The sequence below is a fragment of the Janibacter sp. GXQ6167 genome (assembly GCF_041365945.1).
GTDB lineage: Bacteria > Actinomycetota > Actinomycetes > Actinomycetales > Dermatophilaceae > JBGFSK01.
The window spans coordinates 198,656-311,213 of record NZ_JBGFSK010000005.1; the positions used below are offsets into that span (position 1 = coordinate 198,656).

113 protein-coding genes, 1 tRNA gene, 1 pseudogene and 1 riboswitch (1 of these 116 only partly in view) are annotated in these 112,558 nt (G+C 67.5%); of the genes and pseudogenes, 27 read left to right on the top strand and 88 right to left on the bottom strand.

All coding sequences use genetic code 11. From position 1 onward, the window contains the following. Positions 1–30 precede the first annotated feature (30 nt). Genes AB8K43_RS09485 through AB8K43_RS09500 form a run of 4 tightly spaced genes read left to right on the top strand, consistent with a single transcriptional unit; the run spans position 31 to position 4,185 of the window. Positions 31–1,038 (top strand): ABC transporter permease, encoded by a 1,008-nt coding sequence (locus AB8K43_RS09485; RefSeq protein ID WP_370893727.1) that lies wholly within the window; start codon positions 31–33, stop codon positions 1,036–1,038. Next, positions 1,035–2,000, top strand: a complete 966-nt coding sequence (locus tag AB8K43_RS09490; RefSeq protein ID WP_370893729.1) for an ABC transporter permease — start codon at positions 1,035–1,037, stop codon at positions 1,998–2,000. The genes AB8K43_RS09485 and AB8K43_RS09490 overlap by 4 nt, the downstream gene beginning before the upstream one ends. A gap of 8 nt (positions 2,001–2,008) precedes the next feature. Beyond that, positions 2,009–3,034 carry an ABC transporter ATP-binding protein gene (locus tag AB8K43_RS09495; RefSeq protein ID WP_370893971.1) on the top strand — a complete coding sequence of 342 codons (1,026 nt, stop codon included), beginning with the start codon at positions 2,009–2,011 and terminating at the stop codon, positions 3,032–3,034. Then, on the top strand, positions 3,031–4,185 hold the full coding sequence (locus AB8K43_RS09500; RefSeq protein WP_370893731.1) for an ABC transporter ATP-binding protein: 1,155 nt from the start codon (positions 3,031–3,033) through the stop codon (positions 4,183–4,185). Before AB8K43_RS09495 ends, AB8K43_RS09500 begins: the two co-directional genes overlap by 4 nt. 73 nt (positions 4,186–4,258) lie before the next feature. On the opposite strand, the gene AB8K43_RS09505 is transcribed toward AB8K43_RS09500, so the two are convergent. The 6 genes from AB8K43_RS09505 to malQ all read right to left on the bottom strand — a co-directional run bounded on the left by AB8K43_RS09505 (position 4,259) and on the right by malQ (position 12,482). Continuing rightward, positions 4,259–5,380 (bottom strand): ABC transporter ATP-binding protein, encoded by a 1,122-nt coding sequence (locus AB8K43_RS09505; RefSeq protein ID WP_370893733.1) that lies wholly within the window; start codon positions 5,378–5,380, stop codon positions 4,259–4,261. Beyond that, the gene (locus tag AB8K43_RS09510) at positions 5,373–6,404 is read right to left on the bottom strand and encodes an ABC transporter ATP-binding protein (protein WP_370893735.1); all 1,032 of its coding nucleotides are present in this window, start codon (positions 6,402–6,404) and stop codon (positions 5,373–5,375) included. Before AB8K43_RS09510 ends, AB8K43_RS09505 begins: the two co-directional genes overlap by 8 nt. 17 nt (positions 6,405–6,421) lie before the next feature. Next, entirely contained in the window at positions 6,422–7,351 is a 930-nt protein-coding gene (locus tag AB8K43_RS09515; protein ID WP_370893737.1) for an ABC transporter permease, read from the bottom strand. Next, positions 7,344–8,270, bottom strand: a complete 927-nt coding sequence (locus AB8K43_RS09520) for an ABC transporter permease (protein WP_370893739.1) — start codon at positions 8,268–8,270, stop codon at positions 7,344–7,346. The genes AB8K43_RS09515 and AB8K43_RS09520 overlap by 8 nt, the downstream gene beginning before the upstream one ends. A 205-nt stretch (positions 8,271–8,475) precedes the next feature. Beyond that, positions 8,476–10,095 carry an ABC transporter substrate-binding protein gene (locus AB8K43_RS09525; protein WP_370893740.1) on the bottom strand — a complete coding sequence of 540 codons (1,620 nt, stop codon included), beginning with the start codon at positions 10,093–10,095 and terminating at the stop codon, positions 8,476–8,478. Between the two features lie 290 nt (positions 10,096–10,385). Further along, positions 10,386–12,482 carry a 4-alpha-glucanotransferase gene (gene malQ, locus AB8K43_RS09530; protein WP_370893742.1) on the bottom strand — a complete coding sequence of 699 codons (2,097 nt, stop codon included), beginning with the start codon at positions 12,480–12,482 and terminating at the stop codon, positions 10,386–10,388. A 62-nt stretch (positions 12,483–12,544) separates the two neighbouring features. Here malQ and AB8K43_RS09535 point away from each other — a divergent pair, with 62 nt between their 5' ends. After that, positions 12,545–13,258, top strand: coding sequence for an alpha/beta hydrolase family protein (locus tag AB8K43_RS09535; protein WP_370893744.1), 714 nt, complete (start codon positions 12,545–12,547; stop codon positions 13,256–13,258). A 10-nt stretch (positions 13,259–13,268) separates the two neighbouring features. Here the strand turns inward: AB8K43_RS09535 and AB8K43_RS09540 are convergent, their stop codons facing one another. Further along, positions 13,269–14,513: a kynureninase gene (locus AB8K43_RS09540; protein WP_370893973.1), complete on the bottom strand. Its 1,245-nt coding sequence runs from the start codon at positions 14,511–14,513 to the stop codon at positions 13,269–13,271. A 138-nt stretch (positions 14,514–14,651) separates the two neighbouring features. Further along, the gene (gene kynA, locus AB8K43_RS09545; RefSeq protein ID WP_370893975.1) at positions 14,652–15,437 is read right to left on the bottom strand and encodes a tryptophan 2,3-dioxygenase; all 786 of its coding nucleotides are present in this window, start codon (positions 15,435–15,437) and stop codon (positions 14,652–14,654) included. Positions 15,438–15,640: 203 nt separating this feature from the next. Between kynA and AB8K43_RS09550 the strand changes: the two genes are divergently transcribed. Continuing rightward, positions 15,641–16,345, top strand: coding sequence for an alpha/beta fold hydrolase (locus AB8K43_RS09550; RefSeq protein ID WP_370893746.1), 705 nt, complete (start codon positions 15,641–15,643; stop codon positions 16,343–16,345). Here AB8K43_RS09550 and AB8K43_RS09555 read toward each other — a convergent pair. The 4 genes from AB8K43_RS09555 to thiC form a co-directional block, all read right to left on the bottom strand. Next, positions 16,342–16,983, bottom strand: a complete 642-nt coding sequence (locus AB8K43_RS09555) for a thiamine phosphate synthase (protein WP_370893748.1) — start codon at positions 16,981–16,983, stop codon at positions 16,342–16,344. The two genes, AB8K43_RS09550 and AB8K43_RS09555, sit on opposite strands and share 4 nt — an antisense overlap. Further along, positions 16,983–17,762: a hydroxyethylthiazole kinase gene (gene thiM, locus AB8K43_RS09560; RefSeq protein ID WP_370893750.1), complete on the bottom strand. Its 780-nt coding sequence runs from the start codon at positions 17,760–17,762 to the stop codon at positions 16,983–16,985. Before thiM ends, AB8K43_RS09555 begins: the two co-directional genes overlap by 1 nt. Continuing rightward, the gene (locus AB8K43_RS09565) at positions 17,759–19,087 is read right to left on the bottom strand and encodes an MFS transporter (RefSeq protein WP_370893752.1); all 1,329 of its coding nucleotides are present in this window, start codon (positions 19,085–19,087) and stop codon (positions 17,759–17,761) included. The genes thiM and AB8K43_RS09565 overlap by 4 nt, the downstream gene beginning before the upstream one ends. Then, positions 19,084–20,802 carry a phosphomethylpyrimidine synthase ThiC gene (thiC, locus tag AB8K43_RS09570; protein ID WP_370893754.1) on the bottom strand — a complete coding sequence of 573 codons (1,719 nt, stop codon included), beginning with the start codon at positions 20,800–20,802 and terminating at the stop codon, positions 19,084–19,086. The genes AB8K43_RS09565 and thiC overlap by 4 nt, the downstream gene beginning before the upstream one ends. Further along, a riboswitch (TPP riboswitch) is annotated at positions 20,799–20,906 on the bottom strand. It overlaps the preceding gene by 4 nt. 31 nt (positions 20,907–20,937) lie before the next feature. Between thiC and thiD the strand changes: the two genes are divergently transcribed. Continuing rightward, positions 20,938–21,804 carry a bifunctional hydroxymethylpyrimidine kinase/phosphomethylpyrimidine kinase gene (gene thiD / locus AB8K43_RS09575; protein WP_370893756.1) on the top strand — a complete coding sequence of 289 codons (867 nt, stop codon included), beginning with the start codon at positions 20,938–20,940 and terminating at the stop codon, positions 21,802–21,804. Here thiD and AB8K43_RS09580 read toward each other — a convergent pair. Next, positions 21,801–22,718 (bottom strand): universal stress protein, encoded by a 918-nt coding sequence (locus AB8K43_RS09580; RefSeq protein ID WP_370893758.1) that lies wholly within the window; start codon positions 22,716–22,718, stop codon positions 21,801–21,803. The genes thiD and AB8K43_RS09580 overlap by 4 nt on opposite strands. A gap of 73 nt (positions 22,719–22,791) precedes the next feature. Here AB8K43_RS09580 and trpB point away from each other — a divergent pair, with 73 nt between their 5' ends. Beyond that, positions 22,792–23,988: a tryptophan synthase subunit beta gene (trpB, locus tag AB8K43_RS09585; RefSeq protein ID WP_370893760.1), complete on the top strand. Its 1,197-nt coding sequence runs from the start codon at positions 22,792–22,794 to the stop codon at positions 23,986–23,988. A 9-nt stretch (positions 23,989–23,997) separates the two neighbouring features. On the opposite strand, the gene AB8K43_RS09590 is transcribed toward trpB, so the two are convergent. Next, on the bottom strand, positions 23,998–24,441 hold the full coding sequence (locus AB8K43_RS09590) for a cytidine/deoxycytidylate deaminase family protein (RefSeq protein ID WP_370893762.1): 444 nt from the start codon (positions 24,439–24,441) through the stop codon (positions 23,998–24,000). A 94-nt stretch (positions 24,442–24,535) separates the two neighbouring features. Between AB8K43_RS09590 and AB8K43_RS09595 the strand changes: the two genes are divergently transcribed. Further along, positions 24,536–25,330, top strand: a complete 795-nt coding sequence (locus tag AB8K43_RS09595) for an acyl-CoA thioesterase (RefSeq protein ID WP_370893764.1) — start codon at positions 24,536–24,538, stop codon at positions 25,328–25,330. A gap of 13 nt (positions 25,331–25,343) precedes the next feature. Here the strand turns inward: AB8K43_RS09595 and AB8K43_RS09600 are convergent, their stop codons facing one another. Further along, entirely contained in the window at positions 25,344–26,192 is an 849-nt protein-coding gene (locus tag AB8K43_RS09600; RefSeq protein WP_370893766.1) for an alpha/beta fold hydrolase, read from the bottom strand. A gap of 76 nt (positions 26,193–26,268) precedes the next feature. On the opposite strand from AB8K43_RS09600, the gene AB8K43_RS09605 reads away from it, so the two are divergent. After that, positions 26,269–27,147, top strand: a complete 879-nt coding sequence (locus tag AB8K43_RS09605; protein WP_370893767.1) for a DUF1295 domain-containing protein — start codon at positions 26,269–26,271, stop codon at positions 27,145–27,147. Between the two features lie 12 nt (positions 27,148–27,159). Here AB8K43_RS09605 and AB8K43_RS09610 read toward each other — a convergent pair whose 3' ends face one another. Beyond that, positions 27,160–28,641 (bottom strand): HNH endonuclease, encoded by a 1,482-nt coding sequence (locus AB8K43_RS09610; RefSeq protein ID WP_370893769.1) that lies wholly within the window; start codon positions 28,639–28,641, stop codon positions 27,160–27,162. A 269-nt stretch (positions 28,642–28,910) separates the two neighbouring features. Continuing rightward, positions 28,911–29,996: a redox-regulated ATPase YchF gene (ychF, locus tag AB8K43_RS09615; RefSeq protein ID WP_370893771.1), complete on the bottom strand. Its 1,086-nt coding sequence runs from the start codon at positions 29,994–29,996 to the stop codon at positions 28,911–28,913. 111 nt (positions 29,997–30,107) lie between these two features. Between ychF and AB8K43_RS09620 the strand changes: the two genes are divergently transcribed. Continuing rightward, complete coding sequence (locus AB8K43_RS09620) at positions 30,108–31,778, top strand: VWA domain-containing protein (RefSeq protein WP_370893772.1); 1,671 nt, start codon at positions 30,108–30,110, stop codon at positions 31,776–31,778. Positions 31,779–31,869: 91 nt separating this feature from the next. Beyond that, positions 31,870–33,204: an acyltransferase gene (locus AB8K43_RS09625; RefSeq protein WP_370893774.1), complete on the top strand. Its 1,335-nt coding sequence runs from the start codon at positions 31,870–31,872 to the stop codon at positions 33,202–33,204. Here the strand turns inward: AB8K43_RS09625 and AB8K43_RS09630 are convergent. After that, complete coding sequence (locus AB8K43_RS09630; protein ID WP_370893776.1) at positions 33,184–33,714, bottom strand: NUDIX domain-containing protein; 531 nt, start codon at positions 33,712–33,714, stop codon at positions 33,184–33,186. The genes AB8K43_RS09625 and AB8K43_RS09630 overlap by 21 nt on opposite strands. 62 nt (positions 33,715–33,776) lie before the next feature. On the opposite strand from AB8K43_RS09630, the gene AB8K43_RS09635 reads away from it, so the two are divergent. After that, positions 33,777–34,973: a DNA recombination protein RmuC gene (locus AB8K43_RS09635; protein ID WP_370893778.1), complete on the top strand. Its 1,197-nt coding sequence runs from the start codon at positions 33,777–33,779 to the stop codon at positions 34,971–34,973. Here AB8K43_RS09635 and AB8K43_RS09640 read toward each other — a convergent pair. The 7 genes from AB8K43_RS09640 to hutH form a co-directional block, all read right to left on the bottom strand. Continuing rightward, positions 34,970–36,904, bottom strand: a complete 1,935-nt coding sequence (locus AB8K43_RS09640; RefSeq protein ID WP_370893780.1) for an acyltransferase family protein — start codon at positions 36,902–36,904, stop codon at positions 34,970–34,972. The two genes, AB8K43_RS09635 and AB8K43_RS09640, sit on opposite strands and share 4 nt — an antisense overlap. Before the next feature lie 132 nt (positions 36,905–37,036). Then, entirely contained in the window at positions 37,037–38,365 is a 1,329-nt protein-coding gene (gene dacB / locus AB8K43_RS09645) for a D-alanyl-D-alanine carboxypeptidase/D-alanyl-D-alanine-endopeptidase (protein WP_370893782.1), read from the bottom strand. Between the two features lie 59 nt (positions 38,366–38,424). Further along, positions 38,425–39,603, bottom strand: coding sequence for an imidazolonepropionase (gene hutI, locus AB8K43_RS09650; RefSeq protein WP_370893784.1), 1,179 nt, complete (start codon positions 39,601–39,603; stop codon positions 38,425–38,427). Then, positions 39,604–40,941 carry a formimidoylglutamate deiminase gene (locus AB8K43_RS09655; RefSeq protein ID WP_370893786.1) on the bottom strand — a complete coding sequence of 446 codons (1,338 nt, stop codon included), beginning with the start codon at positions 40,939–40,941 and terminating at the stop codon, positions 39,604–39,606. It abuts the gene before it with no gap. A gap of 6 nt (positions 40,942–40,947) precedes the next feature. After that, complete coding sequence (locus AB8K43_RS09660) at positions 40,948–42,174, bottom strand: allantoate amidohydrolase (protein ID WP_370893788.1); 1,227 nt, start codon at positions 42,172–42,174, stop codon at positions 40,948–40,950. Between the two features lie 2 nt (positions 42,175–42,176). Then, a complete protein-coding gene (gene hutU / locus AB8K43_RS09665) occupies positions 42,177–43,859 on the bottom strand; it encodes a urocanate hydratase (protein WP_370893790.1) in 1,683 nt (560 codons plus the stop codon). A 31-nt stretch (positions 43,860–43,890) separates the two neighbouring features. Continuing rightward, positions 43,891–45,477 (bottom strand): histidine ammonia-lyase, encoded by a 1,587-nt coding sequence (hutH, locus tag AB8K43_RS09670; protein ID WP_370893792.1) that lies wholly within the window; start codon positions 45,475–45,477, stop codon positions 43,891–43,893. 88 nt (positions 45,478–45,565) lie between these two features. Here hutH and AB8K43_RS09675 point away from each other — a divergent pair, with 88 nt between their 5' ends. Next, the gene (locus AB8K43_RS09675) at positions 45,566–46,318 is read left to right on the top strand and encodes an IclR family transcriptional regulator (RefSeq protein ID WP_370893794.1); all 753 of its coding nucleotides are present in this window, start codon (positions 45,566–45,568) and stop codon (positions 46,316–46,318) included. Here AB8K43_RS09675 and AB8K43_RS09680 read toward each other — a convergent pair. Beyond that, positions 46,299–46,868: a TetR/AcrR family transcriptional regulator gene (locus AB8K43_RS09680; protein ID WP_370893795.1), complete on the bottom strand. Its 570-nt coding sequence runs from the start codon at positions 46,866–46,868 to the stop codon at positions 46,299–46,301. The two genes, AB8K43_RS09675 and AB8K43_RS09680, sit on opposite strands and share 20 nt — an antisense overlap. A gap of 60 nt (positions 46,869–46,928) precedes the next feature. Between AB8K43_RS09680 and AB8K43_RS09685 the strand changes: the two genes are divergently transcribed. Next, complete coding sequence (locus AB8K43_RS09685; protein ID WP_370893797.1) at positions 46,929–47,498, top strand: hypothetical protein; 570 nt, start codon at positions 46,929–46,931, stop codon at positions 47,496–47,498. Here AB8K43_RS09685 and AB8K43_RS09690 read toward each other — a convergent pair. Continuing rightward, positions 47,495–48,535, bottom strand: a complete 1,041-nt coding sequence (locus tag AB8K43_RS09690) for a 4-hydroxy-3-methylbut-2-enyl diphosphate reductase (RefSeq protein WP_370893977.1) — start codon at positions 48,533–48,535, stop codon at positions 47,495–47,497. The genes AB8K43_RS09685 and AB8K43_RS09690 overlap by 4 nt on opposite strands. Positions 48,536–48,602: 67 nt before the next feature. Here AB8K43_RS09690 and xseA point away from each other — a divergent pair, with 67 nt between their 5' ends. After that, positions 48,603–49,847: an exodeoxyribonuclease VII large subunit gene (gene xseA / locus AB8K43_RS09695; protein ID WP_370893798.1), complete on the top strand. Its 1,245-nt coding sequence runs from the start codon at positions 48,603–48,605 to the stop codon at positions 49,845–49,847. A 10-nt stretch (positions 49,848–49,857) separates the two neighbouring features. After that, positions 49,858–50,094 carry an exodeoxyribonuclease VII small subunit gene (locus tag AB8K43_RS09700; protein ID WP_370893800.1) on the top strand — a complete coding sequence of 79 codons (237 nt, stop codon included), beginning with the start codon at positions 49,858–49,860 and terminating at the stop codon, positions 50,092–50,094. On the opposite strand, the gene AB8K43_RS09705 is transcribed toward AB8K43_RS09700, so the two are convergent. Further along, complete coding sequence (locus AB8K43_RS09705; protein WP_370893802.1) at positions 50,091–50,681, bottom strand: DUF4245 domain-containing protein; 591 nt, start codon at positions 50,679–50,681, stop codon at positions 50,091–50,093. The two genes, AB8K43_RS09700 and AB8K43_RS09705, sit on opposite strands and share 4 nt — an antisense overlap. Positions 50,682–50,752: 71 nt before the next feature. On the opposite strand from AB8K43_RS09705, the gene AB8K43_RS09710 reads away from it, so the two are divergent. After that, positions 50,753–51,694, top strand: a complete 942-nt coding sequence (locus AB8K43_RS09710; RefSeq protein WP_370893803.1) for a PfkB family carbohydrate kinase — start codon at positions 50,753–50,755, stop codon at positions 51,692–51,694. A gap of 33 nt (positions 51,695–51,727) precedes the next feature. Here AB8K43_RS09710 and AB8K43_RS09715 read toward each other — a convergent pair whose 3' ends face one another. The 4 genes from AB8K43_RS09715 to AB8K43_RS09730 are packed head-to-tail and all read right to left on the bottom strand — an operon-like array spanning position 51,728 to position 56,163. Then, positions 51,728–52,999 (bottom strand): ABC transporter ATP-binding protein, encoded by a 1,272-nt coding sequence (locus tag AB8K43_RS09715; protein WP_370893805.1) that lies wholly within the window; start codon positions 52,997–52,999, stop codon positions 51,728–51,730. Between the two features lie 53 nt (positions 53,000–53,052). Further along, positions 53,053–53,910 (bottom strand): carbohydrate ABC transporter permease, encoded by an 858-nt coding sequence (locus AB8K43_RS09720; protein ID WP_370893807.1) that lies wholly within the window; start codon positions 53,908–53,910, stop codon positions 53,053–53,055. 1 nt (position 53,911) lies between these two features. Then, positions 53,912–54,856 carry a carbohydrate ABC transporter permease gene (locus AB8K43_RS09725; protein WP_370893809.1) on the bottom strand — a complete coding sequence of 315 codons (945 nt, stop codon included), beginning with the start codon at positions 54,854–54,856 and terminating at the stop codon, positions 53,912–53,914. Beyond that, positions 54,853–56,163: an extracellular solute-binding protein gene (locus AB8K43_RS09730; RefSeq protein ID WP_370893810.1), complete on the bottom strand. Its 1,311-nt coding sequence runs from the start codon at positions 56,161–56,163 to the stop codon at positions 54,853–54,855. The genes AB8K43_RS09725 and AB8K43_RS09730 overlap by 4 nt, the downstream gene beginning before the upstream one ends. Positions 56,164–56,410: 247 nt before the next feature. Here AB8K43_RS09730 and AB8K43_RS09735 point away from each other — a divergent pair, with 247 nt between their 5' ends. The 3 genes from AB8K43_RS09735 to AB8K43_RS09745 are packed head-to-tail and all read left to right on the top strand — an operon-like array spanning position 56,411 to position 59,324. Next, a complete protein-coding gene (locus AB8K43_RS09735; protein WP_370893812.1) occupies positions 56,411–58,120 on the top strand; it encodes a fumarate hydratase in 1,710 nt (569 codons plus the stop codon). Then, the gene (locus tag AB8K43_RS09740) at positions 58,120–58,650 is read left to right on the top strand and encodes a beta-class carbonic anhydrase (RefSeq protein WP_370893814.1); all 531 of its coding nucleotides are present in this window, start codon (positions 58,120–58,122) and stop codon (positions 58,648–58,650) included. Before AB8K43_RS09735 ends, AB8K43_RS09740 begins: the two co-directional genes overlap by 1 nt. Positions 58,651–58,667: 17 nt before the next feature. After that, positions 58,668–59,324, top strand: a complete 657-nt coding sequence (locus AB8K43_RS09745) for a carbonic anhydrase (RefSeq protein ID WP_370893816.1) — start codon at positions 58,668–58,670, stop codon at positions 59,322–59,324. On the opposite strand, the gene glmM is transcribed toward AB8K43_RS09745, so the two are convergent. Continuing rightward, positions 59,325–60,689, bottom strand: a complete 1,365-nt coding sequence (glmM, locus tag AB8K43_RS09750) for a phosphoglucosamine mutase (RefSeq protein ID WP_370893818.1) — start codon at positions 60,687–60,689, stop codon at positions 59,325–59,327. 152 nt (positions 60,690–60,841) lie between these two features. On the opposite strand from glmM, the gene AB8K43_RS09755 reads away from it, so the two are divergent. Next, positions 60,842–61,966: a glutamate--cysteine ligase gene (locus AB8K43_RS09755; protein WP_370893820.1), complete on the top strand. Its 1,125-nt coding sequence runs from the start codon at positions 60,842–60,844 to the stop codon at positions 61,964–61,966. A gap of 71 nt (positions 61,967–62,037) precedes the next feature. Here the strand turns inward: AB8K43_RS09755 and rpsI are convergent, their stop codons facing one another. Both rpsI and rplM read right to left on the bottom strand, forming a co-directional pair. After that, positions 62,038–62,493: a 30S ribosomal protein S9 gene (gene rpsI / locus AB8K43_RS09760; protein WP_370893979.1), complete on the bottom strand. Its 456-nt coding sequence runs from the start codon at positions 62,491–62,493 to the stop codon at positions 62,038–62,040. A gap of 78 nt (positions 62,494–62,571) precedes the next feature. Then, positions 62,572–63,015: a 50S ribosomal protein L13 gene (gene rplM / locus AB8K43_RS09765; RefSeq protein WP_370893822.1), complete on the bottom strand. Its 444-nt coding sequence runs from the start codon at positions 63,013–63,015 to the stop codon at positions 62,572–62,574. Between the two features lie 216 nt (positions 63,016–63,231). Here rplM and AB8K43_RS09770 point away from each other — a divergent pair, with 216 nt between their 5' ends. After that, positions 63,232–63,822 carry a winged helix-turn-helix domain-containing protein gene (locus tag AB8K43_RS09770; protein ID WP_370893824.1) on the top strand — a complete coding sequence of 197 codons (591 nt, stop codon included), beginning with the start codon at positions 63,232–63,234 and terminating at the stop codon, positions 63,820–63,822. A 41-nt stretch (positions 63,823–63,863) separates the two neighbouring features. After that, complete coding sequence (gene lepB, locus AB8K43_RS09775) at positions 63,864–64,586, top strand: signal peptidase I (protein WP_370893825.1); 723 nt, start codon at positions 63,864–63,866, stop codon at positions 64,584–64,586. Here lepB and truA read toward each other — a convergent pair whose 3' ends face one another. Next, entirely contained in the window at positions 64,587–65,450 is an 864-nt protein-coding gene (truA, locus tag AB8K43_RS09780) for a tRNA pseudouridine(38-40) synthase TruA (RefSeq protein ID WP_370893827.1), read from the bottom strand. Positions 65,451–65,527: 77 nt separating this feature from the next. On the opposite strand from truA, the gene AB8K43_RS09785 reads away from it, so the two are divergent. After that, complete coding sequence (locus AB8K43_RS09785; RefSeq protein ID WP_370893829.1) at positions 65,528–66,685, top strand: MFS transporter; 1,158 nt, start codon at positions 65,528–65,530, stop codon at positions 66,683–66,685. Positions 66,686–66,775: 90 nt separating this feature from the next. Here AB8K43_RS09785 and rplQ read toward each other — a convergent pair whose 3' ends face one another. The 43 genes and pseudogenes from rplQ to rpoB form a co-directional block, all read right to left on the bottom strand. After that, positions 66,776–67,456 (bottom strand): 50S ribosomal protein L17, encoded by a 681-nt coding sequence (gene rplQ / locus AB8K43_RS09790; RefSeq protein ID WP_370893831.1) that lies wholly within the window; start codon positions 67,454–67,456, stop codon positions 66,776–66,778. 57 nt (positions 67,457–67,513) lie between these two features. Then, positions 67,514–68,542, bottom strand: a complete 1,029-nt coding sequence (locus AB8K43_RS09795) for a DNA-directed RNA polymerase subunit alpha (protein ID WP_370893833.1) — start codon at positions 68,540–68,542, stop codon at positions 67,514–67,516. Between the two features lie 252 nt (positions 68,543–68,794). Then, complete coding sequence (rpsD, locus tag AB8K43_RS09800) at positions 68,795–69,403, bottom strand: 30S ribosomal protein S4 (protein WP_370893835.1); 609 nt, start codon at positions 69,401–69,403, stop codon at positions 68,795–68,797. A 27-nt stretch (positions 69,404–69,430) separates the two neighbouring features. Continuing rightward, the gene (rpsK, locus tag AB8K43_RS09805) at positions 69,431–69,829 is read right to left on the bottom strand and encodes a 30S ribosomal protein S11 (protein WP_007928041.1); all 399 of its coding nucleotides are present in this window, start codon (positions 69,827–69,829) and stop codon (positions 69,431–69,433) included. Positions 69,830–69,918: 89 nt separating this feature from the next. Further along, positions 69,919–70,296, bottom strand: coding sequence for a 30S ribosomal protein S13 (gene rpsM / locus AB8K43_RS09810; RefSeq protein ID WP_370893838.1), 378 nt, complete (start codon positions 70,294–70,296; stop codon positions 69,919–69,921). Positions 70,297–70,558: 262 nt separating this feature from the next. After that, complete coding sequence (gene rpmJ, locus AB8K43_RS09815; RefSeq protein WP_006592630.1) at positions 70,559–70,672, bottom strand: 50S ribosomal protein L36; 114 nt, start codon at positions 70,670–70,672, stop codon at positions 70,559–70,561. Positions 70,673–70,772: 100 nt separating this feature from the next. Further along, positions 70,773–70,994 (bottom strand): translation initiation factor IF-1, encoded by a 222-nt coding sequence (infA, locus tag AB8K43_RS09820; RefSeq protein WP_007928045.1) that lies wholly within the window; start codon positions 70,992–70,994, stop codon positions 70,773–70,775. 329 nt (positions 70,995–71,323) lie between these two features. Then, positions 71,324–72,277 carry a hypothetical protein gene (locus tag AB8K43_RS09825; RefSeq protein ID WP_370893841.1) on the bottom strand — a complete coding sequence of 318 codons (954 nt, stop codon included), beginning with the start codon at positions 72,275–72,277 and terminating at the stop codon, positions 71,324–71,326. Positions 72,278–72,525: 248 nt separating this feature from the next. Then, a complete protein-coding gene (gene meaB, locus AB8K43_RS09830) occupies positions 72,526–73,524 on the bottom strand; it encodes a methylmalonyl Co-A mutase-associated GTPase MeaB (protein WP_370893843.1) in 999 nt (332 codons plus the stop codon). Next, complete coding sequence (gene scpA, locus AB8K43_RS09835) at positions 73,521–75,707, bottom strand: methylmalonyl-CoA mutase (protein ID WP_370893844.1); 2,187 nt, start codon at positions 75,705–75,707, stop codon at positions 73,521–73,523. The genes meaB and scpA overlap by 4 nt, the downstream gene beginning before the upstream one ends. Position 75,708: 1 nt before the next feature. Beyond that, positions 75,709–77,547, bottom strand: coding sequence for a methylmalonyl-CoA mutase subunit beta (locus tag AB8K43_RS09840; protein WP_370893846.1), 1,839 nt, complete (start codon positions 77,545–77,547; stop codon positions 75,709–75,711). Positions 77,548–77,714: 167 nt separating this feature from the next. Continuing rightward, on the bottom strand, positions 77,715–78,563 hold the full coding sequence (gene map / locus AB8K43_RS09845) for a type I methionyl aminopeptidase (protein WP_370893848.1): 849 nt from the start codon (positions 78,561–78,563) through the stop codon (positions 77,715–77,717). 25 nt (positions 78,564–78,588) lie between these two features. Beyond that, the gene (locus AB8K43_RS09850; RefSeq protein WP_370893850.1) at positions 78,589–79,158 is read right to left on the bottom strand and encodes an adenylate kinase; all 570 of its coding nucleotides are present in this window, start codon (positions 79,156–79,158) and stop codon (positions 78,589–78,591) included. Beyond that, the gene (secY, locus tag AB8K43_RS09855; RefSeq protein ID WP_370893852.1) at positions 79,158–80,483 is read right to left on the bottom strand and encodes a preprotein translocase subunit SecY; all 1,326 of its coding nucleotides are present in this window, start codon (positions 80,481–80,483) and stop codon (positions 79,158–79,160) included. Before secY ends, AB8K43_RS09850 begins: the two co-directional genes overlap by 1 nt. A 161-nt stretch (positions 80,484–80,644) precedes the next feature. Then, complete coding sequence (rplO, locus tag AB8K43_RS09860; protein ID WP_370893854.1) at positions 80,645–81,127, bottom strand: 50S ribosomal protein L15; 483 nt, start codon at positions 81,125–81,127, stop codon at positions 80,645–80,647. Positions 81,128–81,129: 2 nt separating this feature from the next. Beyond that, positions 81,130–81,312 (bottom strand): 50S ribosomal protein L30, encoded by a 183-nt coding sequence (gene rpmD, locus AB8K43_RS09865; protein WP_370893855.1) that lies wholly within the window; start codon positions 81,310–81,312, stop codon positions 81,130–81,132. After that, positions 81,312–81,962 (bottom strand): 30S ribosomal protein S5, encoded by a 651-nt coding sequence (gene rpsE, locus AB8K43_RS09870; RefSeq protein WP_370893857.1) that lies wholly within the window; start codon positions 81,960–81,962, stop codon positions 81,312–81,314. Before rpsE ends, rpmD begins: the two co-directional genes overlap by 1 nt. Positions 81,963–81,993: 31 nt before the next feature. Continuing rightward, complete coding sequence (gene rplR / locus AB8K43_RS09875) at positions 81,994–82,368, bottom strand: 50S ribosomal protein L18 (RefSeq protein ID WP_370893859.1); 375 nt, start codon at positions 82,366–82,368, stop codon at positions 81,994–81,996. Positions 82,369–82,371: 3 nt separating this feature from the next. After that, positions 82,372–82,908 carry a 50S ribosomal protein L6 gene (rplF, locus tag AB8K43_RS09880; protein ID WP_370893860.1) on the bottom strand — a complete coding sequence of 179 codons (537 nt, stop codon included), beginning with the start codon at positions 82,906–82,908 and terminating at the stop codon, positions 82,372–82,374. 12 nt (positions 82,909–82,920) lie between these two features. After that, positions 82,921–83,319 (bottom strand): 30S ribosomal protein S8, encoded by a 399-nt coding sequence (gene rpsH / locus AB8K43_RS09885; RefSeq protein ID WP_370893862.1) that lies wholly within the window; start codon positions 83,317–83,319, stop codon positions 82,921–82,923. Between the two features lie 91 nt (positions 83,320–83,410). Beyond that, the gene (locus AB8K43_RS09890; RefSeq protein WP_370893864.1) at positions 83,411–83,596 is read right to left on the bottom strand and encodes a type Z 30S ribosomal protein S14; all 186 of its coding nucleotides are present in this window, start codon (positions 83,594–83,596) and stop codon (positions 83,411–83,413) included. 1 nt (position 83,597) lies between these two features. Next, a complete protein-coding gene (gene rplE, locus AB8K43_RS09895) occupies positions 83,598–84,161 on the bottom strand; it encodes a 50S ribosomal protein L5 (RefSeq protein WP_370893866.1) in 564 nt (187 codons plus the stop codon). Then, positions 84,161–84,499 (bottom strand): 50S ribosomal protein L24, encoded by a 339-nt coding sequence (gene rplX / locus AB8K43_RS09900; RefSeq protein WP_370893868.1) that lies wholly within the window; start codon positions 84,497–84,499, stop codon positions 84,161–84,163. Before rplX ends, rplE begins: the two co-directional genes overlap by 1 nt. A 4-nt stretch (positions 84,500–84,503) precedes the next feature. Next, positions 84,504–84,872, bottom strand: a complete 369-nt coding sequence (rplN, locus tag AB8K43_RS09905; RefSeq protein WP_370893870.1) for a 50S ribosomal protein L14 — start codon at positions 84,870–84,872, stop codon at positions 84,504–84,506. A 145-nt stretch (positions 84,873–85,017) separates the two neighbouring features. Beyond that, a complete protein-coding gene (gene rpsQ / locus AB8K43_RS09910; RefSeq protein WP_370893981.1) occupies positions 85,018–85,284 on the bottom strand; it encodes a 30S ribosomal protein S17 in 267 nt (88 codons plus the stop codon). A 44-nt stretch (positions 85,285–85,328) separates the two neighbouring features. Next, positions 85,329–85,547: pseudogene (gene rpmC / locus AB8K43_RS09915) on the bottom strand (50S ribosomal protein L29); the annotation flags it as partial. Further along, a complete protein-coding gene (gene rplP, locus AB8K43_RS09920) occupies positions 85,547–85,966 on the bottom strand; it encodes a 50S ribosomal protein L16 (RefSeq protein WP_370893872.1) in 420 nt (139 codons plus the stop codon). The gene rplP and the pseudogene rpmC, both read right to left, overlap by 1 nt. Further along, positions 85,966–86,781 (bottom strand): 30S ribosomal protein S3, encoded by an 816-nt coding sequence (gene rpsC / locus AB8K43_RS09925; RefSeq protein ID WP_370893874.1) that lies wholly within the window; start codon positions 86,779–86,781, stop codon positions 85,966–85,968. The genes rplP and rpsC overlap by 1 nt, the downstream gene beginning before the upstream one ends. After that, on the bottom strand, positions 86,781–87,185 hold the full coding sequence (rplV, locus tag AB8K43_RS09930; RefSeq protein ID WP_370893875.1) for a 50S ribosomal protein L22: 405 nt from the start codon (positions 87,183–87,185) through the stop codon (positions 86,781–86,783). Before rplV ends, rpsC begins: the two co-directional genes overlap by 1 nt. Position 87,186: 1 nt before the next feature. Further along, on the bottom strand, positions 87,187–87,468 hold the full coding sequence (rpsS, locus tag AB8K43_RS09935; RefSeq protein WP_144855660.1) for a 30S ribosomal protein S19: 282 nt from the start codon (positions 87,466–87,468) through the stop codon (positions 87,187–87,189). Positions 87,469–87,483: 15 nt separating this feature from the next. Beyond that, positions 87,484–88,320: a 50S ribosomal protein L2 gene (gene rplB / locus AB8K43_RS09940; RefSeq protein ID WP_370893877.1), complete on the bottom strand. Its 837-nt coding sequence runs from the start codon at positions 88,318–88,320 to the stop codon at positions 87,484–87,486. A gap of 22 nt (positions 88,321–88,342) precedes the next feature. Next, entirely contained in the window at positions 88,343–88,639 is a 297-nt protein-coding gene (rplW, locus tag AB8K43_RS09945; protein ID WP_370893879.1) for a 50S ribosomal protein L23, read from the bottom strand. Then, the gene (gene rplD, locus AB8K43_RS09950) at positions 88,636–89,289 is read right to left on the bottom strand and encodes a 50S ribosomal protein L4 (protein ID WP_370893881.1); all 654 of its coding nucleotides are present in this window, start codon (positions 89,287–89,289) and stop codon (positions 88,636–88,638) included. The genes rplW and rplD overlap by 4 nt, the downstream gene beginning before the upstream one ends. A 1-nt stretch (position 89,290) precedes the next feature. Then, a complete protein-coding gene (gene rplC, locus AB8K43_RS09955) occupies positions 89,291–89,947 on the bottom strand; it encodes a 50S ribosomal protein L3 (RefSeq protein WP_370893883.1) in 657 nt (218 codons plus the stop codon). 17 nt (positions 89,948–89,964) lie between these two features. Further along, a complete protein-coding gene (gene rpsJ, locus AB8K43_RS09960) occupies positions 89,965–90,273 on the bottom strand; it encodes a 30S ribosomal protein S10 (protein ID WP_019146773.1) in 309 nt (102 codons plus the stop codon). A 379-nt stretch (positions 90,274–90,652) separates the two neighbouring features. Beyond that, entirely contained in the window at positions 90,653–91,747 is a 1,095-nt protein-coding gene (locus AB8K43_RS09965) for a YihY/virulence factor BrkB family protein (protein ID WP_370893885.1), read from the bottom strand. Positions 91,748–92,333: 586 nt separating this feature from the next. Then, positions 92,334–93,527: an elongation factor Tu gene (gene tuf / locus AB8K43_RS09970; RefSeq protein WP_370893887.1), complete on the bottom strand. Its 1,194-nt coding sequence runs from the start codon at positions 93,525–93,527 to the stop codon at positions 92,334–92,336. A gap of 103 nt (positions 93,528–93,630) precedes the next feature. After that, the gene (gene fusA, locus AB8K43_RS09975; protein WP_370893889.1) at positions 93,631–95,745 is read right to left on the bottom strand and encodes an elongation factor G; all 2,115 of its coding nucleotides are present in this window, start codon (positions 95,743–95,745) and stop codon (positions 93,631–93,633) included. Positions 95,746–95,843: 98 nt separating this feature from the next. Next, positions 95,844–96,314: a 30S ribosomal protein S7 gene (rpsG, locus tag AB8K43_RS09980; protein ID WP_370893891.1), complete on the bottom strand. Its 471-nt coding sequence runs from the start codon at positions 96,312–96,314 to the stop codon at positions 95,844–95,846. Beyond that, the gene (rpsL, locus tag AB8K43_RS09985) at positions 96,314–96,688 is read right to left on the bottom strand and encodes a 30S ribosomal protein S12 (protein ID WP_370893893.1); all 375 of its coding nucleotides are present in this window, start codon (positions 96,686–96,688) and stop codon (positions 96,314–96,316) included. The genes rpsG and rpsL overlap by 1 nt, the downstream gene beginning before the upstream one ends. 424 nt (positions 96,689–97,112) lie before the next feature. Beyond that, entirely contained in the window at positions 97,113–97,388 is a 276-nt protein-coding gene (locus AB8K43_RS09990) for an HU family DNA-binding protein (RefSeq protein ID WP_370893895.1), read from the bottom strand. Positions 97,389–97,624: 236 nt separating this feature from the next. After that, positions 97,625–101,509 (bottom strand): DNA-directed RNA polymerase subunit beta', encoded by a 3,885-nt coding sequence (locus AB8K43_RS09995; protein ID WP_370893897.1) that lies wholly within the window; start codon positions 101,507–101,509, stop codon positions 97,625–97,627. A 97-nt stretch (positions 101,510–101,606) separates the two neighbouring features. Next, on the bottom strand, positions 101,607–105,089 hold the full coding sequence (rpoB, locus tag AB8K43_RS10000) for a DNA-directed RNA polymerase subunit beta (protein WP_370893899.1): 3,483 nt from the start codon (positions 105,087–105,089) through the stop codon (positions 101,607–101,609). A gap of 341 nt (positions 105,090–105,430) precedes the next feature. Here rpoB and AB8K43_RS10005 point away from each other — a divergent pair, with 341 nt between their 5' ends. Further along, a complete protein-coding gene (locus tag AB8K43_RS10005) occupies positions 105,431–106,666 on the top strand; it encodes a phosphatidylserine/phosphatidylglycerophosphate/cardiolipin synthase family protein (RefSeq protein ID WP_370893901.1) in 1,236 nt (411 codons plus the stop codon). 55 nt (positions 106,667–106,721) lie between these two features. Here the strand turns inward: AB8K43_RS10005 and AB8K43_RS10010 are convergent, their stop codons facing one another. The 9 genes from AB8K43_RS10010 to AB8K43_RS10050 all read right to left on the bottom strand — a co-directional run bounded on the left by AB8K43_RS10010 (position 106,722) and on the right by AB8K43_RS10050 (position 112,138). Beyond that, positions 106,722–107,015, bottom strand: coding sequence for a 2TM domain-containing protein (locus tag AB8K43_RS10010; protein ID WP_370893903.1), 294 nt, complete (start codon positions 107,013–107,015; stop codon positions 106,722–106,724). A gap of 171 nt (positions 107,016–107,186) precedes the next feature. Further along, positions 107,187–107,579 (bottom strand): 50S ribosomal protein L7/L12, encoded by a 393-nt coding sequence (gene rplL / locus AB8K43_RS10015; RefSeq protein WP_370893905.1) that lies wholly within the window; start codon positions 107,577–107,579, stop codon positions 107,187–107,189. Positions 107,580–107,654: 75 nt separating this feature from the next. Continuing rightward, positions 107,655–108,191: a 50S ribosomal protein L10 gene (gene rplJ / locus AB8K43_RS10020; protein ID WP_370893907.1), complete on the bottom strand. Its 537-nt coding sequence runs from the start codon at positions 108,189–108,191 to the stop codon at positions 107,655–107,657. Between the two features lie 347 nt (positions 108,192–108,538). Beyond that, positions 108,539–109,318 (bottom strand): hypothetical protein, encoded by a 780-nt coding sequence (locus AB8K43_RS10025; RefSeq protein ID WP_370893909.1) that lies wholly within the window; start codon positions 109,316–109,318, stop codon positions 108,539–108,541. Between the two features lie 194 nt (positions 109,319–109,512). After that, positions 109,513–110,226 (bottom strand): 50S ribosomal protein L1, encoded by a 714-nt coding sequence (gene rplA / locus AB8K43_RS10030; RefSeq protein ID WP_370893911.1) that lies wholly within the window; start codon positions 110,224–110,226, stop codon positions 109,513–109,515. 79 nt (positions 110,227–110,305) lie between these two features. After that, positions 110,306–110,740, bottom strand: a complete 435-nt coding sequence (rplK, locus tag AB8K43_RS10035) for a 50S ribosomal protein L11 (RefSeq protein ID WP_370893913.1) — start codon at positions 110,738–110,740, stop codon at positions 110,306–110,308. 97 nt (positions 110,741–110,837) lie between these two features. Continuing rightward, positions 110,838–111,632 carry a transcription termination/antitermination protein NusG gene (nusG, locus tag AB8K43_RS10040; protein ID WP_370893915.1) on the bottom strand — a complete coding sequence of 265 codons (795 nt, stop codon included), beginning with the start codon at positions 111,630–111,632 and terminating at the stop codon, positions 110,838–110,840. Positions 111,633–111,735: 103 nt separating this feature from the next. After that, positions 111,736–111,996 carry a preprotein translocase subunit SecE gene (gene secE, locus AB8K43_RS10045; RefSeq protein WP_370893917.1) on the bottom strand — a complete coding sequence of 87 codons (261 nt, stop codon included), beginning with the start codon at positions 111,994–111,996 and terminating at the stop codon, positions 111,736–111,738. Between the two features lie 69 nt (positions 111,997–112,065). After that, a tRNA-Trp gene (locus AB8K43_RS10050) sits at positions 112,066–112,138 on the bottom strand. A 206-nt stretch (positions 112,139–112,344) separates the two neighbouring features. Between AB8K43_RS10050 and AB8K43_RS10055 the strand changes: the two genes are divergently transcribed. Further along, positions 112,345–112,558 carry the 5' end (the start) of an aminotransferase gene (locus AB8K43_RS10055; protein WP_370893919.1) on the top strand. It continues 1,070 nt past the right edge of the window, so the window shows 214 of its 1,284 coding nt (coding positions 1–214); its start codon is at positions 112,345–112,347; its stop codon lies off the right edge, out of view.

Here is a 112,558-nt window from a genome sequence, read left to right on the forward strand (position 1 = left end):
CACCCGGCATGACGCGAAGGAGACCTCGACGTGGTCCGGTTCATCGCGCGGCGCCTGCTGCAAATGGTCGCCGTGGTGTTCGTTCTTTCCATCCTGCTCTTCGCCTGGCTCAAGGCCCTGCCCGGAGGGACGGTCTCGGCGATCCTCGGCGAGCGCGCCACCCCCGAGCGGCGCGCGGCCCTCACCGAAGCACTCGGCCTCAACGAGCCGGTCTACATCCAGTACTGGCGCTATCTCCAACGCGCCCTGCGCGGCGAGTTCGGCGCCTCGACGGCGGTCCTTCCGGGGCGCGACGCGATGGATGTCTTCTTAACCCGCCTACCCGCCACGATCGAGCTCAGCTTCTTCGCGATGATCATCGCCGTCGGCTTCGCTATCCCCCTCGGCTACTTCGCCGCCCGACGCCGCGGTTCCTTCCTCGATAACACCTCGATCATCTTCTCCCTCGTCGGGGTCGCGATCCCCGTCTTCTTCCTCGCCTTCGTCTTAAAGCACATCTTCGCCGTCGAACTCGGCTGGCTGCCGGTCTCGGGGCGACAAAGCGTCCCTGACGCAACCCGGGTGACCGGGTTCTTCGTCCTCGACGGGATCCTCACCAGAGAGTGGGATGCCGCGTGGGACGCCTTCCAACACTTGATCCTGCCCGCCATCGCCCTAGCCTCGATCCCCTTCGCGATGATCTTCCGGATCACCCGCGCATCGGTCCTGGACGTCCTCGATGAGGATTATGTGCGGACCGCCGAGTCCAAGGGCCTCACCAAGCGGGTCATCCGCGGGCGGCACGTGCTGCGCAACGCCATGTTGCCCGTCGTCACTGCGATCGGTCTGCAAACCGGGGCTCTGCTCTCGGGCGCGGTCCTGACCGAGACGGTCTTTAACTTCCCCGGCATCGGTGACGCCCTGGCCGTCGCCTTCCGCATGCGCGACTACTCGGTGCTGCAGATCTTGATCCTGGCCTCGGCGGCGGGATATGTCCTAATCAACCTGATCGTGGACATCCTCTACGCCGTCATCGACCCACGAGTGAGGACCCGATGATGTCGCGCAAGAAGGACCGCATCGACGACCTCGCCGCGAGCGCCGGAGGCGACACCCTCGTCGCCGAGGCGGGAACGATCGAGGAGACCGAAGGGGTATCGCTGATCGGTTCCGCCTGGCGGCGGCTTCGGCGCAACCCCATCTTCTTGATCGGCCTCACGATCATTTCGATCTTCGTCCTGGTCGCGATCTTCGCGCCCTGGCTGGCTCCGCATGACCCCGTCGACAACCCGATGATCGACCAGGTTCGGCGCCAGACAAACCCGGTCCCCGGGCCCCAGCCGGGCTACCCCTTGGGCGGCGACCCCCAGGGACGCGACCTGCTCTCTCGGCTCATCGTCGGCAGCCGCCAAACCCTCATCGTCGGTGTGCTCGCGACCCTCGGCGGCCTCGCGGGCGGCATGATCCTCGGCACCCTCGCGGGGGCCTTCGCCGGCGCGACCGACTCGGTCATCATGCGCCTCGTCGACGTGATGCTCTCCTTCCCGTCCCTGCTTCTCGCCTTCTCGATCGCTGCCCTCGCGCCGCGGCCGAGCCAGTGGACGGTGATCATCGCGATCGCGATCGTGCAGATCCCGATCTTCGCCCGATTGCTCCGGGGCGCGATGGTCGCCCAACGAGCCAAGGACCATGTGCTCGCCGCGCGGGCGCTCGGCGTCAAACGCTCCGCGATCGTGCTGCGGCATATGCTGCCCAACTCCCTCGGCCCGGTCATCGTCCAGGCCACCCTCGTGCTCGCGACGGCGATCATCGACGCCGCGGCCCTGTCCTTCCTTGGTCTCGGCAATCCCGATGACCGCCAACCCGAATGGGGCCAGATGCTTGGTGCTGCCCAGCAATACCTGGGGGGCTACCCCCACCTCGCCTTCTACCCGGCGATCTGCATCATCGTGGTGGCGCTCGGCTTCACCTTGATGGGTGAATCGATGCGCGAAGCCTTGGACCCCAAGAGCCGGAGGTGACCACCACCGTGAACGACCACCAACCGACCGCTCGATCCCACCGGGCCCGTGACGGTCAGCCGCTGCTCTCCGTTAGGGACTTAAGCGTCACCTTCGCGAGCCAGGGCGAAAAGCCCTTCACCGCGGTCGATGGCGTGAGTTTCGATGTCCACCCCGGCCAGACCGTGGGCCTTGTCGGCGAGTCGGGTTCCGGGAAGTCCGTCACCTCACTGGCGATCATGGGGCTGCTCCCGAAGCGCGGCAATACGGTGACCGGTGAGGTTCGCTACGCGGATGTCGATCTGCTCCCACTCAGCTTCGACGAGATGGGCAAGCGACGCGGCCGCGACATCGGGATGATCTTCCAAGACCCCCTTTCTTCCTTGAATCCCGTCGTCCCGATTGGCCGGCAGGTCACCGAGGTCCTCGAGCGACACAAGGGCATGAAGAAGAAGGAGGCGATGCCGTACGCGCGGGACATGCTCGACAAGGTCGGCATCCCGGACCCAGACCGCCGCCTCACCGATTACCCGCACCAGTTGTCCGGCGGGATGCGCCAGCGCGCGCTGATCGCCATGGCGCTTGCGTGCGAGCCCGCGCTGCTCATCGCCGATGAACCAACGACCGCCCTGGACGTCACCATCCAGGCCCAGATCCTTGCCTTGCTGCGCGACCTGGTCCGCGATACGAATACGGCGCTCATCATGATCACCCACGACCTCGGCGTCGTCGCGGGTCTGTGCGATGAGATCAACGTGCTCTACGGCGGCCGAATCGTCGAACGCGCCGAGCGCCATGCCCTCTTCGCCGAGCCACGCCACCCGTACACGCGCGGGTTGCTCGCTTCGGTCCCGTCGCTTGATTCCCCCCGCGGTGAGCGGCTCCACCCGGTGCCCGGCTCGGTCAATGACAACCTGCCCTGGGCGAGCGCCTGCGCCTTCGCCCCCCGGTGCTCCAATGCCATCGAGCAATGCCGCAGCCAATCGCCGGAGGTGGAGATCACCGAAGGCCGCGCCTTGCGCTGCTTCAATCCGGCCGAAGGAGCCCACCGATGACGACCGAAGCCGACATGCCTCCTGCACCGGCGCGGACCGAGGACGATGTCCTCGTCGACGTTCGGGGCGTGAAGGTGCACTTCCCGATCACCAAGGGCATCATCTTCGACCGGACGGTGGGCTACGTCTACGCCGTTGATGGCGTCGACCTTCAGATCCGCCGCGGTGAAACCTACGGGCTCGTCGGCGAGTCCGGGTGTGGCAAGTCGACCCTCGGGCGGGCGATCTTGCACCTCGACGAGCCCACCGAGGGGACGGTGACCTTCGACGGGGAGCCCATCTCCACCCTGAGCGCCAGGGAGCTGCGCCGCAAGCGGCGTGAGCTCCAGATGGTCTTCCAGGACCCGATGGGCAGTCTCGACCCCCGCCAGTCGGTGGAGTCGCTGCTCGTCGAAGGGATGATGGCGCACGGCATCGCGAAGAACGCCAAGGAGGCGGGGCCGCGCCTTCGGCAGTTACTCGCGGACGTCGGCCTGCCCGCGGCGGCCCTGCGTAAGTACCCACACGAGTTCTCCGGCGGCCAGCGCCAGCGCATCGGGATCGCCCGCGCGCTGTCAGTCAATCCCTCCCTGATCGTCGCCGACGAGCCGGTCTCCGCCCTGGACGTTTCGGTTCAGGCCCAGGTGATCAACCTGCTCGCCGATCTCCAGGACGAGTATGGGCTTACCTACCTCGTGATCGCCCACGACCTCGCGGTCGTGCGTCATATTTCCGACCGGGTGGGCGTCATGTACCTCGGCGGGATCGTCGAAGAGGCGGACGCCGACGGGCTCTACACGCACCCCCTTCACCCCTACACCCGGGCGCTCATGTCCGCGGTGCCGGTCCCCGATCCGGTGATCGAGGACGAGCGCCAGCAGATTCTCCTCGCTGGAGACCTGCCCTCGCCGGCGAACCCCCCGAGCGGCTGCCGCTTCCACACGCGGTGCCCCTGGCGTCAGGAGAGCCGCTGCGACACCGAGCGTCCGCAGCTGCGGGTCGTCGAGATCGATGGCGTGAGCGCCGACCACCGGGTCGCCTGTCACTGGGCCGAGGAGATCGCCTCGGGCGAGATTCAGCCGCACTCAGTCACCGCGAAGCTGTCGGACGATGACGCGGCCCACGCCCGGGAGGCGGTCGATGAGATCACCGAGGACCTCCCCTTCACCTAACCATCGGCCGCGCACACCAAAAGGGTGATCACCGATATCGGTGATCACCCTTTTGGCGTTCTCGGTGCAGCAACTAGACCGGCGGCACCTGAGGGGTATCCCCCGTGGGCTGGACCTGTGCGTGGTCGGCCACCTGATCGGGCGCAGGCGCGCGGTCAGACTGGATAATCTCCGGCTCATCGGTCGTCACCAAGACTTCGCGAACCTCGGCGAAGTGACACCGTGACTCATGGGCGTCGACCCCGTCGGGACGATCGATGAGTTCCGGCGTCTCGACCCGGCACTGGTCCTGGGCCTTCCAGCATCGCGTGTGGAAGTGGCAACCGCTCGGGGGTTTCGCCGGTGACGGCACGTCGCCGGTCAGCACGATCTGGTCGCGCTTGCCGCGCAGCGTCGGGTCCGGCACCGGAACCGCCGACAGCAGAGCCTGGGTGTACGGGTGCGTCGGCCGGCCGTACACCTGATCCTCGTCACCGATCTCAACGATTCGCCCGAGGTACATCACGGCAACTCGGTCGGAGATGTGACGCACGACCGACAGGTCGTGCGCGATGAAGACATAGGAAAGGCCGAGTTCGTCCTGGAGCTTTTCCATCAGGTTGATGACCTGGGCCTGTACCGACACGTCGAGCGCGGACACCGGTTCGTCACAGATCAGCACCTTGGGGTTGAGCGCGATGCCACGCGCGATCCCGATACGCTGGCGCTGTCCGCCGGAGAACTGGTGCGGATAGCGATTGATGTGCTCGGGGTTAAGGCCTACCAGGTCGAGCAACTCTTGAACCCGCTTGCGGCGTCCCTTCTTCGGCACGACATCGGGGTGGATCTCGAAGGGCTCCCCGACAATCTCCCCGACCGTGCGGCGCGGGTTGAGTGAGGTGTACGGGTCCTGGAAGACGATCTGGATGTCACGCCGCAGGCGCCGCATGTCCGCGCCCGATTGCGAGTGCATGTCGACGCCTTCGAAGTCGACCCGACCTTCGGTCGGCTCCTCGAGTCGCATCAACAGACGTCCGAGCGTGGACTTGCCACAACCGGACTCGCCCACGACGCCGAGGGTCTCGCCACGATAGAGGTCGAAGTCCACCCCGTCGACGGCCTTGACGTGTCCCACGGTCGTCCGCAGGACGCCACCCTTGATCGGGTAGTGCTTCTTCAGACCACGTGCGCTCAGAATGACTTCTTGATCAGCCACGGAGCACCTCCTCGGAGAAGTGGCACGCTGCTTCGCGGCCCGGGGCCACCTCGCGCAACGCGGGGACCTCCGTGCGGCAGATCTCCTCCGCGCGCGGGCACCGGGGATTGAAGGCGCAGCCTGGTGGGATACGGGTGAGGTTCGGCGGGAGCCCGCCAATTGCTGCGAGGGTCTGGCCCTTTTGATCAAGCCGCGGAATCGAGTCGATGAGCCCCCGCGTGTAGGGGTGCGCCGGCGCCTCATAGGCTTCGTACACCCCGGCCCGCTCGACGATCCGTCCGGCGTACATCATCGCGATGCGATCGGCGACGTCGGCCACGACCCCGAGGTCGTGGGTGATCAGGATCAGGCCCATGTGGTACTCCTCCTGCAGCTCTTGCAGGAGGTTCATGATCTGGGCCTGCACCGTCACATCGAGAGCCGTGGTCGGCTCATCAGCGATCAGCACCTTCGGGTCCAGCGCGATCGACATCGCGATCATGATCCGCTGGCGCATCCCCCCGGAGAACTGGTGCGGGTACGACTTCACCCGCTCTCGGGCCGCCGGGATGTTGACCCGTTCCATGAGCCGGACCGCTTGCTCGTACGCGTCGCTGCGGTTCATGCCGCGGTGCACGCGGAACATCTCGCCGATCTGCCAGCCCACGGGGAAGACTGGATTCAGGGACGACAGCGCATCCTGGAAGATCATCGAGATCTCCGGACCGCGAATTCCCCGTCGCTTGGCCTCTGGCATTGCGAGCAGGTCCTCGCCACGGTAGAGAATCCGCCCGGCGGGAATCTTCGCCGGTGGCATGTCCAAGATCCCCATGATGGCCTGGGCAGTCACCGACTTCCCCGAGCCGGATTCGCCAAGGATCGCCAGGGTTTCGCCAGCGTCCAGGGAGAAGTCGACGCCGTTAATCGCCTTGGCGACGCCGTCGCGGGTGTGGAACTCGACGTGAAGGTCCTCGACGTCGAGCAGTCGCTCGCCGACCTCGAAGGAGCCGGTCGAGCTCAGTGCGGTCTGATGTTGCGAGGTCACAGAGTTCACCTTGTCTCTCACCGGCTCTTCGGGTCGAACGCGTCCCGCACGGCGTCGCCGAGCAGGATGAACGCGAAGACACAAATGCTGAGGAACAGCGCCGGGAAGAACAGCACGTGCGGATAGGTCTGCAGGAGGTTCAGCGAGTCGCTGATCATGACACCCCAAGAGATCGCCGGCGGGACGAGCCCAATCCCGAGGAAGGACAGCGTCGCCTCGGCCACGATGTACACACCGAGGTTGATCGTCGAGACCACGAGGACCGGAGCCATGGCATTCGGGATGAGGTGGGAGCGGATGATCCGCCAGGGGCTCGCCCCGAGGGCACGGGCCGCCTGAACGTAGTCATTCGGCAACACTTGCATCACCGACGAGCGCATGAGGCGGGCGATCGACGGCCAGCCGAGGACGGACAACGCGACAACGACCTTCATCACGACGACGAGATAGGGCGTGTTGGTGTCATTGGGGAAGGCGCTCATGAAGAGGATGCCACCCAGCAGCAGCGGGATCGCGAAGAAGACGTCGGTCACCCGGGAGATCAACGAGTCAAACCAGCCACCGAAGTAGGCAGCCAGCACACCGACGATGCTGCCGAAGACTGTCGTAAAGGTCGTCGCCAGGATGCCAACCAGGATCGAAGCTCGGGCACCGTGGATACAACGTGAGTAGATGTCATATCCCTGGCCATCCCGGCCGAAGATCGTGCTTACGCCCGGGAGTTCGCGCACCGGCCCCCCGACCTCGATTGGGTCGACGCTTGTGAACAAGCCGGGGAACGCGGCCATCGCGATGAAGATGGTGATGAGGACCAGCGAGATCCAAAACATCCAGTTGTGACGCAACTCGCGGAACGCGTCCGCGGTCAGCGAGCGTGCCGCCTCTTTGTTTTCGGGTTCCTCCGCCGGCGCGGGCGCCATGGTCACGGCAGTCTGCGGCTCAGTCATGGCTAATCCTCGGGTCCAGGACACCGTAGAGCAGGTCCACGATGAGGTTGACGAGGAGGTAGACGATCACCAGGGCGGTCACCGCCCCGACCACGGCGAAGCCATCACGCGAGGCGATGCCGCGGTAGATGTATCCACCGACTCCTTGGATGTTGAAGATGCGTTCGGTCACGATCGCGCCACCGAGCAGCGCGCCAAAGTCGTAACCGATGAAGGTGATCACCGGGATCATCGAATTGCGCATCGCGTGCAAGCCGATGGCGCGCCGCTGCGTCAGGCCCTTGGCTTTGGCGGTGCGCAGATAGTCCGCCCGCAGGTTCTCGGCCAGGTTTGTCCGGGTGAGGCGAGCGACGTAGGCCATCGACATCGACGCCAGCACGATCGCCGGCATCAGCAAGTCATATGTGCTGGGGTTGTACGGGGCAGTGATCGGGAAGATTCCCCATTGCACACCGAAGAAGTAGCGGGCGAGGTTACCGGTCACGAAGATCGGGATGGAAATCACGGCCAAGGTGCTGACGAGCACCAGGTTGTCGATGAAGCCGCCCTTGCGAATCGCCGCTAAGGCACCCGCGGCGATTCCGATGACCGCCTCGATCACGATCGCCATCAACGCGAGTTTGGCCGTGACGCCGTAGCGCTGTACGAGGTCATCCTTGACCGGGATGCCGTAGCTGTTCTCACCCAAGTCCCCCTGGACGAGATTGCCCATGTACTTGCCATAGGCCACAAAGACGTTGTCGTTGAGGTTGTACTTCTCTTCGATCTGCTTGACCACCGCCGGGGGACACTGTTTGTCACCGCACTTGCCTGCGGTCGGGTCACCGGGCAGGGCGAAGACCATCGCGTAGATCAAGAAGGTGGTCCCGAGAATTACGGGGATCATCTGGAGCAAACGCCGGACGATGTACTTGCCCATGTCACCTCCTAGGAATCGATCCCGCCGAGCGGGAGCAGCCTGGCCCCGCCGGGGTGGGGCAGGGACACCATAGACCCTCGGTACATGTTGTGGCTCACATGCCGACGGGTTTCGCGCCGACCCGATGGGTTCGGCTCGAAGGACCGGCCCAGCCCCACTGATGGTGGGGACTGGGCCGGTCCGAGATTCGACCTGATCCGGGTCTTTACTTGACCGAGATGCTCAGCAGGTCAACTCGGCCAGAGGCGACCGAGATCTTGGCGTTAGCCACCTTCTCGCTCCAGCCGACGGTCGCCGTGTAGTACCACAGCGGGATCGAGGGCATGTCCTTAGCGAGCATCTCCTCGGCTTCCTTGTACTTCGCGAGCGACTCCTCGCCGGTCAACTTGGCCGCATCGGTGAGGGCCTTGTCGAAGTCCGGGTTCGAGTATTTGCCGTCGTTGCTCGACCCACCGGTCGAGTACAGCGGGGTGAGGAAGTTCTCGATGTGCGGGTAGTCAGCGATCCACCCGGAGCGGAACATCCCCTTCTGCTTCTGCTCGCCGATGTTCTTGCGGAACGTGGCGAAGTCGGTCACCGGGGTGGCCGTGCAGTCGACCCCAAGCGCGGTGCGGATCGAGTCGCAAGTCGCGGTGACCCACGCCTTGTGGTCGCCATCGGCGTTGTAGCCGATCGTCATCTTGCCCTTAAAGCCACCGGCCTCGTCGAGCAGCTTCTTGGCCTCCGCGGCGTTGTACTCGCAGTACTTGCCACAGGCGCCCTCGTTGAAGCCCTCAATACCGGGGGCGCCCCAGGACGTCGCCAGTTCGCGCGCCCCGTCGAAGTGGTCATCGACGATCTTCTGGCGGTCGATCGCCATCGAAATCGCCTGGCGGATCTTCGGGTCCTTGTACTCCGGGGAGGTCTTCTCCGGCGCGAAGGTGATCGTCTGAATGGCCGGGTACGGCTCCTGCGCCCAGCGATCCGGCAGGTCGCTCTCGAACTTCTTGTCGATCATCGCGCTCGCCGGGACCTGGTCGATCACGTCGATGTTGCCACCCTGGAGGTCGGCGTAGGCCGCATCCTGGTCCTGGTAGAAGCGGAAGGTGATCTTGTCCACGTTACCCGCGGCAGCCTGGCCACCGTAGTCGTTGTACTTGGTGAGGACGGCCTGCTTGCCCTCTTGGTAGTCCTCGACCTTGTACGGGCCGGCGCCGATCGGCTTCTTGGCGAAGGCCTCCGGGTCCTTGAAGAAGGCCTCCGGCTGCGGAGCGAAGGCGGTGTACCCGAGGCGGATCTCAAGGTTCGAGGTCGGTTCGGCGGTCTTGATGGTGAAGGTGGTGTCGTCGACGACCTTCAGGCCCGACATCTCCTTCTCCTTGGGCTTTTCGCCCTGGACGTCCTTGAAGCCCTCGATCGGCTCCATGAAGTAGGAGAGGTACTGCGCGTTCGGCCCGTAGGCGGTGTAGTTCCACGCGTCGACGAAGCTCTTGGCAGTGACAGGGGTACCGTCCTGGAACTTCACGCCCGGCTTGATCTTGACGGTGAAGTTCTGGTTGGCCTCGTCCGCCTCGAAGGACTCAGCGAGGTCCTTGACCGGCTTGCCCGTCTCCGCGTCGTAGCGGTACAGGGTCGAGGTGAAGAGTTCGACGATGTCGTGACCACAGGACTCACCGGTGTTACCACCGATCAGGGGGTTCTGCGGCTGGCACCCACGGGCGATGATCTCGCCGCCGGTCTTGCCAGCAGAGTCGCTGCTGCTACCGCTGTCGCCGCCACATGCCGTAGCAAGCAGGGCGACCGCGGAAATGCCCGCAATCGCCATCGCGCGAGACTTGACTCGCATAGAGATCCTCCTACGTATGACCGCCGCCACCTCAGCGAGGGCGGGTCGCCGCCGCGTAAGGGCGGACTGATCCAATGCACAGCAGGGTCCTGCTGCTGGGATCATGTAACGCCCTTCGCCGCCGGAGCGCCATCCTCCACTGTGGGGTGAGACACAACTGTGACCCAAGGAAGGGAACAACAGCCCTGGCCGCAGGACTCCCGGACATTCGTGTGATAGGGCTAAAGACCTCTAGCCACCGGTGTCGTAGGCGGTAAATCGTTCACCCTGTCCACGAGGTGGACGAAGGATTAGTGGTCCCCCACGATGTCCTCGACGAGCAGAGGGCGCCGATCGGGGCCCGCGATGGGGACCCGCCAGTTCGGATACTCCTCGTCGGTCCCGGGCTGGTTGATCACCCGCACGTCCCCCACCAGGTCGGTGAGCGCAATCCCGTGGAGCAGCGATGGAGTCCGACGCAGCCACGCGTGGAGGGCTTCGACGACCGCGGCATCATCACCCCCTTCGGCCAGCAGTCCCGCTGCCATCAGGGCTTCGCGCACGGAGTGGACGACGGCGAGCTCGGCCGCGCGCTCCTCCTCGACCGACCGGGTGAGCAGGCCGAGGCGTTCGCGGAGGGCGACGTGCTCCAGGGCGAGGTACCCGGCGGTCGGGGGCAGGTCGTGGGTCGTGACGGTCGCGAGACACAGCTCGCGATAAGTCTCCGGTGGGCGCGGCCGGCCGTCCTCGGCCCATTCGAACCAGACGATGCTCGTCCCGAGGATCCCGCGCTCGCGGAGGTAGTCACGCACCCACGGCTCGACGACCCCGAGGTCCTCGCCGATCACGACCGCCTGAGCACGGTGGGCTTCGAGGGCGAGAATTCCGACCATCGCCTCGTGGTCGTAGTGGACATAGGCACCGTCGGCAGCGATATGGCCTTCGGGAACCCACCACAGGCGAAAGAGCCCGATGATGTGATCGACGCGCACGCCGCCGGAGTCGCGCAGCACGGACCGGACCATGTCGCGGAAGGGGGCGTAGCCCGCTTCCGCGAGGCGGTCGGGACGCCACGGGGGCTGGCTCCAGTTCTGCCCCAATTGGTTGAACTGGTCGGCCGGGGCTCCGACGGTGACCCCCTTGGCGAGCACATCGGTCAGGGCCCAAGCATCGGCGCCCTCCGGGTGGATCCCCACCGCTAGGTCATGGATGACACCAAGGCTCATGCCGGCACCGACCAGGCCTCGCTGGACCGAGCCAAGTTGCCCATCAAGGACCCACTGGAGCCAGATATAAAAGCCGATCCGTTCGGGATGGTCGGCGCGGTGGGCGACCACAGCCTCGGAGGTCACGTCTCGCAGCGGCTCTGGCCAGTCCGTATCCCATAGCGGCCCGTAATCCTGCGCGAGCGAGCACCACGTCGCGAAGTCGGTGAGGGCCTGCCCTTCCCGGGCCGCGTAGGCCGCGACCTCGTCCTCCTGGGAGGCGGCGAGGGCGGCATAGATCACCTCGAGCGCCTCGCGCTTGAGGGTCCAGCCGGCGTCGCGATCGATGGTGTCGGCGGTGTTGAGCGGTCGGGCCTGCCCGGCGAGGCCGGCGACACGGATGCGGCTCTGGGCATCGAGTCGCTCGATCCCGGGAATCGTCTCGAGGTCGATATAGAGCGGGTTGCCGAAGCGGCGCGAGGTGGGCAGGTACGGAGAGGGCTCGACATGAGGGACCGGCTCGGCAGCGTGAAGGGGGTTCACGAGCAGGAAGTCGAAGCCGCGATCCCGTGCCGCCCACTCGCCGATCCGGCGCAGGTCGCCAAGGTCGCCGAAGCCCCAACTATCGCGGGAGCGCACCTGGTAGATCTGGGTCATCAGGCCCTCGATCGGACCATGGGTGAGGGCGTCGGGCAGCGTCAGGGCATTCGGCACGACGATGAGGTGTGCCTGCGCGGTCTCCGGGAGCAGTGGCGGGGCCTCGGTTCGGGCGACGAGCCGGTGGTAACCCAGCGGGAGGTCGGCGGGAACCTCGAAAGCCGCCTCGCCGAGCAGGGTTCCGTCCACCTCCTGGGGCGCGACGAGGTGGTCGACCTGGGGTAGGGCTCGCTCGGTGCCGTCGTCGAGGACCGCCACGATCTCGACCGCGCTGCCATGGGCGACGTGAGTAAGGACCCGATGCCCGTACCCCTGGCGCGAGACCACCGTCGCGGGCAACGTCCGGCGCCACGGCTGCGTCTGCGCGCGGTGAAGCGCCGCGGGGATCGATTCGTCGCTCGAGACGTCCTCGCCAAGCGCTGTCAGCACCTCACGCAGGGCGCCCTCGGGGATGAAGGTGTGCTGCCCCTGCCAATCCCAGTAGTCGGTGCCAACGCCCTTCGCGCGGGCAAGTTCGACGAGGTGAGGGGGCAGCGCTGAGGTCACCTGACAACTCTCGCCGATCACGCACGGCCTGACAAACGAAACGGAGCGGGCACAGTTATCCCATGGAAGACGACGCCTTGGGCCGCCTGCTCGCGACGAGCGGTCCCCCGGCGGCGTCGCGCGATTATGGGCCGGACCGCGACCACGTGTTCGAGCACTACGGCGAAGGGGGATCACGTCGCCTGGTCCTGATCCATGGGGGCTACTTCCGCCCCAGCATCGACCGCGCCCACGCGCGCCCGATGGCCCGGGCGCTCGCCGATCAGGGCTGGGAGGTGATCCTGCCGGAGTACCGCAGGGTGCCTGGCAACCCCTTCGCCACGGTGAGCGATCTGCGCGACCTCGATCGTGATCTCGGGACAGTTCGCCCGACCGTATGGGTCGGTCATTCGGCGGGTGGTCTGCTCGCCCTCTGGCGAGCGGTCGTCTCCGGCCTCGCCCCGCTCCCAACGCTCGCGCTCGCGCCGGTCGCTCACCTCGCGATCGCCGCCCGCGAGAGGCTCGGGGCCGGCGCGATCAGCGACTGGATGGGCGGCGGCCCCGACGAGGTCCCCGGCCGCTACGCCGCCCTCAACCCGGGCCTGCGGCTGCCGCCTGCACCGGCCCCGCTGCTCCTGCTCCACGGCGCGGACGACCAGACCGTGCCGCCGGAGCAATCGACCGACTCCCCCTGGCCCGCGAGCGTCCTCGCTGGCGCGCACCACTACGACCTCATCGACCCTGACTCTCGGGTTTGGCCGCAGGTCCTTCAGGCCTTGGAATTGCTGCTGCCGTAATGGGCAGCTCTCAGGTGGCCATCAGGTCCGCCATGACCGCCAACGCCTCGGCCACTTCGCCGAAGGATGTCGACAGGGGTGAAAGGCCAAGCCGGATGCCATCGGGCTCGCGGAAGTCGGGGATCACCTCGCGCTCCCACAGCCGCGCACTGAGTTCGCGAGCCCTTGGATGGGCGATGGTGACGTGATGGCCCCGGCGGGACGGGTCGCGGGGGCTCACGACAGTGGCACCGAGGGGGCGTAGGAGCCAGTCGACCCACCGGATCGTGGCGGCGGTCAGCAACTCCCCCTTCGCCTGCACCTGGTCCAGGCCCACCTGCTCGATGAGGGCGACCGTGTCCTCGATCCCGACCATGGCAAGGATCGGCGGCGTGCCGGAGATGAACCGCCGCATGCCCGGCGACGGCTCGAACCCCGGCCCCATGACGAAGGGGTCGGCGTGGCCCATCCAGCCGCGGATCGGCTGCGTCAAGTGATCTTGGTGCCGCGTGGCGACGTAGCCGAAGGCGGGGGCGCCGGGCCCGGCGTTTAAGTACTTATAGGTACACCCGACGGCGAGGTCGACCTCGTGCTCATCAAGGTCGACGCGCACGGCCCCGGCCGAGTGGCAGAGGTCCCAAAGGACCACCGCGCCGGCATCGTGCACGGCGCGGGTGATCGCTGGGAGGTCGGCTAGCCAGGCCGACTTGTACGCGACATGTGAAAGCACGACGACCGCGGTGCGCTCGCTGAGGACCGCTTCGACCTCGGCGAGCTCGACCCCCTTCGCCGGATCCGGGGTGATCCACCGCAGCGTGCACCCGGTCTCGTCCGCGATCCCCGCCGCGATATAGCGGTCGGTCGGGAAGTTCTCGCTGTCAATGACGATCTCCGTGCGTCGGGCCGGCGCTCCGGCGACCGCGGCGCGAAGCAGCTTGTAGAGCAGGACCGTGGTCGAATCGGCGATCACCGTCTGCCCGGCTCCGGCGCCGAGGCAAACTCGCCCTAGGCGGTCGCCAAGTCGCAGCGGCATCTCCATCCAGCGTTCGTCCCAGGACCGGATGAGCCGGGTCCCCCAGTCATGAGCGATGAGGTCGGCGAGCCGCTCCGCCGTGGCCTTCAGCGGTCGGCCGAGCGAGTTGCCATCGAGATACGCCCGGACGGCGTTTTCCCCCTTCCCCGCAGGGACGAAGAGCTCGCGCATCGGGGCCAGAGGGTCGGTTGCATCGAGCTCGTCCGCTTCGCGGCGCAGGGCGGTCAGGGGGTCAGCGTGGATCACAGCCCCCACTCTGGCGGACACGACCGTTCACCGACCAGTCCTTGACACCTTCTCTCGGTTTCCCCTTCTCTGATGGGCGAGTCGCGCCCGGCGGAACGCGGCCACCTGTCGGGGCGCACCCCTGCCGCGCCCGCCTCAGATGCGGGTGCGGACCTCGTACAGTTCTGGGAAGAAGGTGAGGTCCAGGGCGCGCTGCAAGAAGCCCACGCCCGAGGACCCGCCGGTGCCAGTCTTGAAGCCGATCGTGCGCTGCACCGTTTTGAGGTGCCGGAAGCGCCACTGCTGGAAGTTGTCCTCGAGGTCGACGAGTTCTTCGCATGCCTCGTAGACATCCCACTGCCGCTCGGCGTCGCGATAGATCTCTGTGAGGACATCGGCGAGCGCGTCGCTCATCACATGCGCCCGCGTCACATCCCGCTCGAGTACCTCGGCCGGGATCGGGTAGCCCCGCCGAGCGAGGAGCCGGAGGAACTCGTCGTAGACGCTCGGGGCGTGCAGGAGCTCGGTGAGGAGAGCATGCGCGTGCGGGTCGGCTTCGTGCACCGCGAGCATCCCGGGGTGCTTGTTGCCGAGCATGAACTCCACCGCGCGGTACTGCCAGGATTGGAAGCCGGACGAGTGCCCGAGGAAACCGCGGAACTGGACGTACTCGGTCGGAGTCAGGGTCGCAAGGACCGACCACTGATCGGTGATCGTGCGCTGGACGTGCTTGACCCGGGCGATGGGCTTAAGCGCCATCTGGAGTTCGTCGGCGGCGAGATAGGCACACGCGGCGCGCAGTTCGTGGATCATCAACTTCAGCCATAGCTCGGTCGCCTGGTGCGCCACGATGAAGAGGAGTTCGTCGTGGTGCTCCGGTTCGCTCACCGGATGTTGCGAGGAGAGCAGCCGATCGAGGCCCAGATAGGAGCCGTAACTCATCTCCTGACGGAAGTCCGTATGGATGCTCGACTCGATGTCTCGGGTGTTACCTGGCACGTCTTTTCTCCCGGTGAGTTCGCTGGGCGCGACCGGTCATCTCGAGAGCACCACGGTCGCCGTCGACCGCCCGCCACCTTAGTCGCTTGCGGCCCCCGTCGAGCCCGATCTTTTGGTCCTGGCGCGAATGTGCGCATGATGGAGGGGTGCGTACTGTTTTTATGTATGGCGCCGGCCGGTGTGGAGATGACGGCTGGCCCGTCCAAGCCGCCGAACACCGTCCGGACTGGGTCTTCCTTGAGCGTCGGAAGGAGAGCAACCAGCCGACTCGCGACGCCGAGCGGATCCTGGAGGCGCTCAAGGGCAAGGGCCACGTCGTGGGGCACTCCTACGGGGGACTCGCGGCGCTGCTCGCGGCCCAGCGCCGACCCGACCGGGTTCGCAGCCTGATCTTGTGCGAACCGAGCGCCTTCGATGTAGCGCGCGGGGAAGCCGTGATCGAAAAGCACATCGCGGCGATGGCTCCCGTCTTCGCGGTCGCCGACGACCCTTCGGTGAGCGCGGAGGACTTCGAGCAACGATTCGCCGCTGGCATGGGCCTGCCCGCGCCGACCTGGTCCCCCGAGATCCGTGAGCAGACCGTGGCCCGGATGCGCGCGACGACCCCGCCCTGGGAGGTCGACCTGCAGCGCGGCATCCCGAAGCGGGTCCCGACCCTGGTACTGACGGGCGATGCGACGCCGATCTACGCGGCGGTCGCCGACGTCTTGGTCGAGCAGGGGGCCCGGCACGTTGCCGTGCCCGGGGCCGGTCACCGACCGCAGGACACCAAGGAAGGCATGCAGGCCATGCTGGACTTCTGGAGCACGATCGCTGTGCCCCAAGAAGCCCGCCGGCTCGCCTGCGACTAGCCCGAAGGGGGCCACGCCGCGAGCAGCGCCTCCGCGGCCGTTCTCGGATCGGCCGCAGCCATGATCTCGCGGACCACCGCGACTCCAGCGACGCCGGTGCTGGCAAGCGCCGGGATATCCGCCCGGGTGATGTCCCCGATCGCGATGATCGGGACGGCGCTAGCCGCCACCAGCGGCGGGTACCCCTCGACGCCAAGAGGTGGCCTGCCCGAGTCCTTGGTCGGCGTCGCCCGGTAGGGCCCCGCGCCCACGTAGTCGATCAGGTCACCGAGGGCCGCCGCCCCCTTCACGAGGTCGAGGGTTCCGGTGGTGAGCCCGATGATCGCGTCGGGTCCCAGAAGGGAGCGCGCGTCCGCCACCGGAAGGTCGTCTTGGCCAAGGTGGACGCCGTGGACCGGCAGTCCGCGGCGCCGCGTGGCCCAGGCGACGTCCGCCCGGTCATCAACGAGGACGCGGGTGGTGGGGCGAGCGGCCGCCACGGCCAGCGAGACCGCCCCGACCAGTCCCATGAGTTCGCTGGTTGAGGCGTCCTTGGCTCGAACCTGGACCACCCCGGCCCCGGCTGCGGCCGCCGCTGCGGCGGCGTCGACGGTGGTGCGCCCCGTCCCGGAGGTCACGAGATAGAGCCGTAGATCCATCACTCCCCCGCCCGGTCGGCCACCTCATCGGGCGTGACGGCGGCGAGCGCGTCGATCAGCGCGACTCGGAAGCTGCCCGGACCGCTCGCCCGCGGCTCGGCCATCTCCCCGGCGACTCCCAGCCAGGCCGACGCAGTGACCGCCGACGCCCAGGGGGTGGCGACGGCGCTACAGGCGGCCATGAGCGCGCCAAGCAGGCAGCCGGTCCCGGTCACCTGGGGCAGCAGCATCGAACCGAGCGCGACCCGACGCATCTGGCGACCGTCGGTGATGAGATCGACGAGCCCGGAGATCGCGACGACGCTGTCGGCGGCCCGTGCGATCTCGGTCCCGGCGGCAAGGGCCTGATCGGGATGGTTCACGGTGTCGGCGCCGCGTCCTCCCTTCCCACTGCCGTGGAGCGCCAGGATCTCTGAGGCGTTGCCGCGCACGATGACCGGGCGCTCTGTGACGATCGATGTCGCGAGGGGAGTCCGCACCGGGGCCAGCCCGATCGCTGCCGGATCGAGCACCCAGGGGACCTCGGCGTTGCGGGCGGCGGTGATGGTCGGAGGGATCGCCTCCGCGCCGTCGGTGGTCAGCATCCCGAGGTTGATCGAGAGCGCGTCCGCCGCGGCAACGAGGGTCGGGCTCTCGGACGCCGTCGCGGTCATCATGGGACGGGCACCGGCGGCGAGCAGGCCATCGGCGACGAGACTCGCCGAGACTCCTGGGCCGATGCAGTGGACCATGGGCGCGCTCTCGCGGACCGCATCGATCGCGTCGGCGACCACGCTCATGTCCTCGCCCCCACCCGCTGGCGCTCGGCGACGCTCTCGACGTCCGCGTCGAGTTCACGCGGGCGCAGGGCCGGGCCGAAGGCTGCCGCCGCGGCGACCAGCAGCCCACCCACCACGAGCACCGCCATCACCGCGCCATCATGACCGAGAAGATCCTCGATCGCAGGCAGATAGAGAAAGTACAGGGCCGGTCCGACGATCGAGAGGCTGTACGCCGTGCCGTATCCCGTGGCCCGTACGTGCGCGGGAAATCGCTCGGAGAGATAGGCGCCCATGGGGCCGTAGGCGGTCACGGTGACCACTTGGAGCAGCGCCATTCCGGCGGCGACTGGGAGCAGCGCCCGCTGTCCCATCACGAAGGACCAGGTCACGGGGGCCACAGTCGCGGCGAGCAGACCCCAGCCGACCAGGAACCGGCGCCTCCCGACCAGGGTCGAGAGGTGACCGGTCACGCTCATCACCAACGCTTGGGCGATCGAGGCGACCCCCATCGCGATCGCGACCTGGCCGGAGGTGAACGCCACGTCGTCAGCCAACCGACGCGCAGCGACGATCACGACCATATTCGTCATGAACCACAGGCCCGTCATCAGCGCGAAGGACTGCCAAAAGGCCCCGGCGTACGGGCCGCTGAGCACGGCCCGCAGGCCGAGCGAGCCCTCCGTGGGCCCCCTTCGCGTCGAGACGGCCGGAGCATCGGCCACCTTGCGTGAGTAGTAGACGAGAAGCGCCGAAGAGGCGAGGCCGCCCGCGACGAAGGCCGCCCGCCACCCCCACTCGGCGTAGGCCTGCGGCCCGAGCAGGGCGAGCAGGATGGCGGTCGCGATCGCGATCGTGGACTGGGCCCAGGGCGCCATCGACATGATGAGACCGGAGACCAACCCGCGCCGCTTGGGCCGGGACCACTCCATCGCGAGCGGGATCGCCGAGGTGTACTCGCCCGCGAGGAAGATCCCGCCGATGAAGCGCAGCGCGATGACGAGGGCGATCGCGAGCGGACCGATGAGTTCATGGCTCGGGATGGCGGCGATCGCGAGGGAGGCGCAGGCGGTCCCCGCAATCGCGATCTTCGTGGTCGAGGTGCGACCGACTCGGTCGGAGATCCGGCCGAAGATCATCGACCCGACCGGTCGGCCGACCAGGGTGGCCGCGATCACCAGCGCGCCCGCCGTGGCGCCCGCGTGCGGTCCCGCCAAGGTGGTAAGCGCCGGGGCCAGCGCGACCACCGGGAGGAAGATATTGATCTGGTCGACGTAGTTGCCGACGATCCCGCCGCGCACGGCAGCGCGGCCTGCCGGGGGCAGGCCCGGGACGAGGCCGCTCATCGAGCCGGGAGGTAGACCGTCGAGCCCAGCTCAACGAACTCGCGCGATTTCTGCGCCATCGCGTCCTCGCGGTCGATGCCGTAGGTGTCGCGGATGTCCTGACTGATCCGCATCGAGCAGAACTTCGGCCCGCACATCGAGCAGAAGTGGGCGGTCTTCGCCGGCTCAGCGGGCAGGGTCTCGTCGTGGTAGGCCATCGCCGTCTCCGGGTCCAGGCTGAGCGCGAACTGGTCGTGCCAGCGGAACTCGAAGCGTGCCTTGCTGAGGGCATCGTCGCGTACCCGCGCACCGGGGTGCTGTTTGGCGAGGTCAGCGGCGTGAGCGGCGATCTTGTAGGTGATGACGCCGACCTTCACGTCATCGCGATTGGGCAGACCGAGGTGTTCCTTGGGGGTGACGTAGCACAGCATCGCCGTCCCGTATTGGGCGATGGTGGCCGCGCCGATCGCGGAGGTGATGTGGTCGTACCCCGGAGCGATATCGGTGACGAGCGGCCCGAGGGTGTAGAAGGGGGCGCCGTGGCACCAGTCCTGCTGGAGCTCGACGTTTTCGCGCACGAGGTGAAGCGGGACGTGACCCGGCCCTTCGACCATGACCTGGACGTCGTACTCCCACGCGCGCTCAGTGAGCTCGGCGAGGGTTCGCAGTTCGCAGAGTTGCGCTTCGTCGTTCGCGTCGGCGGTCGAGCCGGGGCGGAGGCCATCGCCCAAAGAGAAGGCGACGTCGTACTGCGCGAAGATCTCGCACAGTTCATCGAAGTGGGTGTAGAGGAAGGACTCCTCGTGGTGGGCGAGGCACCAGCCCGCCATGATCGAGCCGCCACGGCTCACGATCCCGGTCACCCGATTCGCGGTGAGCGGGACATAGCGCAGCAACACCCCCGCGTGGATCGTCATGTAGTCGACGCCTTGCTCGCACTGCTCGATCACGGTGTCGCGGAAGATCTCCCAGGTGAGGTCCTCGGCCTTGCCGTCGACCTTCTCCAGCGCCTGGTAGATCGGGACCGTCCCGATCGGGACCGGACTGTTGCGGATGATCCACTGCCGCGTCGTGTGGATGTCGTCACCGGTCGAGAGGTCCATCACCGTGTCGGCGCCCCAGGTGGTCGCCCAGGTGAGCTTGTCCACTTCCTCCTCGATGGAAGAGGTCACCGCGGAGTTGCCGATATTGGCGTTGACTTTGGTGAGGAAGGCCCGCCCGATGATCATCGGCTCGGATTCGGGGTGGTTGATATTGGCCGGGATGATCGCTCGCCCCGCGGCCACCTCGTCGCGCACAAGCTCCGGAGCACACCCTTCGCGCAGGGCCACGAAGCGCATCTCGGCGGTGATCTCACCTCGGCGGGCATAGTGCATCTGGGTCACGCGAGCACCGGCTTGAGCGCGAAGGGGGGCACGTCGCTCCCCCTTCCACTCCACCGAAGCCGACCCGCGCCGCGCCGCCGCGCGGCCGTCATCGGCGAGGTTGCGGCCGCGCCCTTCGTAGGTCTGCACGTCCTCTCGTTCGGCGATCCACTCCGCGCGAAGGGGGGCCAGGCCCACCTGCGGGTCGGAGCCGGGGCCCATCGTTCGGTAGACGTGGACGTCATCATTCGGGGTGCCATCCGGGCTCGCCGCCAGGCTGATCGCGGTCACCGGAACCTCGATCCGCGGGTCGCTGGGGTCGGTCACCAGGTGACGACGGTGCTGTGGGTGGACTTCATCTGGACGCGTCACGGCGCATCTCCTCTTCCTTCGCCGGCATGATCCGGACAGGTTCAAACGGTCCGCGCGGTACCAGCGCGATCTCAGCCCATACCTGGGCTCCCGTGGGGGTGTCTCGACCATAGCGGGTCGGTACGGTCGGTGCCCATGACCCCTAAGGACGATTCCTCTTTTCGGCCTCACCGCCCGCCCGTCGCGCTCACCATCGCTGGCTCGGATCCCTCCGGCGGGGCCGGAATCCAGGCGGACCTCAAGACCTTCAGCGCCCTCGGCGCCTATGGGACGAGCGTCATCACCGCGCTCACCGCTCAGGCGACGACCGGTGTGACAGGGGTCCACGCGGTGCCGGTGGACTTCGTGCGGGAGCAGGCGCAAACCCTGCTCGCCGATGTGCGGATCGACGCAGTGAAGGTCGGGATGCTCGCGTCCGCCGAGTTGGCCGAGGCGGTCGGGGAGGTCCTTGCTGACCTTGCCGAGGTGCCGATCGTCCTCGACCCGGTCATGGTGTCAACGGCAGGCGCGCGACTGCTCGATGAGGACGCGATCGACGCGGTGCGGGCCCTCCTCCCCCTGGCGACGGTCATCACCCCGAACCTCTCGGAGGCCGCGGTGCTCTTGGGCGAGGAGCCTGCGTCGGACCTCGATGAGATGGCCGCCCAGGCGCAGCGCCTTCACGATCTCGGGGCGCAGATGGTGCTGTTGAAGGGAGGTCACCTAGCGCCGACGTCGGGCGCGGTCGATCTGTGGAGCGACGGGTCGCAAGTGGTGCAGCTGGAGGCGCCACGCCTGGCGACCACGAACACCCATGGCACGGGGTGCAGCCTGAGTTCGGCGCTGGCGGCGTTCCGCCCCCGCCACGAGACCTGGCTAGAGACCGCCAGAGCCGCCAAGGACTGGCTCACGCAGGCCCTTCGCCACGCGGACGTCCTGGAGATCGGGAGCGGCCCCGGGCCGGTCCACCACTTCTTTGACGCCCCGCGGTGGACGACGCGTCCCGAGCGCCCGCGCGCCTAGCTGCGGTGCAGGACGGCGACCGGGCAGGGAGCGCTCTGCAGCACCTTCTGGCTCACCGATCCAAGCAGTAGCCCCTTGAACCCGCCGCGCCCCCGGCTCCCGACGACGAGGAGTTCGGCGCCCTCGGCGACCTCGGTGAGGGTCGCGGCGGCGCCCCCGCGGCACACGTCGAAACGGACCGGGACGCCTGGGTAGGTGGCCCGCGGCGCGGCGGCGGTCTGCTCCGCCAGCTCGCGGTAGCGCGCCTCGACCTTGTCCCATTCCGGCGACCCCGGCTCGGTGACGACGACGCCCCCTTCGAACTCGGCCCACCACGTGGTCACCAAGGTGACCTCACCACCGGTGCGGGTGGCGCGGGCGAGCGCGAAGGAGATCGCGTCCTGGCTGTGCGCGCTCCCGTCGACCCCGACCACGATGCGACCGTCACCGGCGCCGTACTCAGCAGGGACGAGCACGACCGGGCAGGGCGCGTGCTGCACGATGGGAGCGGACACGGTCCCGAGGAAGGTTCGGGCCGCCGCGGACTTCCGCGAGATGCCGACGACGATGCGCTGGGCGTCATTCGAGGCCGCAGTGAGGACCGCCTGGGCCGGGGACCCGACGGTGACCTCGTGGGTCACGCTGATCCGCCCGCCGGCCTGCGACTCGGCTCGCTCGCACGCCCGATCGATGATCTCCTGCGTGCCGGCTTCGAGCTGCTCGATGACGACGGCGCTCACCACCCCCATATCGCCACGAGGGCTGAGCGAGGTGCGCGCATCGACGGCCCCGATCACGTGCAGAGGCGCGGCGAGACTGATCGCCTCTTCGACGGCCCACTGGATCACGGCCGTGTCGCGGGCCGATCCGTCGACCGCAGCGATCACCGCCCCTCGTGGCATGGAAGCCTCACCGGTCCTGGCGTCATTGCTCATGGTCTCCATCCTTCCACCCGTTAGGGTCAACCGACACCTCCCACCCTTCGCCGCAAGGAGCAATGACGCCGCGATGAGCCCCTACACCCACGCCGATGACAACGGATACTTCGGTCGCTATGGCGGCGCGCACCTTCCGCCGCATCTCGAGGCGCCGATCGCCGAGGTCGCCGCGGCGTATGAGGAGGCCCGCAACGATCCCGAGTTCATCGCCGAGTACCGCCGGCTGCTGACCGACTACGTGGGCCGCCCTTCGCCCCTCTTCCTCGCTCAGCGCCTCACCGATCACCTCGGCGGCGCGAAGATCTACTTGAAGCGCGAGGACCTCAACCACACCGGCGCTCACAAGATCAACCACTGTCTTGGTGAGGGGCTGCTCGCCAAGCGGATGGGCAAGACCAAGCTGATCGCCGAGACCGGGGCCGGTCAGCACGGCGTGGCGCTCGCGACGGCCGCGGCGCTGCTCGGGCTCGAGTGCGAGATCCACATGGGCGCGATCGACGTCGAAAAGCAGCACATGAACGTCGTGCGGATGGAGATGCTCGGCGCGACGGTCGTCTCGGTCGAAACTGGTGGTCGCTGCTTGAAGGATGCCGTGGACTCGGCCTTCGGCACGTATGCGCAGAACTACGAAAACGTCTTCTTCGGGATCGGTTCGGTCGTCGGTCCGCACCCCTACCCGTCGATGGTGCGCGACTTCCAGTCCGTCGTCGGCGAGGAAGCGCGCGAGCAGATCATGGCCAAGGAAGGGCGCCTGCCGGACGTCATCATGGCCTGCGTCGGGGGTGGATCGAATGCGCTCGGCCTCTTCTCCGGGTTCCTCGAGGACGAGGACGTGCGGATCGTCGGGGTCGAGCCGGCCGGTGAGGGCCTCGACACCGAGCGGCACGCCGCGACGATGTCGAAGGGGGCCGACGGCACGCTGCACGGGATGGCGACGCTGCTCCTGCAAGACGATGCGGGCGAGCCGTCGCCGGTGCACTCGATCGCCTCGGGCCTGGACTACCCGGGCGTCGGACCGCAGCACGCTTACCTCAAGGAAGCCGGGCGGGTCGAGTACGTGTCGGTGACCGACGCGGAGACGCTTGATGCCTTCTCCATGCTCTGCCGACTCGAGGGCATCATCCCGGCGCTGGAGAGCTCGCACGCGGTCGCCCAGGCGATCAAGGTGGCGCCGACGATGAGCCCCGATGAGGTGATCATCGTCAACCTCTCCGGCCGCGGCGATAAGGACGTCGACTACATCGCCGAGGTGATGAAGGGCCGCTGACCAGCCGGCTCAGGCCCAGGTGGTGAGCCCGACCCGGTCGTGCTCACCACCGGGCCAGACCGCCCGGACGATGCCCGCCGCCGCGAGCGCCTTGCGGCAGCCCGGGCAGGGCGGATCGGTGATGTAGGCCGTGGCCCCCTTCGTGTCGCGAGTCGCGAAGAGCAGAGCGTTGACCTCGGCGTGGATCGCAATGCAAAAGCCCGGGGTGCCGGGACGGTCGTAGTCGCCGAGACCGGGGATCGCGTCGTAGTCGAGCGCCCCGCGCGGGCAGGCACCCTGGAGGCAGTCCGGTTCGCCCGGGGCAGCGCCGTTGTAACCGGTGGCGATGATGCGGTGGTCGATCGTCAGGACCGCGCCCACGTGGCGGCGGGTGCATTTGGCGCGGGCGCTCACCGCCTGCGCGATGCCGAGGAAATACTCGTCCCAGCCCGGCACCGTGCGCTGATCGTCCATGGCGCGCAACGCTACCCGCTCGACCTGGCCTGCCGAGGGCGCGCCCCACGGCACCCCACGTACCCCACCATTTCCCTCCGGGCAGAATGACGGCATGAGTCTTCAGGACATGACCGCGCAGGCCTTCGCTGGGTCCACCGTCGAGATCGAACCCGGCTGGGGGCAGGGTCGGGCGACCTTCGGCGGGGTTGTGGGCGCCCTCCTCGTCGCCCGGATGCGTGGGATGCTCACCGAGCCGATCCCCCTTCGGACCGTCTCGGTCCTCTTCGTCGCGCCGGTCGCCCCGGGCCCGGCGCGGATCGAAGCCAGCGTGCTGCGCGCCGGTTCGTCAGCGACCCTCGTCCGGGCGGAGTTGATCCAGGATGAGAAGGTCGCCGCGAGCGCGCAGGCGGCCTTCGGGCGCGATCGTCAAAGCGTGGTGGTCGTCGATGCCGAAGCGCGTGCCCCCTTCCCGGCGGCCCCGGATGCCGAAGGGGTTCAGCGCATCCCCTTCATCGAAGGGCTGACCCCGGACTTCATCGCCAAGGTCGACTTGCGTCCGACGAGCGGGGCGATGCCGTACTCGGGTGCCAGCGAGCCGGACATGGGCGGCTGGATGCGCCTCGATGAAACGGTGAGCGACTATCAGCCCGAGCACCTCCTCGCCGCGATCGACGCCTGGCCGGTCGCGATCACGCCGATGCTCCCGAGCCCGGCACCTGCCAGCACCCTGAGTTGGACCGTCGACGTGATCGAGCCCCCGGCTCCCGACGCCGGCGCGGACTACTGGCGCTACCAGGTCCGCACCGACGAGGCAGGCGATGGATACGGTCACTGCCGGTCGCTGGTCTGGAGCGCCGATGGCCGACTCGTGGCGACGAGCCAGCAGACCCTCACCGTCTTCGGGTGACGCACCGGGCCGGCTACGGCCCACCACGGGTGTCGCGCGATGCGCTCTCGCCGGGGTCCTCGATCCCCGACGCCAGCGCCCCCCATTCGGCGAGCAGCGCCCTCACCACCCGCGGCTGATCCAGGTGGACGTTATGGCCCGACCGATCGAGGGCGGCGAACGTGCACCGGATCAACCGACGCGATAGTTCCCACTGATCCTCGTATCCGACCACTGCGTCCTGCTTCCCCGTGACCATCATGACCGGCCGGTCGTAGTCGGCCAGGTAGTCGGTGACGCAGCCGTCGAGGTGATAGCGCTCGTCAAGGCGATCCGTTGCGTCCGGATCGACCGCTCGGATGCCTGGGAGCGCTGCCCGGCGGAACCGCTCCCAGTTCGACGGCGAGCGCACCACCGACACCGGCTCGTAGACCTCGCGGTCCTCCTCTTCGAGACTCGCCATGAGTTCGGGGTCGTCGTGGACGACGCCCGCGTCGGGCAGCGTGCGCTCGTCCCGATCGGGGAGCACTGGGGGTGCGAGGAGCGCGATGCCCCGACACTGCTCGCGGCGCCGGTGGAGCAGGTCGGCAGCTAGGAGCCCGCCCATGGAGTGCCCGGCGACCGCGAAGGGGGTATCGCCGATGAGCGTGGACGCCGCCTGGTCGAGCCAGTTCGCGTACTCCGGCAAGCCGCCCGGCGGGGGCAGCGCCTCGGTCCGGCCGAACCCAGGAAGATCGATGTAGAGGCGCTGCCAGGGTTGATCGGCGAACGCATCGTCGAGTTCGAGCATCATCGTGTGATCGACGCCGTATCCGTGCACGATGAGCAGCGGCAACCCTTCGCCTCTACGGACGACATGCGGGGACGGTAGCGGCGAACTCACGACAGGCCCCCTAGGCTCAGGCGGGACTGGCGCAACCCGGTCAGCTTTTCCACCTTTTCGACCCTAGGGGATCCGCATGAGTCCGACCGAACGGCGCACGCTCGCCGTGATCCCCGCCGTGGTCCTTGCTGGTGCGCTTGTGGCGCTGGCCGGCAGCCAAGGCGGTGCCCGTGTCGGCTCCTTCCCCGTCTTCGCGGTCGCGGTGGCGGCGGCGTACGTCATCCAGTGGTTGGTTTTCGTCCCGTCGTATCTGAAGCAGACCGAGCGCTTCTTCGACCTGACCGGCAGCCTGACCTACATCAGCGTGACGATCTTGGCAGTCGTGCTCACCCCCGGGGTCGACGCGCGGGGCTACGTCGCTGCGGCGCTGGTGGTCATCTGGGCCGCGCGCCTTGGCACCTTCCTCTTCCGTCGGATCAGTGCCTCGGGGGCCGATGACCGCTTCGATGAGATCAAGCCGTCGTTCTTCCGGTTCTTGAACGTGTGGACGATGCAGGGGCTGTGGGTGAGCCTGACGGCTGCGGCGGCGTGGATTGTGATCACGACCGAGCATCGCAAGGACTTCGACTGGCTCGCGGTGCTCGGGCTGCTGGTGTGGATCTTCGGGTTCGGCTTCGAGGTGATCGCCGATGCGCAAAAGAGCCGGTTTAAGGCTGACTCGGCGAACAAAGGGCGCTTCATCTCGACCGGCCTGTGGGCGACGTCGCGTCACCCGAACTATTTCGGTGAGATCACCCTGTGGATCGGCGTGGCGCTCATCGCCGTGCCAATCCTTCAGGGCTGGCAATGGGTCGCTCTGCTCTCTCCGGCCTTTGTCGCGCTGCTCCTGACCAAGATCAGTGGCATCCCGCCGCTGGAGAAGAAGGCCGACGCGAAGTGGGGTGGGCAGGAGGACTACGAGGCCTATAAAGCCCGTACCCCGGTGCTTATCCCTCGCCCGCAGAGCAGCCGTTAGCCCCTGACAGTTTCACGCTGCGGCGACGACAAGGTCGTAGTAGTACTGCTCTCCCGGCGACATCGGGGGATCCTGCTTGGTGCCGATGCCAAGGATCGGCGGTGCGGTGGCCCACGCGAAGCGGCCGCCCGGAGTCTTGATGGAGACCGCGTGGGTCCACCGCCCACGGTTGATCCATCCGTTTGGCGGTCCCGCACCGGCAGCCTCGACGGTGACTCGCCAGCCCGGCAGCTCTTTCACTTGGTTGTGCCGGTGGCAGAGCCCCATCCCGTTGTCTGCACTGGTCGCGCCTCCGTCGGCGTGCCGGGCGACGTGATCGATATCGCGGCTCGGCGCATCGCACCACGGGAAGCGGCAGGTCGGATCGCGAAGAGCGAGGAAGGTCCGCAATGCCCCGTCGAACCGACGTCGGCTCGAGTCCATCGAGACCAGGTCTCGCCCGTCGGGGCTGGTGAAGAGGCGGCGGAGCCAGACTCCTGCGGCGCGGCTACCGCCATTCTCAGCCCGGCCGGTGTCGGCAAGTAGTCGGGCCAGATGAGCACGGACATCACCGGCGGGCGCAGTACCCCAGCCAGGGATCTCGACGCGCGAGTCCGCACCATCGCCAGTAGCCAGAGATGGAAGCAGCGCCCCGGGCGTCATCACGAGGTTGATCTCGACCGGCTGGACCTCGCCCTCGCCGCGCCCGGAGAGCCGCTCTAGGGCGGTATCGGCCATCCATTCGCCGACCCCGCGCCTGTCCTGGGTACGGAGTTGATCGATCCTGGGGTCGCCTGTCATGGCCCACCTCGACCTCTCGGCGACCGTCAGCGCGGCGTACGCTCCGACAATCTCGGTCAACGGCCCGAGCACGCTGAGGTACGCCATCCCGTCCGCCGCCGGCCGCACCGACACCCGGCGCGAGGCCGCCGCCCGGCGTCGCCGCTCGACGATCGACTCCTGGTCACGCTCGACGGCGATCAGTTGCGCGGCACGAACGATCGCGCGATCCCCCAGCCGGGGCAGATCGGGCCCGATCCTGCGGTCCACCTCGCGCCGATCGTCCGCGCTGAGGCACGCCGTCTCGCGCACCATCAGCGTCGCCCGCCACTCAGAGATCTCGCCGCGCGACAGCGCGTGCAAGGTGTGCGGCATCTCGGCGTCAAGGGCTACGGCCAGTCCGACGTGTCGGTCGGCGAGAGTAGGCGAGCAGCGTCGCGCGAGAGCGATTTCGGCCCGAGTCCCCGCACGGCAACGTTTCTCATCCGCTGCACTGATCTCGCCCCGCGCCCGAGCCTGCGCACTATCGGCGTCGCGCCGGCCCACCAACTGAGCCGTCACGCGTACCTGCACGGCCGCTGCGGCGCCCTTGACCGATTCCATGAGGGTGATCAAATCCAGGCTCTCGGCGTCCGTCAGCGACTCTGACCCCGCCGACCCCAGCCAATCAAGGATGCATCGAGCGATGCCTGCAGAGGTCTCACCCTGCACCCCACTTACGAGATCAACCGCCACGACGCACCCCCTCGTGCCCTTCGAATCCCCTCTCAACTATTAGAACATATGTTCGATCAATGGTCAAGAGGTGCCCCGAAAGTCCCCCTGGGTTATCAGAGCCGGAGGTCAATGCTCAACGGACTCAACCACTTGCTGCCAGACCCGACCGGGTCCGCAAGGGTCAGCCGCATCCGCCCGTCGGAGATCTCTGCACTAATCACCGCCCCACTGTCGGGGGTAGTGACCGATCTCTGGCTCTGATCGCCCTTCTCGCCGGGGGAGGACCGTCAGACGTTGAAGCGGAACTCGACCACGTCGCCATCAACCATGACGTAGTCCTTGCCTTCCATCCGGACCTTGCCGGCCGCCTTGGCGTCGACCATCGAACCGGCAGCGACGAGATCATCGAAGGAGACGACCTCGGCCTTAATGAAGCCGCGCTCGAAGTCGGTGTGGATGACTCCGGCAGCCTTCGGCGCGGTCCAGCCCTGCCGAATCGTCCAGGCGCGGGCTTCCTTCGGGCCGGCAGTGAGATAGGTCTGCAGGCCGAGGGTGCGAAAACCCTTGTGCGCCAACTGATCGAGACCCGGTTCGGTGATTCCAACGGACTCGAGGAGTTCGCGCGCGTCGTCGTCGTCCAGTTCGGCGACCTCGGACTCGAGCTTGGCGTTCAAGAAGATCGCCTCGGCGGGCTCGACGAGCGCCTGCATCTGCGCCTGGAAGTCGTCGTCGGTCAACTGGTCCTCGTCGACATTGAAGACGTAGAGGAAAGGCTTGGTCGTGAGCAGCCCGAGCTGGCGGGCGATCTCCATGTCGACACCCGCGGACTCCCCCTTCGCGAAGAGGGTGTCGCCCCCTTCGAGCACCTCGCGCGCTGCGACTGCGGTCGCGAGCACCGCGGGGTCGGTCTTCTTGCCCTTGACCTCCTTCTCGAGGCGCGGGACCGCGGTCTCGAGGGTCTGCAGGTCGGCGAGGATGAGCTCGGTGTTGATCGTCTCCATATCGGAGGCCGGGTCGACCTTGCCGTCGACGTGGGTGACGTCGTCATCGACGAAGGAGCGCACCACCTGGCAGATGGCATCCGCCTCGCGGATATTGGCGAGGAACTTGTTGCCGAGCCCCTCCCCTTCGCTCGCGCCGCGCACGATCCCGGCGATGTCGACGAAGGACACCGTCGCGGGGAGGATCCGCTGGCTCCCGAAGATCTCGGCGAGCCGGTTCAGCCGCTCATCGGGCAGCGGCACGACGCCGACATTGGGCTCGATGGTCGCGAAGGGGTAGTTCGCAGCGAGGACGTTGTTCTTGGTCAGAGCGTTGAACATCGTCGACTTGCCGACGTTGGGGAGCCCGACGATTCCGATGGTAAGTGCCACGGGGACAGGAGTTTACCCGCGACGGGGGATGCGCCCGCACGACGAAGGGGATGAGACCCTCCCCGAATCTGTGGACTATCCCGCGGTCGATGACCCAGCAAGGGTTGGGCCATGAGGATGAGTTTCCATCGGGCGCGGGCGTTGATCGGCCCGATGGTCGGGGCTCTCATCCTCGCGGGGTGTCTGTCGTCGGGCGCAGGGGACCAGACGACGGACGCCCCCACTTCGGCCCGGCCCGACACTCCCGTGGTCCTCGTTGTCGACGCGTCGGGCTCAATGAAGGAAACCGACGTCAAGGGGACCCGGATGGCTGCAGCGAAAAACGCCGCGGGAGTCCTCATCGACGCGCTGCCCGAGGGCAACCCCTTCGCGATGCTCACCTACGGGACCAACTCGACGGGCAAGTCCGGGCCAGGCAAAGGGTGCCAGGACGTGACCGTCCTCACCCCCTTGGGTGCGATCGATCCGCCCGATGCGAAAAAGAAGGTGGCAGGGCTTTCCCCCGCCGGATGGACCCCCATCGGCCCATCGCTCAGACAAGCCGCAGACCTCCTGCCCACGGGCGACGCTCCCGCCGTGATCGCGCTCATCAGTGACGGCGAGGATAAGTGCACGCCACCGCCGTGCGAAGTCGCTCAGGAAATCGTCAAGCAGCGTCCCGGGGTGAAGATCTCCACGATCGGCTTCCGCGCCAGCGACGAGGGCCTCGAGTGCATCGCGCGCTCGAGCGGCGGCGTGTACGTCACAGCCGACAACGCCGAGCAACTCTCCGCCCGGCTCCTCGCGGTCACCAACCCGGAGCACGCCGCTACCCAGCTCTCACCACAGGGCGTCCACGGCGTTTCCCTCGGCATGAGCGTGGCCGATGCCGCGAAGGCGGCACCCGGGTTCCCGACCAGCGGCCAAAGCCGCGACGAAGAGGGCAAGACGATCCTCGTCATCGAGTGGAAGGACTGCCGCTGGACCTTCACCGACGACCAGTTGACCAGCATCGAACCGACCGGAGGGGCCACCGCCACCATTGATGAGGTGAAGGTTGGCGACCCGATCACCACTGCGAACCAGGTGTACGGCGAGGCGATCGTTCGCACCTCCGGGGACGGCCTGACCAACGGGCAGAACGAGTACATCTACCCTGCGACGGCGAGCGCGACAGGAGACGACGCCCGCAACGGCTGGCGGGTCGTGACCGACAGCGCCGACCAGATCATCGCGATCACCCTCTGCCGCTGCTACGTCGAGCCCGGATGGGAGGCCGGCGCTGCCACGATCCAACTAGATGTCGCCGGGAAGGTCCGATCGACCGACGGCTCGCAGATGCCGACCGACGGTCAGCAAGCGGTCGAGTGGCTCACCGCCCGGCTCGGCCCACCCACGAAGGTCGAACCCCGCGGCGTGGTCTGCGAGCCGAGTGGCCAGTACGGCCAGCGAGTCGAGTGGAGATCGTTCGCGCTGTTGCTGAAACCCCCGGGGGACGTCCGATCCTTCGACCTGCCGCCGGACGCCGAATCGCTGCCGCTGACCGCAGCCGGCTGGACGTACGGGCTGTGGGAGCAGCCGCCAGACACGCCACCCCTTCGCACTACGGGTGGGGCGACGGTTGGAGACACCTTCGACCAGATTCGAGCGGCGCACCCGGATCTTGGGCCCGTCGAGTCGCTCTACGGGAATGACGACCAGTTTGTTGCATCAGTGGGATCCTTCGACGATCTCGGCGCCATGTCATTCATGGGGAGCGACCGCGTCCAGATGATCGTGAGTGGGTACGGCTGCGGGGAATAGACCACCGCACCCGAGTACTCCTCCCCATCGCGAAGGGGGCGAGCCCCTGCCACCGTTGGGAGGCATGAGTGCGCCACCGAAGGAGCGAGTCATGCCCCTGCCCACCTCCGCCTCTGCCCTCGACGCGGCGACGCCTGCGAGTCGCGACCGGCTCATCGACCTCGTCCGGGGGGCCAGCATCGTCGTGGTCGTGCTCGGCCACTGGACGATGGCTGCGTTTGTGCGGGATCTGGGCGGCGGAGTGCGCCTGCGCAATGTCCTCGAGGTCGAGGCGTGGGCACATCCACTCACCTGGGTATTGCAGGTCATGCCGCTGTTCTTCCTCGCGGCCGGCTTCACAAATCACCTCGCCCTCACTCGCCCCAGGGCGACCGTTGCCGCCTTCATCGCCGGCCGCGTCGAACGAGTCCTGCGTCCCACCATCGTCTTCGGAGCCATCTGGTTGGTGGGAGCGAATATCGCCATCGCTCTCGGCGCGCCTGCTGACCTGCTCACGACGGGTGCCCGCGCCGCCGCCATGGTGCTCTGGTTCCTCGCGGTCTACGTGATGATCACCCTGCTTGCACCGCTCCAACTCCGGTTGCATCAACGCCACCCGTGGTTGCTCCTCGCGACCCTCCCGGTCGTGACCCTCCTACTGGATCGGCTGCAAGGGACGAGTTGGGCTCTGCTCGGCTACCTCTCGTACGCGACCGTCTTCATCTTCTGTGCCGAACTCGGGTATCTCTACGCCGAAGGGCGACTCGCCGAACTCTCGCGTCGCGCCTGGGGCGCGGTGTCCGCGGGCGCCATCGCAACCCTCGTGCTGTTGATGGTGGTCGGGCCCTACCCCGTGTCGATGATCGGTCTGCCCGGCCAAACCACCTCCAACATGATGCCCCCGAGCGTCTGCGTCATCGTCGTCGCGATCCTGCAAACGGCACTGGTGATGATCGCTCGCCCCTGGCTGCTGCGGTGGCTGGATCGGCCGCGGGTCTGGGCGAGTGTCGTGGCGATCAATGTCAGCGTGATGACCCTCTTCTTGTGGCACCTGACCGCGCTCATCCTGGTCGCGGCCGTCGCGCTCGGACCGCTGAAGGTCGCCCTGCCACTCGTCGGGTCCGGCGCCTGGTGGATCCATAAGATCGGCTGGATCGCGGCCTCGGCCGCTCTCACCTTCGTCCTCGTCGCGATCTTCGCCCGGGCCGAGCGCCTCCCAGCGCGAGCGGCCGCTCGGCCAGGCATCCTCTCGGGCCTCGGCGGCCTCATCGCCGCGATCGGGCTCACGATGCTTGCCTGCTCGGGTTTCGTCGACCCATGGACACCGGGCGGCATTGCCCTCGGCGGCGTGCAGTTCCGACCGGGCGTCGGGGCTCTGCTCGTCCTGCTCGGATGGGCGCTCACGAGGTGGCCGACGCCCCCTTCGTCAGATCTCGCGCGGCACTGAGTTGTCGAGTTCGACCGGACGGCCCGGGTCGGCCTCGATGGCTTCGGCGATCATGCTCGCGGTGTACGGCGCCACATGGCCGCCGACCTCGCCCGGATCCACCCAGTGCACTGCAGCGATCTCTCGCGGCTGGAGTGTGGCGTCATCCAAGCGATCGGTGGGGACCTCGCCGAGGTCGAAGAGGAGGAGCAGGGCGTCGTCCCATCCGCGGTACGGCGGTAACCAGTTCACCGCGATCAATCCGCCCACCGCGAAGTCGAGACCGAGCTCCTCGCGGACCTCCCGCGCCAGGCAGGCCGCGGGCGACTCCCCGGGGTCGACCACCCCGCCCGGCAGGTCCCAATCCTTCTTATAACGCAACTCGCAGAGCAGCACCCGACCCTCGGTGTCGCGCAGCAGCCCCTGGGCAATGAGCCGCTTCTTGGGTAGCCGACTGTTGAGGATCTTGATGAAGGCGAGCCGTCCGGACTCGGTCCCGAGATCGGGGCGTTCACCCGAGGACTTGGCCATGTCGTCACCCTAACCCCGCGAGCCGAGACCGCGTTGTCGGTGGGTCCTGCGACGCTCAGGTCATGGAGATCCTCTTCGCCATCGTCGTCGGACTGGCCCTCGGAGCGCTCGGAGCCTGGTTGGCTCTTCGCGGTCAAGGCGCCGCCCGTTTCGCGGCTGCTACCGCCGAGCGCGATGTGCTGCGTGAGCGCGTCGCTGACCTCGAAGCCAGCCTGATCCATGACGCCCGCACGGCCACCGAACTGGCACCCATGCGCGAGACCCTGCGCCGGGTCGAGGGGCAGGTCTCGACCTTGGAACGTGATCGGATGCAGCAGTTCGCGACCATCCGCGAGGCCCTGGCGGATGTCGCCGACGCGAGCACGACCGTCGGTCGCGAGACGGCGGCGCTCACCGCGTCGCTGCGGGTGTCCTCGGTGCGTGGGAGTTGGGGAGAGGTCCAGTTGCGACGCGTCCTCGAGCTCTCGGGGATGCTCCCCCGCTGCGATTTCGACACCCAGGCGAAGGGGGAGAACGCCGCCGGGTCGTCGGTCCGCCCCGACGTCGTCGTCCACCTCCCGGGTGACAAGCACCTCGTGATCGATGCCAAGACCCCGATGAGCCGCTGGCTCGAGGCTCAGTCCGAGGATGCAGCCGAGGATCCGCGGACCCGCGACCGCCTCCTCGGCGAGCATGCCGCGGACCTCGCGCGCCATGTCCGCGCGCTCGGCACGAAGGAGTACTGGACCGCGATCGGCTCCACCCCGGAGATGGTGGTGTGCTTCGTGCCGACCGATGCCACTTTGGCTGCGGCCCTGGCCCACGACCCCGAGCTCCATGAGCGCGCGATGAGCGAGCGGGTGGTCCTGGCGTCTCCCGGCACCCTCCTCGCCCTCCTGCGAACGGTCGCTTTCGCCTGGCAGCAGGACGCCCTCGCGCACGACGCTCGCGAGTTACTCCAGGTCGGACGGGACCTGCACCACCGGCTGGCGACGATGGGCAAGCACACGGCCCGCATGGGCCGAGCAATCCAGTCCAGCGTCGAGGCCTACAACCAGATGGTCGGTGCCCTCGAGACTCGCGTCTTGGTGAGCGCGCGGCGCATGAGAGACCTCGGGGTCCCCGGCGAGGAGATCGTCGAGCTCGGTGGCTTAGAGCAGGTGCCGCGCCCGCTGACGGCCGCCGAGTTGCTCGACGAGGCCACCGAGCGGCGCCCGGAGCTCGACTTCGGCCCCGCTGAGCAGAGCCCATCGAGCGTGCGACGAGCCTCGGGGGCCTAGCGCGAGCTGACCAGGACCTGCGTCGGCGACTCTCCTTGCGCGGGGAAGGCCCGTCCGAGAGCTCGCGCGATCCGCTTGGCCCGTTGCGCGTAGCCAGCGCTGGTGAAGTGGATCCCGTCGGCCTGGTACCACGACCGCTTCACCTCGCTACGCCAGTCGTAGACCCTCATGTTCGGATACTTCGCAGCGGCCGTGACGAGCGCGTCGTCCCAGGCCTGCATGTTGGCGTCAGAGTAGGGCCCACTGGAGAGCAGTGACTTCACGTTCACCCACATCACCGGGGCGTCGCCGACGTGCTTCATCAACCGCTCGATGCGCTCGCCGTAGGGCACGACTCCACCGACGAACTGATTGGCGGTGTCGTTGGTCCCCATCGCGAAGACCCAGCACGTCCCGGGACCGGCTTCGGCGGCGTGGGACTGCACGGCTTGCTCAGCGTTCGGCTGGTCCTTCCAGGTCTCGACGATCGAGCGCGCCCCCGAAATATCGGTGGTGACCTCCTTCGCCCCGAAGTCCCGGTATTGCGCATCGATGCGCTGCTCGGGCTTCGGCAGGTAGTCCGGAGAGATCAACCCCTCAGAGGTCGAGTCACCGACGTGGATGACCCGCTCGCAGCGCGTCATCGGGCGCACGCTCGGAGCCGGGGTCTTCGGTGCCGTCGCGACGGCACGCGGGGGCGGCGCCGGGTTCGCGTCGCTGAGGGGGCTCGCGGCATCCACGGTCGGGCTCGCCGCGAAAGCGAGCGCCGGCACCGTGAGGCCCGCCACCGCCGTCGTCGTGAGCGCCCCGGCACGAGCAACGAGACCGGCGCGGGCGGGCTTAGTGACCCGGCCTCGCCACGCGGCCCGCAACCCGTGCTTGCGGATCGGGTCCTCGACGAGCACCCACGAGAGGGCCGAGATGGTGAGGATCATCGCGACGAGGACCACGCCTCGCCACACCGGGGCGAGGCTGCCGAGCCGCGGTCCGACAAAGATCAACACCGGCAAATGCCACAGATATATGCCGTAACTGCGCTCGCCAATCCAGCGAAGGGGGGCGACGCCGAGGACCCGCCCAAGGAGGCTTCCGGGCTGGCCGACCGCCACGACAACAGCGATCGTCGCCACGGTAAGGGCCAATAGCCCACCGCGATAAAGGCTCATGGAGTACTGGTCCGTCGTCGCGACCAGGGCAGCGATCGCGCCGAGTCCGAGCACACCAGCGACATCCCAGCCCCGTGCGCTGAGGCGTGCACCCGCGTTCGGGCGACTCCCGAGCGGCCAGACCATGGCGGCGGCAGCCCCGAGGAGCAGCCCACCGGCTCGGGTATCCGTGCCTTCGTAGGCGCGGGTGTTGTCCATGCCCGGCTGGGCGAGGACCGCCAGGAGCACAAACGAGGCGAGCGCGAGGAAGACGGTGATCCGCACGACCCAGACCTTGCGGCCGCGAGCGAGGACCGGAAGGAGGAGCAAGAGCAGGGGCCAGACGAGGTAGAACTGCTCCTCGATCGACAGCGACCACAGGTGCCCGAGCGGGTCGGGCGCCTGGAAGCGGGCGAAGTACGAGTCTCCGGCGGCGATCGTGTGCCAGTTGGCGACGTAGAACAAGGCGGCCCCGGCCGATCCGAGCATGCGCCCGAGGTCGTCTCGGTTCACGAGCGCGGTTGCGACGAGGACCACGCCCAGCACCACGATGACGGCGGGCAGCAGGCGGCGCGCGCGGCGAATCCAGAACTGGCCCAACCGGATCCGTCCATGACGAGAATGCTCCGCGATGAGCAGACTCGTAATGAGGTACCCGCTCAGGGTGAAGAACACGCCGACCCCGAGCAGCCCTCCCCCGACCCCCGGCACCCCAAGGTGGTACGCGACGACGGCGATCACGGCCAAGGCGCGGACGCCGTCGAGGCCGGGGTAGTACTGGCCGTGGGACTTCTGGGGGCGAGGCACGAAGGGGCCTTTCTGGATTGGGCCGGATCGGGGGCGTCGCCGCGATGAGCGACATCTCCCTAGACGCCGCTCCTGCCCACGTGGTTGTCCCCCGGTTACACCCTAAAGGGTGTGACGTGTCTCATCGAGCGATCACCAGCAGCCGGTCACGGTGGTCGCGAGCCGGTCGACCTGCTCGCGCGTCGCCGCTCCGCCGGTCCGACCGTCGATGATGAAGACGAAGGAGCGCGTCTTGCCATCGGTCCCCGTGGCGCGCCCAGCGAGGGCGGTCGTCGAGCTCAACGACCCGGTCTTGGCGCGCACCCGCACGGCAGCACAGTCGGTGGGGTCGGTGCGATAGCGATCCTCCAGGGTCCCGGTCCGGCCCGCGATCGGCATGCCTTTGGAGTCGTAGATCACCGACGTCAGGGCCGGGTCGCGATCGATCGCCCCGAGGAGCTGCCTCATCGCCTGCGCCGTAACCCGGTCGCTTCGAGAGAGCCCGGATCCGTCGTAGAGGTCGAGGCGGCTGACGTCGACTCCCCCGCGCGCGAGGAGTCTGCGGGAGTGCCCCGTCACGCCCGCCCAGGTGCGCGGCGCTCCCGCCTTCACGCCGGACGTCCACAGCAGCGCCTCGGCGTAATCGTTTTGTGAAACCCGGAGCATGTCCTGAACGATCACCATCAATTGCGGTGAGGAGGTCGTGGCGAGCGTCGAGGCACCGCTCGGGGTGCGCCCCCGCTTGGTGTCGACGACGGTGAGTCCATGAGCGCGCAACCGGGACGCGAAGTAGGTGGCGGCGTCGGCGCTGGTGTTGCGGACGTTGCGAGAGTCGCGCACGAGAGCCCGCACCGGCGCCACCCACGTGGGGACGTCATCGATCTGCCAACCGGTCGCATTGGTGGGAAGGGGGAGCAGGTAGTCGTCGTAGCGAACCTGGACCCGGGTCGCTCCCTCGGCCTTTTGGGCCGTCGCTGTCGCCGAGGCAAGAGCGCGGATGCGGGCGCTGCTGAGCGTCGGATCCCCGGATCCTTGGAGGTAGACCCGTGCCGGGCTGCTCGAATCACGCCGCACCTTCGTCAGATAACGGTGCCGAGGGCCGAAGGTCTTCAGCGCCGTGTGTGCGGTGACGACCTTCATCAGCGAGGCGGGTCGAACCGGAGTGATGCTGCGAGCGGACCATAGAGCCTTGCCATCAGCCCGCGTGGCCGCGCCCACGAGATACGGGGCCGCAACGTCGCTGCGGGACGTAAGCCGGGCCGCGAGACGAGCCTCATCGAGAGCGGGGACGCTCTGGCGAAGCGCCGGGATCTCCTGCGGCGGAGCATCGGCCGGTACCCCCGTGACCAACTCGCGATGGCGCTCCAGATCCGGCGGCGCCGGCGCCGGATCACCTCGCCTTGCGGCAGCGCCGGGCGCCATCAACAGCGTGGCGAGCAGTGTTGCGCTGATCCCTGCGCAGATTGCCGAGCGTCGAGTCATGGTCCCCTCCGCGATACGACGACGTGGTGGCGCGCCGGAGGTTACTCCTCCGCCCGGGGCTACCGGTTGGTACGCACAGGCCAGAGTGTTCGGGCGATCGGCACGCCAGCGCGGTAGGAGAGGTGCCGATGGGACGGAGCATCGAGCACGGCGAGGTGAGCGCGTCCCCCTTCGACGATCCGACCGATGTCGGTGCGACGCAACGCGTTCGCGCCCCCCACGGTTGCGGCGACGACGGCTTCGGCCGGGGTCATACCCATCTCGCGCACCGCGAGCGCGATGACGAAGGGCATCGACGACGAATAGCAGGTCCCCGGGTTGCAGTCGGTCGCGAGCGCCACCGATACCCCGGCGTCGAGCAGTGCTCGCGCGTCCGGATAGGGCGAGTGTGTCGAGAACTCCACCCCCGGCAGGAGGGTCGCGACGGTGGTCTGAGCGGAGTCGACGAGCGCCGCGATATCGGCGTCGGTGAGGTACGTGCAGTGGTCCACGCTCGCCGCACCAAGCTCGCAGGCCAACTGCACCCCCGGCCCCTCCCCCAGCTGATTACCGTGAACCCGCAGCCCAAGACCGGCCTTGGCTCCGGCCTCAAGGACCGCGCGAGACTCCTCCCCCGTGAAGGCGAAGGGGGACGCCGGTTCGCAGAAGACGTCGATCCACTTCGCGAAGGGGGCGCAGGCGGCGAGCATCTCGCCGGTCACGAGGTCGACATACCCGTCCCGGTCACCCCTCCACTCCGGGGGCACGACATGGGCGCCGAGGTAGGTCGTCTCCTCCGTGACCTCGGAGGCAAGCCGCAGGGCCCGCGCCTCATTGTCGACGTCGAGGCCGTACCCCGATTTGATCTCGACCGTGGTCGTGCCCTGGGCGCGCATCTCGGCGACCCTGCTCGCCAGCAGATCGCGCAGTTCGTCATCGGAGGCGGCACGCGTCGCCTCCATCGACACCGCGATCCCGCCGCCGTCATACGGCTCGCCCGTCATCCGCGCGACGAACTCGGCCGAACGGTCACCGGCGAAGACCAAGTGCGCGTGGCTGTCGACGAAGCCCGGCAGGACCGCTCGGCCGGAGACCCCGATGAGATCGTCCGCGGCGGGCGCGGAGTCGGCGGGCCCGACCCAGGCGATGACGTCGTCTTCGACGATGATCGCGTGGCGATCTTTGGCTCCCAGCCCGGCGTCCCCGGTGCCGTCGCAGGTGACGAGTTCGCCGATATCCGTGATCAAGGTGCTGGCCATTTAGTCCTCCCAGAGGGGTTCGATCGCGTCCGCGAGCAAGGTTGCGACATCCCCCAGCCGGTGGGCGCCGCCAGTCACGATGACCTCGCCGTCGCGCACGACGGTGCGGACATCGGCCGCCGAGGCGCTGAGCACGATCTGCGAGGGATCGGAGCCTGCCGTGCGCGTGGAGCGGCGGTCGATCTCCACGAGGTCGGCGCGCTCCCCGACCGCGAGCGTCCCGACGTCATCCCACTGGATGGTCGGGTGTTGGGTGGCGGCCGAGAGCAAAGCGTCCGGCCCGAAGCGTCCTCGCTCACCGGTCAGCAAGCGTTCATGCATTTCCAGCGCCCGGGCCTCTTCGAGCAGATCGACCACGGCGTGCTGATCACTCCCGAGGCTGAGGCGCACTCCCGCCTCGGCGAGCGCCCGGGCGGGCCCGATCCCGTCGGCGAGGTCACGCTCGGTCGTCGGGCAGAAGCACGCGGTGGCCCCGGCGCTTCCAAGCAGTGACACGTCGCGCTCGGTGAGGTGAGTGGCGTGCACTGCGCTGAACCGCGAGCTGACCAGGCCCGCGTCACCCAGCAACTCGACGGGCGTGCGTCCATAAAATCCCAGCGCGGCGGCATTTTCGGCCGGTTGCTCACTGACGTGCGCGTGCACCACGCCACCTCGCTGATCGGCGATCTCGCGCGCGATGGCGAGGTCGTCGAAGGGGACCGCCCGCACCGAGTGCATCGCCATCCCGATCCGGGTGGTTGCGTCGTCGCGCAGGGCGTCGAGGCGCTCGCCCCAGGCGTGCGCGCTGCCATCAGCGAAGCGGAGTTGCTCGGGGGCGAGGTCACTGTGCCCGGCTTCGGTGAGCCCCCCGCGCAGGTAGAGCGTGTCAAGCAGGGTCAGCCGGACCCCCGCGTCCCGAGCCGCGGCCCGGAGTGCCTCGCCCATCGCATTGGGATCGGCGTACGGAGCACCGCCGGGCGCGTGGTGGACGTAGTGGAACTCCCCGACCGAGGTGACACCCGCGAGTGCCATCTCGGCGAAGACCGCCCGCGCGAGCCGGTAATACGAGTCCGGATCGAGGCGGGCCGCCACCCGATACATGCCCTCGCGCCAGGTCCAAAAGGTCCCTCCGTCGCTGTGCGTCCGCCCGCGAAGAGCGCGGTGGAAGGCGTGGCTGTGGCAGTTCGCGAGCCCGGGGATCACCACGCCCTCGAGCAGGCTCGCCCCGCCTTGGGCTGCTTCCTCCCGGCCGACCCCGGGGGTGAGCGCCGCGAAGACCCCGTCCTCCTCGCAGATCAGGACGTCGCGCCCCAGCCCGGTCGGCAGGTGGGCGAAGGGGGCCCACCAACTCCTACGCACGACTCATCAGTCCCCCGCGAGATCGGTGAGGACGGTCGCGAGAGCCTCGACACCGCGCAGGCAGTCGGCGCTTTCGGCGTACTCGGCAGGGCTGTGCGAGATGCCGGTGGGGTTGCGCACGAAGAGCATCGCCGACGGGATGCCCGCTGTCGCAAGCACCCCGGCGTCGTGACCCGCGCCGGTCGAGAGCAGCGGCGTGGCCTCGCCGAGGGCGGTGTGCACGCGCGAGCTGAGATCGGCAGTGAAGGGGGTGTCGGCGGTCCAGGACTGCTCAGCAAAAACGCCCCCGAGCGTCTCGACCCGCTCTGCGACGTCGGCCACCGTGGCGCGGACCGCTCCCTCGTCGGCGCCACGCGCGTCGAGCCAGCACGTGACATGGCTTGGGATCGCGTTGATGCCATTCGGGGTGACCTCGACCCGACCGATGGTGGCGACGCACCCATGACGCAGCGCCGCCGCGCGCGCCGCGAGAGTGATCTCGGCGGCGGCGAGCATCGCATCGTGGCGGTCTCTCAAGGCCGTCGTCCCGGCGTGGTTTGCCTCTCCCGGGAGGTCGATCCGCCAGCGCCCGTGCGGCCAGATCGAGGTCCCGACGGCGACAGCGGGATCGTCCATCTCCCACTCCCGCGCGGGATCGGCGAGCGCGCGGCCCTGCTCGACGTGGAGCTCAACAAACGCTCCAACGCGTGCGAGCGCCTCCGGATCTGGGCCCATCGTGCTCGGGTCCCGCCCGGAGCGCTTCCACGCCTGCGCCATCGTGATGCCGTCAGCATCGGCGAGGCTCAGTGCGCGCTCGGGAGTCATCGCCCCGGTGAGCACACGCGATCCTGCGCAGGCGACGCCGAAGCGGGCTCCCTCTTCGTCGACGAAGTTCACGACCGCGATCGGCCGGGTGGGGCTCACCCCCTTCTCCCGCAAGGCGTCGACCGCAGCGAGTGCCGAGACCACCCCGAGCGGGCCGTCATAGGCCCCACCATCGGGCACCGAATCGAGGTGACTACCGGTCACGACCCCAGGGGCGCTCTCGGCATCACCCCACCAGGCCCATTGATTGCCGACCCGGTCCTCGGTGAGGTCGAGGCCCCGAGCGAGGCACTGGCCGGTGAACCATTCCCGCAGGCTGGCGTCCTCCGAGGTCCACGCGTAGCGGCGGTAGCCCCCGCTCGTTGTGTCCCGGCCGACCGGGATCAGCTCGGCCCACATCCCCGCGAAGGACTCTTGCCAGGTACTCACGCCTACTCCTCCATCGGGATCCGGACGCCGCGCTCGTGCGCGACCTCGATCGCCCGCTCGTATCCGGCATCAGCATGGCGGATGACGCCCATGCCAGGGTCGTTCGTGAGCAACCGCGCCAACTTCTGCGCCGCGAGGTCGGTGCCGTCGGCGACCCCCACCTGTCCGGCGTGGATCGAGCGACCGATGCCGACGCCCCCGCCGTGGTGGATCGAGACCCAGGTCGCTCCCGAGCTGGTGGCGGTGAGGGCATTGAGCAGTGGCCAGTCGGCGATCGCGTCGGACCCATCCTTCATCGACTCGGTCTCGCGATAGGGAGAGGCGACGGAGCCGGAATCGAGGTGGTCGCGACCGATGACGATCGGCGCCTTGACCTTGCCGGTGCGCACCAGCTCGTTGAACATCACGCCCGCCTTGTCGCGCTCGCCGTAGCCGAGCCAGCAGATCCGGGCGGGCAGGCCCTCGAACTCGACATACTCGCTCGCCGCATCGATCCACCGGTGGAGGTGCTCGTTGTCCGGGAAGAGTTCCTTGATCGCGGCGTCGGTGACCGCGATGTCCTCCGGGTCACCCGACAGGGCCACCCAGCGGAAGGGGCCGAGGCCTTCACAGAAGAGCGGCCGGATGTACGCCGGGACGAAGCCGGGGAACTCAAAGGCCCGGGCGTACCCGGCCTGCCGTGCCTCGTCGCGGATCGAGTTGCCGTAGTCGAAGACCTCGGCCCCCTCGTCTTGGAACTCCACCATGGCCTGGACCTGTGCAGCCATCGACTCGCGCGCCTTCTTGGTGAAGCCCTCCGGGTCGGCGGCGGCCTCGCGCTCCCACTCGTCCATGGCGATCTCGGCGGGGAGATAGCTCAGGGGGTCGTGGGCGCTCGTCTGGTCGGTCACGATGTCCACGCTGACCTCCCCGGCGCGGTGGCGGCGCAAGACCTCGGGGAAGACCTCGGCGGCGTTGCCCACGAGACCCACCGACAAGGCGCGGCGCTCCCCCTTCGCCGCGATCAGCAACTGCAGGGCCTCGTCGAGATCGGTCACCACCTCGTCGAGATAGCGCTTGGACTGACGCCGCCGCAGCCGGGTCTCATCGACATCGACGACGAGCACGGCGCCGCCGTTCAAGGTGACCGCGAGCGGTTGAGCGCCTCCCATGCCGCCGCAGCCGCCGGTGATCGTGAGCGTCCCGGCGAGGCTGGGCTCGGGGATCCGGCCCTGACCGTGCATCTTGGTGGCGACCGCGGCAAAGGTCTCGAAGGTGCCCTGGAGGATCCCTTGGGTCGCGATGTAGATCCACGATCCGGCCGTCATCTGGCCGTACATCATCAGACCCTCGGCCTCGAGCTTGCGGAACTCCGGCCAGGTCGCCCAATCCCCGACGAGATTGGAGTTCGCGATCAGGACCCGCGGCGCCCACTCATTGGTGCGAAACACCCCAACCGGCTTGCCCGACTGGACGAGGAGGGTCTCGTCAGGCTCGAGATCGGTCAGCGTGCGCACGATCGCATCGAAGGCTTCCCACGACCGCGCCGCGCGGCCGGTGCCCCCATAGACGACGAGGTCATCGGGGCGCTCGGCGACCTCCGGATCGAGGTTGTTCATCAGCATCCGAAGGGGGGCTTCGGTCTGCCAACTCTTGGCGGTGATCTCGGTACCGCGCGGGGCGCGGACGGGGCGGTCGCCATCCATGGCGGGTCCTTTCAGTGGGCGAGGAAGGGGGTCAGTGCAAGGGCCCGGTCACGGCTTCGGCCGCCGCCACCGGCCCGCCGTCGCGGGTCGTGAGCGCGCAGGCCGCGAGGTCGGGAGCGAGGAAGCGGTCGGGTCCGGGCGCCGTCGAGCTGTGCTCATCGAGCGCGGCGATCACGGCGGCGGTGGCCGGCGAGGGCGCAAGCGGCGCCCGCAATTGGATGCCGCGAGCTGCGGTCACGAGTTCGATGGTGAGGACCTGCGCGAGCCCATCGACCGCGCGGCGGAGCTTGCGGGCGGCAGCCCACCCCATGGAGACGTGGTCTTCTTGCATAGCGCTACTCGGGATCGAGTCCACGCTGGCGGGGTTCGCGAGCCGCTTGAGTTCGCTCACGATCCCGGCGGCGGTGTACTGAGCGATCATCATCCCCGAATCCACGCCGGGGTCGTCGGCGAGGAAGGGGGGCAGCCCGTGATTGCGGGCGACGTCGAGGAAGCGGTCGGTGCGCCGCTCGCTCATGCTCGCGACATCGGCAACGACGATCGCGAGGAAGTCCAGGGCGTAGGCGACCGGGGCTCCGTGGAAGTTGCCATTGGACTCGACCCGGCCGTCATCGGTGATCACGGGGTTGTCGACGGCGGCAGCGAGTTCATAACCCGCGACCCGCTCGGTGTGCGCGAGGGTGTCGCGGGCCCCGCCGTGGACGGCCGGAGCGCAGCGCAGCGAGTACGCATCTTGGACGCGGGTGCAGGCCTCGGTGCGGTGAGATTCGCGGATCGGGCTGCCCGCGAGGACGCGGCGGATGTTCTGCGCCGCGAGCGCCTGACCGGGCTGCGGCCGGAGCTGCTGCAGGTCGTCGGCGAAGACGTCATCGGTGCCCAGCAGGCCTTCGACACTCATCGCGCAGGCGATATCGGCGGTCGTGAGCAGCCGCCGCAGGTCGGTGATCGCGAGGGCCAGCATCCCGAGCATGCCGTCGGTGCCGTTAATGAGCGCGAGGCCCTCCTTCTCCTCGAGCTGGACGGGCGTGAGGCCATGTCGCGCGAGCACGTCAGCGGCCGGCTCGACCGCGCCGCCGCGCTCGCGAACCTCGCCCTCGCCCATCAACGCGAGCGCGCAATGCGAGAGCGGGGCGAGATCCCCGGAGCACCCGAGCGACCCGTACTCGTGGACGACCGGGGTGATCCGGGCGTTCAGCAGATCCACGTAGAGCTGCAGCGTCTCGGGCCGGATGCCGGTGTGGCCGGTCGCCAGGGTCTGGATCCGCAGCAGCATCAGGGCCCGCACAACCTCCTCTTCGACCTCGGGACCCATCCCGGCGGCATGGCTGCGCACGAGGGAGCGCTGCAATTGCGCGCGCTTCTCCGGGGGGATGTGGGTGTTCGCGAGGGCGCCGAAGCCGGTCGAGATGCCGTAATGAGCGACCCGATCATGGGCGAGGTCTTCGACGACCGCACGGGCTTCACGCACCCGACCCCAGGCGTCGTCGGTGATCACGACCTGAGCGGGTTCCCCCTCTGGGCCTGATGGGCGGGCGACGGCGGCGACCTCGTCGATGCGAAGGGGGCGGTCGCCCACCTGGACCACGGCGGGCGCGGATGATGCGAAGGACTGCGACATAGGTCTCACTGTGGCCGCAGCGGTGCCCCCTTCGCGATGCCTCGGCCCGTAGTCTTGTCTGGCATTAAAGACGAAGGGGGTCCACGCGATGGCCAATGCCGCCTCAGCCGGGCACGCCTTGCGGGTCCTCACCTATCTCGCGTCCCGGGTGGAACCGGTCGCCGCGACCCACCTCGCCCGGCAGCTCGACATTCCTCGAAGCAGCCTGTACCACCTGCTCACGGTCCTGGCAGAGCACGGGTACGTGACCCACTACCCGCACGAGCGCGTGTGGGGTCTCGGTCCGGCCGCGCAGGAACTCTCCTCGGGTTACCAGCGCCAGACCCCCCTTCAGCGCCTGGCCAGGCCCCTGCTGCAACGACTCGTCGACTCCACCACGCACAACGCTCACCTCGCGGTCCTGCACGGGCGCGACGTGCTCTACGTCATCGAGGAGCGCGCGAAGGGGCGCCCGCTCCTCGTGACCGATGTGGGAGTCCGTCTCCCCGCACCCATCACCGCGAGCGGCCTCGCGATGCTTGCGGCCCTCCCCACCCGTCAGGTCACCGCCCTCTACCCCGGCCCGAGCGCCATGGTCGGCGGTGATCAGGGTGGTCCGGCGACCCCGTCGGCATTGCGGCGCTTACTGGTTGATGTGCGCCAACGCGGGCACGCCATCGAAGAGGGAACCGTCACCCCAGGACTGTCCTCGGTCGCCCATGCCGTCCTCGACCGCACCGATCATCCCGTGGCGGCGGTCGCGATCACTTACCCGACGGACGAAGTCGATCAGGAGGCTCGCGACCTGCTGGTCGCCCGCAGCGGCGCGACCGCCCGCACCCTCACCCAGCGCATCCGTTGAACCGCTCACGCAGGATGCGGCGGGCCGTTGCTGGGGTCATCGTGTCGGGATAGAGCGAGAGATGGAGTGAGAGGCCGTCGACCACGGCGTGGACATCTCGCACCTGGTCGGGGCTCGGCTCCTTGACCCCGGCGCGGATCAAGGCATCGCGACAGACCCGAGCGATGCCCTCGTGACTCTCCCGGGAGATCGTCGCCAGTGCGGGGTCGGATGCCCCCGCGACCACGAGTGCGAGCCAGACGTCGAACTCATCGCGTCGCCGCTCGTCGAGGGGCATCAGCTCTTCGAGCACCGCGAGGCCGTCGCCGTCCCCCAGTTCAGACCTCACCGCCTGCACCCGAAGGGCGACCTGCTGATACATCGAGGCGGCCGCGAAGTGGATGAGGCCGTCCTGCCGGTCGAAGTAGTGACGCAGAGCGCCCGGTGACAGATTGGCCTCGGCAGCAACCGCGCGCACCGATGCCCCGGCCAGGCCCTCCCGGCGGACCACACGCCCGAAGGCGCGGACGATGTCCTCTCGGCGCTGCTCCTGATCGACGACCTTCGGCACCCCCCTTTTCTAACACACCCGTGCTAAATTAGCGGTTCGTAACACAGTCGTGTTGTGAAAATGAGCGAAGGGGGAATCGTGCTCTACGCCGTGATCATCGCCTGCGAGGTGCTGTTCTGGGTCTTTTTGCTGGCGGGCCTCGCGACTCGGTACCTGCTGCGGCGTCCCCGCCTCGGGGCGGCGTTGCTCATTTGCGCCCCCCTCGTCGACCTCATCCTGCTGGTCGCTGTCTCACTCGATCTGCGCGCGGGCGCCGAACCCTCGCTCGCCCACCTGCTCGCCGCGATCTACCTCGGGATCTCGGTCGGCTACGGGCACTCGATGGTGCGGTGGGCCGACGTGCGCTTCGCCCATCGCTATGCGGACGGTCCGGCGCCGGCGCCCAAACCACGACGTGGGAGCGCTCGGGCCGCCCACGAGCGCCGACAACTCGCCCGCCATGTCGTCGCGTGGGCGGTTGGCAGTGGCATCCTGGTCGCGGCTGCGTGGTTCGTCGGGACCGCGCAGGCGTGGGACTACTTCGGTGGCGCGGCGCGCGTCTGGACCCTGATCCTCGTGATCGACGCCGTGTGGGCCCTCAGCTACACGTCGCGGTCGGGCTCGGAGCGCGACCGCGCGGTCCCCCGCTAGTGCAGTTGACCCGCGTCCGCCAAGGAACCGGCGTCGTGCTTCATCTTGTCGCTCATCCCGGCGGCCTTGAGGTCGCGGCGCAACTCCATCGGCAAGGCGAAGAGGAGCGACTCCTCTGCGGCGACCACCGGCCGCACGTCGTCGTAGCCGCGCTCGGCGAGGTACTCCAACACCTCGCGCACGAGGATCTCGGGCACCGAGGCGCCGGAGGTGACTCCGACGGTCCGGACTCCCTCAAGCCAGGCCGGGTCGATCTCGTCGGCGTAGTCCACGAGGTACCCGGCCCGCGAGCCGTGTTCGAGTGCGACCTCGACAAGACGCACGGAGTTCGATGAGTTGCGCGATCCGACGACGAGCATCAGGTCGCAATCTTCGGCCATCTCCTTGACCGCCAACTGACGGTTTTGGGTCGCGTAACAGATGTCATCGCTCGGCGGGTCCTGCAGCGCGGGGAACTTCTCCCGCAGGCGGCGCACCGTCTCCATCGTCTCGTCGACCGACAAGGTGGTCTGGGAGAGCCAGACGACCTTCTGCGGGTCACGGACGGTGACATTGGCGACGTCGTCGGGCCCGTCGACCAAGGTGATGTGCTCGGGGGCCTCGCCGGAGGTCCCGACGACCTCTTCGTGCCCCTCGTGACCGATCAGCAGGATGTCGAAATCGTCCTTGGCGAAGCGCACCGCCTCACGGTGCACCTTCGTGACGAGCGGGCAGGTCGCGTCGATGGTCTTCAGCGACAACGCCTTGGCCTCTTCGTGGACGACCGGAGCCACTCCGTGCGCCGAGAAGATCACCGTCGCGCCCTCGGGGACCTCGTCGGTCTCCTCGACGAAGATCGCCCCACGCTTTTCCAAGGTCGTGACGACATGCTTGTTGTGGACGATCTCCTTGCGCACATAGACCGGCGGCCCGTAGAGCTCCAGGGCGCGTTCGACGGTCACCACGGCGCGGTCCACCCCGGCGCAGTAGCCACGCGGGGCCGCGAGCAGGACCCGCTTGGCGTCGGTCGGTTCGCTGAGGTCAGACATACCCACCATCGTAGGCGAGGGCACCTGAGTGCTTCCTGGGCCGCGACTGTCACCCCTTCGCCCTACAGTGGCGGGCATGACCCTGCCGGAGCGTGCCGCCGACACCACGGCGCAAGACCCGTGGCCGGTCCGCGTGCTCAGCATGAAGATCGGCGAGTACGTCGAGCGGATGTCGGTCACCTGGGTCGAGGGTCAGGTGGTCCAGCTGAACCGCCGGCCCGGTTCCCGGATGGCCTTCCTCACGTTGCGCGATCCCGACGTGGACATGTCGCTGTCGTGCGCGGTCCAGGTCAACGCCCTCGACGCGATGACGGCGCCGCTGACCCAAGGTGCTCGGGTCGTCGTCCAAGCAAAGCCGTCGTACTGGACCCAGCGTGGGTCCCTCACGATGGATGTCCGCCAGATCCGCCCCGTAGGGATCGGTGAACTCCTCGCGCGGATCGAGCACCTCAAGCAACTCCTCGCGAGCGAGGGCCTCTTCGACCGCGACCGCAAGCAACCCCTGCCCTTCCTCCCCCGGCGGGTCGGCCTGATCAGCGGGCGCGCCAGCGCAGCCGAGCGCGATGTCGTCGAAAACGCCCACCGGCGCTGGCCCGGGCTGCCCTTTACGATCCGCACCGTCGCCGTCCAGGGCGCGAGCGCGGTCACCGAGGTCACCGCGGCCCTCGCCGACCTCGACGCCGACCCCGAGGTCGAGGTCATCGTGATCGCTCGCGGAGGTGGCTCGGTCGAAGACCTCCTGCCCTTTAGCAACGAATCGCTGATCCGTGCCGTCGCTGCCGCGAGGACCCCCGTCGTGAGCGCGATTGGCCACGACGTCGATACCCCCTTGCTCGACCTGGTCGCCGATGTGCGCGCGTCGACGCCGACCGATGCAGCCAAGCTGATCGCCCCCGACGCCGACGCCGAGCACCGTCACCTGGCGGGGGCTCGCGAGCGCCTCACCCGGGCCCTTGCGACCCGGCTCGCCACCGAGCGTCGGCACCTTCTCGCGCTCCTCACTCGGCCGGTCATGACCGACCGGGGAGCGTATATCCGAGCCCAGCGCGAGGTGGTGGGGGCCTTGCGTCGCCGGGCGACCTCTCGCGTCGAGTCCGCAGTGCACCGAGAGCAGGACCGTATCACTCATCTGCGCGCCCAGGCACGAGCCCTCTCGCCGCAGTCCGCTCTGGATCGCGGCTTCGCGGTGATCCAAGACGCCGACGGGCGCATCATCACTCGGCGCGCCGACGTGGCCGTCGATCAGGCCCTCACGGTCAGCGTCTCGGATGGGAACTTCGCCGTTCGCGTCCTCGGTGGCGCTGACACCCCAGCGTCCTAAGGTGTCGGGCATGGCAGCAACGGACGACGAGACGACGACCGCGGTGACCGAGCTGAGTTACGAGCAGGCCCGCGATGAACTCATCGCGCTCGTGGCCCGCCTCGAAGGGGGGCAGGTCGGCCTCGAGGAGAGCATGACGCTCTGGCGACGCGGCGAAGAACTCGCTGCGCACTGCACGGCCTGGCTCGACCGCGCCGAAGCGAGCATCGCCGAACAGAGCCCGGCCGAGGACGCTCCGCAGGGTTAAGACGAGGTCGGCGACGCGCTCGACGGTGTGGGATCGGCCTGCCGTAGGTGGTTGGCAAACTCCATCAGCTGATCGAAGGTCCCGGTGCCCGTGATGATCGTCGTGAGTTCGCCCTTGCCCTCCGGGTCGTTGACGAGGCTGCGTTGCACCTTGCCTTCGCGCTCGCGCTGAACCCACTCGCGGCCGTCCTCGGAGGTGAGCGTCCCGATGCGCGCGCCATTGTTGGTCTGGACGTTGACCCATTCCTCGGGGCCATCGACAGCCTGCTGGATCGCGACGTACTGGCCGTCCGGAGTCGTGTAGCCCGCGTGCCACATCATCACGTCACCCGTTGAGCGGATGTAGCGCACGCTCGTCGCCTGCCATCCCTCGGGCAGATCCACGGGATAACTAAGCGGCTCCCCGGACTGCACCGCATGGCCCTCGGCGGCGACGGGGACGTCGATCTGCTGAGGCGTGACGGAGTTGGTGCGGGCCACGGCGAAGAAGATCACGGCGACGATCGCCCCCACCACCAGGACGGACCGCAGGATGTTGGCGGCAGATCCCTTGGCATAGTGGCTCGCGCCGGACGCGGGTGAACTCATAGGCCGCATGATCCCATGCGCGACTAGGATCCCCGTGATCCACCCCTTTGCGCGCCAACGAAGGACGCCCCATGAGCCAGTCAGGTGCCCCCGGTCCGGTCCTCGTGATCGGCGAGACGCTCATCGACATCGCGCAGCGCCCTGACCAGCCGCCGATCGAACACGTGGGAGGCAGTCCCGCCAATGTCGCACTCGGGCTCGCCCGGCTCGATCACCCGACGTGGCTCGCAACGACCGTCGGTCTGGACGCGCGCGGCGAGCGGGTGCGCGAGCACCTCGCTGAAGGGGGAGTCCGCCTCCAGGAGCAATCCGCCCACGGCGCGCCGACCTCGATCGCGCGCGCCGAGATCGCCCCGGACGGGTCGGCGTCCTACGACTTCGAGTTGGTCTTCTCGCCGGACCCGATCGACCTGCCGCCCGCGACCGCCCATATCCACACCGGCTCGCTGGGCGCCATCTGGCCGGGGAGCGCTCCTCAGGTAAGTGCCGTCCTACGACGGGCCCGAGCCGAGGGGGTCAGCATCTCCTACGACCCCAATCTGCGCCCGGGAGCCCTGCCGGTGGGCGTCGACGCCGCCGAGGCCGTGGCCCGCGTCATCGCGACAAGCGACATCGTCAAGGCGAGCGATGAGGACGTCGCGTTACTCCACCCCGGTCAACCCCTCACCTCGGTTGCCTGGGCGTGGTGCGCCGCCGGCGCGGGTCTGGTGGTCATCACCAGCGGCGCGAAGGGGGTCTCCTGGGCGACCGCCGTCGATCCGAGCCACATCGTCGAGCTCCCGAGCTCGGCGTCGCAGGTCGTCGACACGATCGGCGCCGGCGATTCCTTCACTGCCGGCCTGATCAGCGGCCTGCTCGATCTCGGTTACGCGGGTTCGCCCGCCGCCCGCGACCGGCTCCGCCGGGCCACAGCCGAGGACGTGGAGCATGCAATCCGGCGCGGTCTTGCGACAAGTGGGGTGACCGTGGGACGGGCCGGCGCGTACGCGCCGACGCGGGCCGAAATCGGCTAAAGACCGAATCCGACCCGCGTCGCTTCGCGCTGATTAGGCCTGCGCGGCCTCCCGCTCCCGCACGGCGTTGTCGCGATCGCGAGCCCGCTCGAGCGCGCGCTTGCGGTCCTCTTCGGACTCGCGCGCGATCTCCTCGGCCCGAGCATCGTCGCGGGTGAAGTTCGCACCGGTCTCCGGGTCGAAGACGTGCATCAGCGCCGGGTCAAAGGCCAACTCGGCGGTGTCCCCTTCGCGGATCCGAGAACGAGCATCGAGGTTGACGATCATCTGGGTGCGCATGCCCTCACCGTCGAGGTCGCGGTCGAGCTCATCGAGGGTCGCTCGCACCGACTCATCGGCCTCGAAGGGGATGTACGCGTACTGCTCGTTGCCGAGCCACTCGGTCACATCGACATCGACATCGAAGGTGACCGAACCATCGGCGACATCCCCAAGCGAGGCGTCCTTGATGTACTCCGGCCGGATCCCGACGATCACGATGTCCTTGCCCTCGAGCTTGGCCGCCAACTCCGAGGGGATCGGGGCCGAGACGAAGGGCAGCCGCAGCATCGAGCCGTCGACCTGCGCCGGCAGGAAGTTCATCGGCGGCGTCCCGATGAAGCCGGCGACGAAGAGGTTGACCGGCTGCTCATACAACTCACGCGGCGACGCGACCTGCTGGAGTTCCCCCTTCTTCAGCACGGCGACCCGGTCACCGAGGGTGAGGGCCTCGGTCTGGTCGTGCGTGACGTAGATCGTGGTGACCCCAAGGCGCCGCTGCATCCGCGAGATCTCGGTGCGCATCTGACCGCGCAACTTCGCGTCGAGGTTGGAGAGCGGCTCATCGAAGAGGAAGGCGTCGGCATCGCGCACGATCGCCCGGCCCATCGCGACGCGCTGGCGCTGACCGCCGGAGAGATTCGACGGCTTGCGCTCGAGGTGCTCATCGAGTTCGAGCATGCGGCTGGCCGCCTGGACCTTCTCGCGGATCTCGGCCTCGGAGTGCTTGCCCTTGGCGAGGCGAAGGGGGAAGGCGATGTTTTCGAAGACGCTGAGGTGCGGGTACAGCGCGTAGTTCTGGAAGACCATCGACAGGTTGCGATCGCGCGGCGCGAGATCGTTGACCTTCTTGCCGTCGATCATCATGTCGCCGGAGGTGATGTCCTCCAACCCGACGACCATGCGCAGCAGGGTCGACTTCCCCGACCCCGACGGGCCGACGAAGATCATGAACTCGCCGTCCTTGATATCGAGGTCGACGCCCTTAATCGCAAGGAATCCGTCGCCGTACTCCTTGACCACATTGTGAAGAGTGATCTCAGCCATTTCGTAATGCTCCTAAATCTCTTGGCAGTTACCGGATCGGATCGGCCGGGCGGTTAGCCCTTGACCGCACCTGAGGTGAGGCCGGCGACGATCCGGCGCTGGAAGATCAGCACGAGGATGACGACGGGGATGGTGACGACGACGGCCGCGGCCATGATCGCCCCGGTCGGTTGCTCGAACTGCGACGCGCCGGTGAAGAAGGCGAGCGCGGCGGGCACCGTTCGAGCGTTCTCCGAAGTCAACGAGATGGCGAAGACGAAGTCATTCCACGCGGTGAAGAAGGTGATGATCGCCGTGGTGAACACCCCCGGAGCCGCGAGCGGGATGATCACCTTGCGGAAGGCCTCCCAGTTGGTCGCCCCATCGACCTGGGCCGCCTGCTCCATCTCCCACGGGATCTGCTGGAAGAAGGCCGACATGGTCCAGATGGCAAGGGGCAAGGTGAGCGCCAGGTAGGGGATGATCAGGCCCGGGATCGTGTCAAAGAGCCCGATCCGGCGCCACACATCGAACAGCGGCGTCACCATGGCGACCACGGGGAAGAAGCTCACCGCGAGCGCCGTCGTGAGGATCATCTTCTTGCCCTTGAACTCCAGTCGCGCGATCGCGTAGGCGCAGAACATCGCGAGGACCACGGAGATCAGGGTCGCCGAGAGGCAGACGATGAGCGAATTGCGAAGGGCCGGCAAGAAGAGGTCGTTGGCGCCACCGGTGAAGATCAACTCATAGTTTTGCCAGGTCACCTCCTTCGGCCAAAAACCGCCGAGAATGTTGGCCTCGGGATTGCCGAGGTCGGCCGGCTTCTTCAGCGACAGCGCCACCATCCAGATGAGCGGGATGACCGTCCAGATCATGATCGGGACGGCCAGCAGGGACCAGATACCGGTGCCCTTGGCGGACGGCTTAGCCATATCAGTTCCTCCCTGCCGCGAGGTCGACCTTGAAGCCCTTCACAAAGACGGCCGCGATGACGAGGACGCAGAGGAAGAGGATCACGGACAGGGCCGACCCGAGACCGATCTCTGTTCGGTCGATGGTTTGTCGATAGATGAGCATCGACAGCGAACTCGTATCGTTCGCACCGCCGGTCATCACGAAGATGTTGTCGAAGATGCGGAAGGCATCGAGGGTGCGGAAGAGCAACGCGACCATGAAGGCGGCCTTCATGTTGGGCAGGATCACCCGGACCAGGATCTGCCACCACGACGCGCCGTCGACCTTCGCGGCCTCTTCCATCGTCGAGTCGACCTGGGCCAGACCGGCGAGGAGCAGCAGCGACATGAAGGGGGTCGTCTTCCAGATCTCCGAGACGCAGATCGCGAAGATCGACGGCCAGAAGCTGCCGAACCAGTCGTAGTTTTGGGTGATTCCAGGGAGCCAACTAAACCAGGTGTTCAAGAACCCGGTGTTGATTTGGTAGGCGTAGAGCCAGGTGAAGGCCGAGACCACGGTGATGATCGAGTACGGGATCAACACGATGGTCCGCAGGGTGCGCCGCGGGATCACGATCCGGTGCATCACGAGCGCGATCACGAAGCCGAGGATGAGTTCGACGATCACGGTGATCACCGTGATGAGGACGGTCGCCCACATCGCCTTCCAAAAGACCGGGTCGGCGAGCGAGACCGTGTAGTTACGCAGGAAGACGAATTCCCGGTTGCTCGGGTCAGTGAGGCGGTAATTGAAGAAGGAGTTCCAGACCGCCTGGGCGATCGGGTAGGCCGTCACGAGCAGCATGATCACGAAGGCGGGCATCGCGAGCTTCCACCCGAGGACCTGCTCTCCCCTCGCGCGGTCGCTGATCGGGCCCTTGTTCTTCTTCTTCGCCGAACCCGATTCGGTGGTGGCCACACTCACAGCAACGCATCTCCCTTCATGACCTCTTGGAGCAGCGATGTCGTCTGCTTCGGCGTGGTGCTGGGGTTGACCGCACTCGGCGGGCTGTACTCACGCTGAATCCCCGAGGAGACGTCGCCGTAGTACTGGGTGAGCGGGCGAGGCGCACCGGCATCGAGCGACTCGCGGATCAGATCGGCCATCGGGAAGATCTTGCGCACCTCGGCGTTGTCATAGACCTTCTTGCGCGCCGCGGGGTTACCCGTGCCGATCATGTACGCGGCCTGGCTCTCCTCGCTCGTGAGGCACTTCACGGCCTCCCACGCCGCGTCCTGCTTCGTCGAGGCCTGGTTGACGCCCATCTCGATGCCACCGAGCGGCGGGCGTGATTCTTCGCCCTCGACCGTGCGGGGGTAGCGCGCCCAGGCGACGTCATCGAGCCAGGGCACCTCGGCCCCACTCATCGCGGCGTAGACATAGGGCCAGTTGACCATGAAGGCGGACTGCTCGTTTTGGAACATGTCGAGCGAGGTCGTCTCGTCGGTCGAGCCCAGCGCCGGTCCGCCGACCCCTTCCTTCGCGACCTTTTGGATGATCTCGGCCGCCTTGGTGCCCGCCTCGGAGTCGAGACCGAACTTCAGCTCCGCCCCGTCGGCGCCGGGGTTTTCGAGGATGGACCCTCCGCCCCCTTCGATCAGGGCATTGATCCACACCATGTACCCCTCGTAACGCCGCCCTTGGACGCTGATGTACTTATCGTCCTTTTTAGCGGCCTCGATGAGTTGGTCCCAGGTCACCGGCTTGCTCATATCCAGCCCGGCCTTTTCGGCCATGGACTTGCGATACCACAGCAATTGGGTATTGGCCCAGAAGGGGGCGGCGTAAATGTCGTCCTTCCACATCGCCGAACTCACGATCGGATCCACGGCGTCACCGACAAATTCCTCGGCGTACTGCTCGGGGACCTTGGCGAGGAAGCCCGCCTCGGCGAACTCGGCGACGAACACCGGGTCGATCGACATGATGTCGACCCCAGCGTCGTTGGCGGCGAGGCGGCGCAGCAGCTGCTGGCGCTGGTCGCTCGCGCTATTCGGCAGCACCTGGACCCGGATCGTGTACTTGCCGCCGGAGGCGTCCGTGCACTGTTTGGCCAGTTGAGCCTGCCCGCCGCCGGCCGGGTCGGACCCGCCACCGTCGGGGTTGATGTACCAGTTGAGTACCTCGCCTTGTCCTGCCTCATCGCTCGACCCACAAGCACCAAGGGTCAGCGCGGACGCGGTGAGGACGGCTGCTGCCGCCGCAGCGCGGCGTCGAGTGCGTCGTTGCACGAACTCGTCCTTTCGACGGTCGGGTCCGGACCTTCCCCATCGATCGGCAGGCTGTGTGCCGGCCGTGATGATGACGAGAGGATCCTTAATGTCCTTTCCTATCACCGCAATGCCGGTGCGGGACAGGGGCGCGGGGGGTCGTAGAGTGCTAATTGGTGTCGGATCGTGATCAAGGTACGGCACCTCATTCGAGGTGGTGATCGGTGATCACATCGATCTCACCGGCAAGCGCGAGGAGTTCGAAACCATGGCTGAGTTCGCGTACGAGGACATGCTCCCGGTCGGGGCCGACCAGACCCCCTGGCGGCACCTGACGAGCGAGGGCGTCGAGGTCGTCACGGTGGATTCCGGACCGCTCGCCGGCCAGTCCTTCCTCCAGGTGGCGCCGGACGCCCTGCGTCTGCTCACCGAGACCGCGATGCACGACATCGCGCACTACCTCCGCCCCGCGCACCTGCAGCAGCTGCGCTCGATCCTCGATGACGAGGAGGCGAGCCCCAATGACAAGTTCGTCGCGCTTGACCTGCTGAAAAACGCCAACATTGCCTCTGGTGGAGTCCTGCCGATGTGCCAGGACACCGGGACCGGAATCGTCATGGGTAAGCGTGGCCAGCGCGTCCTCACCGAGGGCACCGACGAGCGCGTGATCGCCCGCGGCGTCTACGACGCGTACACCCGCCTCAACCTTCGGTACTCGCAGATGGCTCCGGTCACGATGTGGGAGGAGAAGAACACCGGGTCCAACCTGCCCGCCCAGATCGAGCTCTACGCCGACACCGCCGAGGGGCATGAGCTCACCTACAAGTTCCTCTTCATGGCCAAGGGGGGCGGCTCGGCCAACAAGAGCTACCTCTTCCAAGAGACCAAGGCGATCCTCAACCCGGACGCCATGATGCGCTTCCTCGACGAGAAGATCCGCTCCCTCGGGACGGCCGCGTGCCCGCCGTACCACCTCGCGATCGTGATCGGCGGCACCAGCGCCGAGCTCGCGCTGAAGACCGCAAAGTACGCGAGCGCGAAGTACCTCGACTCCTTGCCGACGACCGGCGACGCCGCGACCGGCCGAGGTTTTCGCGATGTCGAGCTCGAGCAGCAGGTCCTCGAACTCACTCGCCAAAGCGGCATCGGCGCCCAATTCGGCGGGAAGTATTTCTGCCACGACGTGCGCGTGGTGCGCCTCCCCCGGCACGGCGCCTCCCTTCCCGTGGCGATCGCCGTGTCCTGCTCGGCCGACCGTCAGGTGCTCGGCAAGATCACGAGCGAAGGGGTCTTCATCGAGCAACTCGAGACCGACCCGGCGAGGTTCCTGCCCGAGCAGACCCACGAGGACCTGCTCGAGCGCGATGACGCCGCTGAGGAGGGCGCCGTCGTCCAGATCGACCTCAACCAGCCCATGGACCAGATCCTCGCCGAACTCACGCGGCACCCGGTCAAGACCCGACTCTCGCTCACTGGGCCCCTCGTCGTCGCGCGCGATATCGCGCACGCGAAGATCAAGGGGCGCCTCGACGCGGGCGACGACATGCCGCAGTACTTAAAGGACCACCCGGTCTATTACGCCGGACCAGCGAAGACGCCAGAAGGGATGGCCTCGGGCTCCTTCGGACCGACGACCGCCGGACGCATGGACTCCTATGTCGACCAGTTCCAGGCGGCGGGCGGCTCGATGGTGATGCTCGCCAAGGGCAACCGCAGCCAACAGGTCACCGACGCCTGCGAGGCCCACGGCGGCTTCTATCTCGGGTCGATCGGTGGCCCGGCTGCGCGCCTCGCGCAGGACTGCATCAAGAGCGTCGAGGTCCTTGAATACCCCGAGCTCGGGATGGAGGCCGTCTGGAAGATCGAGGTGGAGGACTTCCCCGCCTTCATCGTTGTCGACGACAAGGGTGAGGACTTCTTCGCCTCGGTGACCAAACCGGTCGCCACCACGATCTCTAAGCGGGCGGGGCTCCTCTGATGGCCGGGCGCACCGTGGACCCGGCGGCCACCGACCCCGCAGACTTCGCCGACCTCCTTGCCGCCAATGCCGAGTACGCGAAGACCCACGACCTCTCCGGCTTCGATGGCATCGCCCACGCCGGGATCGCCGTCGTCACCTGCATGGACAGCCGGATCGACCCGCTCGCGATGTTGGGGCTGAAGGCCGGCGACGCGAAGATCTTCCGCAATCCCGGTGGCCGGGTGACCGGCGCCGCGATGGAGGCGCTCGTCCTCGGCGTGCATCTGCTCGGGGTACGCCGCATCCTCGTCGTCCCCCACACTCGTTGCGCGATGGCGGCCAACTCCGAGGTCGACCTCCGCCGACGGGTCGGCGAGTCCGCCGGGATCGACGCCTCCTGGCAGGCCTTCAATGTCGTCAACGACATGGAGACCGAGTTGCGCGCGAGCGTCGCCGCCGTGCGAGCACATCCCCTCATCGGGGACCGCGTCGAGGTCGGCGGGTTCATCTACGACGTCGATACCGGTCTGCTCGCCCCGCTCGACTAGGGGAGATACTCGGGGGCATGGACCGTCACCGGGCGCAGCCAGGAACCATCCCGTCCTCCCCCGAGCAAGCCTGGGCCATGCTGGCCGCCGGGAACGCCCGCTTCATGGCGGGTTCCCCGGCCCACCCGCATCAAGATGTGCAGATCCGGCATCGGATCGCCGCGAAGCAGCGACCCTTCGCGCTCTTTTTCGGCTGCGCGGATTCTCGCGTCGCCGCCGAACTGATCTTCGACCAAGGTCTCGGGGACCTCTTCGTCGTGCGCACAGCGGGGCACGTCACCGACCCGAGCGTCCTCGGATCGATTGAGTTCGGCGTCGGCCCGCTCGGGATCCCGCTCATCGTCGTCCTCGGCCACGACTCGTGCGGCGCGATCAACGCCGCGCTCGCCGCGCACCAAAGCGGGACCATCCCCGGCGGATTCCTCCGCGACATCGTCGAGCGGGTGACGCCCAGCATCATCTCGGTCGCACGCCGCGGCGCTCTCGAGCCCGAAGAGGTCGAGCGCGAACACGTGCGGATGACCGCTCAGCTCCTGACCGAGCGCTCCACCCTGATCGGTGAACGGGTCTCCTCCGGCAAACTCGCGATCGTCGGCGCCGAGTATGTCCTCACCGATGGCGAGGCCCGCGTGGTCACGGTCGTCGGCGATGCCGGCGTCGAGCCTTCGGTCTAACTAGAGCGCGAGCTCGGCTCGCACGACGCCCGCGAGACGCTCGGCCACCTGTTCGGCCTGCTCTTCGGTGGCCGCCTCGACCATGACCCGAACCACCGGCTCCGTGCCCGACTTGCGCAGGAGCACCCGGCCGGACCCATCGAGGGCCGCGGTCTCCTGCGCGACGGCATCCTGAAGGGGGGTACAGGTCTCCACCCGGTCCTTATCGACGCCCTTGACGTTGAGCAGGACCTGCGGCAGCCGGGTCATGACGGTGGCGAGCTCGGCGAGGGTCTTCCCGGACTCCGCCACCCGCGAGGCGAGGAGCAGCCCGGTGAGGACCCCATCGCCGGTGGTGCCGTGCTCGAGCATGATGACGTGGCCCGACTGCTCACCGCCGAGGGTGTAAGAGCCGCGGCGCATCTCCTCAAGGACATAGCGATCGCCAACCCCGGTCTGGCGGACCGTAACCCCGGCCGCTTCCATCGCCTGGAGCAGGCCGAGGTTGCTCATCACGGTCGCGACGAGGGTGTCGTCCGCAAGGACACCGCGCTCCTTCATTGCGAGCGCGAGGATCCCCATGATCTGGTCGCCGTCGACCACTTCGCCCTGCGCATCGACGGCGAGGCAGCGGTCGGCGTCGCCGTCGTGCGCGACGCCGAGGTCCGCGCCGTGCTCGCGCACCGCCGCCTGGAGTTGCTCGAGGTGGGTGGAGCCATAGCCATCGTTGATATTGAGGCCGTCGGGAGAGGCACCGATCACGTGAACCTCGGCGCCAGCCAAGCGGAAGATCTCCGGCGACACGGCGCTCGCCGCGCCGTGGGCGGCGTCGATCACCACGACCAGCCCGTCGAGGGGGTGCGGGATGGCGCGCAGGAGGTGGCGGACGTAGCGAGCGCCACCGTCTTCCATCTGCGAGACCCGGCCGATGTCGGCTCCGGTCGGACGCGCGGGGGTGTCCGCCATCGCCGCCTCGATGGCGTCCTCGACCGCGTCGGGCAACTTGTGCCCGCCCTTGGCAAAGAACTTGATCCCGTTATCGGGCATGGCGTTGTGGGAGGCCGAAAGCATGACCCCGAAGTCGGCGTCGGCATCCGCCGTCAGGTACGCGACCGCCGGCGTCGGCAGCACGCCAGCATCAAGGACATCGACACCGGCCGAGGCCAGCCCGGCGACGACCGCCGCCGAGAGGAACTCACCGGACGCCCGTGGGTCACGCCCGACCACCGCGCGTGGGCGCCGGGCGGGGCCGTCCTCACTGCCATCGGCTTCGACCTCGGGCAGGACTCGCGCTGCCGCTTGGGCCAGCCGCAGCGCGAAGTCTGCGGTGATCACATCGCCGTTGGCGAGGCCACGGACTCCGTCGGTACCAAATAGTCGCGCCATCGTAAAAGAGCGCCTGCCTTCCGTTTTCCTTCGACGTGGTGATCGCCACGGACCACTGACTGCCGATTGACCATACCCGCCAGATAGGCTCAACTCCGCCGGATAGGCCCGTTCGGCACCGACGAACCGGCACATCTCGACGAAGGCGAGCCATGATCGACTTTCGCCCCTCCGAGCAACCCACCCTCGGGGTGGAGTGGGAACTCGCGCTGGTCGACGCGCACTCCCTGGACCTCACCCCGCGCGCCGCCGAGGTCGTCGAGGCTCTCGACTCCCCCGTCGCTTCCCGGGTTCATCGAGAGTTGCTGAGCAACACCGTCGAGCTGGTCACCGATATCGCTCGCACGGTCCCCGAGGCCATGGCCGACCTGGACGAAGGGCTCGGGGCCCTGCGAACGGTCACGACTGACCTCGGCGTGGAGTTGATGTCGGCCGGCACTCACCCCTTCGCCCGGCCCGACCGTCAGGAGGTCTCCGAAGGGGAGCGGTACGCGACGTTGATCGACCGAACCCGCTGGTGGGGGCGCCAGATGGTGATCTACGGCGTGCATGTCCACGTCGGGATCTCCCACCGCGACAAGGTGATGCCGCTCATCAACGGCCTGTTGCCCTACGTCCCGCACCTCCAGGCGCTGTCTGCGTCGTCTCCCTTCTGGGCCGGCGTCGATACCGGGTTCGCCAGCAACCGTGCCCAGCTCTTCCAACAGCTCCCGACCGCGGGGCTGCCCTTCCAGTTCGACACCTGGGGCGAGTACGAGCGCTACGCCGATGACCTGATGACGACCGGTGTCATCGATCAGCTCAAGGAGATTCGCTGGGACATCCGGCCCGCCGGGCACCTCGGCACGATCGAAAACCGGGTCTGCGACGGCGTCCCCAACCTCGCCGAACTGGCCTCCTTGACCGCCTTCATCCAGTGCTTGGTGGTCGCTTTGGATGACCGGCTGACCGACGGGGGGATGCTCCCCACGCTGCCGCCGTGGCATGTCCAGGAGAACAAGTGGCGGGCCGCCCGCTATGGCATGGACGCCATCATCATCCTCGACGACCACAACCGCGAGCGGCTGGTCACCGAGTCCCTTTACGACCTCATCGAGCGGCTCCTGCCCATCGCCCGGCGCCTCGATTGCGCCGACGAACTAAGCGGCTTGGAGCAGATCATCACCACCGGCGCGAGCTACCAGCGTCAACTCGCGGTCGCCGCGGCCCATGAGGGGGACCTTCGGGCGGTCGTGCGCAGCCTGATCGACGAACTGCACGCCGGGCACCCCCTCTAACAAAGCGCGAAGGGGGCGCCGCGACCGAGGTGGTCGCGGCGCCCCCTTCGCGGGCAGTGATCCGAGCCGGATCAGCGCTTGCTGTACTGCGGAGCCTTGCGGGCCTTCTTGAGCCCGGCCTTCTTGCGCTCCGGGACGCGAGCGTCACGGGTCAGGAAGCCGGCCTTCTTCAAGGTGGCGCGGTTCAGGTCCGGGTCCACACCGTTTAGCGAACGGGCGACGCCGAGGCGCACCGCACCGGCCTGGCCGGAGGGGCCACCGCCGTGGACGCGCACGAGGACGTCGTAGGCACCGTCCAGCTCGAGCACGGTGAGGGGCTCGTTGACGATCTGCTGGTGGACCTTGTTGGGGAAGTACTCCTCGAGCGTGCGCCCGTTGATCTTCCACTCGCCGGTGCCGGGGACGATCCGCACGCGGGCGATGGCCTGCTTGCGACGGCCGGTGCCGGCGCCCGGGACGGAGACGGTGCGGCGCTCGGCGGGAGCCTCGCCGACCGGACCCTCGGACTCGGAGGTGTAGGAGGTCATCGGGGCCTCCTCGGTCTCGGGAGTGGTGTCGATGGTGTCAGCCACAGTGATTCCTTATGCGTTGTCTCGTGCGGGCGCTTACTGGGCGACCTGGGTAAAGGTGTACGGGGTCGGCTGCTGGGCGCCGTGGGGGTGCTCCGGGCCCGCGTAGACCTTGAGCTTGGCGAGCTGCGCGCGGCCGAGGGAGTTCTTCGGCAGCATCCCGCGGACGGCCTTTTCGATGGCCTTCTCCGGGTTCTTTTCGAGCAGCTCGGTGTAGGAGGTGGACTTAAGGCCACCCGGGAAGCCCGAGTGCCGGTAGGCGACCTTCTGGGCCGCCTTCGAGCCGGTCAGGGCGACCTTGTCGGCGTTGATGATGATCACGAAGTCGCCGGTGTCGACGTGCGGAGCGAACGTCGGCTTGTGCTTGCCGCGCAGGAGAATCGCGGTCTGGCTCGCGAGGCGGCCGAGGACGACGTCGGTCGCGTCGATCACGTGCCAGGCACGGGTGATCTCGCCCGGCTTCGGGGTGTAGGTACGCATGAGTGCTTGCCTTTGCTGGTAAACGTCAACTGCTGGAGGCGGGCCGGCGGCAGATCATCGCCCAGGCCAACTACCGATCAATTTTACGGGGGGTCGACGCGCCGACCCAAAACGCGCCGACGGGCGCAAAACCCCCGGTATCTCGGGCCAAACGGGAGGTGAGCGCCGGGGCTCTTCGATTGACCGCGTGCTGATTGCACAACTATTATGCAATCCATGGACGGGTGGCGGCTTCTTTCTCACCCCCTTCGTTCGCGCATCCTCGCCCACCTGCGCCTTCACGGCGCGGCAACGTCGGCCGACCTCGCGCGGGCGCTCGGGACCAACACCGGCGTGACGAGTTATCACCTCAGGGTGCTTGGCGAGGCCGAGCTGGTCGAGGACACCGGGCTCGGCAATGCCAAAACCCGCCTCTGGGCCGCGAGCGAAGCCGCCCCAGACCCCAACGCCGTCACCACCCGGTTTGCCGACGATGGTCCGGTGGGCGACGCCGACTCCGCCGATGACGGCGACGATGTCGAGGACCTCGCTGACGCCCTTTGGCTCGCTCACGATCACGTCGACCTGCTCGCGGGCCGGGCGCACACCTGGGTCGACGGAGCGCAGGCGTGGCCCCCGGTCTGGCAGGACGAATGCGGCGTGCGCGACGACGCGGTACTCGTGAGCGAAGAGCAACTCGCCGCCCTGCGCGCCGAGCTCGATGCTGTCCTCGCCCGGTACCGCCGGATCGGTGCCGGGACTCCCGGCGCTCGGCGCGTCGGGGCGTGGACCGCGCTGATCCCGCTCGACCCCCTTCGCCGCGGCTAGCGAAACGACCGACGCCGATCCGCCGGTGCAAAGATGGTCCGGTGCCCGAAGACTCGCGGACCGACCCGTCGCCGCAGACCGAAGCGTCCACCCCCCGATTCATCGCCGGGCTCGCGCTTCGTGCCCTGATCGCCTTGGCTCTGCTCGCCATCGCGACGCACGTCCTGGCGCGCCCCTTCGTCATCCCGAGCGGGTCAATGGAGCAGACCCTCACGCCTGGCGACCGGATCCTGGCGCAGATCGCCTTCGTCGACGACACCCAGTTGGGTCGCGGGGACATCATCGTCTTCGGTCACGGCCAGACCTGGGCCGATCCCGCCCTTCCCCCGGCAGGCCCAGCGAAGGAGGCGGTTCGAACCGTCGGCGGGATCCTCGGCGTCGGCCCCTCGCACCAGACGCACACCGTGAAGCGGATCATCGGCACCCCGGGCGATCAGGTCTCCTGCTGCGATGAAGGGGGGCGCGTCACCGTCAACGGGCAGGGGATCGACGAGCCGTACGTCTTCGAGGACTTCGAGTTCATCCCGGGTCAGTTGGACTGCACCACCGACCCGCGCTCGACACGCTGCTTTAGCGAGGTGACCGTGCCGAAGGGGTCGTACTTCGTGCTCGGCGACCACCGCTCGCAGTCCGGCGACTCGGCGATCAACTGCCGCTCGAGCGCCTCCGATGGCGCCACCTGCGCACAGTTCGTGCCCATGGATCAGGTCGTGGGCACGGTCGGATTCCGCTTCTGGCCGCTATGGCCCGGGACCGTCGAGTAGTTAGGGCAGCTCGCGCCGAGCGCGCGCCTGCTCCGCCCGGGCGGCGAGCTCATGGTCGGCCGGATACCCGACCTCTTCGAGGCTGAGCCCGTGGGCGGGCATGACCTTCACCCGCGGATCACGCGCCCCGGCCGCCATCACCTCGGCCGGCCACCGCGCTGACTCTCGCCTCTCTCCGACCGGGATCACCGCACCGACGAGCGCGCGAACCATCGAATGGCAAAAGGCGTCCGCGATCACCCGCGCCTCCACCAGGCCGTCGTCGCGTCGCCACCACGAGTAGTCGATCAGGGTCCGCACGGTGGTCGCCCCTGCGCGCCGCTTGCAAAAGGCCGCGAAATCCCGCAGCCCGAGCAGGCCCTGCGCGGCGTCGTGCATGGCCTCCTCATCGAGCGGCCGCCGATGAGCGACCACCTCATGGCGGCGAAGGGGGTCCACGCGGGTGAGGTCGTCGACGATGAGATAGCGATACCGCCGCCACGCCGCCGAGAAGCGGGCATCGAAGCCGTCCGGCGCCCGGGTGACGGCGTGCACCACGACATCCGGCGGCAGGACCCCCTTGAGCCTGGTCAGGGCCGCCTCCTCAGGTGCGCGGCCAGCCCGTCCGGGAAGTGCCTCCCACGTGGAGACGGGGAGGTCGACATGGGCCACCTGACCGCGGGCGTGAACCCCGGCGTCGGTCCGGCCGGCGACCGTGAGGCGGACCGGTTCGCTGCTTCGGGTGATCGTGGTGAGGGCCGTCGTCAGTTCTCCTTCGACCGTGCGCCGCGAAGGCTGCGCCGCCCATCCGGAAAACGCCGTGCCGTCATAGGCCAGGTCGAGACGCACCCGGACGGCGGAGGGGTCGAAGGGGGAAGCGCTCACAAGAGCGAACCCTAGCCAGCGCCCACCGGTTGACCACATCTTGACTCCCGAGTAACCAAGGAGGACATTGCTCGCCTGTGACCGCATTGCGCACCGCTCGGCTCGCCGCCGCCGGCTCCTTCTTCCTCCAGGGACTCGTCTTCATCAGCGTGACCCAGCGCCTTCCCGAGATTTCTCGGGTATGGCGGCTCGACGAACTCAAGCTCTCACTCGTCATGCTGCTCGTCGTGCTGCTCTCCGGGGCCGGATCGGTGGGCGCGGAGGTGATCGCCAAGCGGTCCCATAGCGCGCTCGTCTTAAGAATCGGCTGCGTCCTGACGATCATTGGCCTGCTGATCGCGTCCTGGGCTCCCGCCTTCGGCGTCTTCCTCGTCGGCATCGCGATCTGGGCGCTCGCGGTCGGCGCGATCGACGCCGGGTCGAATATGCAGGCCGTCTCGGTCGAAGCGCACTATGGCCGGGCGATCCTGCCGTCCTTCCACGGAGCCTGGACCTTCGGCGGCATCCTCGCCACCATCGCCGCGATCGCCATGGCCCACGTCGAGCTGCGGTACGCGATCCTGCCGCTGCTCCTCGTGCCCCTCGCGATGGCCTTCGCCCCCTACCTGCGCCGGGACACCATCGTCGACGAGGTCGCCGATCCGAACCAGATCCCGTGGCGGCGCATCGGGTGGCTCGGGCTCGCGATGATCCTCTTCTACATGGTCGATACGGCCTCGACCGTCTGGGGCCCGAAGTTCCTCGAAACCGTCCACGCGACCCCGGACCGCTGGCTGCCGCTCGCGACCTTGCCCTACCTCGCCGCGACCCTGGCTGCCCGAATCGGCGGAGACCATCTGGTCGATCGCTATGGCGCGACCCGGGTGCTGCGCGTCGGCGGGGTGCTCGCCGCCGCTGGGCTCGCGGTCATCGTCTTCTCGCCGAGCACGATCGCGGCGATCCTCGGCTTCACGATCGTCGGGTGTGGGATCGCGGTGATCGCCCCGCTCAGTTTCTCGGCCGCGGGCGCGATCGCGGGCGGCACGGATGACCCCGTCGTGCGCCAGGCCCGGGTGGACATGGTGATCGCCCGCTTCAACCAGTTCAACTACCTCGGCGCGCTGCTCGGCGCGGTGCTGACCGGCGTCTTCGGTGCGGGGAACCTCCGCCTCGGGTACGCGGTCCCGATGGTCTTGATCCTCGCGATCATCCCGCTCGCCAAGCACTTCGGGATCATCGCTGGGCGAGCCCGCTGACCCCCTTCTGTGCGGGGAGATGCCGAAGGGCGCCGCCTCCCGACGTGGGAAGCGGCGCCCTTCGCGCCAGAAGCGCGTTCGAGTGCTAGATCAGCTGCCCGAACCGGCCTTCTTGAAGCCCGCGGCCTCGGCATCGTCCGCGGAAGCGAACCAGAACTCGGCGACGGTCTGGTCGTACCACTGGCCGTCCGGCTCGTGGTAGAGGCCAGAGTCGGCGTTGCCCTTGACGGTGTAGCCCTCGGGAGCCGAGCCGTCCTCGTTCGCCGCGACGGCGCCCTTCGGCAGTTCCACCGCGGTCTCCGGAGCAGCATCGGTGCCCGCGTCCTCGGTGGTCTCGGCCTTGGCGTCCTTCGCGGAGCGCTTGGTGGCGGCCTCGGCCTCGGCGACGACGGCGCGCTTCGGCTTGGCATTGACCGGCTCGCGGACGAGCTCGATCACGCACATCGGAGCGTTGTCGCCCTTGCGCGGCGCGATCTTGATGATCCGGGTGTAGCCACCCTCGCGCTCGGCCATGTCGGGCGCGATCTCGGTGAAGAGGCGGTGGACGACGCCCTTGTCCTTGACCACGGTGAGCACCTTGCGGCGCGCGGCGAGGTCACCGCGCTTGGCGAAGGTGATCATGCGCTCGGCGAGCGGGCGCAGACGCTTGGCCTTGGCCTGGGTGGTGGTGATCGAGTCGTGCTCGAAGAGGGCCTGGGCGAGGTTGCCCAGCATCAGCCGCTCGTGAGCGGGACCGCCGCCGAGACGGGGACCCTTAGTCGGGGTAGGCATGGTGTTTCTCCTTGAAAATCTGACCTCACCGCACCGGGCAGGTCATGCGAGTGAGGGTCAGAACTGCTCGTCCTCGGCGAACGAGGTGTCCTCGTCGCCGTCGAAGTCGTCGCCGTAGCCATCGATGACCGACGACGGGTCGAACCCGGGCGGGCTGTCCTTCAGAGCCAGGTTCATCCCGTGCAGCTTGACCTTGACCTCGTCGATCGACTTCGCACCGAAGTTACGGATGTCGAGCAGGTCCGCCTCGCTGCGACCCACGAGTTCACCCACGGTGTGGATGCCCTCGCGCTTCAAGCAGTTGTACGAGCGGACGGTGAGGTCGAGGTCCTCGATCGGCAGGGCGAGGTCAGCGGCGAGCGCAGCGTCGGTCGGCGACGGGCCCATGTCGATGCCCTCGGCCTCGACGTTGAGCTCGCGGGCGAGGCCGAAGAGCTCGACGAGGGTCTTACCCGCCGAGGCGAGCGCGTCCCGCGGGGTCATCGAGGACTTGGTCTCGACATCGACGACGAGGCGGTCGAAGTCGGTGCGCTGCTCGACACGGGTCGCCTCGACCTTGTAGGTGACGGCAAGGACCGGCGAGTAGATCGAGTCGACCGGGATGCGCCCGATCTCCTGGTCTCCCGACTTGTTCTGGTTCGCCGAGACGTAGCCGCGGCCGCGCTCGACGGTGAGCTCCATCTCGAGCGAGCCCTTGTCGTTCAGGGTCGCGATGTGCAGGTCGGGGTTGTGCACCTCGACACCGGCCGGCGGGTTGATGTCCGCTGCGGTGACGGCGCCAGCGCCGGTCTTGCGGAGGTACATCACGACGGGCTCGTCGTTCTCCGAGGAGACGACGAGGCCCTTCAGGTTCAAGATGATCTCGGTGACGTCTTCCTTGACCCCGGGGATCGTGGAGAACTCGTGGAGCACGCCATCGACGCGGATCGAGGTCAGCGACGCACCGGGGATGCTCGAGAGCAGGGTGCGGCGAAGGGAGTTGCCAAGGGTGTAGCCGAAGCCCGGCTCGAGGGGCTCGATGACGAACCGCGAACGGTTGTCGGCGATGACCTCTTCGCTCAGGGCGGGGCGCTGTGCAATCAGCACGGTGTGTCTTCCTTCCCACGGGCGACCGCTATATGACGCCTCGTGAAACGTGCCGGTCGTGATCCGGCGACCGCCATCACCTCTGTCCGCGGTGACGGTCCTTCGCGCTCCCCCTTCGTCCAGGGGCGAAGGGGGAGCGCGACGCGTAACAATCGCGCGAAGAACTAGTTCTTCGCGCGATTGTTACGCTTCGCGCTCCCCCTTCGTCCAGGGGCGAAGGGGGAGCGCGACGCGTAACAATCGCGCGAGGAACTAGTTCTTCGAGTAGAGCTCGACGATCAGCTGCTCGGTGAGCGGGGTGTCGATCTGCTCACGGGTCGGCAACTGGTGGACGAGGATCTTCAAGCTGCCGGGGACGACGTGGAGCCACGCCGGGACCGGACGCTCGCCGAAGGTCTCACGGGCCAGCTGGAAGGGGAAGGTCTCCACCGACTGCTTGCGGACCGTGATGATGTCGTACTGCTCGACGCGGTGGCTCGGGATATCCGTGCGCACGCCGTTGACCTCGAAGTGGCCGTGGGTGACCAGCTGGCGGGCGTGGCGGCGGGTGCGCGCCAGGCCGGCCCGGTAGATCACGTTGTCCAGGCGGGACTCGAGGATGGTGAGCAGGTTGTGACCGGTCTGGCCGGGGCGGTTGGCCGCCTCCTTGTAGTACCGGACGAACTGCTTTTCCATAACGCCGTAGGTGAAGCGGGCCTTCTGCTTCTCCTGCAGCTGGGTCAGGTACTCCTTCTCCTGGATCCGGCGACGGCCGTGCTGGCCGGGCGGGAAGGGACGGAGCTCATAGTTCTTGTCGCCGCCGACGAGGTCGAGCTTCAGTCGACGCGACTTCTTGGTGATGGGGCCGGTGTAACGAGCCATGGTGTTTTCTTATCGCCTTTCCGTGACTCAGACGCGCCGGCGCTTGGGCGGGCGAACGCCGTTGTGCGGGCTCGGGGTGACGTCCTGGATCGCGCCGACCTCGAGGCCAGCGGCGGTGAGGGAGCGGATCGCGGTCTCACGACCGGAGCCGGGGCCCTTGACGAAGACGTCGACCTTCTTCATGCCGTGCTCCATGGCACGACGAGCGGCGGCCTCGGCCGCCATCTGAGCCGCGTACGGGGTGGACTTGCGGGAGCCCTTGAAGCCGACCTGGCCGGCGGACGCCCACGAGATCACCGCACCGGTCGGGTCGGTGATCGAAATGATGGTGTTGTTGAACGTGCTCTTGATGTGGGCCTGGCCCACGGCAACATTCTTCTTGACCTTGCGACGCACCTTGGCGCCGGAGCGGGTCTTGGGAGGCATGCTTCTCCTACGTTCTTCTTCGCGTGCGGTAGGTGATCACCGGCGGCCGACCTCTTCTTGGGAAAAGTGGTCAGGGCCGTTGGGGGTGATTACTTGCCGGCCTTCTTCTTGCCGGCGACGGTGCGCTTCGGGCCCTTGCGGGTGCGCGCGTTGGTCTTGGTCCGCTGACCGCGCACCGGGAGGCCACGGCGGTGCCGCAGACCCTCGTACGTGCCGATCTCGACCTTGCGGCGGATGTCCGCGGCGACCTCACGGCGGAGGTCACCTTCGAGCTTGACGTTGGCCTCGAGCCAGTCACGCAGCGAGACGAGCTGGTCATCGACCAGGTCCTTCACGCGGGTGCTCGGGTCGACGCCGGTCGCTTCCAACGCCTTCTGCGAGGTCGTGCGGCCCACACCGAAGATGTAGGTCAGTGCCACCTCAACGCGCTTGTCGCGCGGGAGGTCCACTCCAACAAGACGTGCCATCTTGTCGTACTTCCTTTTCTGTTCATTTCCGGAGGTCTGGTGCAACACCGGTCCGCTCCGAGGTTTCCCTCTTGCGGTCCTCGGCCTCCGGGCCGAGGGTGACGTCCAGGCTCCCTTCCGCTGAGCGAAGGGGGCGTGGGGCCGGGTGCTGCGTGATGTCGTGTCGATCTAACAACTGTGCTGGGTGTTCGTCGCGAGAGATCAGGCGATCCGTGCGGCGGACCGGGACAACAAGCCCCGATCGATGATCCCTAGCGGAGAATCAGCCCTGGCGCTGCTTGTGGCGCAGGTTCTCGCAGATCACCATGACCCGACCGTTACGGCGGATCACCTTGCACTTATCGCAGATCTTCTTGACGCTCGGCTGAACCTTCATTGCCTTGAACGCATCTTTCATCGATCTGTCCCGACATCTCAGGATCGAGACATCGGGTGGTGCTGCTGGCCGGTAGCGTGGGCGCGATGCCCCCGCCGGGTCAGCGGTAGCGGAAGACGATGCGGCCGCGGGTCAGGTCATACGGGCTCAACTCGACGACAACCTTGTCCTCCGGGAGGATTCGGATGTAGTGCTGTCGCATCTTGCCCGAGATGTGGGCGAGGACCTTGTGACCATTCGTCAGTTCGACCCGGAACATTGCGTTCGGGAGCGCTTCGACGATGGTGCCCTCGACCTCGATGACGCCGTCCTTCTTGGCCATACCCTCTCAATCCGTCTCGGCCGCTCCCCTGATAGGAGCAGACCCGCTTGCGGTCACGCGTGCAGGCACACGTGACCGACGCTCAATCTTAGGGGACAAGGCCAGCCAAAGGCGAATCGCCCTTCCTCCCGGCCTGCACAACGCGCCCACCCGCGCACCCTGCGCACCCCACCAACGCGCCCGGCCTGCACAACGCGCCCTCCCCCGCACCCTCCACACCCCACCCAGCGCGCCTGGCCTGCACAACGCGCCCACCCCCGCACCCTGCGCACCCCACTAACGCTCCCGGCCTGCACAACGCCCCCACCCCCGCACCCTGCGCACCCCACCTACCGACGCGGGGATGCCGCGGCAAGGGTCCAGTACGCCCGCACGATCTGACCGATGAAAGTCGCTGGCTGAAGTCGGTAGCCGAGGACAGGCACGCGGAGCACGACACCTCGTGCGATCACGACTTCGTTGGAGCGCAAGGCGTCGTCGACGGTGTTGAGCGCGAGGGCGTGGTGGCCTCCGTCGACCTCGACGAAGAGGCCGACCTCTTCCCATCCGAGGTCGAGATAGACCCGGCCACCGCGGTGTTCTCGCACGATCTGATGGGAGGGTTCGGGCAAACCGGCCGCCCGCAGAGCGCCGACCACGTCGATCTCGCCGAGGGCCTGCGCTCCACGACTCACATCGCGCACCGCGTGGTCGAGCAGAGTGCGACGCGGTAGCGGCAGACGCGCCCGACGATCCAGCCACGCCTGCGCCAGGGCGTCCGGGCGCACCAGGCGCTGCTGCACCACCAGGCACATCAGGAGAACCGCCGCGCGATCAGAGCGAGCCCATTGCATGGCATGCACGGTGGCCACCTCTGGCTGTACCCGCGGGATCCCCGCCGAGACGACCACTGGCATCTGGCGCCGTTGGTGAATCCGCACTCCGGGGTGCTTGCGCGGTCGGCAGTTATGCGGAAGGGAGATGTCGATGACCGAATCGTCAAAGCCAGTGAGCCCCGCCTTCCACAGCGCCGCGACACCGTCGAGCGCGGCGCCCGAACCGCTTTCCCAGACCACCTGCCACAGTCGACCGTCCCCCATCGGCTCACCCGTGCCGATCCCCACCGTGTGCCGACCGAGAACTCTCCACCGACCCGCGGTGACCTCCGAACGCACGTCAGCGCGGGTGATCCCCACTCGCCGAAGGTGGGATCGAGGCGCGACGCCCCCGTACAACTCGGCGACCCGGGCGCCCCGGAAGGCCCGCTGGTCTCGGCTCAACGCCACTCGCGGATAGACGCTCATGCGCCACCGTTGTCGCGTCGGGCCCGCTCCGCGTGGCCATGGGAGGAGGTGGTGGACAGCCCCCTTCGCTCTCCGCCGACTGTGGAAAACGACAAGCGGCGTGCGGAAGGTGCGCACGCCGGCACCTTTGACACCCCACCGGAGTCACCCGGCGTGCAGAAGGTGCGCACACTCGCACCCTTGACACCCCACCGCAGTCACCGGCGTGCGGAAGGTGCGCACGCCCGCACCCTCGGCAGGCCGTCGGGTTAGTCGCCGCGGAGGTGGGCGGCGTACAGCTCGAGGATGCGGGCCGTGCCGTCGACGGCGCTCAGCTCGCCCGAGCGAACCGCCGCGGTGAGCTCGGCACGAGCGGCGCGGACCTCGGGGGCTTCGCGCACCCCATCGGTGAGGTGGGCATCGACCATCGCCCACATCCAGTCCTCTTGCTGCTGGGCGCGCCGGGCCTCCAGCGAGCCGCCCTCTTCCAAGTACGCCCGGTGATCGAGCACCGCCTGCCACACCTCGTCGAGGCCCTCGCCCGTCGCCGCGGAGCAGGTGAGCACGGGTGGGCGGCGCAGTTCCTTATCGCTCATCACGAGGCGAAGGGCGCCGGAGAGTTCGCGAGCAGCGGCGCGGGCCGGCAACGCCCCATCGCCGTCGGCCTTATTGACCGCGATGACATCGGCGAGTTCGAGGATGCCGCGCTTGATGCCCTGCAACTGGTCACCGGCGCGAGCCAGGGTGAGCAGCAAGAAGGTGTCGACCATCTCGGAGACCGCAATCTCGTTTTGTCCGACGCCGACGGTCTCGACGATCACGACGTCGTACCCGGCTGCCTCGAGCACGAGCATCGACTCGCGCGTCGCCCGGGCCACTCCCCCGAGGTGGCGTCCGCTCGGCGAAGGGCGGACAAAGGCCCCTTCGAGCGCGGTGAGCTCGGCCATCCGCGTCCGGTCCCCGAGGATCGAACCGCCTGTGCGCCGCGAGGACGGATCGACGGCGACGACCGCGACCCGGTGACCTCGCCCGACAAGCCGGGACCCCATCGCGTTGATGAAGGTGGACTTCCCCGCCCCTGGCACACCGGAGATCCCGACCCGGACGGCTGACCCGGTGTCCGGGGCAAGCTCGGCGAGCAGCGCGCTGGCCTGATCCCGGTGTGCGGGCTTGCTGGACTCGACGAGCGTGATGGCGCGGGCGACCGCCTGCCGGGCGCCCGCGCGGACACCCGCCGCGAGGTCAGCGATGTCGACCGCGCGGGTCACGCGTCGAGGCGCTTTCGCAGCTCCTCGATGAGCCGGATCGCGGCCTCGGCGATCACCGTGCCGGGCGGGTAGATGTCATCGGCGCCGGCTGCGCGCAACTCGTCGAAATCCTGGCTCGGGATGACACCACCGACGACGATCATCAGATCGGAGCGGTCCAGGGCATCGAGCTCGCGGCGAAGGGCGGGCACGAGCGTCAGGTGGCCCGCCGCCAGGGAGGACACCCCGACGACGTGCACGTCGGCCTCGACCGCCTGGCGGGCGACCTCGGCCGGCGTCTGGAAGAGCGGGCCCACGTCGACGTCGAACCCGAGGTCGGCGAAGGCGGTCGCGATCACCTTCTGGCCGCGGTCGTGGCCGTCCTGGCCCATCTTGGCGACGAGGATGCGCGGTCGGCGCCCTTCGGCCTCTTCGAAGTCCTCGACCAGCGCCTGCGCGCGGGCGACGGCGCTGTTGTCCTTGGCTTCGTCCCGGTACACACCCGAGATCGTACGGATCTGCGCGGTGTAGCGGCCGTAGACCTCTTCGAGCGCGGACGACATCTCGCCGACGGTGGCCTTGGCGCGGGCGGCGTCGATCGCGAGCGCGAGCAGGTTGGTCTCCATCGACCCACCGGGAGCCTTCGCGGCCTCGGTGAGCGCTGCGAGCGCCGCGCGCACCTCGTCCTCATCCCGCTCGGCCCGCAAGCGCTCCAGCTTGGCGATCTGGCTGGCCCGCACGGCGGCGTTGTCGACCTTCAGCACCTCGATCTGCTCGTCCTGGTCGACCGGATAGAGGTTGACGCCGATCACCGGCTGCTGGCCGGAGTCGATCCGGGCCTGAGTGCGAGCCGCCGCCTCTTCGATCCGCATCTTCGGGATGCCGGCCTCGATCGCCTTGGCCATCCCGCCGGCCTCTTCGACCTCTTGGATGTGCGCCCAGGCGCGCTCGGCGAGGTCGTGGGTGAGCCGCTCGACATAGGCGCTGCCCGCCCACGGGTCGATGACGCGGGTCGTCCCGGACTCCTGCTGGAGCACGAGCTGGGTGTTGCGCGCGATCCGAGCGGAGAAGTCGGTCGGCAGCGCGATCGCCTCATCCAGGGCGTTGGTGTGCAGGCTCTGCGTGTGCCCCTGGGTCGACGCCATCGCCTCGATGCAGGTCCGCACGACGTTGTTGTAGACGTCCTGCGCCGTGAGGGACCACCCCGAGGTCTGGCTGTGCGTGCGAAGGGAGAGCGACTTGGGGTTCTGCGCACCGATATCGCGCACCAGCCGTGCCCAGAGCAGGCGCGCGGCCCGCATCTTGGCGATCTCCATGAAGAAGTTCATCCCGATCGCCCAGAAGAAGGACAGCCGCGGCGCGAAGGCGTCGACGTCCAGCCCAGCCGCGCTCCCGGCGCGGATGTACTCCACGCCATCGGCGAGCGTGTACGCGAGCTCCAGGTCCTGGGTCGCCCCGGCCTCTTGCATGTGATAGCCGGAAATCGAAATCGAGTTAAAGCGCGGCATCCGCTCGCTCGTAAAGGCGAAGATGTCGGAGATGATCCGCATCGACGGCTCGGGCGGGTAGATATAGGTGTTGCGGACCATGAACTCTTTGAGGATGTCGTTTTGGATCGTCCCCGAGAGCTGCTCCGGGCTCACCCCCTGCTCCTCGGCGGCGACGACATAGAGCGCGAGGATCGGCAAGACCGCGCCGTTCATCGTCATCGACACGCTCATCTGGTCGAGCGGAATCCCGTCGAAGAGGGTGCGCATGTCGTAGATCGAGTCGATCGCGACACCGGCCATCCCGACATCGCCCTCGACGCGCGGGTGGTCGCTGTCGTAGCCGCGGTGGGTCGCCAGGTCGAAGGCGACCGACAACCCCTTCTGCCCCGCCGCGAGATTGCGACGGTAGAAGGCGTTGGATTCCTCAGCGGTCGAGAAGCCGGCGTACTGGCGGATCGTCCACGGTTGGTTGACGTACATCGTCGGGTACGGGCCGCGGAGGAAGGGGGGTGCGCCGGGCGCGGTGTCCAAGAAGTCCAGGGCGGCGGTATCGGCCTCGGTGTACACCGGAGCGACCACGACATGCTCGGGTGTGGTCCAGCCCTCGGCGAGGCCCTCGACCTCGGCGACCTGGGCGTCCCAGGTCTGCTGCGCGGTGGGCGAAGGGGTGGCCTCACCCAGATCGACGCCGTCCAGACGGGGGATGGTGCTCATGTCAGGCTCCTTCGCCGGTCAGGGTGTCGAGCAGGTCGGTCAAGAAGGCGACGATGTCCATGCCGTCGTAGATCTCGCCGTCGACGGTGGCGGCGGCATCACCGAGTTCGCGGGCGCGGCCGGTGATCAAGACCCGCTCGATGCCCTCATTCGAGCGAAGGGCGGCGATCACCCCTTCGGCGTGGTCGGCATAGACCTTCGGTGAGCTCATGATGATCGCGACCGGGCTCGGCGCCAGAGCGGCCGCGGCGTGCGCGTCGGCGCCCTCGATCACCTCGGCCTGGATCCCAGCAACCGCGAGGAGATTGACCAAGAAGGTCTGGCGCGCACCGAAGTCGCGGCGGGCACCCAGCGCGAGGACCGGCACGCTCGGCGCGGCCTCGGCGGATCGTGCACGTAGACCCTCGAAGATCTCGCTATCGCGGTGCCGCGGCAGTCCCCCGCTCGGCGGGAGCTCGCGGGCGGTGCGCGCCAGCGGCTTCTCGGCCGCGAGCGGGAAGGTCGAGGTGCCCGTGAGCGGGATCGCCCGGGTCGCAAGTCCCCGGTCGCGTTCGGCGCGGCTCGCAGCGAGCCGCTCGGCGATCGCTCCGGACGCCAGGGCCGCGGCGACTCCGCCAGCGGCGTCCACCTCACCGAGGTAGGCCCAGGCGGCGCGCGCGATCTCCTCGGTGAGGGACTCGACGTACCAGGAACCTCCGGCCGGGTCGGCAACGCGCGCGACATTGGACTCGTCGGCAAGCAGGCTCTGGGTATTGCGCGCGACGCGACGCGAGAAGGGTTCGGCGAGCCCGAGCGCGGTGTCATAGGGCAGCACAGTGATGGCGTCCGCTCCGCCGGCGGAGGCCCCGAAACAGGCCAGCGTGCCGCGCAAGATGTTGACCCACGGGTCGGTGCGGGTCTGCATCCGCCAGGAGGTCACGGCATGAATCGCCGCCCCACGCTCGGCCTCGGGGACGTCAGCGAGCTCACCGATCCGGGCCCAGAGTCGGCGCAGCGCCCGCAGCTTGGCGATGGTCGCGAACTGATCGGCGGTCACGGCGACTCGGAAGTCGATCGCCGCGAAGGCCTGAGCCGCACTCACACCCGCGGCCTCGAGGTGGCGGACGTAGTCGACGCCCGTCGCGACGGCGAGCGCGACCTCATCCTGGTCGGTGGCACCGGCGTCGTGGTAGACGCGGGTATCGACCGTGATTGCTCGGACGTCCGGGCGCGAAGCGACCAACGTGACGGCATCGGCGAGCGGCGCGAGGTCGGGCTCGGAGCCCATCGCAGCGGCCGCGCCGATCGGGTCGTGCCCGAGGCTTCCGCTGCCCGGCACTCCCTTCTCCTCCCACCAGGCCAGGAGCGCCGCTGCGGCGCCCGCCTGGTCGTCGACGGAAGACACCGCAACGGGGGCCAGATCGGGCAGGACATCGGTCAAGACCTCCGCGAGGTCCGACGCCGCGATTCCCCCGGTGCCGACCTGGACCCAGACCGAGCTCACGCCATTGGCGAGGTCAGCGGCGACGGCGCTGCGGCTGATCGAGGCGTCCGGGTGATCGAAGAGTTGGCGAATATCCCACGGCCGTTCCGGCGACCGGGGTCCCCGGCCACGGGTGAAGGGCATCGAACCAGGCAGTCCGAGCGCACGCTCCGCCTCTGGACGCTGGTACAGAGGGTCGACGACGAGACCGCCAGGGAGCGTGGTCCGCAGGCTGGCTTCGGCTTCGGCTCCGTCGAGCGCCTCGGAGCGCGAACGGTTCACCACCTTCGCGACCATCTGCTGCCACTGCTCGTGGCTCACGGGGGCGAAGTCGGCCGCCAGGGCCATGACCTCATCGGATTGCGAACTCGCCGTCATGTAAGGGCGCTCCTCATCGGGCTCGGGGGCCACGGCGACGCGTGGCGCGTCGTCACCGCGTGGGCCATCGTCAACCCTACCGAGGCGACGATGGCGCCCGTCCGTGAGGTCCGCCTGATGAGCGATGAGCGCGCCCCGCTGGTCGCCGGGCGGCGCCAGTGGAGTTCTTAAGAGAGCGGGCCGAAGGGGGCGCCGCGCGCCGTCAGTTCGGCCTCGCCGCCGTCGATCGCGGTGAGCACCCAAAGGCCACGCTCGGTGATCGCGACCGAGTGCTCCCAGTGCGCCGCGCGCGAGCCATCGTCGGTCACGACCGTCCACTCGTCATCGAGGACGTGATTGTCCTGCGAGCCCCAAGTGACCATCGGTTCGATCGCGATCGTGGTGCCCACCGGGGTGCTGGGACCGCGTCCCTGGACCCGGTAGTTCGGGACCTGCGGCGCCATGTGCATCTCGGTCCCGATCCCGTGACCGACATAATCCTCAACGATCCCGTACCGGCGACCGTCGGCCACGCCATCGGCGACGATGCTGTCCTCGACCGCAGCGCCCACGTCGTAGAGCCGGCCGCCGGATCGAAGGGCGGCGATCCCCGCCCAAAGCGAGCGCTCGGTGACCTCGCTCAGACGCACGTCGTTGGGGTCGGCTGCGTCCGGGTCCCCGACGATCAGGGTCACGGCCGCGTCGCCATTCCAGCCATCGACCTCGGCGCCGCAGTCAATGCTGATGAGGTCACCGTCACGCAGCACCCGGTCCCCCGGGATGCCATGGACGATCTCATCGCCCACCGACGTACACAGGGTGTGGGAGTAGCCGGGGACGAGCTGGAAGTTGGGGATCCCACCGTGGCTTCGGATGAAGTCCTCGGCGAGCGTGTCCAGGTCCAGCGTCGTCATCCCGGCCCGCAGCTCGGAGCGCAAGAGGTCGTGCGTCCGTCCGACAAGCAGACCGGCGACTCGCATCGCCTCCATCTGCTCGGCCGTCTTGACCTCGACCCGCTCGCGTGCGAACCAACCCATAAAGCAAATGTCCTAACGAAGGGGGTTACGCCTTGGCGTCGAGCGCCGCGAAGATGCGCTCGCCGACCTCGTCGACACCGCCCATCCCGTCGACCTCGACGAGCAGGCCGCGCTCACGGAAGAGGTCCGCGAGCGGCTTGGTCTCGCGGCCGTAGATCGCCTGACGTTCGCGGATGACCTCTTCGGTGTCATCTTCGCGCCCTTCGACCTCGGCGCGCTTCAGCAGACGCGAGACGACCTCGTCCTCGTCGACAGTCAGCATCAGGACGGCTTCCAGGGGGTGACCCTGCTCGGCGAGCATGTCATCGAGGGCGTGCACCTGTGCTTCGGTGCGCGGGTACCCATCGAGCAGGAAGCCCGGCCCGCAGTCATCCTCGGCCAGTCGGTCCTTGACGATCGCGTTGGTGATCTCGTCGGAGACATAGCCGCCGGCAGCGGTGATCTCCTGGACCTTCTTGCCGAGCTCGGTCCCTTCCTTGATGTTCGACCGGAAGATGTCTCCGGTCGAGATCGCCGGGATCCCGTAGTGCTCGGCGATCGCGCTCGCCTGCGTGCCCTTACCGGCACCGGGGGGACCAAAGATGATCAGACGCATTAGCGGAGGAACCCTTCGTAGTGGCGTTGCTGGAGCTGGGATTCGATCTGCTTGACCGTCTCGAGACCGACACCCACCATGATGATGATAGAGACCCCTCCGAAGGGGATGTTCTGGGCTGCCGGGCCGAGGTATCCGAAGGCCACCAACGGGATCAGCGAGATCGTCGCGAGGTAGATCGCACCAGCGACGGTGATCCGGTTGAGGACATACGCCAGGTACTCCGCGGTCGGTCGACCGGCGCGAATCCCCGGGATGAAGCCCCCGTACTTCTTCATGTTGTCCGCCACCTCGGTCGGGTTGAAGGTGATCGAGACGTAGAAGAAGGTGAAGAAGAGGATGAGCGAGACGTAGAGCGCGATATGCCAGCCGCTATTCGGCGGCGCGATATTGGCATCGATCCATTGGGCCCACCCCGGAGTGTCCTCCAGGGTTTGCCCGCGCTGGAACTGGGCGACCATCACGGGGAGCATCAGCAGCGAGCTGGCGAAGATCACCGGGATCACGTTGGCCATGTTGACCTTGATCGGGATGTACGTCGACGTGCCGCCATACATCTGCCGGCCAACCATGCGCTTGGCGTACTGCACCGGGATTCGTCGCTGGGATTGCTCGACGAAGACGACGGCGGTTACGACGAAGAGGCCGAGCAGGATCACGATGAAGAAGAGGTCCCAGCGTCCGTCGCGCTGCTGGATCGCCCAGAGCGCGCTCGGGAAGGTCGCCACGATCGAGGAGAAGATCAGCAGCGACATCCCGTTGCCGACGCCCTTGTCGGTGATGAGCTCACCGAGCCACATGATCAGGCCGGTCCCGGCGGTCATGGTGAGCACCATGATCAGGATCGAGGGGGTCGAGTCGCTGTTCAAAATCTCGGTGCACTGGGCGTTGTTGAACAGCTGCGACGGGTTCCGCGCGAAGGTGACGAAGGTCGCGGACTGCAAGACGGCGAGCGCGATCGTGAGGTAACGCGTGTACTGCGTCATCTTGACCTGGCCCTGCTGGCCTTCCTTCTTCAACTCCTCAAACTTCGGGATGACCACGGTGAGGAGCTGGACGATGATGCTCGCCGTGATGTACGGCATGATCCCGAGCGCGAAGATCGACAGTTGGAGGAGCGCTCCTCCGCTGAAGAGGTTCGCCATCCCGAGGAAGGACGTGCCTTCCTGCCGGGCGCCAGCGATGCACGCCTGCACCTTGGTGTAGTTGACGTTCGGCGTCGGGACGTGGCTTCCCAAGCGGAAGAGCACGATGATGCCGAGCGTAAACAACAGCTTCTTGCGCAGGTCCGGCGTCTTAAACGCGCGGGAGAAGGCGGTGAGCACTGGGCCTCCAGGGAAGCGACCGGGCGCGGGCTAGCCATGCCGACGGCCGCGGGGTGGATAAGCGAACGGGGTGAACGATACCTCTCCAGATGCGCCACTGCCGCAGGCCGCACCCGATGAGTGGGTGTGGCCTGCGGCAGTGATGCGGGTGAGCGGTCGGCTCAGGCGGTCTTGATGGACCCGCCGGCCGCTTCGATCTTGTCCTTGGCGGAGCCGGAGAAGGCATCCACCACGACGTCGACCTTGACCGAGATCTCGCCGGTGCCGAGCACCTTGACCCGGTGACCGCCACGGACGGCCCCCTTCGCGACGAGATCCTCGACGGTCACCTGACCGCCTTCGGGGTAGAGCGCCGCGATCTTGTCCAGGTTCACGACCTGGAAGACGACGCGGTGCGGGTTCTTAAAACCACGGAGCTTGGGCAGGCGCATGTGAAGCGGCGTCTGGCCACCTTCGAAGCGCGCCGGCACCTGGTACCGGGCCTTGGTGCCCTTGGTACCGCGACCAGCGGTCTTACCCTTGCTGCCCTCACCACGACCGACGCGGGTCTTGGCCGTCTTGGCCCCCGGCGCCGGACGCAGGTGGTGGACCTTGAGCGCGTGGCTCTTCTCGGCCGTCTCGGCCGTGTCCTTGGCTTCCGCCATGATCAGTCAACCTCCTCGACGGTGACGAGGTGCGACACCGTCTTGACCATCCCGCGGATCTCGGGACGGTCCTCCTTGACGACGCTGTCGCCAATACGCTTCAGACCGAGGCTCCGCAGCGTCTGGCGCTGGTTGTCCTTGCCACCGATCTCGGAACGAGTCTGGGTCACCTTCAGCTGTGCCATCACGCACCCGCCTTTGCCTTCTCGGCGGCCTCGGCGCGGCCAGCGGCCTGAGCGCGCAGCATCGCGGCCGGGGCGACCTCGTCAACCGGCAGACCACGGCGAGCCGCAACGGCCTCCGGACGCTCGAGACCCTTTAGGGCCGCGACCGTCGCGTGGACGATGTTGATCGCGTTGTCCGAGCCAAGCGACTTGCTCAGCACGTCGTGGATTCCGGCGCACTCGAGCACGGCGCGAACCGGACCACCGGCGATAACACCGGTACCGGGCGACGCCGGGCGCAGCATGACAACGCCCGCAGCAGCCTCACCCTGGATGGGGTGCGGGATGGTGCCCTGGATGCGAGCGACCTTGAAGAAGGCCTTCTTGGCCTCTTCGACGCCCTTGGCGATCGCCGCGGGCACCTCCTTGGCCTTGCCGTAGCCGACACCCACGGTGCCGTCGCCATCGCCGACGACGACCAGAGCGGTGAAGCTGAAGCGACGACCACCCTTGACGACCTTGGCGACACGGTTGATGGTGACGACGCGCTCGAGATACTGGCTCTCGTTGCGGTCGCGGTTGTTGTCCCGACGGTCACGGCCGCCGCGACGGTCATTGGAGCGCTCATTGGTGCCAGCGGCACCGGCGCCTCGACGCTGGGGTCCGGGCATCAGATGTTCCTCATCTCTACGATCATGCAGGTCACAGGGCCAGCCCGCCTTCGCGAGCGCCATCGGCGATCGCGGCGACCCGACCGTGGTACTTGTTGCCACCGCGGTCGAAGACGACCGCGTCGACACCGGCGGCCTTGGCCCGCTCGGCGACGAGCTCGCCGACCTTTTTGGCCTTGGCGGTCTTGTCACCGTCGAAGGAGCGCAGGTCCGCTTCCATCGTCGAGGCCGAGGCCACGGTCTGACCCGCGACGTCGTCGACGACCTGGACGAACATGTGCCGGCTCGAGCGGGTGACGACGAGCCGGGGCCGCTCGGCGGTCCCGCTCACGCGCTTACGAACGCGCAGGTGGCGGCGACCTCGGGCGGCGCTCTTGCTCCGACCGCGCTTGATAGTCATAGCCATCGCTTACTTACCAGCCTTTCCGACCTTGCGGCGGATCTGCTCGCCTTCGTAGCGCACGCCCTTGCCCTTGTACGGGTCGGGCTTGCGCAGCTTGCGAATGTTCGCGGCGACCTCGCCGACGAGCTGCTTGTCGATGCCTTCGACCGAGAAGCGCGTGGCGCTCTCGACGGCGAAGGAGATGCCCTCCGGGGCCTCGATGAGGATCGGGTGGCTGTAGCCGAGCGCGAACTCGAGCGCTCCGCCCTTGTTGAGCACGCGGTAACCGGTGCCGTGGATCTCGAGCTTCTTGGTGTAGCCCTCGGTCACGCCGGTCACCATGTTGGCGATCAAACTGCGGGTGAGGCCGTGGAGCGAGCGCGACTGACGCTCGTCGTTCGGCCGGTTCACCTGCACGCTGTCATCGGCGCGCTCGACGGTGATGGGCTGCGCCACGGTGTGGCGGAGCTCCCCCTTCGGGCCCTTGACGGTGACGGTCTGACCGTCAATCGTCACGTCGACACCGCTCGGGATGGTGACAGGAAGTCGTCCAATACGCGACATGTCGTATCTCCCTTACCAGACGTAGGCGAGGACTTCCCCGCCAACGCCCTTGCTCGCGGCCTGCCGGTCGGTGAGGAGGCCAGACGACGTGGAGATGATCGCCACGCCGAGACCGCCAAGGACCTTCGGCAAGTTGGTGGACTTCGCGTAGACGCGCAGACCGGGCTTGGACACCCGGCGCACGCCCGCGATGGAGCGCTCGCGGTTCGGGCCGTACTTGAGCGTGATGGTCAGCGTCTTGCCGACCGTCGCGTCCTCGACCTTCCAGCCGGCGATGTAGCCCTCGGCCTGGAGGATCTCAGCGATGTGAGACTTCAGCTTGGAAAACGGCATGGAGACCTCGTCGTGGTGCGCCGAGTTGGCGTTCCGGACGCGGGTCAGCATGTCCGCAATCGGATCGGTCATGGTCATGGGCTTTAGCCTTGCCCTCTCTCACCGCGGTTTCACCGGCTTGTTCCGGCGACCTTCGATGTAGAACGGTTGAAAAGGAAGTTCTGGTGGATTACCAGCTGGACTTGGTGACACCCGGCAGCTCGCCGCGGTGAGCCATCTCGCGAAGGCACACACGGCAGAGGCCGAACTTGCGGTAGACCGAGTGGGGCCGGCCGCAGCGCTGGCAGCGCGAGTACGCGCGAACCTTGAACTTCGGCTTCTTGTTGGCCTTGTTGATCAGGGCGGTCTTGGCCATGTCAGTTCTCCTTGAACGGGAAGCCGAGCGCCTTCAGCAGGGCACGACCCTCGTCGTCATTGCTGGCGGTGGTGACCACCGTGATGTCCATGCCGCGGACGCGGTCAATCTTGTCCTGGTCGATCTCGTGGAACATCGACTGCTCCGTGAGGCCGAAGGTGTAGTTGCCGTTGCCGTCGAACTGCTTCGGCGAGAGCCCTCGGAAGTCGCGGATACGCGGCAGCGCGACCGTGACGAGGCGGTCCAGGAACTCCCACATCCGGTCGCCGCGCAGCGTGGTGTGCGCGCCGATCGGCATGCCCTCACGCAGCTTGAACTGCGCGATGGACTTGCGGGCCTTGGTGACCTGGGGCTTCTGGCCGGTGATCGCGGTGAGGTCGCGGATGGCGCCCTCGATCAACTTGCTGTCCTTGGCGGCGTCGCCGACACCCATGTTGACGACGACCTTGACGACGCCAGGGATCTGCATGACGTTGCCGAACCCGAACTGCTCGCGCAGCTGGTCCTTGACCTCGGAGTTGTAGCGCTCCTTCAGGCGGGGCGCAGCCTTGGTCTCGGCGCTCATCAGATGTCCTTCCCGGAACGCACGGCGACGCGGACCCGCTGGGTCTTGGTCTTGCCGTCACGCTCGACGGTCTCGACGCGGGTCTTGATCCGCGTCGGCTTCTTGGTCTCGGGGTCGACGATCGCGACGTTGCTCACGTGGATCGGCGCCTCCTGCACGACCAGGCCGCCGGCCTGCCCACGCACGCCGGCCTTGGTGTGCCGGGTGACGCGGTTCACGCCCTCGACCGTGACGCGCTGCGTCTCGGTGTTGACGGCGATGACCTTGCCAGTCGCACCCTTGTCCTTGCCCGTGAGGACCTGGACGAGGTCGCCCTTCTTGATCTTCATCTTCGCCATGGCTTTAGAGCACCTCCGGGGCGAGCGAGACGATCTTCATGAACTTCTTGTCGCGCAGCTCGCGGCCCACCGGGCCGAAGATGCGGGTACCGCGGGGGTCACCGTCATTCTTCAAGATGACCGCGGCGTTCTCGTCGAACTTGATGTAGGAGCCATCCGCACGGCGGCGCTCCTTGGTGGTACGGACGATGACAGCCTTGACGACGTCACCCTTCTTGACGTTGCCGCCCGGAATGGCGTCCTTGACGGTGGCAACGATGGTGTCTCCGATGCCGGCATACCGGCGGCCGGAGCCGCCGAGCACCCGGATGCACAGGATCTCCTTGGCACCGGTGTTGTCGGCGACACGCAGTCGCGACTCCTGCTGGATCACTGGTTTCTCCTTGACGTCGAGCTGGTTCTCAGGATTGCTCCGTGAGCCTGGCCGAACTGATGGGGTCTATAGGTGGTTCGTCTGGTCGTGTCGCGAAGGGGGCGTGCCCGCCCCCTTCGCGGACCAACGAGCCAAAGGGGAAGGCTTACTTGGCCTTCTCGAGGATCTCCACGACGCGCCAGCGCTTGGTGGCCGACAGCGGGCGGGTCTCCATGATCAGGACGCGGTCGCCGATCCCGGCCGAGTTGGCCTCGTCGTGCGCCTTGACCTTGTGGCTCTTGCGCATGACCTTGCCGTAGAGCGCGTGCTTGACGCGGTCCTCGACCTCGACCACGACGGTCTTGTCCATCTTGTCGCTCACGACGTACCCACGACGGGTCTTGCGGTCGTTGCGCTCGGTGGTCTTGGCCACGGTCTCTTCCTTCACGTTCTCGCTCACTTCGCCTCACCAGACCCTGCACCGATGCCGAGCTCGCGCTCGCGCATTTCGGTGTAGATGCGCGCGATGTCCTTGCGGACGGCGCGCAGCCGGCCGTGGTTGTCCAGCTGGCCGGTGGCCGACTGGAACCGGAGGTTGAACAGCTCTTCCTTGGCCTTGCGCAGCTCGTCGACGAGACGGTCGTCGTCGAATTCGCGCAGGTCCGAAGGGGTCAGGTCCTTAGAACCAATCGCCATCAGTTGTCACCACCTTCACGCGCGACGAAGCGGCACTTCATCGGCAACTTGTGCATCGCCAGGCGCAGCGCCTCACGAGCGACCTCTTCGGAGACACCGGAGAGCTCGAACATGACACGGCCGGGCTTGACGTTGGCCACCCACCACTCGGGCGAACCCTTACCGGAACCCATGCGGGTTTCGGCCGGCTTCTTGGTGAGCGGGCGGTCCGGGTAAATGTTGATCCACACCTTGCCGCCACGCTTGATGTAGCGCGTCATGGCAATACGAGCGGACTCGATCTGGCGGTTGGTGACATAGGCCGGCTCGAGAGCCTGGATGCCGTAGTCGCCGAACGCGATCGTCGTGCCGCCCTTGGCCATCCCCGAACGCTTCGGGTGGTGCTGCTTGCGGTGCTTGACTCGACGAGGAATGAGCATTACTGGGTCTCTCCCTCAGTACTCGGCGCAGCCTGCGCGGCGGCGGGCTGCTCGGCCGCGGGAGCGGAAGCGGCCGGACGGTCGCTCCGCCGGGCGCGAGCCGGACGGTCGTCGCGGTCACGGCGCGGGCCGCGGCCACGGGGGGCGGAGGTCGCCTGCTGGGCAGCGAACTCCTTCTCGGTCATGTCGCCCTTGTAGATCCAGACCTTCACGCCAATGCGGCCGAAGGTGGTCCGGGCCTCATAGAAGCCGTAGTCGATGTTCGCGCGGAGGGTGTGCAGCGGCACGCGACCCTCGCGGTAGAACTCCGAGCGCGACATCTCGGCGCCACCGAGGCGGCCCGAGCACTGGATCCGGATGCCCTTGGCACCGGCGCGCAGCGCGGACTGCATGCCCTTGCGCATCGCGCGACGGAAGGTCACGCGGGCGGCGAGCTGCTCGGCGATGCCCTGGGCGACCAGCTGAGCCTCGATCTCGGGGTTCTTCACCTCGAGGATGTTCAGCTGGACCTGCTTCCCGGTGAGCTTTTCGAGCTCACCGCGGATGCGGTCGGCCTCGGCGCCACGGCGACCGATGACGATGCCCGGGCGGGCGGTGTGGATGTCGACCCGGACCCGGTCACGGGTCCGCTCGATCTCGACGCGAGCGATGCCGGCGCGCTCCATGCCCGTGGACATGAGCTTGCGGATCGCGACGTCTTCCTTGACGTAGTCGCGGTAGCGCTGACCCTCCTTGGTGGAGTCAGCGAACCAGCGGCTCTTGTGGTCGGTGGTGATGCCCAGACGGAAGCCGTGCGGGTTGACCTTCTGACCCATCAGCGGGTCCCTCCCTTCGCGGCCTTCTCAGGCTTCGGTGCAACCAGCACGGTGATGTGGCTGGTCCGCTTGTTGATCCGGCCGGCGCGGCCCTGGGCCCGCGGACGGAAGCGCTTCATCGTCGGGCCCTCGTCGACGTAGGCGGCCTGGATCACCAGGTTGCGCTCGTCGAAGGGGGCGCCGGTCTCGTCGGCCTTGACCCGCAGGTTCGCGATGGCGGACTGCAGGACCTTCAGGGTCGGCTCGGCAGCACCCTGCGGCGCGAACTGGAGCGTCGCGATCGCGGTGGTGGTGTCCTTGCCGCGGATCAGGTCCACGATCCGACGCGCCTTCTGCGGCGTGACGCGCACGTGGCGCGCCGACGCACGGGCGAAGAGCTCGGTGGTCTCGGTGGTGTTAGCCATATCAGCGACGACGTCCCTTCTTGTCGTCCTTCACGTGGCCGCGGAAGGTGCGGGTCGGTGCGAATTCGCCGAGCTTGTGGCCGACCATCGCCTCGGTGACGAACACCGGGACGTGCTTGCGGCCGTCGTGGACGGCGAAGGTGTGGCCGAGCATGTCCGGGCTGACGACCGAACGACGCGACCAGGTCTTAATGACGTTCTTCGTGCCCGCTTCGTTCTGAGCGTCCACCTTCTTTTGAAGGTGGTCGTCGATGAAGGGGCCCTTCTTCAAACTACGAGGCATGACTTAAGGCTCCTATCAGCGCTTCTTGCCAGTACGACGGCGGCGCACGATCATCTTGTCGCTCGCCTTGCCGGGGCGGCGGGTCCGGCCCTCGGGCTGGCCCCACGGCGAGACGGGGTGACGGCCACCAGAGGTGCGTCCCTCGCCACCACCGTGCGGGTGGTCGACCGGGTTCATCACGACACCACGCACGGTCGGGCGCTTGCCCTTCCAGCGCATGCGGCCGGCCTTACCCCAGTTGATGTTCGACTGCTCGGCGTTGCCGACCTCGCCGATGGTGGCGCGGCAGCGCTGGTCGACGCGGCGGATCTCACCGGAGGGCATACGCAGGGTCGCGTACGGACCCTCCTTACCCAGCAGCTGGATGCTGGTCCCAGCGGAGCGGGCCAGCTTGGCCCCGCCGCCCGGACGCAGCTCCACCGCGTGGATGGTGGTACCGGTCGGGATGTTGCGCAGCGGCAGGTTGTTACCCGGCTTGATGTCGGCGCCAGCGCCGGCCTCGATCGGGTCGCCCTGCTTGAGCTTGTTCGGCGCGAGGATGTAGCGCTTCTCGCCGTCGGCGTAGTGCAGCAGCGCGATGCGGGCGGTGCGGTTGGGGTCGTACTCGATGTGAGCGACCTTGGCCGGCACGCCGTCCTTGTCGTGACGACGGAAGTCGATGACGCGGTACGCACGCTTGTGGCCACCACCGATGTGACGGGTGGTGATCCGACCGGAAGCGTTACGGCCACCGGACTTGGTGAGCGGACGGACGAGCGACTTCTCCGGCGTGGAGCGGGTCACCTCAACGAAGTCGGCGACAGAACTGCCGCGACGACCCGGGGTGGTCGGCTTGTACTTACGGATACCCATGGCTTCTTCCTGTTCCTCCCCGTCAGCCCTGGCCGCCGAAGATGTCGATCGTGCCCTCGCGGAGGGTGACGATCGCGCGCTTCGTGGCCTTGCGCTGGCCGATCCCGAAACGGGTGCGGCGCGTCTTGCCCGGGCGGTTCATGGTGTGAACCGAGTCGACCTTGACGTCAAAGATCTGCTCGATCGCGATCTTGATCTCGGTCTTGTTGGCCCGCGGGTCGACGATGAAGGTGTACTTCCCCTCGTCGAGCAGCCCGTAGGACTTCTCGGAGACGACCGGGCGAACGATGATGTCGCGCGGGTCCTTGGTGGTGGTCACTTGGACTCCTCCTCGTCCTGCGCGGCCTTGGCCGGAGCCAGGAAGGCCTCGAGCGCGGCCTCGGTGAAGACCACATCGTCGGCGCAGAGCACGTCGTAGGTGTTCAGCTGGTCGGCCCAAAGGACGTGCACGTCGGCGAGGTTGCGCACGCTCATCGCGGCGATCTCGTCGGTGCGGCTCAGGACAACGAGCAGGTTCTTGCGCTCGCTCAGCTGGGTCAGGGCAGCCAGCGCACCAGCGGTCGAGGGGGTCTCCCCTTCGACGATCGCCGAGAGCACGTGGATGCGCCCGTGGCGCGCCCGGTCAGAGAGGGCACCGCGCAGGGCGGCGGCCTTCATCTTCTTGGGGGTGCGCTGAGCGTAGTCACGCGGCTGCGGGCCGTGCACGGTGCCACCGCCGGCAAACTGCGGCGCACGGGTCGAACCCTGGCGGGCGCGACCGGTGCCCTTCTGGCGGTAAGGCTTGCGCCCACCGCCGCGGACCTCGCCGCGGGTCTTGGTGGAGTGCGTGCCCTGGCGCGCCGCGGCGAGCTGGGCCACGACGACCTGGTGGATCAGCGGCACGTTGGTCTGGACGTCGAAGATCTCCGCGGGGAGCTCAACGGTGCCGGACTTGGTGCCGGTGGGGCTGAGGATGTCGATCGTCGGCATGTCAGGCTCCCTTCACGGCGTTGCGGACGAGCACCACGCCACCGCGGGGACCGGGGACGGCGCCCTTGACGAGCAGCAGGCCCTTGTCGGCGTCCACCGCGTGGATGGTGAGGTTCTGGGTGGTCTGGCGCACGCCGCCCATGCGGCCGGCCATGCGCATGCCCTTAAAGACACGGCCCGGGGTGGCGCAGCCACCGATCGAGCCCGGCTTGCGGTGGTTGCGGTGCGCACCGTGGCTGGCGCTCACACCGGCGAACCCGTGGCGCTTCATGACGCCAGCAAAGCCCTTGCCCTTGGTGGTCCCGGAGACGTCGACGCGCTGTCCGGCTTCGAACAGCTCGACGGTCACCTCCTGACCGAGCTCGTAGCTGTCGGCGTCGTTGGTGCGAAGCTCAACGCTGTAGCGGCGCGGCGTGACACCGGCCTTGGCGAAGTGGCCGCTCTCGGGCTGGTTCACCTTGCGCGGGTCGATGGCGCCGTACGCGATCTGGACGGCCTGGTAGCCATCGGTCTCGTCGGTACGGACCTGGGTCACCACGCACGGGCCAGCCTGGATGACGGTCACCGGCACGAGGCGGTTCTCCTCGTCCCAGACCTGGGTCATGCCAAGCTTCTCGCCGAGGACACCCTTGACGGTCTTGGTTGCAGTAGTAGTCATGTGCGTCGTTCCCCGGATCAGAGCTTGATCTCGATGTTGACGTCCGCCGGCAGATCGAGACGCATCAGCGAGTCGACGGCCTTGGGCGTCGGGTCGATGATGTCGATGAGGCGCTTGTGCGTGCGCATCTCGAAGTGCTCGCGGGAGTCCTTGTACTTGTGAGGCGATCGGATGACCACGAAGACGTTCTTCTCCGTGGGCAGCGGCACTGGGCCGACCACCGTGGCGCCGGCACGGGTCACCGTGTCGACGATCTTGCGCGCCGAGCTGTCGATGACCTCGTGGTCATACGACTTCAGTCGGATGCGGATCTTCTGTCCGGCCATCTGAGCCTTGTCTCTCTCTCGCCGTCGTGCTTGGTCTATGGCGATTCGTTTCCGTAAGTCCGACCCACGCGCTCGGGTGTGTCGCACCCTCTTCGTCGCGCAGGCGACATCCCGAAAGTTTCTTTCAGGAGAATCGACCGCGCGTGGTCATTCACGTGTGTGTTGTCCCGGAAACGAACCGGAACTTGATGCCCCGGCCTCGATGCCCCACCGCCACGGGACGTGGCAAGCGGTTCGATCGTGGTCACCGGGAGGATCAGCGGCGTCGGTGGGCTCCGATTAGATCGGGGCGCGTTAGTCCCGCTGCTCATCAAGCAACTGAACAAGTGTGCCAGAGGATCGAGCGCGAGACCAAATCGGCGCCGATCCCCTGGCCCCCTTAGCGCGGTTGAGGAGCGTCCGCGGCGATCGACTCGCCACGCGCGAGCTGTGCTTCGAGGCGAATGCGGCGGCCCTCTTCGACATCCTCGGAGAACTTCTCCGCTGCCTTCTCCGAGGCGCTGGTCGCCCGCGGCGGCAATTGCAACTCGCGCTCGGCGCGGATCCCGGCCTCCAGCTGGCGGGTGCGCTCGAGCTCGGAGTCGAACTCGGCGCCGAGGAGCAGCACCGAGTTGATGATGTAGAGCCACAGCAAGAAGACGATGACGCCGGCGAGCGAGCCGTAGGTGCGGTTGTACGACCCGAAGTTGGAGACATAGAAGCCGAAGGCGACCGAGGCGAGCACGCAGACCATGATGGCCATCAGAGCGCCGGGGCTGACCCAGCGGATCTTCGGCTGCTGGATGTTGGGCGTGAGGTAGTACAAGAGCGCGACCATCACCATCAGCAGGATCAGCATCACCGGGATCTTCGCGTACCCCCAGATGGTCACGGCGGTCTCGCCGAAGCCGAGCGCACCACCAATCGCCTCAGCCACGCCACCAGAGAGGGCGAAGCCGATCAGCATGAGGCCCGCCATGATGATGAGCGCGAAGGTGAGGGCAAGCATCTTGGCCCGCAGCACGATCATCGGGCGGCCTTCGTCGACCTGATAGACCCGGTTCATCGCGCGGCTGAAGGCGTTGACGTAGTTGGACGCGGTCCACAGGGCACCGACGACACCGGCGACGAGAGCAAACCCTGCGGCCTGCGATTCGACGATCTGGCGGATGGGATCTTCGAGGGCCTTCGCCGCACCCCCCTGGCCAAGATCACGGACGATATCGAGCAAGGCCTGCGTCGTGGTCTCGCCCTGACCGAAGACACCGACGAGAGAGACCAGGGCGAGCAACGCGGGGAAGAGGGAAAGGACCGCGTAGTACGTGAGTCCGGCAGCGAGGTCGCTGCATTGATCGCGGCCGAATTCGCGCCCCGCCTTCTTCAGGGAGTACAACCACCCGGAGCGGCTGAGTCCGGTCGGGGACTTCGCCTTGCGCGAGTCATCGGCGTCGGGTGCAACAGCATCCTTTTCGGCGGCGACGCCTTCGCGGGCCATCGGGTCTCCTCATCAGGGGGTTAGAGCAGGGGTCGCACACACCCTACCGAGCGGCGGCGGCCACCCCCTTCGCACGTCGGTGTCGCGAGGTCATGATTCGGTGACGATCGACGCAACCGCGGCGGCCTGCGAAGGGTGCACCGCCCGGCGCCTTCCCCACCCCACCTCCCCCGGTCGGCCTGCCAAGGGTGCACCTCCCAGCGCCTTCCGCACCCCAGCTCCTCGACCGGCCTGCCAAGGGTGCACCGCCCCGCACGCCCTGCACTCCACCTCCACCCGCCGGCCTGCGAAGGGTGCACCGCCCAGCGCCATCCGCACCCCACCACCTCGACCGGCCAGCCAGGGTGCACCGCGCCGCGCCTTCCGCACCCCACCACCTCGACCCGCCGGCGAAGGGTGCACCGCCCCGCGCCATCCGCACCCCACTTCCTCAACCGGCCGGCCAAGGGTGCACCGCCCCGCACCACCTGCACCCCACCTCCCCCGAGCGGACGTTCAGGGCATGGCAAAGGCCCGCCCCCTTCGCTTCAAGCGAAGGGGGCGGGCCTTTGGTCACACTGCGCGAGCTAATTCAGCTCGCGAGTGATCACTTGATGATCTTGGTAACGCGACCGGCGCCCACGGTACGACCACCCTCACGGATAGCGAACTTCAGGCCCTCCTCCATGGCGATCGGCTGGATGAGCTCGACCTTCATGTCGGTGTTGTCGCCAGGCATGACCATCTCGACACCCTCGGGCAGGTTCACGACACCGGTGACGTCCGTGGTCCGGAAGTAGAACTGCGGACGGTAGTTGTCGTAGAACGGCGTGTGACGGCCACCCTCGTCCTTGGACAGGATGTAGACCTGGCCCTCGAACTCGGTGTGCGGGGTGATCGAACCCGGCTTGCAGACGACCTGCCCGCGCTCGACGTCCTCGCGCTTGGTGCCACGAAGAAGCAGACCGACGTTCTCGCCCGCACGACCCTCGTCGAGGAGCTTGCGGAACATCTCGATGCCGGTGACGGTCGTGGTCGTCTTCTGCTCGTGGATACCGACGATCTCGACCTCCTCGTTCACGTTGAGGACACCGCGCTCGATACGACCGGTGACGACGGTGCCACGACCGGTGATCGTGAAGACGTCCTCAACGGGCATCAGGAACGGCTTGTCGATGTCGCGCTCGGGCTCCGGGATCGACTCGTCGACCGCGTTCATGAGCTCGAGAACGGACTCGGCCCACTTCTCGTCGCCCTCGAGCGCCTTCAGCGCCGAGACCTTGACGACCGGCAGGTCGTCACCCGGGAACTCGTAAGCCGAGAGCAGCTCACGAACCTCCATCTCGACGAGCTCGAGGATCTCCTCGTCGTCGACCATGTCGGCCTTGTTGAGCGCCACGACGATGTAGGGAACGCCAACCTGGCGAGCCAGAAGGACGTGCTCCTTCGTCTGCGGCATCGGGCCGTCGGTCGCCGCGACCACGAGGATCGCGCCGTCCATCTGAGCGGCACCGGTGATCATGTTCTTGACGTAGTCGGCGTGCCCGGGGCAGTCGACGTGCGCGTAGTGACGCTTCTCCGTCTGGTACTCGATGTGCGCGATGGAGATGGTGATACCGCGCTGCTTCTCCTCGGGAGCCTTGTCGATCGAGTCGAAGGGGGACTCCTCGTTCAGGTCCGGGTACTTGTCGTGCAGGACCTTGGAGATCGCGGCCGTCAGCGTCGTCTTGCCGTGGTCAATGTGACCGATGGTGCCGATGTTGACGTGCGGCTTGCTCCGCTCGAACTTTGCCTTCGCCACTTGCTTGTCCTCCTTGGGGACTTTCTCTTGGTTACGCCGTACGACCAGCAGGACGTGGCGTCGTTTATGGGGTTTTGGGGTTGATCCCGGCTACTTTAGCCGGTCACTCGCCGCGGGTCTTCTTGATGATCTCCTCGGCGACCGCCTTGGGGACCTCAGCGTAGGAGTCGAACTCCATGGAGTAGTTCGCCCGGCCCTGGGTCTTGGACCGCAGGTCGCCGACGTAGCCGAACATCTCCGAGAGCGGGACGAGGCCGCGGACGACCTTCGCACCGCTGATGTCCTCCATGGCCTGAATCTGGCCACGGCGGGAGTTGATGTCGCCGATGACGTCGCCCATGTAGTCCTCGGGCGTGCGCACCTCGACGGCCATCATCGGCTCGAGCAGGACCGGGTCGGCCTTGCGCACAGCCTCCTTCAGCGCCATCGAACCCGCGATCTTGAACGCCATCTCCGAAGAGTCGACGTCGTGGTAGGCGCCGTCCAGCAGCGTGGCCTTGATGCCGACGAGCGGGTAGCCCGCGAGCACGCCGTACTGCATGGCGTCCTGGATACCGGCGTCCACGCTCGGGATGTACTCGCGCGGGACGCGACCACCGGTCACCTTGTTGTCGAACTCGTAGAGCTCGCCCTCGGCCGTGTCGAGCGGCTCGAGGCTGATCTGCACCTTCGCGAACTGACCCGACCCACCGGTCTGCTTCTTGTGGGTGTAGTCGTACTTCTCGACGGTCTTGCGGATCGTCTCGCGGTAGGCCACCTGCGGCTTACCGACGTTGGCCTCGACCTTGAACTCCCGCTTCATGCGGTCGACCAGGATGTCGAGGTGCAGCTCGCCCATGCCGGCGATGATGGTCTGCCCGGTCTCCTCGTCGAGTTCGACGCGGAAGGTCGGGTCCTCTTCGGCCAGCTTCTGGATCGCGGTGCCGAGCTTCTCCTGGTCGCCCTTCGTCTTGGGCTCGATGGCGACCTGGATCACCGGCTCCGGGAAGGTCATCGACTCCAGCACAACCGGGTTGTCGATGTCGGAGAGGGTGTCACCGGTGGTGGTGCTCTTCAGACCGATGGCGGCGTAGATGTGGCCGGCCATCGCCTCGGCGACGGGGTTCTCCTTGTTGGCGTGCATCTGGAAGAGCTTGCCAACGCGCTCCTTCTTCAGCTTGGTCGTGTTCATCACCTGCGTACCGGAGCTGATGTGGCCCGAGTACACGCGGATGAAGGTGAGCGTGCCGAAGAAGGGGTGAGCCGCGACCTTGAAGGCGAGCGCCGAGAAGGGCTCGTCCTTGCTGGGCTTGCGCAGCACGTGCTCGTCCTCGTTGCCCGGCGCGTGACCCTGCATCGCCGCGACATCGAGCGGCGACGGGAGGTAGTCAACGACCGCGTTCAGCATCGGCTGGACGCCACGGTTCTTAAAGGCCGAGCCACAAAGGACCGGGTAGACCTCGGAGGCCACGGTGAGGGCGCGGATGCCCTTCTTCAGCTCGTCGACGCTGAGCTCGCCCCCTTCGAGGTAGTGCTCCATCAGGGCGTCGTCGGCCTCGGCGACCCGCTCCACGAGGTGGTGGCGGTACTCCTCGGCCTTTTCCTTCAGCTCCGCGGGGATTTCCTGGACCTCGTACTTCGCGCCCAGGGTGACGTCGCCCTTGGCGTCGCCTTCCCAGACGAGCGCGCGCATCTCGAGCAGGTCGATGACGCCGACGAAGTCGTTCTCCGCGCCGATCGGCAGCTGGAGCACGAGCGGCTCCGCGCCGAGGCGGTCCTTGATGGTCTGAACGGTGAAGTAGAAGTCCGCACCGAGCTTGTCCATCTTGTTGACGAAACAAATGCGCGGCACGCCGTACTTGTCGGCCTGACGCCACACGGTCTCGGACTGGGGCTCGACGCCCTCCTTGCCGTCAAAGACCGCGACCGCGCCGTCGAGGACGCGCAGCGAACGCTCCACCTCGACGGTGAAGTCGACGTGGCCAGGGGTGTCGATGATGTTGATCTGGGTGCCATCCCAGAAGGAGGTGACCGCGGCGGAGGTGATCGTGATCCCGCGCTCCTTCTCCTGCTCCATCCAGTCGGTGGTCGACGCGCCGTCGTGGGTTTCGCCCAGGCGGTGGTTCACACCGGTGTAGAAGAGGATGCGCTCGGTCACCGTCGTCTTGCCGGCGTCGATGTGAGCCATGATGCCGATGTTGCGGACCTGCTTGAGGTCAGTGAGGACGTCCTGTGCCACTTCGTTCTTCTCGTCTCGTTGCGTTCAGTCAAGAGGGGATGTCCGGGCCGCCGCGGCGTTGAGGTCAGGGGACCGCGGCGGACCCGAACGGGCTGGATTTACCAGCGGTAGTGCGCGAAGGCCTTGTTGGACTCGGCCATCTTGTGGGTGTCCTCGCGACGCTTGACCGCGGCGCCAAGGCCGTTGCTCGCGTCGAGGATCTCGTTCATCAGGCGCTCGGTCATCGTCTTCTCACGACGCTGACGGGCGTAGCCGACGAGCCAGCGCAGCGACAGGGTCGTCGCGCGGCCCGGCTTGACCTCGACCGGGACCTGGTAGGTCGCGCCACCGACGCGGCGGGACTTGACCTCGAGCGACGGGCGGACGTTGTCCAGCGCGCGCTTCAAGGTGGCCACGGGGTCGGTGCCGGTCTTCTGGCGGCAGCCTTCGAGGGCGTCGTAGACGATCGACTCGGCGATCGACTTCTTGCCATCGAGGAGGATCTTGTTGACCAACTGGGTCACCAGCGGGGACTGGTAGACCGGGTCAATGACGAGGGGGCGCTTCGGAGCGGGGCCCTTGCGAGGCATTACTTCTTCTCCTTCTTGGCGCCGTAGCGGCTGCGGGCCTGCTTGCGGTTCTTGACACCCTGGGTGTCGAGCGAGCCACGCACGATCTTGTAGCGAACACCCGGGAGGTCCTTCACACGACCGCCACGCACGAGCACGATCGAGTGCTCCTGGAGGTTGTGGCCCTCACCGGGGATGTAGGCGGTGACCTCGATCTGGGAGGTCAGCTTGACGCGCGCGACCTTGCGCAGCGCGGAGTTCGGCTTCTTCGGGGTGGTCGTGTACACGCGCGTGCACACGCCGCGGCGCTGCGGAGAGCCCTTCAGGGCAGGAGTTGCGACCTTGGTGGTCTTGTCCTGCCGGCCCTTGCGCACCAGCTGGTTGATGGTAGGCAACCTGTTGTCTCCATTTGGTCGAAATGTTGTCTGCTCGGCCGTGGCGTCTCGCCCTGGCCGTGCTCCTTGGATGCCGCCTGCGATCCTTCATCCCTGAAGGTCCGACACGCGGTGCTCTCCCCTGCACTCCCCATGACGATCCCATCGGGTGATAATCGATGAGAAGGGCGATGAGGTGCCCGGCGAGAGGTGCGGCCCCAAAGTACTCGGAGCCTCTTCCGTGGCACAGCGCCTAATCAGCGTGCACCACACACAGCGGACCACGATACTCGCGCGGGTACGCAGGCAACAAATCGAGGAGCGAGCAGCCTCGCGGCTCACCCTCTTCTCAACGCTCCTTCTCTGCCCAAGATTCCGATCCGCGCATGACGAAGGGGGCCGCGCTTAGTGCGCGGCCCCCTTCGTCAACTGGCGTGAGCGGTGCTCAGCCCTTGGCCGCGGCCTTCAGGGCGCTGCCAGCGGTGAGCTTCGCGGCGTAACCGCCCGGGATGGTCATCTCGGCGCCGGTCTGCGGGTTGCGGCCCTTGCGCTCGGAACGCTCGACGCGCTCGAGGGAGAAGAAGCCGGGAACGGTGACCTTCTCGCCCTTGGCGACCTGCTCGGAGAGGACCTCCTGGAGCGCGGAGAGCACACCGGAAGCGGTCGAGGCGGAAACGTCGGCGCGCTCCGCGATGGCGGAAGCAAGCTCGGACTTGTTCATAAAGGAACTCCATCTTCGTGTCTGGGGGTGAACCTCGACCACTTCATCACGGATCGCGGTCCAAGTCACATCGAAACCCGGCGTGTCTGCCCCGGATTACCGGGGTTTTCGCCGAACGGTCTCCCTCCGGGGCCTCCTAGGGGTGCCACCGCTCGATATCGGGGCATGACGAAGGGGGTCGGCGCCCATCTCTGGGCACCGACCCCCTTCGGCAATTGACCGCTAACGGGCCTCGATCAGTCCAGGCCGAGCTCGGCGTCGTCGAGGCGGATCGCCTCGCCACTGCCGGGCCCGAAGACCGGGTAGTCGAGCTCGTCGTAGGTCGGGAGCGTGTACATCGCGGCCTTGGCCTCCTCGGTCGGCTCCACCGCGATGTTGCGGTAGCGGGTCAGACCCGTGCCGGCCGGGATGAGCTTGCCGAGGATGACGTTTTCCTTCAGGCCGAGCAGCGGGTCGGACTTGCCTTCCATCGCCGCCTCGGTGAGGACGCGAGTCGTCTCCTGGAAGGACGCGGCCGAGAGCCACGAGTCGGTCGCGAGCGAGGCCTTGGTGATGCCCATGAGCTCGGGACGACCGGCGGCCGGACGGCCCCCTTCGGAGACCACGCGACGGTTCTCCTCTTCGAAACGCGCCCGCTCGGCGAGCATGCCCGGGAGGAGCTTGGTGTCACCCGACTCCAGGATCGTGATCCGGCGCAGCATCTGGCGCACGATGACCTCGATGTGCTTGTCGTGGATCGACACACCCTGCTGGCGGTAGACGTGCTGCACCTCGTCGACCAGGTGCTTTTGCGCCTGGCGCGGGCCGAGGATCCGCAGGACCTGCTTCGGGTCGATCGCACCCTGGATCAGCTGCGTGCCGACCTCGACGTGCTCGCCATCGGCGACCAGCAGGCGCGAGCGCTTGCTGACCGGGTAGGCGTGCTCTTCACCGTCGTCGGTCTTCAGCAGGACGCGGCGAGCCTTGTCGCTCTCCTCGATCTCGATGACGCCATTGGCCTCAGCGATCGGCGCGACACCCTTCGGGGTACGGGCCTCGAAGAGCTCGACGACACGCGGCAGACCCTGGGTGATGTCGTCACCGGCCACACCACCGGTGTGGAAGGTCCGCATCGTCAGCTGGGTACCCGGCTCACCGATCGACTGGGCCGCGATGATGCCGACGGCCTCGCCGATGTCGACGAGCTGACCGGTCGCGAGCGAGCGGCCGTAGCACTTGGCGCAGGTGCCGACGCGCGACTCACAGGTGAGGACCGAGCGGACCTTGACCTCGTCGACGCCAGCCTCGTAAAGGCGAGCGATGACGACGTCACCCAAGTCGGAGCCAGCCTCGGCGTGGACGGTCCCGTCCTCGCCGACGACATCGGCCGCGACACAGCGGGCGTACGCGGTGAACTCGACGTCATCGTGCAGCCGACGGGTGCCGGTGTGCTCGTCGTACTGAGCGATCGCCATGGTGAGACCACGGTCGGTGCCACAGTCGTCCTCACGAATGATGACGTCCTGCGAGACATCGACCAGACGACGGGTGAGGTATCCGGAGTCCGCGGTCCGAAGGGCGGTGTCCGCCAGACCCTTACGCGCACCGTGCGTCGAGATGAAGAACTCGACCACCGACAGACCCTCACGGAAGTTCGTCCGGATCGGTCGGGGAATGATCTCGCCCTTCGGGTTGGCCATCAGGCCACGCATACCGGCGATCTGCCGCAACTGGAACCAGTTACCACGCGCACCGGAGCTCACCATGCGGTAGATGGGGTTCTCCCGCGGGAAGTGCTCCTGCATCTCCGTGGCAACCTCGTTGGTCGCCTGGGTCCAGATCTCGATGAGCTCCTGACGGCGCTCATCGTCGGTGATCAGACCACGCTCGTACTGGGTCTGGACCTTCTCGGCCTTGGCCTCGTAGCCCTCGAGGATCTCGCCCTTGCGCGGCGGCGTGACGACATCGGAGACGGCCACGGTGGTGCCCGAGCGGGACGCCCAGTAGTAGCCGGCCTCCTTCAGCGCGTCGAGGGACGCCGCGACCTGCACCTTGGTGTACCGCTCGGCGAGGTCGTTGACGATCGTCGAGAGGCGCTTGCGGTCGACGGGCTCGTTGACGAAGGGGTAGTCGCCCGGCAGCGCCTTGTTGAACAGGGCGCGCCCGAGGGTCGTCTCGGCCGTCCACTGCGCGACGGTGCCGTCCTCACGGACCTCGGTGCCCTCGGGCAGCTCGGTCCCGGCCGGCGGCACGACATCGTGCAGACGGACCCGGATCGGAGTACCGATCTTGATCTCGCCAGCGTCGAAGGCCATCCGAGCCTCGTTGGAGGTGGAGAAGGAGCGCAGCTGCTCCCCTTCCTGAGCGACCTCGGCGGTCAGGTGGAACAGGCCGATGATCATGTCCTGGGTGGGCATGGTCACGGGGCGACCGTCGGCGGGCTTCAAGATGTTGTTGCTGGAGAGCATGAGGATCCGCGCCTCGGCCTGAGCCTCGGCGGACAGCGGCAGGTGCACCGCCATCTGGTCACCGTCGAAGTCCGCGTTGAACGCGGTGCAGACGAGCGGGTGAATCTGGATCGCCTTGCCCTCGACCAGCTGCGGCTCGAAGGCCTGGATGCCGAGGCGGTGCAGCGTGGGCGCGCGGTTCAGCAGCACCGGGTGCTCGGTGATGACCTCTTCGAGGACATCCCACACGACGGAACGCTGACGCTCGACCATGCGCTTGGCCGACTTGATGTTCTGCGCGTGGTCGAGGTCGACCAGGCGCTTCATCACGAACGGCTTGAACAGCTCCAGGGCCATGGCCTTCGGCAGACCACACTGGTGCAGCTTCAGCTGCGGGCCGACGACGATGACCGAACGGCCGGAGTAGTCGACGCGCTTACCGAGCAGGTTCTGACGGAAGCGACCCTGCTTGCCCTTCAGCATGTCCGAAAGGGACTTCAGCGGGCGGTTACCGGGGCCGGTCACCGCACGACCGCGACGGCCGTTGTCGAAGAGGTTGTCGACGGCCTCCTGGAGCATCCGCTTTTCGTTGTTCACGATGATCTCGGGCGCACCGAGGTCCAGCAGGCGCTTCAAGCGGTTGTTGCGGTTGATGACGCGGCGGTAGAGGTCGTTCAAGTCCGAGGTGGCAAAGCGGCCACCATCGAGCTGGACCATCGGGCGCAGGTCCGGCGGGATGACCGGGACCGCGTCGAGGACCATGCCCGCGGGCTTGTTGTCCGTCGTCAAGAAGGCCGTGACGACCTTCAGGCGCTTCAGCGCACGGGTCTTCTTCTGACCCTTGCCGGTCGCGATGATCTCGCGCAGCTTCTCGGCCTCGGCCTGCAGGTCGAAGGTCTCCAGGCGCTTTTGGATCGCCGCGGCGCCCATGCCCCCTTCGAAGTACAGACCGAACCGGTCACGCATCTCGCGGTAGAGGATCTCGTCGCCCTCGAGGTCTTGGACCTTCAGGTTCTTGAAGCGGTCCCAGACCTGGTTGAGGCGCTCGACCTGAGCATCCGCGCGCTTGCGGATCTGGTTCATCTCACGCTCGGCGGAGTCGCGGACCTTGCGCTTGGCGTCGGCCTTAGCGCCCTCGGCCTCGAGCGCGGCGATGTCCTGCTCGAGCCGCTTGGCGCGGGCCTCGACATCGGCGTCACGCTTGGTCTCGAGCTCCTTGCGCTCGACCTCGATCTGCGCCTCGAGCGAGGGCAGGTCGGTGTGCCGCTGCTCCTCGTCGACGTGCGTGATCATGTACGCCGCGAAGTAGATGACCTTCTCGAGGTCCTTCGGGGCGAGGTCGAGCAGGTAGCCGAGGCGGCTCGGGACACCCTTGAAGTACCAGATGTGGGTGACGGGGGCGGCGAGCTCGATGTGGCCCATCCGCTCGCGACGCACACCGGCGCGGGTGACCTCGACGCCACAGCGCTCACAAACGATGCCCTTGAAGCGGACTCGCTTGTACTTACCGCAGGCGCACTCCCAGTCCCGGGTCGGGCCGAAGATGCGCTCGCAGAACAGACCCTCCTTCTCGGGCTTGAGGGTGCGGTAGTTGATGGTTTCGGGCTTCTTGACCTCGCCATGGCTCCACTTGCGGATGTCCTCCGCGGTGGCCAGGCCGATACGCAGCTCGTCGAAGAAGTTGACGTCAAGCACGTGGTGCTTCCTTCTCTCTCTTACAAAACTTGTGTGGTCTGAACCGGTGATCTTGGGGGTGCCGAAGGGGGAAGGGGTTCCCCCTTCGGCTCACCCGTCAGACCTCTTCGACGCTGCTCGGCTCCCGCCGGGACAGGTCAATGCCGAGCTCTTCGGCGGCGCGGAAGACGTCGTCTTCGCTGTCGCGCATCTCGATGGCACCACCCTCGGAGTTCAGGACCTCGACGTTGAGACACAGGGACTGCATCTCCTTGATCAGGACCTTGAACGACTCGGGGATACCGGGCTCGGGAATGTTGTCGCCCTTGACGATGGCCTCGTAGACCTTCACGCGGCCGTTGACATCGTCGGACTTGATCGTGAGCAGCTCCTGAAGGGCGTAGCTCGCGCCGTACGCCTCGAGGGCCCACACCTCCATCTCACCGAAGCGCTGGCCACCGAACTGCGCCTTACCACCGAGCGGCTGCTGGGTGATCATCGAGTACGGGCCGGTGCTCCGGGCGTGGATCTTGTCGTCCACGAGGTGGTGCAGCTTCAAGATGTACATGTAGCCGACCGAGACCGGGTCGGGGTACGGCTCGCCGGAGCGGCCATCGAAGAGCTGGGTCTTGCCGGAACCATCGACGAGGCGAACCCCATCGCGGGTGGGCCGGGTCGAGTCGAGCAGACCCGTGATCTCGTCCTCGCGGGCACCGTCGAAGACGGGGCTCGCGACCCGGGTGTTCGGACCGGCGCTGCGGGCATCGCCGGGGATCATCTCGGCCCACTCGGGCTGACCCTCGATCTCCCAGCCGCGGCTCGCAGCCCACCCGAGGTGCAGCTCGAGGATCTGGCCGATGTTCATTCGACCGGGGACACCGAGTGGGTTCAGCACCACGTCGACGGGGGTGCCGTCTTCGAGGAAGGGCATGTCTTCGACGGGGAGGATCTTGGAGATGACGCCCTTGTTGCCGTGGCGGCCCGCGAGCTTGTCACCGTCGGTGATCTTGCGCTTGTTGGCCACGTAGACGCGCACCAGCTGGTTCACGCCCGGGGGCAGCTCGTCGTCGTCGTCCTTGTCGAAGACCTTGACCGCGATGACCGTGCCGGTCTCGCCGTGCGGGACCTTCATCGAGGTGTCGCGCACCTCGCGCGCCTTCTCACCGAAGATCGCGCGCAGCAGGCGCTCCTCCGGGGTCAGCTCGGTCTCACCCTTGGGCGTGACCTTGCCGACGAGCAGGTCGCCGTCGCGGACCTCGGCGCCGATGCGGATGATGCCGCGCTCGTCCAGGTCGGCGAGGACATCTTCGGAGACGTTCGGGATGTCCCGGGTGATCTCCTCCGGACCCAGCTTGGTGTCGCGAGCGTCGACCTCGTGCTCCTCGATGTGGATCGAGGAGAGGACATCGTCTTGCACCAGACGCTGGGAGAGGATGATCGCGTCTTCGTAGTTGTAGCCCTCCCACGGCATGAAGGCCACGAGCAGGTTGCGCCCGAGAGCCATCTCGCCGCCGTCGGTCGCGGGACCATCGGCGATCAACTGACCAGCCTCGACGCGGTCCCCTTCGGAGACCATGACGCGCTGGTTGTAGGAGTTGCCCTGGTTGGACCGGGAGAACTTCATGATCTTGTAGGTGCGGTTGCCGCCCTCGTCCTGCGCGACGGTCACGAGGTCTGCGGAGACCTCGGTGACGACGCCGGCCTTCTCGGCCCGCACAACATCACCGGAGTCGAGCGCCGCGCGGTACTCCATGCCGGTCCCGACGAGCGGGGCCTCGGCGCGCACCAGCGGCACCGCCTGACGCTGCATGTTGGCGCCCATGAGCGCACGGTTGGCGTCATCGTGCTCGAGGAAGGGGATCATCGCGGTCGCGGCCGAGACCATCTGGCGCGGCGAGACGTCCATGTAGTCGACCTCATCGCCGGGGATGTAGTCGACCTCGCCGCCCTTGGTCCGGGCGAGCACGCGCTCGCTGACGAACCGGCCGTCCTCGCCGATCTCGGCGTTGGCCTGGGCGATGATGTGCTTGTCCTCTTCGTCCGCGCTCACGTAAACGATCTCGTCGGTGACGACACCGTCGTTGACCAGGCGGTACGGGGTCTCGATGAACCCGAAGGAGTTGATCCGCCCGTAGCTCGCAAGCGAACCGATGAGGCCGATGTTCGGGCCTTCCGGCGTCTCGATCGGGCACATGCGCCCGTAGTGCGACGGGTGGACGTCACGAACCTCCATCTGGGCCCGGTCGCGGGAGATACCGCCGGGGCCAAGCGCCGACAGACGACGCTTGTGCGTCAGGCCGGCGAGGGGGTTGTTCTGGTCCATGAACTGGGACAGCTGGCTGGTCCCGAAGAACTCCTTGATCGAGGCCACCACGGGGCGGATGTTGATCAGGGTCTGCGGGGTGATCGCCTCGACGTCCTGGGTCGTCATCCGCTCGCGAACGACGCGCTCCATCCGGGACAGGCCCGTGCGGACCTGGTTTTGGATGAGCTCGCCGACGCTGCGCAGACGACGGTTACCGAAGTGGTCGATGTCATCGGTCTCGACGACCACGTCGACGGCCTCGCCGCCGCGGGTCCCCGGGAGGGTCTCCTCTTCGGCGTGGAGCGCGACGAGGTACTTCAGGGTCGCGACGATGTCGTCGAGGGTCAGCACCGAGTCGGTGAGGTCGACGTCGACGCCGAGCTTGCGGCCCATCTTGTAGCGGCCGACCTTCGCGAGGTCGTAGCGCTTGGGGTTGAAGTAGAGGTTGTCCAGGAGGTTCTGGGCCGCCTCGCGGGTCGGCGGCTCGCCCGGACGGAGCTTGCGGTAGAGGTCAAGCAGCGCCGAGTCCTGGTTCTCGATCGTGTCCTTTTCGAGGGTGAGGTTCATCGACTCGTACTGGCCGAACTCCTCACGGATCTCCGCCTCGGTCATCCCGAGCGCCTTCAGCAGCACGGTGACCGACTGCTTGCGCTTGCGGTCCACGCGCACGCCGACCATGTCGCGCTTGTCGATCTCGAACTCCAGCCAGGCTCCACGGCTCGGGATGATCTTCGCCGAGTAGATGTCCTTGTCCGAGGTCTTGTCCGGCGACTTTTCGAAGTAGACGCCGGGGCTGCGGACGAGCTGGGAGACAACGACGCGCTCGGTGCCGTTGATGATGAAGGTGCCGCGCTCGGTCATCAGCGGGAAGTCGCCCATGAAGACCGTCTGGCTCTTGATCTCGCCGGTCTCGGCGTTCATGAACTCCGCGGTGACGAAGAGGGGCGCCGAGTACGTCTGGTCGCGCTCCTTAGCGTCTTCGATCGAGTACTTCGGCTCCTCGAAGCGGCTCTCCCGGAAGGACAGCGACATCGAGCCGGAGAAGTCTTCGATCGGGGAGATCTCTTCGAAGATCTCCTCCAGGCCGGAACGCTCCGGCACGTCGTTGCGGCCGGCCGCCTGGGCCTCGGCCACGCGCTTTTGCCAGCGCTCGTTACCGAGCAGCCAGTCAAAGCTCTCGGTCTGCAATGCCAAGAGGTCGGGGACCTCGAGGGGTTCGCGAATCTTCGCGAAGGACAGACGGCCGGATGCCGTCTGTGCGGTGGACATCGGTGATGCGGTGCGCGAGGCAGCCAAGGAGGGGTCCTTCCACGGGCCGTAAAGAGATGATCCGTCGCTGCCCGGACCGACGACCCGGGCCGCCACGACGGCACGACAACGCGTGACGGTGGAAGGCGGGGAGAGGGCAAGGACAGCGCAAAGCGTCAGCGTAGTACAAAAGTGCATGACTGTCCAGCCCGGTCAAGCGCTCGGCTTGACCGGTGGTCACGGCCGCCTCCGCTGTCCAGCGAAGCCCTGGGCCGGTATCGACGCAATGAGGATGAGGCACGAGATGCCGGTGAGTCAAGGCGACGGGCCCGCGTGGCGCGCCGCGCTCCCCCTTCGCCTGCGTCGGTGGGCACCCTAGAGTGCTCTTTATGCCCTTCCACACCGCGCGCCGCACGGCCCGCCGCGCCGCGCTGGGCACCCTTGCCGCGCAGGCGGTTACGGTCGCAGGGCTGATGGCCTTTGACAGTCTGCGCAAGCGCGATCGACCCGAATATGAGTTCCCCCGCACGACACCGCGAACCCTCTCCCTCGGCGATGGGGATATGCGGGTCTACACCTACGGCGAGGACCTCTATCGGGACATGCTGGCCGATATCGACGGGGCGAGCGAGCGGATCTTCTTCGAGACCTTCATCTGGAAGGGGGATCGTGTCGGCCAGGAGTTCAAGGACGCCTTAGTCCGCGCGCACCAGCGCGGCGTCGAGGTCTACATCGCCTTTGACCAGTTCGCGAACCTCGTCGTGCGCCGAGCCTTCTACGCCGATCTACCCCCCGGGATTCACGTCAAACGGCACCCGATCGTCTCCGGTGGGTGGAAGTTCCTCCACCCGCGCCATAGCGGGCGCAATCACCGCAAACTGCTCGTCATCGACGATCGCGCCGCCTATGTCGGGGGCTACAACATCGGCACGCTCTACGCCACACGCTGGCGCGATACCCACGCCCGCTTCACCGGAGACATGGTCGTCGAGCTCGTCAACGCCTTCGTCGATTACTGGAATATTCGCGTTCCTCGCGGCCAGGCGCGACTCACCCAGCCGGCCCCACGCACCTGGAGCCGCAATGTCTGGGTCCACCGGAACACCCCGGTCGACCTCGTCTTCCCGATCCGCAATATGTATCTGGAGGCGATGGATCGCGCCGAGGAGCGGATCTACCTCACCCAGGCGTACCTCATCCCCGACGACGCCATCGTGCGGGTGCTCCTCGACGCGGTGCGCCGAGGAGTCGACGTGCGGATCATCGTCCCGCGCTACTCCAACCACGTCGTCGCTGACTGGCTGAGCCGGAGCCGCTATGAGCGCCTGCTCCGTGGAGGCGTGCGCCTCTTCCGCTACGAGGGCGCGATGGTCCACGCAAAGACGGGGACCATCGACGGACGCTGGTCGACGGTCGGCACCGCCAATATCGACCGGCTGAGCCTCGCTGGGAACTTTGAATTGAACCTGGAGATTCTCGACCCCGAGGTCGCGGCACACATGGAGACGATCTTTAGCGTCGATTCCGGCAACTGCACCGAGTTGACGCTCGCCGAATGGCTCGGGCGCCCCTTGATCGCCCGGGTCACCGAGGGACTCCTCTCCCCCTGGCGCCCGCTCCTCTAGGCATCGCGCCTCCCCCTTCCCCCCGCGGTGCCAGAGAGAAGGGGCCGGGTCTCGGTTAGCGACCCTCGAGCTTGCGCATCTCGGCCTGGATCTTGGACTCGCTCGGGGAACTGCCCGGGCCGAAGGTGTTCACGGCGTGGGCGACGAGGCCGACCCCCCACCCGAAGGTGACCCACGCGGGCCACGGGACACCGGCCTCGCCGCGATCGCTCGAGGTGAACCAGAGCACCCAGAACGCGATGTTGAGCAGCGCGTACCACCCCAGGTGGATATAAAAGGCCCGCTTGGCCTCGAGGTTGTCGATCGCCCGAGCGCGAAGCTCGTCGCTGGTACCGGCTGGCTGGTTCATGAAGTTCTCCCCTGGACGTGGCGTGGCCTGTCGCGGCCCATCCTGCCCGAATCCGACCCGCCTCGGGTGTCCCCCCGTCGGGGGACGTGAAAACAAAGCGAAGGGCGGACCGCACCGATCACGGTGCGGTCCGCCCTTCGCGGATCAACTAAGCCCCTATCGGGGCCGGGATCACTTGAGCTCGACGGTGGCGCCGGCGCCCTCGAGGGCTTCCTTCGCCTTGTCGGCAGCAGCCTTGTCGACCTTCTCGAGGATCGGCTTGGGGGCGCCGTCCACGAGGTCCTTGGCTTCCTTCAGGCCGAGGGAGGTCAGCGCGCGGACCTCCTTGATGACCTGGATCTTCTTGTCGCCAACGGAGGCGAGGATGACGTCGAACTCGTCCTTCTCCTCCTCGGCGGCGGCGTCGCCGCCACCAGCGGCCGGGGCACCGGCAGCCGTAACGGCAACCGGGGCGGCGGCGGTGACCTCGAAGGTCTCCTCGAACTGCTTGACGAACTCCGAGAGCTCGATCAGGGTCATCTCCTTGAAGGCCTCAAGGAGCTCGTCGGTGCTGAGCTTCGCCATGATGGGCGTCCTTTCTAACGTTTACTGCTTAAGCCGCGGGCGCGGCGCATCTGGTGGTGTGGTGAGCTGAGGAACTCAGCTCTCGTCGCTGCCCTCGGCCTCGACCTTGGCGCGCAGCGCGTCGACGACGCGTGCGGTTTGCGCGAGCGGAGCCGCGAAGAGGTAGACCGCCTGGCTGAGCTGGGCCTTCATGGCGCCGGCCAGCTTGGCGAGCAGAACCTCACGGGACTCGAGCTGCGCGAGCTTGTCGATCTCCGCAGCGGTCAGGGGCTTGCCATCGAGGATGCCGCCCTTGATCACGAGGAGGGGGTGCTCCTTGGCGAAGTTCCGCAGGCCCTTGGCCGCCTCGACCGGGTCGCCCTCAACGAAGGCGATGGCGTTGGGACCGGTCAGCTGGCCCTCGAACGCGGACTCCAGGCCCGCCTCCTTGGCCGCTAGGTCGGTCAGCGTGTTCTTCACCACGGAGTAGGTAGCGTTGCCACGGAGGTTGGTCCGCAACTCGGCGAGCTGCGCCACGGTCAGGCCGCGGTACTCCGTGAGAACGGCCGCGCTGGAGCCACGGAACTTGTCCGCGAGCTCGGCAATGGCGGCGGCTTTGTCAGCCTTGGCCATGCGGGCCTCCTTTCTCGTCGGTCACGACCGACGGTCGAAGGAGCCCGGCTCAAAAAAGAACGCCCCGGCGCAGGGCACGGGGCGCAGTCATCCTGATCGCCACCAACGTGACGATGGGTGTCGTGCTTCGTAGCCTGCGCTGGTCGCCCGCTTGATCAAGTGCGGGACCTTCGGCTGGGCGGCCCAGGTGGGTCGTCCGGCAACCGGCGGTCATCGGTCAAGGAGTCACAGTAGTCGGGAAGACCCCCTTCGCCCAAATCGGGGCTGGACCCGAGACGGACGAGAAGATGGCAGAAGGGGGAGAAGCGCGCGGCTCCTCCCCCTTCTTTACCGGGACTGCTGTGAGGTCACATGGAAAGACTGCCGACCTCGGACGCCGGCGGGGCCGAGATCTTCGGGGCGCTCCCCCAGTCGCTGTACGCGAACTCGGTGGTCTGCTGACCGGAGACCGTCTTCACGCTTTGCAGCAGGTCGTCCTTGCCGACGACCTGGGTCACGGTCATCGCCTCGGCGTTCGCGGCGTTGTTCGGCAGGTCCGATCCGCCGAGGAGCTTCTCGGCAATCTGCTTCGCCTGCTCCGCGGTGATGGCCGTCTCGTAGGTGACGGTGTCCCCGTCGACCGCGACGACCTTGGCTTCGAGCCCATCGACGGCCTCGAGCATCTGCGCGGGCTGCGCCGCCAGGTCGAGGACCTGCATCATCGGGGCCATCATCTGGCTCATCGGGTCGGTCCCGTTGGGGTCGATCTTGGCGAACTTCTTACCGTTGAGCGACGAGGCCAGGCTGTCCCCGCCGAGGTAGAGGACCTTGTCGACGTAGATCATCTCGATCTTGTTTCCCTGCTCGTCGACCTCCATCTTGAACGACGGGGTGTCGCCGAAGTTCACGACGCCCTCGACGGGGGCGTCGCCGGAGGTGGTCTTGACGTTGGCGGTCACCGCCTTGCTCGCGGCCGCACTCGTCTTCCCTCCCAGCTCCTTGGCCGAGATGGTGTCCCCAACCTTGACGGACGCTCCCTGCGTGGTGGCCGAGTCATTCGAGCCGGAACCCGAGTCCGATGAGCCCCCGCCGCACGCGGTGAGGGTAAGGGCCGCAGACGCGACGACAGCGGTCAAAATGCGCTTCATGTGCGAAGACTCCTGGCATGTAGGTGGTCGGCGCGCCGCCCGTATCGGCGCACTCGGCTGCGGTTACCGTACCCGCCCCGGCTGTGAACTCCATCCCCGCCCGCCGGGATCGCCCGCGGACAACGATCAAGGCCCCGACCGGCGAACCGGTCGGGGCCTTGATCACTCGCGCTCTAGCGAGCAGCGACCGAGGGTCACTCGGAGGCGGCCTCCATGAGGTCGCGGGTGCGGGTGGTGTCGAGCGGGATGCCCGGGCCCATGGTGGTGCTCATGCTGCCCTTCAGCAGGTAACGGCCCTTGGACGCCGACGGCTTCAGACGCAGGATCTCCTCCAGCGCCGCCCCGTAGTTCTCGACCAGCTTGGCGTCATCGAAGGACACCTTGCCGATGATGAAGTGGAGGTTGCCGTGCTTGTCGTTGCGGAACTCGATCTTGCCGCCCTTGATGTCGGTGACCGCCTTGGCGGTGTCCATCGTGACGGTGCCGGTCTTCGGGTTCGGCATCAGACCACGCGGGCCGAGGACCTTACCGAGACGACCGACCTTGCCCATCATGTCCGGGGTCGCAACGACCGCGTCGAAGTCGAGCCAACCGCCCTGGATCTTCTCGATCAGGTCGTCGGAGCCGACATAGTCGGCGCCAGCCTCACGGGCGGCCTCGGCCTTGTCGCCACCGGCGATCACGAGGACGCGGGCGGTCTTGCCGGTGCCGTTTGGCAGGTTCACGGTGCCGCGGACCATCTGGTCGGCCTTACGCGGGTCGATCCCGAGACGGAAGACGACCTCAACGGTCTCGTCGTACTTCGCCTTCGCGCCCGCCTTAGCGAGCTGGACCGCCTCGAGCGGGGCGTAGAGGGCGTCGCGGTCGATGTTCTCGGCCGCGGACCGGTAGTTCTTGCTGCGCTTCATGGTGCTACTCCTAAACAAAGAGGTGGTGCTGGAGGTGTGGTGCGGGCCAAGCGCTGGCCCTCCCACGAGGCGAAGCTCGTCAGAGCTTCGGGGTCTCGATCCCCATCTGACGGGCCGTGCCGGCGATGATCTTCATCGCGGCGTCGACGTCGTTGGCGTTCAAGTCCGGCATCTTCTGCTCGGCGATCTCGCGCAGCTGGTCCGCGGTCAGCGAGGCGACCTTGGTCTTGTGCGGCTCGCCGGAACCCTTCTGCACGCCCGCGGCCTTCTTGATCAGCTCGGCAGCCGGCGGGGTCTTGGTGATGAAGGTGAAGGAGCGGTCTTCGTAGACGGTGATCTCGACCGGGATGACGTTGCCACGCTGGTTTTCGGTCGCAGCGTTGTACGCCTTGACGAACTCCATGATGTTGACGCCGTGCTGACCGAGGGCCGGACCGACCGGCGGCGCGGGGGTGGCCGCACCGGCCTGGATCTGCAGCTTGATGAAGCCGGAGACCTTCTTCTTGGGAGGCATAACTTTTTTCCTTTGGTGAATCTGGGCCCACGCCTAAGGGCGATGACCCGGTTGCAGCCCTACGCCAGTACCGGCGAAGGGGGTGCTGCCCGACGGATCAGATCTTCGCGACCTGGCTGTAGGACAGCTCGACCGGGGTCTCCCGGCCGAAGATGGAGACGAGAACCTTCAACTTCTGGCTCTCGGGGATGATCTCGGAGATCGTCGCCGGCATGGTCTCGAAGGGACCGTCCATGACGGTGACCGACTCGCCGATTTCGAACTCGATCTGGCCACCGTCGGTGGCGGTCTTCGTGGCAGCGGCCTCGGTCGCGGCGGCGCCGGCGGCCTGCTTTTCGAGGTCCGCGGGCTTGAGCATCGTAAAGACCTCATCGATCGTGAGCGGCACCGGCTGATGGGTGTTGCCGATCGCGTTACCGACGAAGCCGGTGACCCCCGGAGTGTGGCGCACCGCGCCCCAGGACTCGTCCGTGAGCTCCATGCGCACGAGCACGTAGCCGGGCATCCGCGGCTGCTTGCGCGTCTTCTTCTGACCGTTCTTGATCTCGGTGACCTCGTCGATCGTGACGGCCACCTCGAAGATGTAGTCCTCCATGTTGAGGTTCGTGATGCGGGTCTCGAGATTGTGCTTGACCCGGTTCTCGTATCCCGCGTAGCTGTGGATCACGTACCAGTCGCCGTACTTCGACTCGAGCGCGTCGCGGAAGGCCTGCACCGGGTCCTCGTCAACAGCGTCGCCCGCGGCGTCCTCGGTGACGACCTCCTCGGTCACGACCTCTTCGGTCGCGGTGGGGTCTTCCTCGGCGATGGCGTCGATCGTGACGTCTTCGGAGGTGGCGTCGACGTCGACCTCGACGGTCTCATCAACCTCGGGGCTGGTCTGCTCGGACATCACCTTAGAAACTTCCTTCGTCTTTGATCGTCGCGCTCCCTTGCCTGGCGAAGGGGGCCCGCTTCTTTCCCTTGGCCCGCGGTCACGCGCGCCGGATACGGCTCTAGCTGCCGAACACCCACAAGACCAGCCTGGTGAACACGTAGTCGAGTCCCGTGATGAAGAGCATCATCACCACGACGAAGACGATCACCACGAGGGTGTAGTTGAGCAAGTCCGAGCGCGTCGGCCGCACGACCTTGCGCAACTCATCGAGCACCTGGCTGACGAAGAGGGCGATCGACCCAAAGAACCGGGTGATCGGGTTCTTGCCCTTCGGCTCGCCACGACGGGCGTTCGTCGCCTGCGCGCCGAGCTGGGTCATAGGGTTCTTCTCTCTTCAGTCGCCGGTGACGTCACCTGCTGATCAGGACGGATGTCCTTATATCTCGCGCAGGGCAGGAGGGACTCGAACCCCCAACCGCCGGTTTTGGAGACCGGTGCTCTACCAATTGAGCCACTGCCCTTCGAATCGGGGGCAGGGGTGCCGATCCGATCCGATTCGGCCGACCCCGTCCACTGGCACCCGGGCACGCCGGGATGGTGGCCGAGAATCAACCGAGGTGAAAGCATACGCCAGGTGCCTGGGCGACGCGAAACCGACGACGCGCGGTCCCCCTTCGGGTACCGGCCACCCCTTCGCACCGACTCGCAACGATGACACGATGTGGGGGTGTCCACCAACGCCAACGCAGCCGCCTTGACCGAACGCTCCCCCGACGAGCTCGCCGCCTTCGCCGCGCAGGCCCGCGAGGAGTACGCCGACCTGAAGGCGAAGGGGCTGACCTTCGACCTCACCCGTGGCAAGCCCGCCGCCGAGCAACTCGATCTGTCCGAGGAGTTGCTGCGGCTACCGACCGGCCACACCAGCCCGAGCGGCGTCGATG

Coding starts and splice junctions, on each gene's coding strand:
- scpA (WP_370893844.1), bottom strand. CDS start 75,707: ATGAGCACCATCCCCCGTCTGGACGGCGTCGATCTGGGTGAGGCCACC.
- AB8K43_RS09625 (WP_370893774.1), top strand. CDS start 31,870: ATGCCCCTGCCCACCTCCGCCTCTGCCCTCGACGCGGCGACGCCTGCG.
- rplA (WP_370893911.1), bottom strand. CDS start 110,226: ATGAAGCGCAGCAAGAACTACCGGTCCGCGGCCGAGAACATCGACCGC.
- AB8K43_RS09490 (WP_370893729.1), top strand. CDS start 1,035: ATGATGTCGCGCAAGAAGGACCGCATCGACGACCTCGCCGCGAGCGCC.
- AB8K43_RS09535 (WP_370893744.1), top strand. CDS start 12,545: ATGGAAGACGACGCCTTGGGCCGCCTGCTCGCGACGAGCGGTCCCCCG.
- xseA (WP_370893798.1), top strand. CDS start 48,603: ATGACCCTGCCGGAGCGTGCCGCCGACACCACGGCGCAAGACCCGTGG.
- rpsS (WP_144855660.1), bottom strand. CDS start 87,468: ATGCCTCGTAGTTTGAAGAAGGGCCCCTTCATCGACGACCACCTTCAA.
- hutI (WP_370893784.1), bottom strand. CDS start 39,603: ATGGCCAGCACCTTGATCACGGATATCGGCGAACTCGTCACCTGCGAC.
- AB8K43_RS10005 (WP_370893901.1), top strand. CDS start 105,431: ATGCCCTTCCACACCGCGCGCCGCACGGCCCGCCGCGCCGCGCTGGGC.
- AB8K43_RS09710 (WP_370893803.1), top strand. CDS start 50,753: ATGAGCCAGTCAGGTGCCCCCGGTCCGGTCCTCGTGATCGGCGAGACG.
- rpmJ (WP_006592630.1), bottom strand. CDS start 70,672: ATGAAGGTTCAGCCGAGCGTCAAGAAGATCTGCGATAAGTGCAAGGTG.
- AB8K43_RS09520 (WP_370893739.1), bottom strand. CDS start 8,270: ATGGGCAAGTACATCGTCCGGCGTTTGCTCCAGATGATCCCCGTAATT.
- AB8K43_RS09890 (WP_370893864.1), bottom strand. CDS start 83,596: ATGGCCAAGACCGCCCTGATCAACAAGGCCAACAAGAAGCCGAAGTTC.
- rplP (WP_370893872.1), bottom strand. CDS start 85,966: ATGCTCATTCCTCGTCGAGTCAAGCACCGCAAGCAGCACCACCCGAAG.
- AB8K43_RS09825 (WP_370893841.1), bottom strand. CDS start 72,277: ATGAGCGTCTATCCGCGAGTGGCGTTGAGCCGAGACCAGCGGGCCTTC.
- AB8K43_RS09690 (WP_370893977.1), bottom strand. CDS start 48,535: ATGGTGGGTATGTCTGACCTCAGCGAACCGACCGACGCCAAGCGGGTC.
- rplJ (WP_370893907.1), bottom strand. CDS start 108,191: ATGGCCAAGGCTGACAAAGCCGCCGCCATTGCCGAGCTCGCGGACAAG.
- rplC (WP_370893883.1), bottom strand. CDS start 89,947: ATGACTACTACTGCAACCAAGACCGTCAAGGGTGTCCTCGGCGAGAAG.
- AB8K43_RS09740 (WP_370893814.1), top strand. CDS start 58,120: ATGGCCGGGCGCACCGTGGACCCGGCGGCCACCGACCCCGCAGACTTC.
- AB8K43_RS09755 (WP_370893820.1), top strand. CDS start 60,842: ATGATCGACTTTCGCCCCTCCGAGCAACCCACCCTCGGGGTGGAGTGG.
- glmM (WP_370893818.1), bottom strand. CDS start 60,689: ATGGCGCGACTATTTGGTACCGACGGAGTCCGTGGCCTCGCCAACGGC.
- AB8K43_RS09605 (WP_370893767.1), top strand. CDS start 26,269: ATGAGTCCGACCGAACGGCGCACGCTCGCCGTGATCCCCGCCGTGGTC.
- rpsD (WP_370893835.1), bottom strand. CDS start 69,403: ATGGCTCGTTACACCGGCCCCATCACCAAGAAGTCGCGTCGACTGAAG.
- AB8K43_RS09700 (WP_370893800.1), top strand. CDS start 49,858: ATGGCAGCAACGGACGACGAGACGACGACCGCGGTGACCGAGCTGAGT.
- rpsJ (WP_019146773.1), bottom strand. CDS start 90,273: ATGGCCGGACAGAAGATCCGCATCCGACTGAAGTCGTATGACCACGAG.
- thiM (WP_370893750.1), bottom strand. CDS start 17,762: ATGAGCGTGGTCGCCGACGCGATCGATGCGGTCCGCGAGAGCGCGCCC.
- AB8K43_RS09500 (WP_370893731.1), top strand. CDS start 3,031: ATGACGACCGAAGCCGACATGCCTCCTGCACCGGCGCGGACCGAGGAC.
- dacB (WP_370893782.1), bottom strand. CDS start 38,365: ATGACTCGACGCTCGGCAATCTGCGCAGGGATCAGCGCAACACTGCTC.
- rplV (WP_370893875.1), bottom strand. CDS start 87,185: ATGGCTAACACCACCGAGACCACCGAGCTCTTCGCCCGTGCGTCGGCG.
- map (WP_370893848.1), bottom strand. CDS start 78,563: ATGGGTTGGTTCGCACGCGAGCGGGTCGAGGTCAAGACGGCCGAGCAG.
- rplL (WP_370893905.1), bottom strand. CDS start 107,579: ATGGCGAAGCTCAGCACCGACGAGCTCCTTGAGGCCTTCAAGGAGATG.
- AB8K43_RS09850 (WP_370893850.1), bottom strand. CDS start 79,158: ATGCGTCTGATCATCTTTGGTCCCCCCGGTGCCGGTAAGGGCACGCAG.
- AB8K43_RS09515 (WP_370893737.1), bottom strand. CDS start 7,351: ATGACTGAGCCGCAGACTGCCGTGACCATGGCGCCCGCGCCGGCGGAG.
- rpsI (WP_370893979.1), bottom strand. CDS start 62,493: ATGACCTCCTACACCTCCGAGTCCGAGGGTCCGGTCGGCGAGGCTCCC.
- AB8K43_RS09525 (WP_370893740.1), bottom strand. CDS start 10,095: ATGCGAGTCAAGTCTCGCGCGATGGCGATTGCGGGCATTTCCGCGGTC.
- AB8K43_RS09675 (WP_370893794.1), top strand. CDS start 45,566: ATGGCCAATGCCGCCTCAGCCGGGCACGCCTTGCGGGTCCTCACCTAT.
- AB8K43_RS10025 (WP_370893909.1), bottom strand. CDS start 109,318: ATGAAGCGCATTTTGACCGCTGTCGTCGCGTCTGCGGCCCTTACCCTC.
- AB8K43_RS09770 (WP_370893824.1), top strand. CDS start 63,232: ATGGACGGGTGGCGGCTTCTTTCTCACCCCCTTCGTTCGCGCATCCTC.
- rpsE (WP_370893857.1), bottom strand. CDS start 81,962: ATGCCCGGACCCCAGCGTCGAGGCGCCGGTGCCGCTGGCACCAATGAG.
- rpsG (WP_370893891.1), bottom strand. CDS start 96,314: ATGCCTCGCAAGGGCCCCGCTCCGAAGCGCCCCCTCGTCATTGACCCG.
- nusG (WP_370893915.1), bottom strand. CDS start 111,632: ATGTCCGAGCAGACCAGCCCCGAGGTTGATGAGACCGTCGAGGTCGAC.
- AB8K43_RS10010 (WP_370893903.1), bottom strand. CDS start 107,015: ATGAACCAGCCAGCCGGTACCAGCGACGAGCTTCGCGCTCGGGCGATC.
- AB8K43_RS09840 (WP_370893846.1), bottom strand. CDS start 77,547: ATGACGGCGAGTTCGCAATCCGATGAGGTCATGGCCCTGGCGGCCGAC.
- AB8K43_RS09620 (WP_370893772.1), top strand. CDS start 30,108: ATGAGGATGAGTTTCCATCGGGCGCGGGCGTTGATCGGCCCGATGGTC.
- trpB (WP_370893760.1), top strand. CDS start 22,792: ATGAGCCCCTACACCCACGCCGATGACAACGGATACTTCGGTCGCTAT.
- AB8K43_RS09580 (WP_370893758.1), bottom strand. CDS start 22,718: ATGAGCAATGACGCCAGGACCGGTGAGGCTTCCATGCCACGAGGGGCG.
- AB8K43_RS09705 (WP_370893802.1), bottom strand. CDS start 50,681: ATGAGTTCACCCGCGTCCGGCGCGAGCCACTATGCCAAGGGATCTGCC.
- rplX (WP_370893868.1), bottom strand. CDS start 84,499: ATGGCGAAGATGAAGATCAAGAAGGGCGACCTCGTCCAGGTCCTCACG.
- kynA (WP_370893975.1), bottom strand. CDS start 15,437: ATGAGTTACGGCTCCTATCTGGGCCTCGATCGGCTGCTCTCCTCGCAA.
- AB8K43_RS09595 (WP_370893764.1), top strand. CDS start 24,536: ATGAGTCTTCAGGACATGACCGCGCAGGCCTTCGCTGGGTCCACCGTC.
- hutH (WP_370893792.1), bottom strand. CDS start 45,477: ATGTCGCAGTCCTTCGCATCATCCGCGCCCGCCGTGGTCCAGGTGGGC.
- thiD (WP_370893756.1), top strand. CDS start 20,938: ATGACCCCTAAGGACGATTCCTCTTTTCGGCCTCACCGCCCGCCCGTC.
- rplD (WP_370893881.1), bottom strand. CDS start 89,289: ATGCCGACGATCGACATCCTCAGCCCCACCGGCACCAAGTCCGGCACC.
- rplQ (WP_370893831.1), bottom strand. CDS start 67,456: ATGCCTACCCCGACTAAGGGTCCCCGTCTCGGCGGCGGTCCCGCTCAC.
- rpsC (WP_370893874.1), bottom strand. CDS start 86,781: ATGGGTCAGAAGGTCAACCCGCACGGCTTCCGTCTGGGCATCACCACC.
- AB8K43_RS09990 (WP_370893895.1), bottom strand. CDS start 97,388: ATGAACAAGTCCGAGCTTGCTTCCGCCATCGCGGAGCGCGCCGACGTT.
- AB8K43_RS09720 (WP_370893807.1), bottom strand. CDS start 53,910: ATGGCTAAGCCGTCCGCCAAGGGCACCGGTATCTGGTCCCTGCTGGCC.
- rpmD (WP_370893855.1), bottom strand. CDS start 81,312: ATGGCACAGCTGAAGGTGACCCAGACTCGTTCCGAGATCGGTGGCAAG.
- rpsK (WP_007928041.1), bottom strand. CDS start 69,829: ATGCCTCCCAAGACCCGCTCCGGCGCCAAGGTGCGTCGCAAGGTCAAG.
- secE (WP_370893917.1), bottom strand. CDS start 111,996: ATGACCCAGCTCGGCGCGCAGGCGACGAACGCCCGTCGTGGCGAGCCG.
- rplM (WP_370893822.1), bottom strand. CDS start 63,015: ATGCGTACCTACACCCCGAAGCCGGGCGAGATCACCCGTGCCTGGCAC.
- AB8K43_RS09635 (WP_370893778.1), top strand. CDS start 33,777: ATGGAGATCCTCTTCGCCATCGTCGTCGGACTGGCCCTCGGAGCGCTC.
- AB8K43_RS09735 (WP_370893812.1), top strand. CDS start 56,411: ATGGCTGAGTTCGCGTACGAGGACATGCTCCCGGTCGGGGCCGACCAG.
- infA (WP_007928045.1), bottom strand. CDS start 70,994: ATGGCCAAGAAGGACGGCGTCATCGAGGTCGAGGGCACCATCGTCGAA.
- AB8K43_RS09745 (WP_370893816.1), top strand. CDS start 58,668: ATGGACCGTCACCGGGCGCAGCCAGGAACCATCCCGTCCTCCCCCGAG.
- AB8K43_RS09565 (WP_370893752.1), bottom strand. CDS start 19,087: ATGAGCGGCCTCGTCCCGGGCCTGCCCCCGGCAGGCCGCGCTGCCGTG.
- AB8K43_RS09630 (WP_370893776.1), bottom strand. CDS start 33,714: ATGGCCAAGTCCTCGGGTGAACGCCCCGATCTCGGGACCGAGTCCGGA.
- AB8K43_RS09555 (WP_370893748.1), bottom strand. CDS start 16,983: ATGGATCTACGGCTCTATCTCGTGACCTCCGGGACGGGGCGCACCACC.
- AB8K43_RS09715 (WP_370893805.1), bottom strand. CDS start 52,999: ATGGCTGAGATCACTCTTCACAATGTGGTCAAGGAGTACGGCGACGGA.
- rplK (WP_370893913.1), bottom strand. CDS start 110,740: ATGCCTCCCAAGAAGAAGGTCTCCGGCTTCATCAAGCTGCAGATCCAG.
- rpsH (WP_370893862.1), bottom strand. CDS start 83,319: ATGACCATGACCGATCCGATTGCGGACATGCTGACCCGCGTCCGGAAC.
- AB8K43_RS09965 (WP_370893885.1), bottom strand. CDS start 91,747: ATGGCCCGCGAAGGCGTCGCCGCCGAAAAGGATGCTGTTGCACCCGAC.
- rplF (WP_370893860.1), bottom strand. CDS start 82,908: ATGTCGCGTATTGGACGACTTCCTGTCACCATCCCGAGCGGTGTCGAC.
- rplR (WP_370893859.1), bottom strand. CDS start 82,368: ATGGCTATGACTATCAAGCGCGGTCGGAGCAAGAGCGCCGCCCGAGGT.
- hutU (WP_370893790.1), bottom strand. CDS start 43,859: ATGGATGGCGACCGCCCCGTCCGCGCCCCGCGCGGTACCGAGATCACC.
- AB8K43_RS09685 (WP_370893797.1), top strand. CDS start 46,929: ATGAGCGAAGGGGGAATCGTGCTCTACGCCGTGATCATCGCCTGCGAG.
- rplE (WP_370893866.1), bottom strand. CDS start 84,161: ATGAGCGCCGAGACCAAGGCTGCGCCCCGCCTGAAGGAGCGCTACAAC.
- rplO (WP_370893854.1), bottom strand. CDS start 81,127: ATGGCGGAAGCCAAGGACACGGCCGAGACGGCCGAGAAGAGCCACGCG.
- rplB (WP_370893877.1), bottom strand. CDS start 88,320: ATGGGTATCCGTAAGTACAAGCCGACCACCCCGGGTCGTCGCGGCAGT.
- rpsM (WP_370893838.1), bottom strand. CDS start 70,296: ATGGCACGTCTTGTTGGAGTGGACCTCCCGCGCGACAAGCGCGTTGAG.
- AB8K43_RS09590 (WP_370893762.1), bottom strand. CDS start 24,441: ATGGACGATCAGCGCACGGTGCCGGGCTGGGACGAGTATTTCCTCGGC.